This window comes from Yoonia sp., from assembly GCF_965660735.1.
In the GTDB taxonomy this organism is placed as follows: Bacteria; Pseudomonadota; Alphaproteobacteria; order Rhodobacterales; family Rhodobacteraceae; genus Yoonia.
Window position 1 is genome coordinate 1 of sequence record NZ_CBFIBD010000001.1, and the last position, 113,137, is coordinate 113,137.

Annotated in this window: 114 protein-coding genes (1 of these 114 cut by a window edge); 64 read left to right on the plus strand and 50 right to left on the minus strand. The window is 58.9% G+C overall.

What is annotated here, in order from left to right; genetic code table 11:
* Positions 1–136: 136 nt before the first annotated feature.
* The 3 genes from ACTG4B_RS00005 to ACTG4B_RS00015 form a co-directional block, all read right to left on the minus strand.
* A complete protein-coding gene (locus tag ACTG4B_RS00005; RefSeq protein WP_439153609.1) occupies positions 137–1,723 on the minus strand; it encodes a phosphate ABC transporter substrate-binding/OmpA family protein in 1,587 nt (528 codons plus the stop codon).
* Between the two features lie 275 nt (positions 1,724–1,998).
* Positions 1,999–2,718, minus strand: coding sequence for a winged helix-turn-helix domain-containing protein (locus tag ACTG4B_RS00010; protein ID WP_439153610.1), 720 nt, complete (start codon positions 2,716–2,718; stop codon positions 1,999–2,001).
* On the minus strand, positions 2,675–2,956 hold the full coding sequence (locus ACTG4B_RS00015; RefSeq protein WP_439153611.1) for a hypothetical protein: 282 nt from the start codon (positions 2,954–2,956) through the stop codon (positions 2,675–2,677). The genes ACTG4B_RS00010 and ACTG4B_RS00015 overlap by 44 nt, the downstream gene beginning before the upstream one ends.
* 161 nt (positions 2,957–3,117) lie before the next feature.
* Between ACTG4B_RS00015 and ACTG4B_RS00020 the strand changes: the two genes are divergently transcribed.
* The 3 genes from ACTG4B_RS00020 (at position 3,118) to ACTG4B_RS00030 (ending at position 5,547) form a co-directional block, all read left to right on the plus strand.
* A complete protein-coding gene (locus ACTG4B_RS00020; RefSeq protein ID WP_439153612.1) occupies positions 3,118–3,594 on the plus strand; it encodes a hypothetical protein in 477 nt (158 codons plus the stop codon).
* Positions 3,595–3,715: 121 nt separating this feature from the next.
* Positions 3,716–4,333, plus strand: a complete 618-nt coding sequence (locus ACTG4B_RS00025; RefSeq protein WP_439153613.1) for a ribonuclease HII — start codon at positions 3,716–3,718, stop codon at positions 4,331–4,333.
* 104 nt (positions 4,334–4,437) lie between these two features.
* Complete coding sequence (locus ACTG4B_RS00030; protein ID WP_439153614.1) at positions 4,438–5,547, plus strand: site-specific DNA-methyltransferase; 1,110 nt, start codon at positions 4,438–4,440, stop codon at positions 5,545–5,547.
* A 104-nt stretch (positions 5,548–5,651) separates the two neighbouring features.
* On the opposite strand, the gene ACTG4B_RS00035 is transcribed toward ACTG4B_RS00030, so the two are convergent.
* Both ACTG4B_RS00035 and mutY read right to left on the minus strand, forming a co-directional pair.
* The gene (locus ACTG4B_RS00035) at positions 5,652–6,794 is read right to left on the minus strand and encodes an alkane 1-monooxygenase (RefSeq protein WP_439153615.1); all 1,143 of its coding nucleotides are present in this window, start codon (positions 6,792–6,794) and stop codon (positions 5,652–5,654) included.
* A gap of 32 nt (positions 6,795–6,826) precedes the next feature.
* Entirely contained in the window at positions 6,827–7,870 is a 1,044-nt protein-coding gene (gene mutY / locus ACTG4B_RS00040; protein WP_439153616.1) for an A/G-specific adenine glycosylase, read from the minus strand.
* A gap of 67 nt (positions 7,871–7,937) precedes the next feature.
* Here mutY and ACTG4B_RS00045 point away from each other — a divergent pair, with 67 nt between their 5' ends.
* The 3 genes from ACTG4B_RS00045 to ACTG4B_RS00055 are packed head-to-tail and all read left to right on the plus strand — an operon-like array spanning position 7,938 to position 10,294.
* The gene (locus tag ACTG4B_RS00045) at positions 7,938–8,447 is read left to right on the plus strand and encodes a DUF721 domain-containing protein (RefSeq protein WP_439153617.1); all 510 of its coding nucleotides are present in this window, start codon (positions 7,938–7,940) and stop codon (positions 8,445–8,447) included.
* Between the two features lie 12 nt (positions 8,448–8,459).
* Positions 8,460–9,125 (plus strand): DsbA family protein, encoded by a 666-nt coding sequence (locus ACTG4B_RS00050; RefSeq protein WP_439153618.1) that lies wholly within the window; start codon positions 8,460–8,462, stop codon positions 9,123–9,125.
* The gene (locus ACTG4B_RS00055; RefSeq protein WP_439153619.1) at positions 9,125–10,294 is read left to right on the plus strand and encodes a CaiB/BaiF CoA transferase family protein; all 1,170 of its coding nucleotides are present in this window, start codon (positions 9,125–9,127) and stop codon (positions 10,292–10,294) included. Before ACTG4B_RS00050 ends, ACTG4B_RS00055 begins: the two co-directional genes overlap by 1 nt.
* On the opposite strand, the gene lpxK is transcribed toward ACTG4B_RS00055, so the two are convergent.
* From lpxK to ACTG4B_RS00085, 6 genes are all read right to left on the minus strand, one after another.
* Positions 10,228–11,226, minus strand: coding sequence for a tetraacyldisaccharide 4'-kinase (gene lpxK / locus ACTG4B_RS00060; protein WP_439153620.1), 999 nt, complete (start codon positions 11,224–11,226; stop codon positions 10,228–10,230). The genes ACTG4B_RS00055 and lpxK overlap by 67 nt on opposite strands.
* A complete protein-coding gene (locus ACTG4B_RS00065) occupies positions 11,227–12,423 on the minus strand; it encodes a 3-deoxy-D-manno-octulosonic acid transferase (RefSeq protein ID WP_439153621.1) in 1,197 nt (398 codons plus the stop codon).
* Positions 12,424–12,432: 9 nt separating this feature from the next.
* Positions 12,433–12,678 (minus strand): DUF4170 domain-containing protein, encoded by a 246-nt coding sequence (locus ACTG4B_RS00070; protein WP_439153622.1) that lies wholly within the window; start codon positions 12,676–12,678, stop codon positions 12,433–12,435.
* A 36-nt stretch (positions 12,679–12,714) separates the two neighbouring features.
* The gene (locus ACTG4B_RS00075) at positions 12,715–13,506 is read right to left on the minus strand and encodes a 3'(2'),5'-bisphosphate nucleotidase CysQ (protein ID WP_439153623.1); all 792 of its coding nucleotides are present in this window, start codon (positions 13,504–13,506) and stop codon (positions 12,715–12,717) included.
* Positions 13,493–14,839: a TldD/PmbA family protein gene (locus tag ACTG4B_RS00080; protein WP_439153624.1), complete on the minus strand. Its 1,347-nt coding sequence runs from the start codon at positions 14,837–14,839 to the stop codon at positions 13,493–13,495. The genes ACTG4B_RS00075 and ACTG4B_RS00080 overlap by 14 nt, the downstream gene beginning before the upstream one ends.
* A gap of 139 nt (positions 14,840–14,978) precedes the next feature.
* Positions 14,979–16,481, minus strand: a complete 1,503-nt coding sequence (locus ACTG4B_RS00085; RefSeq protein WP_439153625.1) for a DUF2125 domain-containing protein — start codon at positions 16,479–16,481, stop codon at positions 14,979–14,981.
* Between the two features lie 132 nt (positions 16,482–16,613).
* Between ACTG4B_RS00085 and ACTG4B_RS00090 the strand changes: the two genes are divergently transcribed.
* The 6 genes from ACTG4B_RS00090 (at position 16,614) to ACTG4B_RS00115 (ending at position 22,290) form a co-directional block, all read left to right on the plus strand.
* Positions 16,614–17,357 (plus strand): SDR family oxidoreductase, encoded by a 744-nt coding sequence (locus ACTG4B_RS00090; protein WP_439153852.1) that lies wholly within the window; start codon positions 16,614–16,616, stop codon positions 17,355–17,357.
* Positions 17,354–17,962 (plus strand): enoyl-CoA hydratase/isomerase family protein, encoded by a 609-nt coding sequence (locus ACTG4B_RS00095; RefSeq protein WP_439153626.1) that lies wholly within the window; start codon positions 17,354–17,356, stop codon positions 17,960–17,962. The genes ACTG4B_RS00090 and ACTG4B_RS00095 overlap by 4 nt, the downstream gene beginning before the upstream one ends.
* Entirely contained in the window at positions 17,959–19,122 is a 1,164-nt protein-coding gene (locus tag ACTG4B_RS00100; RefSeq protein WP_439153627.1) for a TIGR03862 family flavoprotein, read from the plus strand. Before ACTG4B_RS00095 ends, ACTG4B_RS00100 begins: the two co-directional genes overlap by 4 nt.
* Before the next feature lie 97 nt (positions 19,123–19,219).
* On the plus strand, positions 19,220–21,328 hold the full coding sequence (locus tag ACTG4B_RS00105; protein WP_439153628.1) for a YjbH domain-containing protein: 2,109 nt from the start codon (positions 19,220–19,222) through the stop codon (positions 21,326–21,328).
* Entirely contained in the window at positions 21,325–21,978 is a 654-nt protein-coding gene (locus ACTG4B_RS00110; protein WP_439153629.1) for a YjbF family lipoprotein, read from the plus strand. The genes ACTG4B_RS00105 and ACTG4B_RS00110 overlap by 4 nt, the downstream gene beginning before the upstream one ends.
* 105 nt (positions 21,979–22,083) lie before the next feature.
* Positions 22,084–22,290, plus strand: a complete 207-nt coding sequence (locus ACTG4B_RS00115; RefSeq protein ID WP_439153630.1) for a hypothetical protein — start codon at positions 22,084–22,086, stop codon at positions 22,288–22,290.
* A 207-nt stretch (positions 22,291–22,497) separates the two neighbouring features.
* Here the strand turns inward: ACTG4B_RS00115 and holA are convergent, their stop codons facing one another.
* The 5 genes from holA to ACTG4B_RS00140 form a co-directional block, all read right to left on the minus strand.
* Positions 22,498–23,520: a DNA polymerase III subunit delta gene (gene holA, locus ACTG4B_RS00120; protein ID WP_439153631.1), complete on the minus strand. Its 1,023-nt coding sequence runs from the start codon at positions 23,518–23,520 to the stop codon at positions 22,498–22,500.
* Entirely contained in the window at positions 23,517–24,002 is a 486-nt protein-coding gene (gene lptE, locus ACTG4B_RS00125) for an LPS assembly lipoprotein LptE (protein WP_439153632.1), read from the minus strand. Before lptE ends, holA begins: the two co-directional genes overlap by 4 nt.
* Positions 23,992–26,607, minus strand: a complete 2,616-nt coding sequence (leuS, locus tag ACTG4B_RS00130; RefSeq protein ID WP_439153633.1) for a leucine--tRNA ligase — start codon at positions 26,605–26,607, stop codon at positions 23,992–23,994. Before leuS ends, lptE begins: the two co-directional genes overlap by 11 nt.
* A gap of 72 nt (positions 26,608–26,679) precedes the next feature.
* Positions 26,680–27,072, minus strand: coding sequence for a DUF3576 domain-containing protein (locus ACTG4B_RS00135; RefSeq protein WP_439153634.1), 393 nt, complete (start codon positions 27,070–27,072; stop codon positions 26,680–26,682).
* A gap of 142 nt (positions 27,073–27,214) precedes the next feature.
* Positions 27,215–28,411 carry a porin gene (locus tag ACTG4B_RS00140; protein ID WP_439153635.1) on the minus strand — a complete coding sequence of 399 codons (1,197 nt, stop codon included), beginning with the start codon at positions 28,409–28,411 and terminating at the stop codon, positions 27,215–27,217.
* Between the two features lie 228 nt (positions 28,412–28,639).
* On the opposite strand from ACTG4B_RS00140, the gene ACTG4B_RS00145 reads away from it, so the two are divergent.
* Both ACTG4B_RS00145 and ACTG4B_RS00150 read left to right on the plus strand, forming a co-directional pair.
* Complete coding sequence (locus ACTG4B_RS00145; RefSeq protein WP_439153636.1) at positions 28,640–29,293, plus strand: YggS family pyridoxal phosphate-dependent enzyme; 654 nt, start codon at positions 28,640–28,642, stop codon at positions 29,291–29,293.
* Positions 29,290–29,931, plus strand: a complete 642-nt coding sequence (locus ACTG4B_RS00150) for a pseudouridine synthase (protein ID WP_439153637.1) — start codon at positions 29,290–29,292, stop codon at positions 29,929–29,931. Before ACTG4B_RS00145 ends, ACTG4B_RS00150 begins: the two co-directional genes overlap by 4 nt.
* Here ACTG4B_RS00150 and ACTG4B_RS00155 read toward each other — a convergent pair.
* The 3 genes from ACTG4B_RS00155 to ACTG4B_RS00165 form a co-directional block, all read right to left on the minus strand.
* Entirely contained in the window at positions 29,928–30,524 is a 597-nt protein-coding gene (locus ACTG4B_RS00155) for an alpha/beta hydrolase (protein ID WP_439153638.1), read from the minus strand. The two genes, ACTG4B_RS00150 and ACTG4B_RS00155, sit on opposite strands and share 4 nt — an antisense overlap.
* Before the next feature lies 1 nt (position 30,525).
* Positions 30,526–31,455 carry a VOC family protein gene (locus tag ACTG4B_RS00160; protein WP_439153639.1) on the minus strand — a complete coding sequence of 310 codons (930 nt, stop codon included), beginning with the start codon at positions 31,453–31,455 and terminating at the stop codon, positions 30,526–30,528.
* Positions 31,456–31,553: 98 nt separating this feature from the next.
* Complete coding sequence (locus ACTG4B_RS00165) at positions 31,554–32,993, minus strand: aldehyde dehydrogenase family protein (RefSeq protein ID WP_439153640.1); 1,440 nt, start codon at positions 32,991–32,993, stop codon at positions 31,554–31,556.
* 125 nt (positions 32,994–33,118) lie between these two features.
* Between ACTG4B_RS00165 and ACTG4B_RS00170 the strand changes: the two genes are divergently transcribed.
* Positions 33,119–33,772 (plus strand): peroxiredoxin, encoded by a 654-nt coding sequence (locus tag ACTG4B_RS00170; RefSeq protein ID WP_439153641.1) that lies wholly within the window; start codon positions 33,119–33,121, stop codon positions 33,770–33,772.
* Positions 33,773–33,836: 64 nt separating this feature from the next.
* On the opposite strand, the gene ACTG4B_RS00175 is transcribed toward ACTG4B_RS00170, so the two are convergent.
* From ACTG4B_RS00175 to ACTG4B_RS00195, 5 genes are all read right to left on the minus strand, one after another.
* On the minus strand, positions 33,837–34,418 hold the full coding sequence (locus ACTG4B_RS00175) for a hypothetical protein (RefSeq protein WP_439153642.1): 582 nt from the start codon (positions 34,416–34,418) through the stop codon (positions 33,837–33,839).
* 238 nt (positions 34,419–34,656) lie between these two features.
* Positions 34,657–36,789 (minus strand): polyribonucleotide nucleotidyltransferase, encoded by a 2,133-nt coding sequence (pnp, locus tag ACTG4B_RS00180; RefSeq protein ID WP_439153643.1) that lies wholly within the window; start codon positions 36,787–36,789, stop codon positions 34,657–34,659.
* 168 nt (positions 36,790–36,957) lie between these two features.
* Positions 36,958–38,421 (minus strand): heme biosynthesis protein HemY, encoded by a 1,464-nt coding sequence (locus ACTG4B_RS00185; protein ID WP_439153644.1) that lies wholly within the window; start codon positions 38,419–38,421, stop codon positions 36,958–36,960.
* 12 nt (positions 38,422–38,433) lie between these two features.
* Positions 38,434–39,654, minus strand: a complete 1,221-nt coding sequence (locus ACTG4B_RS00190) for a COG4223 family protein (RefSeq protein WP_439153645.1) — start codon at positions 39,652–39,654, stop codon at positions 38,434–38,436.
* A gap of 76 nt (positions 39,655–39,730) precedes the next feature.
* The gene (locus ACTG4B_RS00195; RefSeq protein WP_439153646.1) at positions 39,731–40,456 is read right to left on the minus strand and encodes a uroporphyrinogen-III synthase; all 726 of its coding nucleotides are present in this window, start codon (positions 40,454–40,456) and stop codon (positions 39,731–39,733) included.
* Positions 40,457–40,524: 68 nt separating this feature from the next.
* Here ACTG4B_RS00195 and tsaD point away from each other — a divergent pair, with 68 nt between their 5' ends.
* Genes tsaD through ACTG4B_RS00215 form a run of 4 tightly spaced genes read left to right on the plus strand, consistent with a single transcriptional unit; the run spans position 40,525 to position 43,265 of the window.
* The gene (gene tsaD, locus ACTG4B_RS00200) at positions 40,525–41,607 is read left to right on the plus strand and encodes a tRNA (adenosine(37)-N6)-threonylcarbamoyltransferase complex transferase subunit TsaD (RefSeq protein WP_439153647.1); all 1,083 of its coding nucleotides are present in this window, start codon (positions 40,525–40,527) and stop codon (positions 41,605–41,607) included.
* Complete coding sequence (locus tag ACTG4B_RS00205) at positions 41,604–42,566, plus strand: NAD(P)H-dependent glycerol-3-phosphate dehydrogenase (RefSeq protein WP_439153648.1); 963 nt, start codon at positions 41,604–41,606, stop codon at positions 42,564–42,566. The genes tsaD and ACTG4B_RS00205 overlap by 4 nt, the downstream gene beginning before the upstream one ends.
* A 1-nt stretch (position 42,567) precedes the next feature.
* Positions 42,568–42,840, plus strand: coding sequence for a YciI family protein (locus ACTG4B_RS00210; RefSeq protein ID WP_439153649.1), 273 nt, complete (start codon positions 42,568–42,570; stop codon positions 42,838–42,840).
* On the plus strand, positions 42,840–43,265 hold the full coding sequence (locus ACTG4B_RS00215; protein WP_439153650.1) for an EVE domain-containing protein: 426 nt from the start codon (positions 42,840–42,842) through the stop codon (positions 43,263–43,265). The genes ACTG4B_RS00210 and ACTG4B_RS00215 overlap by 1 nt, the downstream gene beginning before the upstream one ends.
* Positions 43,266–43,486: 221 nt before the next feature.
* On the opposite strand, the gene ACTG4B_RS00220 is transcribed toward ACTG4B_RS00215, so the two are convergent.
* A complete protein-coding gene (locus tag ACTG4B_RS00220) occupies positions 43,487–43,828 on the minus strand; it encodes a DUF2853 family protein (protein ID WP_439153651.1) in 342 nt (113 codons plus the stop codon).
* 176 nt (positions 43,829–44,004) lie between these two features.
* Positions 44,005–45,393: an adenosylhomocysteinase gene (gene ahcY / locus ACTG4B_RS00225; RefSeq protein WP_439153652.1), complete on the minus strand. Its 1,389-nt coding sequence runs from the start codon at positions 45,391–45,393 to the stop codon at positions 44,005–44,007.
* Between the two features lie 113 nt (positions 45,394–45,506).
* Between ahcY and ACTG4B_RS00230 the strand changes: the two genes are divergently transcribed.
* Positions 45,507–46,097, plus strand: a complete 591-nt coding sequence (locus ACTG4B_RS00230) for an HD domain-containing protein (protein ID WP_439153653.1) — start codon at positions 45,507–45,509, stop codon at positions 46,095–46,097.
* 71 nt (positions 46,098–46,168) lie between these two features.
* Here ACTG4B_RS00230 and ACTG4B_RS00235 read toward each other — a convergent pair whose 3' ends face one another.
* Entirely contained in the window at positions 46,169–46,333 is a 165-nt protein-coding gene (locus ACTG4B_RS00235; protein ID WP_439153654.1) for a hypothetical protein, read from the minus strand.
* Positions 46,334–46,428: 95 nt separating this feature from the next.
* Here ACTG4B_RS00235 and ACTG4B_RS00240 point away from each other — a divergent pair, with 95 nt between their 5' ends.
* Positions 46,429–47,304: a LysR family transcriptional regulator gene (locus tag ACTG4B_RS00240; protein ID WP_439153655.1), complete on the plus strand. Its 876-nt coding sequence runs from the start codon at positions 46,429–46,431 to the stop codon at positions 47,302–47,304.
* A gap of 28 nt (positions 47,305–47,332) precedes the next feature.
* On the opposite strand, the gene ACTG4B_RS00245 is transcribed toward ACTG4B_RS00240, so the two are convergent.
* Positions 47,333–47,884 (minus strand): ActR/PrrA/RegA family redox response regulator transcription factor, encoded by a 552-nt coding sequence (locus ACTG4B_RS00245; RefSeq protein WP_439153656.1) that lies wholly within the window; start codon positions 47,882–47,884, stop codon positions 47,333–47,335.
* A 371-nt stretch (positions 47,885–48,255) separates the two neighbouring features.
* Between ACTG4B_RS00245 and regB the strand changes: the two genes are divergently transcribed.
* The 8 genes from regB to trxA all read left to right on the plus strand — a co-directional run bounded on the left by regB (position 48,256) and on the right by trxA (position 60,099).
* On the plus strand, positions 48,256–49,665 hold the full coding sequence (gene regB / locus ACTG4B_RS00250) for a sensor histidine kinase RegB (protein ID WP_439153657.1): 1,410 nt from the start codon (positions 48,256–48,258) through the stop codon (positions 49,663–49,665).
* Positions 49,666–49,741: 76 nt separating this feature from the next.
* Positions 49,742–51,334, plus strand: coding sequence for a PAS-domain containing protein (locus tag ACTG4B_RS00255; protein ID WP_439153658.1), 1,593 nt, complete (start codon positions 49,742–49,744; stop codon positions 51,332–51,334).
* A 42-nt stretch (positions 51,335–51,376) separates the two neighbouring features.
* The gene (tsaE, locus tag ACTG4B_RS00260; RefSeq protein ID WP_439153659.1) at positions 51,377–51,841 is read left to right on the plus strand and encodes a tRNA (adenosine(37)-N6)-threonylcarbamoyltransferase complex ATPase subunit type 1 TsaE; all 465 of its coding nucleotides are present in this window, start codon (positions 51,377–51,379) and stop codon (positions 51,839–51,841) included.
* Positions 51,834–52,805: an aminoglycoside phosphotransferase family protein gene (locus tag ACTG4B_RS00265; RefSeq protein WP_439153660.1), complete on the plus strand. Its 972-nt coding sequence runs from the start codon at positions 51,834–51,836 to the stop codon at positions 52,803–52,805. The genes tsaE and ACTG4B_RS00265 overlap by 8 nt, the downstream gene beginning before the upstream one ends.
* A complete protein-coding gene (locus tag ACTG4B_RS00270) occupies positions 52,802–53,467 on the plus strand; it encodes a nucleotidyltransferase family protein (RefSeq protein ID WP_439153661.1) in 666 nt (221 codons plus the stop codon). Before ACTG4B_RS00265 ends, ACTG4B_RS00270 begins: the two co-directional genes overlap by 4 nt.
* A complete protein-coding gene (gene addB, locus ACTG4B_RS00275) occupies positions 53,460–56,384 on the plus strand; it encodes a double-strand break repair protein AddB (RefSeq protein ID WP_439153662.1) in 2,925 nt (974 codons plus the stop codon). The genes ACTG4B_RS00270 and addB overlap by 8 nt, the downstream gene beginning before the upstream one ends.
* A complete protein-coding gene (gene addA, locus ACTG4B_RS00280; protein ID WP_439153663.1) occupies positions 56,381–59,719 on the plus strand; it encodes a double-strand break repair helicase AddA in 3,339 nt (1,112 codons plus the stop codon). Before addB ends, addA begins: the two co-directional genes overlap by 4 nt.
* A gap of 59 nt (positions 59,720–59,778) precedes the next feature.
* Positions 59,779–60,099 (plus strand): thioredoxin, encoded by a 321-nt coding sequence (trxA, locus tag ACTG4B_RS00285; protein ID WP_439153664.1) that lies wholly within the window; start codon positions 59,779–59,781, stop codon positions 60,097–60,099.
* Between the two features lie 51 nt (positions 60,100–60,150).
* Here the strand turns inward: trxA and ACTG4B_RS00290 are convergent, their stop codons facing one another.
* Positions 60,151–61,068 carry a capsular polysaccharide export protein, LipB/KpsS family gene (locus tag ACTG4B_RS00290; RefSeq protein ID WP_439153665.1) on the minus strand — a complete coding sequence of 306 codons (918 nt, stop codon included), beginning with the start codon at positions 61,066–61,068 and terminating at the stop codon, positions 60,151–60,153.
* Positions 61,069–61,167: 99 nt separating this feature from the next.
* Between ACTG4B_RS00290 and hslV the strand changes: the two genes are divergently transcribed.
* The 4 genes from hslV to ACTG4B_RS00310 are packed head-to-tail and all read left to right on the plus strand — an operon-like array spanning position 61,168 to position 65,392.
* Positions 61,168–61,722, plus strand: a complete 555-nt coding sequence (hslV, locus tag ACTG4B_RS00295; protein WP_439153666.1) for an ATP-dependent protease subunit HslV — start codon at positions 61,168–61,170, stop codon at positions 61,720–61,722.
* Positions 61,719–62,786: a hypothetical protein gene (locus tag ACTG4B_RS00300; RefSeq protein WP_439153667.1), complete on the plus strand. Its 1,068-nt coding sequence runs from the start codon at positions 61,719–61,721 to the stop codon at positions 62,784–62,786. Before hslV ends, ACTG4B_RS00300 begins: the two co-directional genes overlap by 4 nt.
* Before the next feature lie 8 nt (positions 62,787–62,794).
* Positions 62,795–64,099, plus strand: coding sequence for an ATP-dependent protease ATPase subunit HslU (gene hslU, locus ACTG4B_RS00305; protein ID WP_439153668.1), 1,305 nt, complete (start codon positions 62,795–62,797; stop codon positions 64,097–64,099).
* Between the two features lie 57 nt (positions 64,100–64,156).
* Positions 64,157–65,392 (plus strand): MFS transporter, encoded by a 1,236-nt coding sequence (locus tag ACTG4B_RS00310; protein WP_439153669.1) that lies wholly within the window; start codon positions 64,157–64,159, stop codon positions 65,390–65,392.
* Here the strand turns inward: ACTG4B_RS00310 and ACTG4B_RS00315 are convergent.
* Genes ACTG4B_RS00315 through ACTG4B_RS00325 form a run of 3 tightly spaced genes read right to left on the minus strand, consistent with a single transcriptional unit; the run spans position 65,375 to position 67,570 of the window.
* Positions 65,375–65,962: a Smr/MutS family protein gene (locus tag ACTG4B_RS00315; RefSeq protein ID WP_439153670.1), complete on the minus strand. Its 588-nt coding sequence runs from the start codon at positions 65,960–65,962 to the stop codon at positions 65,375–65,377. The two genes, ACTG4B_RS00310 and ACTG4B_RS00315, sit on opposite strands and share 18 nt — an antisense overlap.
* Positions 65,962–66,888: a murein transglycosylase A gene (gene mltA / locus ACTG4B_RS00320; protein WP_439153671.1), complete on the minus strand. Its 927-nt coding sequence runs from the start codon at positions 66,886–66,888 to the stop codon at positions 65,962–65,964. The genes ACTG4B_RS00315 and mltA overlap by 1 nt, the downstream gene beginning before the upstream one ends.
* Before the next feature lie 19 nt (positions 66,889–66,907).
* Positions 66,908–67,570: a Tim44/TimA family putative adaptor protein gene (locus ACTG4B_RS00325; RefSeq protein ID WP_439153853.1), complete on the minus strand. Its 663-nt coding sequence runs from the start codon at positions 67,568–67,570 to the stop codon at positions 66,908–66,910.
* 111 nt (positions 67,571–67,681) lie between these two features.
* On the opposite strand from ACTG4B_RS00325, the gene ACTG4B_RS00330 reads away from it, so the two are divergent.
* Together ACTG4B_RS00330 and secB are read left to right on the plus strand one after the other, a co-directional pair.
* Positions 67,682–68,152 (plus strand): FxsA family protein, encoded by a 471-nt coding sequence (locus ACTG4B_RS00330; protein ID WP_439153672.1) that lies wholly within the window; start codon positions 67,682–67,684, stop codon positions 68,150–68,152.
* Between the two features lie 57 nt (positions 68,153–68,209).
* Complete coding sequence (gene secB, locus ACTG4B_RS00335) at positions 68,210–68,704, plus strand: protein-export chaperone SecB (RefSeq protein ID WP_439153673.1); 495 nt, start codon at positions 68,210–68,212, stop codon at positions 68,702–68,704.
* Position 68,705: 1 nt separating this feature from the next.
* Here the strand turns inward: secB and dnaQ are convergent, their stop codons facing one another.
* The 4 genes from dnaQ to ACTG4B_RS00355 are packed head-to-tail and all read right to left on the minus strand — an operon-like array spanning position 68,706 to position 71,440.
* Positions 68,706–69,437 carry a DNA polymerase III subunit epsilon gene (dnaQ, locus tag ACTG4B_RS00340; protein ID WP_439153674.1) on the minus strand — a complete coding sequence of 244 codons (732 nt, stop codon included), beginning with the start codon at positions 69,435–69,437 and terminating at the stop codon, positions 68,706–68,708.
* A gap of 4 nt (positions 69,438–69,441) precedes the next feature.
* Positions 69,442–70,020 carry a dephospho-CoA kinase gene (gene coaE, locus ACTG4B_RS00345; RefSeq protein ID WP_439153675.1) on the minus strand — a complete coding sequence of 193 codons (579 nt, stop codon included), beginning with the start codon at positions 70,018–70,020 and terminating at the stop codon, positions 69,442–69,444.
* The gene (locus ACTG4B_RS00350) at positions 70,017–70,844 is read right to left on the minus strand and encodes a shikimate dehydrogenase (RefSeq protein WP_439153676.1); all 828 of its coding nucleotides are present in this window, start codon (positions 70,842–70,844) and stop codon (positions 70,017–70,019) included. The genes coaE and ACTG4B_RS00350 overlap by 4 nt, the downstream gene beginning before the upstream one ends.
* On the minus strand, positions 70,841–71,440 hold the full coding sequence (locus ACTG4B_RS00355; protein ID WP_439153677.1) for a Maf family protein: 600 nt from the start codon (positions 71,438–71,440) through the stop codon (positions 70,841–70,843). Before ACTG4B_RS00355 ends, ACTG4B_RS00350 begins: the two co-directional genes overlap by 4 nt.
* Before the next feature lie 408 nt (positions 71,441–71,848).
* Here ACTG4B_RS00355 and hemJ point away from each other — a divergent pair, with 408 nt between their 5' ends.
* The 7 genes from hemJ (at position 71,849) to ACTG4B_RS00390 (ending at position 79,194) form a co-directional block, all read left to right on the plus strand.
* The gene (hemJ, locus tag ACTG4B_RS00360) at positions 71,849–72,295 is read left to right on the plus strand and encodes a protoporphyrinogen oxidase HemJ (RefSeq protein WP_439153678.1); all 447 of its coding nucleotides are present in this window, start codon (positions 71,849–71,851) and stop codon (positions 72,293–72,295) included.
* Positions 72,296–72,412: 117 nt separating this feature from the next.
* On the plus strand, positions 72,413–73,687 hold the full coding sequence (rho, locus tag ACTG4B_RS00365; RefSeq protein WP_439153679.1) for a transcription termination factor Rho: 1,275 nt from the start codon (positions 72,413–72,415) through the stop codon (positions 73,685–73,687).
* A 30-nt stretch (positions 73,688–73,717) separates the two neighbouring features.
* Complete coding sequence (gene mnmE, locus ACTG4B_RS00370; protein WP_439153680.1) at positions 73,718–74,998, plus strand: tRNA uridine-5-carboxymethylaminomethyl(34) synthesis GTPase MnmE; 1,281 nt, start codon at positions 73,718–73,720, stop codon at positions 74,996–74,998.
* 3 nt (positions 74,999–75,001) lie between these two features.
* Positions 75,002–76,882, plus strand: a complete 1,881-nt coding sequence (mnmG, locus tag ACTG4B_RS00375; protein WP_439153681.1) for a tRNA uridine-5-carboxymethylaminomethyl(34) synthesis enzyme MnmG — start codon at positions 75,002–75,004, stop codon at positions 76,880–76,882.
* A gap of 3 nt (positions 76,883–76,885) precedes the next feature.
* Positions 76,886–77,515, plus strand: a complete 630-nt coding sequence (gene rsmG, locus ACTG4B_RS00380) for a 16S rRNA (guanine(527)-N(7))-methyltransferase RsmG (protein ID WP_439153682.1) — start codon at positions 76,886–76,888, stop codon at positions 77,513–77,515.
* Entirely contained in the window at positions 77,493–78,317 is an 825-nt protein-coding gene (locus tag ACTG4B_RS00385) for a ParA family protein (protein WP_439153683.1), read from the plus strand. The genes rsmG and ACTG4B_RS00385 overlap by 23 nt, the downstream gene beginning before the upstream one ends.
* Complete coding sequence (locus ACTG4B_RS00390; RefSeq protein ID WP_439153684.1) at positions 78,307–79,194, plus strand: ParB/RepB/Spo0J family partition protein; 888 nt, start codon at positions 78,307–78,309, stop codon at positions 79,192–79,194. The genes ACTG4B_RS00385 and ACTG4B_RS00390 overlap by 11 nt, the downstream gene beginning before the upstream one ends.
* On the opposite strand, the gene hemW is transcribed toward ACTG4B_RS00390, so the two are convergent.
* Genes hemW through rph form a run of 3 tightly spaced genes read right to left on the minus strand, consistent with a single transcriptional unit; the run spans position 79,191 to position 81,656 of the window.
* The gene (gene hemW, locus ACTG4B_RS00395; RefSeq protein ID WP_439153685.1) at positions 79,191–80,348 is read right to left on the minus strand and encodes a radical SAM family heme chaperone HemW; all 1,158 of its coding nucleotides are present in this window, start codon (positions 80,346–80,348) and stop codon (positions 79,191–79,193) included. The two genes, ACTG4B_RS00390 and hemW, sit on opposite strands and share 4 nt — an antisense overlap.
* Entirely contained in the window at positions 80,341–80,949 is a 609-nt protein-coding gene (gene rdgB, locus ACTG4B_RS00400; protein WP_439153686.1) for an RdgB/HAM1 family non-canonical purine NTP pyrophosphatase, read from the minus strand. Before rdgB ends, hemW begins: the two co-directional genes overlap by 8 nt.
* Positions 80,949–81,656, minus strand: coding sequence for a ribonuclease PH (rph, locus tag ACTG4B_RS00405; RefSeq protein WP_439153687.1), 708 nt, complete (start codon positions 81,654–81,656; stop codon positions 80,949–80,951). The genes rdgB and rph overlap by 1 nt, the downstream gene beginning before the upstream one ends.
* A gap of 117 nt (positions 81,657–81,773) precedes the next feature.
* On the opposite strand from rph, the gene hrcA reads away from it, so the two are divergent.
* Both hrcA and ACTG4B_RS00415 read left to right on the plus strand, forming a co-directional pair.
* Positions 81,774–82,838, plus strand: a complete 1,065-nt coding sequence (gene hrcA, locus ACTG4B_RS00410) for a heat-inducible transcriptional repressor HrcA (protein WP_439153688.1) — start codon at positions 81,774–81,776, stop codon at positions 82,836–82,838.
* Between the two features lie 12 nt (positions 82,839–82,850).
* Positions 82,851–83,405, plus strand: a complete 555-nt coding sequence (locus tag ACTG4B_RS00415; protein WP_439153689.1) for a nucleotide exchange factor GrpE — start codon at positions 82,851–82,853, stop codon at positions 83,403–83,405.
* A gap of 83 nt (positions 83,406–83,488) precedes the next feature.
* Here ACTG4B_RS00415 and mutS read toward each other — a convergent pair whose 3' ends face one another.
* Positions 83,489–86,116 carry a DNA mismatch repair protein MutS gene (gene mutS, locus ACTG4B_RS00420; protein WP_439153690.1) on the minus strand — a complete coding sequence of 876 codons (2,628 nt, stop codon included), beginning with the start codon at positions 86,114–86,116 and terminating at the stop codon, positions 83,489–83,491.
* Between the two features lie 125 nt (positions 86,117–86,241).
* On the opposite strand from mutS, the gene ACTG4B_RS00425 reads away from it, so the two are divergent.
* From ACTG4B_RS00425 to ACTG4B_RS00445, 5 genes are all read left to right on the plus strand, one after another.
* Complete coding sequence (locus ACTG4B_RS00425; protein ID WP_439153691.1) at positions 86,242–88,497, plus strand: NADP-dependent malic enzyme; 2,256 nt, start codon at positions 86,242–86,244, stop codon at positions 88,495–88,497.
* Complete coding sequence (locus tag ACTG4B_RS00430; protein WP_439153692.1) at positions 88,497–89,363, plus strand: ribokinase; 867 nt, start codon at positions 88,497–88,499, stop codon at positions 89,361–89,363. The genes ACTG4B_RS00425 and ACTG4B_RS00430 overlap by 1 nt, the downstream gene beginning before the upstream one ends.
* A gap of 59 nt (positions 89,364–89,422) precedes the next feature.
* Positions 89,423–90,322, plus strand: coding sequence for a D-amino acid aminotransferase (locus ACTG4B_RS00435; RefSeq protein ID WP_439153693.1), 900 nt, complete (start codon positions 89,423–89,425; stop codon positions 90,320–90,322).
* Positions 90,319–91,017 carry an HAD family hydrolase gene (locus ACTG4B_RS00440; RefSeq protein ID WP_439153694.1) on the plus strand — a complete coding sequence of 233 codons (699 nt, stop codon included), beginning with the start codon at positions 90,319–90,321 and terminating at the stop codon, positions 91,015–91,017. The genes ACTG4B_RS00435 and ACTG4B_RS00440 overlap by 4 nt, the downstream gene beginning before the upstream one ends.
* Before the next feature lie 85 nt (positions 91,018–91,102).
* Complete coding sequence (locus ACTG4B_RS00445) at positions 91,103–91,513, plus strand: DUF7282 domain-containing protein (protein WP_439153695.1); 411 nt, start codon at positions 91,103–91,105, stop codon at positions 91,511–91,513.
* Positions 91,514–91,571: 58 nt separating this feature from the next.
* Here the strand turns inward: ACTG4B_RS00445 and ACTG4B_RS00450 are convergent, their stop codons facing one another.
* From ACTG4B_RS00450 to ACTG4B_RS00460, 3 genes are all read right to left on the minus strand, one after another.
* The gene (locus tag ACTG4B_RS00450; protein WP_439153696.1) at positions 91,572–92,000 is read right to left on the minus strand and encodes a DUF1810 domain-containing protein; all 429 of its coding nucleotides are present in this window, start codon (positions 91,998–92,000) and stop codon (positions 91,572–91,574) included.
* Complete coding sequence (locus tag ACTG4B_RS00455; protein WP_439153697.1) at positions 91,997–93,217, minus strand: argininosuccinate synthase; 1,221 nt, start codon at positions 93,215–93,217, stop codon at positions 91,997–91,999. The genes ACTG4B_RS00450 and ACTG4B_RS00455 overlap by 4 nt, the downstream gene beginning before the upstream one ends.
* A gap of 80 nt (positions 93,218–93,297) precedes the next feature.
* Positions 93,298–93,735 (minus strand): NUDIX hydrolase, encoded by a 438-nt coding sequence (locus ACTG4B_RS00460; protein ID WP_439153698.1) that lies wholly within the window; start codon positions 93,733–93,735, stop codon positions 93,298–93,300.
* A gap of 77 nt (positions 93,736–93,812) precedes the next feature.
* On the opposite strand from ACTG4B_RS00460, the gene ACTG4B_RS00465 reads away from it, so the two are divergent.
* The 7 genes from ACTG4B_RS00465 (at position 93,813) to ACTG4B_RS00495 (ending at position 100,769) form a co-directional block, all read left to right on the plus strand.
* Entirely contained in the window at positions 93,813–94,805 is a 993-nt protein-coding gene (locus ACTG4B_RS00465; protein WP_439153699.1) for an Hsp33 family molecular chaperone HslO, read from the plus strand.
* Positions 94,798–95,382 carry a CoA pyrophosphatase gene (locus tag ACTG4B_RS00470; RefSeq protein WP_439153700.1) on the plus strand — a complete coding sequence of 195 codons (585 nt, stop codon included), beginning with the start codon at positions 94,798–94,800 and terminating at the stop codon, positions 95,380–95,382. Before ACTG4B_RS00465 ends, ACTG4B_RS00470 begins: the two co-directional genes overlap by 8 nt.
* On the plus strand, positions 95,379–96,515 hold the full coding sequence (locus tag ACTG4B_RS00475; RefSeq protein ID WP_439153701.1) for a CCA tRNA nucleotidyltransferase: 1,137 nt from the start codon (positions 95,379–95,381) through the stop codon (positions 96,513–96,515). The genes ACTG4B_RS00470 and ACTG4B_RS00475 overlap by 4 nt, the downstream gene beginning before the upstream one ends.
* The gene (locus ACTG4B_RS00480) at positions 96,508–97,089 is read left to right on the plus strand and encodes a LysE family translocator (protein WP_439153702.1); all 582 of its coding nucleotides are present in this window, start codon (positions 96,508–96,510) and stop codon (positions 97,087–97,089) included. Before ACTG4B_RS00475 ends, ACTG4B_RS00480 begins: the two co-directional genes overlap by 8 nt.
* A gap of 68 nt (positions 97,090–97,157) precedes the next feature.
* Positions 97,158–98,990: an ABC transporter ATP-binding protein gene (locus ACTG4B_RS00485; protein ID WP_439153703.1), complete on the plus strand. Its 1,833-nt coding sequence runs from the start codon at positions 97,158–97,160 to the stop codon at positions 98,988–98,990.
* A complete protein-coding gene (locus ACTG4B_RS00490) occupies positions 98,991–100,193 on the plus strand; it encodes a class I SAM-dependent RNA methyltransferase (RefSeq protein ID WP_439153704.1) in 1,203 nt (400 codons plus the stop codon).
* 87 nt (positions 100,194–100,280) lie between these two features.
* Positions 100,281–100,769, plus strand: coding sequence for a L,D-transpeptidase family protein (locus ACTG4B_RS00495; protein ID WP_439153705.1), 489 nt, complete (start codon positions 100,281–100,283; stop codon positions 100,767–100,769).
* Here the strand turns inward: ACTG4B_RS00495 and ACTG4B_RS00500 are convergent.
* On the minus strand, positions 100,766–101,311 hold the full coding sequence (locus tag ACTG4B_RS00500; protein WP_439153706.1) for a CAP domain-containing protein: 546 nt from the start codon (positions 101,309–101,311) through the stop codon (positions 100,766–100,768). The genes ACTG4B_RS00495 and ACTG4B_RS00500 overlap by 4 nt on opposite strands.
* 164 nt (positions 101,312–101,475) lie before the next feature.
* On the opposite strand from ACTG4B_RS00500, the gene ACTG4B_RS00505 reads away from it, so the two are divergent.
* Positions 101,476–102,057 (plus strand): L,D-transpeptidase, encoded by a 582-nt coding sequence (locus ACTG4B_RS00505; protein WP_439153707.1) that lies wholly within the window; start codon positions 101,476–101,478, stop codon positions 102,055–102,057.
* Positions 102,058–102,064: 7 nt separating this feature from the next.
* On the opposite strand, the gene ACTG4B_RS00510 is transcribed toward ACTG4B_RS00505, so the two are convergent.
* From ACTG4B_RS00510 to ACTG4B_RS00520, 3 genes are all read right to left on the minus strand, one after another.
* Entirely contained in the window at positions 102,065–103,369 is a 1,305-nt protein-coding gene (locus tag ACTG4B_RS00510) for a serine/threonine protein kinase (protein ID WP_439153708.1), read from the minus strand.
* Between the two features lie 187 nt (positions 103,370–103,556).
* Positions 103,557–104,642 (minus strand): ferrochelatase, encoded by a 1,086-nt coding sequence (hemH, locus tag ACTG4B_RS00515; protein WP_439153709.1) that lies wholly within the window; start codon positions 104,640–104,642, stop codon positions 103,557–103,559.
* 52 nt (positions 104,643–104,694) lie between these two features.
* Positions 104,695–105,531 carry a methyltransferase domain-containing protein gene (locus ACTG4B_RS00520; RefSeq protein WP_439153710.1) on the minus strand — a complete coding sequence of 279 codons (837 nt, stop codon included), beginning with the start codon at positions 105,529–105,531 and terminating at the stop codon, positions 104,695–104,697.
* Between the two features lie 13 nt (positions 105,532–105,544).
* Here ACTG4B_RS00520 and ACTG4B_RS00525 point away from each other — a divergent pair, with 13 nt between their 5' ends.
* Genes ACTG4B_RS00525 through ACTG4B_RS00540 form a run of 4 tightly spaced genes read left to right on the plus strand, consistent with a single transcriptional unit; the run spans position 105,545 to position 107,826 of the window.
* Entirely contained in the window at positions 105,545–106,267 is a 723-nt protein-coding gene (locus ACTG4B_RS00525; RefSeq protein ID WP_439153711.1) for a double zinc ribbon domain-containing protein, read from the plus strand.
* A gap of 31 nt (positions 106,268–106,298) precedes the next feature.
* Entirely contained in the window at positions 106,299–106,556 is a 258-nt protein-coding gene (gene grxC / locus ACTG4B_RS00530) for a glutaredoxin 3 (protein WP_439153712.1), read from the plus strand.
* The gene (locus tag ACTG4B_RS00535) at positions 106,553–107,383 is read left to right on the plus strand and encodes a carbon-nitrogen hydrolase family protein (RefSeq protein WP_439153713.1); all 831 of its coding nucleotides are present in this window, start codon (positions 106,553–106,555) and stop codon (positions 107,381–107,383) included. Before grxC ends, ACTG4B_RS00535 begins: the two co-directional genes overlap by 4 nt.
* The gene (locus ACTG4B_RS00540; RefSeq protein ID WP_439153714.1) at positions 107,383–107,826 is read left to right on the plus strand and encodes a MarR family winged helix-turn-helix transcriptional regulator; all 444 of its coding nucleotides are present in this window, start codon (positions 107,383–107,385) and stop codon (positions 107,824–107,826) included. The genes ACTG4B_RS00535 and ACTG4B_RS00540 overlap by 1 nt, the downstream gene beginning before the upstream one ends.
* An 8-nt stretch (positions 107,827–107,834) precedes the next feature.
* On the opposite strand, the gene ACTG4B_RS00545 is transcribed toward ACTG4B_RS00540, so the two are convergent.
* From ACTG4B_RS00545 to ubiG, 3 genes are all read right to left on the minus strand, one after another.
* Entirely contained in the window at positions 107,835–108,797 is a 963-nt protein-coding gene (locus ACTG4B_RS00545; RefSeq protein ID WP_439153715.1) for an NAD-dependent epimerase/dehydratase family protein, read from the minus strand.
* The gene (locus ACTG4B_RS00550; protein ID WP_439153716.1) at positions 108,794–109,747 is read right to left on the minus strand and encodes a glycosyl transferase family 90; all 954 of its coding nucleotides are present in this window, start codon (positions 109,745–109,747) and stop codon (positions 108,794–108,796) included. The genes ACTG4B_RS00545 and ACTG4B_RS00550 overlap by 4 nt, the downstream gene beginning before the upstream one ends.
* Before the next feature lie 127 nt (positions 109,748–109,874).
* Positions 109,875–110,627: a bifunctional 2-polyprenyl-6-hydroxyphenol methylase/3-demethylubiquinol 3-O-methyltransferase UbiG gene (gene ubiG / locus ACTG4B_RS00555; protein ID WP_439153717.1), complete on the minus strand. Its 753-nt coding sequence runs from the start codon at positions 110,625–110,627 to the stop codon at positions 109,875–109,877.
* A 63-nt stretch (positions 110,628–110,690) separates the two neighbouring features.
* On the opposite strand from ubiG, the gene pip reads away from it, so the two are divergent.
* The 3 genes in view from pip to ACTG4B_RS00570 are tightly spaced (at most 59 nt apart) and all read left to right on the plus strand, a layout consistent with a single transcriptional unit that may run on beyond the window.
* Positions 110,691–111,686, plus strand: coding sequence for a prolyl aminopeptidase (gene pip / locus ACTG4B_RS00560; RefSeq protein WP_439153718.1), 996 nt, complete (start codon positions 110,691–110,693; stop codon positions 111,684–111,686).
* 59 nt (positions 111,687–111,745) lie between these two features.
* Positions 111,746–112,738, plus strand: coding sequence for an ABC transporter permease (locus ACTG4B_RS00565; RefSeq protein WP_439153719.1), 993 nt, complete (start codon positions 111,746–111,748; stop codon positions 112,736–112,738).
* Positions 112,735–113,137 carry the 5' portion of an ABC transporter permease gene (locus ACTG4B_RS00570; RefSeq protein ID WP_439153720.1) on the plus strand. The gene runs 794 nt beyond the window's last position, so only the first 403 of its 1,197 coding nucleotides appear in the window; the start codon lies at positions 112,735–112,737; its stop codon lies beyond the right edge, outside the window. Before ACTG4B_RS00565 ends, ACTG4B_RS00570 begins: the two co-directional genes overlap by 4 nt.

Sequence of the window (113,137 nt, forward strand, 5' to 3'; positions counted from 1 at the left end):
TTTCCTCTGTCGTGCGCTGTCCCGCTGTCATCGGTCTGTGCAGGTTGGGCTGCGGGTGTCTGCATTGGCAGCCCCGCAGTTGCACCATCTGGATGCTCGCGGTTAATCTTGCACGTTTTCCAAATTGCTGACCGGATCATACGGGCGACTTGATCCACACCTCGACACGGCGGTTGATGCGGCGACCTTCCTGATCAATATTGCAGCCAGAGGGTGCGATCTCTCCGTAGCCGACCGAACTCATGGTCATCCCATCAAGGCGGTTTCCTGCGGCAGCGCGGATTTCTTCGACCATCTGCGCAGCGCGCCCTTCGGACAGGCCGCGATTGCCGTCGAATTCACCCACGTCATCCGTGAAACCAACCAGCAGGATTTCCGATCCTTCGGGCTGATCCGCAAGGTATGCCACCAGACGTGCAAGGTCGATCTGGCCCCGCTCATCAAGCCGGGAAGACCCGGTGCGGAAACGGAACGTGGTCGACAGGCGGTCGTATTCGGCCATCCGGCCCAACATGTCGCGCATGAATTGTGCCTCATACGGGTCGGCGTTGGGGTCAAGCAGCGCCAGCGCGCGTCCTTCTTCCAGCGACTGTTCCCGACGGTCGACACCAAAGCCGATGAACCCGGCCTTGCCGATCAGCCCGTCGGCCCTGTCTGATGTCACGAAATCCAGAAAACCACGTGATTCAGCACTGGCCGTATCTTCACGGCTGTAAAGATAAAGACGCCGCTGTAGGGCGTATTCCTCTGTGCGGGCGGAAAAGGCATCGGGCCGCATCCGGATTCCACATTCATTCACGATCTCCAGCGGCTTCGCGCCACGTTGAAACGCATAGCCCACGACGCCGACAGCGCCTTTGTCGCTGTTGACTGCCTGTGCGACATCACTGTTCGAGGCGGCGAGCTGTGCGTCTGGCGTCAGTGTGGCTGGTTCGCCACCAAAGATGCGGTCTTCGAAAACGACACGGCTGCCTGTTTCGGCCTCGCGACCGACAAATGTGATCGGCAGATCGGGGCCGCCCACTTCGGACCAGTTGGTGATCTGACCGCTGTAGATTCCACGAAGCTGTTCGGTAGACAGGCTTTCGACCGGGTTGTCGGGGTGCGTGATGACCACAAGGCTATCAACGGCGATGATATGTTCCTGGCTTGGGCTGATCATGTTCCCTGCACCCGCATCGCGCAGGCTGCGTGCTTCATCCGGCAGGATACGGCGCGAGGACATGGCAATTTCGGACGTCGCGTTCAGCAGATCGGAAAATGCGGCATTTTCGCTGCTGGACATCACGAGGAAAGAGGCGATTTCATCGCCGAAACCTTCCTCGGCGGTCAGGCTGGCAAAGATAGCATTGGATCCCGTTGCATTGCCAAGTGTCGCGGCAGCGCCAAGCGATCCGGCATACCCTTCCAGCAGCAACGGCATCAGGCCGACCCCCACAACATCGGAACCCGAAGCGACGATATCGGCGTCGTTTGTATTCAGATTGGGGCAGGCATCGCCCTTGCAGCTGACCCGGTTGGCAGCGACCCGCAGCTCGCCCAGCGCAGTTGCGATAATATACGCGTTGTCCCGAAAGTCGACAAATTCGCCCGTCATGTTCACCGTGCCGTCGCTTGATTGCAGCGTCACTTCGGCGGCACTTGCGAAACTTGCAAAGGTCACACTGCCGACAAATGCGATGGCCGCCAGCTTCCCCGCATGATGAAAGGTAGTCCGATTCATTCTTTTTTTCTCCTGATGGATACGGCAAACCGGCTCATACTGGCCGGGCTGCCGCATCACTGCACCTACGTTGATTTGCTCACGCTTAGATGCGGTTTACCTCGCGGGGAAATGTGAATGAATTGTGGCGGATGTGTTCGCGAAAGGTGACAATTTGCAGAATTGCCGACAAGTGTTGCCAAATAGTTGACTTTGGGTCACGTCGCCCGACCCAATGATCGCGACGAAATGACAGGCTTGAAAGAACGACACCTCACTGGTGTCCGGCGCATCACCTACAGCATCCGGATCACGGTTTTGTCGATGGCCAGCATATAGCCCTTGCGCGCGATATTCTTGACCAGCAGTTCGCTGACCATCTGGTTGCCCAGCGTGTCGCGCAGGCGTTTGATGCGGGTGGCGCCTGCGGCTTCGTCACAATCGGACGCATCGCGGCCCGAAATCACGCCCTCGATCTCGGCGCCGGATAAAACCTCATCGTCCATCCGCGCCTCGGCCAGCACGGACAGGGTTTCAATCGCGGCTTCGGTCAGTTTGAATTCGAAATTGTTCAGGTAAACCGATTTCTGGTCGCGGCTGATCAGGAGGGAATTCACGGTGATCCCCTGCCGTTCGATCAGACCCATACGCCGGTTCAGCGCGATCAGCATCACCAGGAATGCAATCGCGGCAATCAGCATCGCGGTCGCAAAGACCAGCAAGACAAATATGACGAAACGGTAAGACGCCAGCGTATCCGAAAACGCGGTGCCCGATCCGGCCAGGATTTCAAGCAGCTTGATTTCGGCATTGCCAGTCAGCGTGTCATTTTCGACGAACAGCCGTTCAACCCGCATATTGAACGCATTGGCGTCAGGCAGGTTGACGATCAGCAAGATCGCGGCAATCGCCAGAATCGCAAAAATCGTAGCGATGCCCGCAATGACAATCCTGTTGCCGATTGCGCGCACTTCAGTAGCGGAGGAAGTATTCACCCGCGCTTTCCTTTCTTTCATCCAGCCCGGATTCGTCAAAGACACCAAGCACATTCAGCAGTTGCCACCCGTCAGCGGCCAGCCGGGGGCGCAGCTGTTCCGCAGCAGATCGCGTATCGCAGTCACCGCGCACAGCCGCCACACCATAATGCAGGCGCAAGGGATCATCACGTTTCGCCTTGTAATCGGCATAACAATCCGCAGAGGCCGCACCAGCTGTCAGGCAAAGGATCAGAAATGAGAAGGAAAGATGTTTCATGCTGCCAACCTGATCCCGCACTGACCTGATATTCAATAACGCCCGATGTTATCGCGGCTGCCATCGCATAGCCATCCCCCGTTATTGTCTGGCAGCGCGGGTTCACGCCAACTCGGTTCACCAACGTCACAACATGACGCATGAACCGAAAGGATGAACAAATGATCAAGCCCCTGATTGCAGGCCTTACCGCGCTTGCCCTGACATTCGCCACCGTTGCCCCCGCCCACGCCGAAGGGTTCAGCCGTGAAGAGGCCGGCAAACTGCTGATCGGTCTGGCCGCCATTGCCGCATTGAATGCCGTCCTTGAAAACCGCAAACCCGACGCACCGGCCACGCAGGTCCATGACCGGCACGATCGCGCCCCGGTGGTGCAGGGTAACCGTGGTCATGGCTGGGGTCAGTTGAACCGTGACAATGATCGTCGGGCGCTGCCCCGTGAATGTCTGCGCGGCGTCGAAACCCGCTTTGGCACGCAACGGATGTTCGTGCAGCGTTGTCTGGCGCGGAATTACCGCCATGTGAACAGCCTGCCCGCCCGCTGCGCCGTCCGCGTTTTCACCAGCAACGGCCCACGTCAGGGGTATGACCCGCTGTGCCTGCGCGAGGCGGGCTACAGATCGGATCAGCGCCACTAAGGCGTTGACCTGCGGCGCGGCTCCTTGCCCCGGTTGCCGCGCTACCTTGGGGCAAAGGGTTCAGTTACGCCCTTTGCCCCTTTTTGCTTGATCCTGCGGTGCTGTTCTGGTCACTGACCACATGACACACCCCGATTTCAGTTTCGAGATAGCAGCACAAACCCGTGGCCTGTCACGTGTCGCCGGTATCGACGAGGTCGGCCGCGGCCCGCTGGCCGGGCCGGTCGTGGCCGCCGCCGTTGTTCTGGACCCGGCCCGCGTTCCGCCTGGCATGAACGACAGCAAGAAACTGACCGCCACGCGGCGCGACGCGCTTTTCGATCAGATCATGCGTGACGCTGATGTCTGCATAGCGGCGGCAACAGTGGCAGAGATTGACACCCATAACATCTTGCGCGCGTCACACATCGCGATGGTCCGCGCCATCGCCGGGCTGTCCCATACCCCCGATCACCTGCTGATCGACGGCAACCTGATCCCCCGCGGCATCACCATCTCATGCGAGGCCGTGATCAAGGGCGATACGCGCAGCCTGTCTATTTCCGCCGCGTCCATCGTGGCCAAGGTGTGGCGCGACAGACACATGGTGGATTTGGCGCAACAGTTTCCGGGCTATGGCTGGGACAAAAACGCCGGATACCCCACAGCGACGCATAAGTCGGCGCTGATAAATCTTGGTCTCACCCCACACCATAGACGTTCGTTTAAGCCGGTGCACAATATCTTGTATCAAGATTAATTCGTAAGTCACTGATTCAAAAAAGCTTTTGACACCGAATCGCCTCTGACTCACATTAGGGACAACCAAAGAGCGGGCCACCCGCCGGGGATCAGAGGCAGAAAATGACGATTAAGACGAAAGCAAAAGGGGCTTCCACGCTCCCGCTCAATACGATTGTGGACGGTGACTGCATTGAAGTCATGAACAGCCTGCCTGCGGGTTCGGTTGACCTGATCTTTGCCGACCCACCCTATAACCTGCAATTAAAGGGCGATCTGCATCGCCCCGACAATTCCAAGGTGGATGCGGTCGATGACGCATGGGACCAGTTCGACAGCTTTGCCGTTTATGACCGGTTCACCCGCGACTGGCTGGCCGCTGCGCGCCGCCTGCTGAAACCCAATGGCGCGATCTGGGTGATCGGCAGCTATCACAACGTGTTCCGCATGGGTGCCGAGCTGCAAAATCAGGGTTTCTGGATTTTGAATGACGTGGTCTGGCGCAAGTCCAACCCGATGCCCAACTTTCGCGGCAAGCGCCTGACAAATGCGCATGAAACGCTGATCTGGGCGTCCAAGGAAGAAGCCAGCAAATATACGTTCAACTACGAAGCCCTGAAGGCGCTGAACGAAGGCGTGCAAATGCGATCCGACTGGGTTCTGCCGATCTGCACCGGGCATGAGCGTTTGAAGAACGATGAGGGCGAGAAAGCCCACCCCACACAGAAACCGCAGTCGCTTTTGCACCGCGTTCTGGTTGCCACCACCAACCCCGGTGATGTCGTGCTGGATCCGTTTTTCGGGACGGGCACAACCGGGGCTGTGGCCAAAATGCTCGGCCGCGATTTCATCGGCATCGAACGCGAGGCCGCGTATCGCGCGGTCGCCGAAAAGCGGATCAGGAATACCCGGAAATTCGACAAAGAGGCGCTTGAGGTGTCCACGTCGAAGCGATCTGAGCCGCGCGTCGCCTTTGGCGTGCTGGTCGAACGCGGCCTGTTGCGGCCGGGCGAAGAATTGTGGAGCATGAACGGCCGTCACAAGGCCAAGGTCCGCGCCGACGGCACGCTGATCGGGGATGACATCAAGGGGTCGATCCATCAGGTCGGTGCGCATCTGGAAGGCGCGCCAAGCTGCAACGGCTGGACCTATTGGCAGTTCAAGCGCGACGGGCAGAAAGTGCCCATTGATCTGCTGCGCCAACAGATCCGGTCGGAAATGGCCAAACACTAGTTTTCACAAAAGATACCGCCGGTGCCTGCGGCAAACCATTCCATGGTGGGATGGTCCGCGGGCACTAACTTTGTCCCCGCCATCCGATGTGATGGCGGGGTTTTTTATTTCGGGGCTGGGTTGCTGGCGGTCTTGTAGGCAGTCCAATCCGTGATTTCGGGGTAATAATGAACGCGCCATGCCTGCAGGCGCGGGTGCATGACCTTGCGCCAGATCCTTGGTAACAGTGCGGCCATTGTCATGATCGGGTAGCCAAAGGGCAGTTGCGGGGCTTCATCCGCGTCGTAGGTCTGTAATAGTGGAAAGCGCCGGTTTGGTTTGTAATGATGGTCGGAATGGCGTTGCAGGTTGATCAACAGCCAGTTCGATGCCTTTTGCGACGCGTTCCACGAATGACGTGGTTTGACATGTTCGTATTTGCCATCACCCAGATGTTTGCGCGTCAGCCCGTAGTGCTCAACATAATTCACCAGTTCAAGCTGGAAAACCGCCCAGAACGCCTGTGTCGCGAACAGGAATACGCCCCACCACCCCCCGATCAGCGCCGCAAGCAGGATAAACAACGCTTGCAGTGCCCAGTAACGCATGAACGGGTTGGATCGGTGCCACCACGGCAACCCCTTGCGGGCCAGCATCGCCTTTTCCGCGTTGAACGCAGACACAAGGCATTGCCACAGGACACGCGGAAAGAACCGCCAAAAACTTTCGCCATATCGCGCCGTCACAGGATCGCGCGGCGTGCCGACGTAGCGGTGATGCACCAAAAGGTGTTCGGACCGGAAATGCGAATAAAGCACGGACGCCAGCAGGATATCAGCCAGCCAGCGCTCGCTTTTGGGTTTCTGGTGCATCAGTTCATGGGCATAGGTAATGCCGATGGTGCCGGACAACACGCCAAGACCGGCAAACAGTGCCCATTGTTCAAACAGGCCCAGATGGTCCGCTGCCGTCACATAGACCAGGATCCCGAAAATCGTGATCAGTTGCACAGGCACCCAGACCAGCGTGATGAGCTTGTGCCAGAAAAGTCGGCTTTCAGGGGTGGCGGGATCAGGGTTTCTGGTGTCCAGCCCGACGACGAAATCCAGCCCGGTGAAAAGATACCACGTGGACACCGGCAAAAGCAGGATCGTCCAGCCGCCCTGCATCGCCGCCAGAACAGCGACAGGCACCAGCGCAAGCGAAAGCCAGAAAGGCAGCGCGGCTGACAGGCGCGAAACGGCGGGTGTGGCGGGCAGGGATGTCATGGTGCAAGTCTAGGTTTGTGGGCGGGTCACACTCAATCGTGGCGTAACGTCACGGCTACCATATCATAGACCTTGCGCATTACGGTGGGCAAGGCGGCAGGGCTAAGCGGCATGAACTGCCCACGGTCGGGGCTGGCGTCCGTTGCGACCTTTGCGGTCATGATTTTCAGCCGCAGGTGAAAGTGGGTGAACGTATGGCGCGCCTCTGCATCCAGCGCGGCCCAGTCGGCAGTCATCGGCGGCGCCGGGTCGGGATCGTCCGACCAATCCGAACCGGGCCAACCCAGCATCCCGCCCAAAAGCCCGCTTTGCGGGCGGGTTTCCAACAGCCATGCACCGTCATCGCGGCGGGCGACATAGGCGATACCAAAACGGGTCGGGGTCTTTTTCTTGGGTGTTTTCCGGGGCAATTCAGTGGCCGTTCCGGCAACCCGTGCCTTGCAAGGGTCGCGCCACGGGCAAATCCCGCATGCCGGACTGCGCGGGCTGCAGATCGTCGCGCCCAGATCCATGACGGCCTGTGCATAGTCGCCGGCCCGGGCCATCGGGGTCAGGGCGCGGGCGAGTGCTGTCAGTTCAGCCTTGGCGGCGGGCAGCGGCGCGTGTACATCATGCAGTCGCGCCATCACCCGTTCGACATTGCCATCCACCACGGTTTCCGGTCTGTCAAAGGCAATCGCCGCAATGGCCGCCGCCGTATAGGGGCCGATGCCGGGCAAGGTCAGCAGCACGTCGTATGTGTCGGGAAACGCGCCACCGTGGTCCGCGACAACGGCGCGGGCGCATTTCAGCAGGTTGCGGGCGCGGGCGTAATATCCAAGGCCGGCCCATGCAGCCATCACATCCGCATCGTCTGCCGCTGCCAGTGTGGCGACAGTGGGCCACAGCGCCATGAACTTGCGGTGGTAATCGCGCACGGCGGCCACGGTGGTTTGCTGCAACATGACCTCGGACAGCCATACCGCGTATGGGTCGGGCAATACACCTGCCTTGCGCGCGGCAGGCGGCACACGCCACGGCATATCGCGGGCATGAACATCATACCAATCCAGCAAAACGGCACTTTGGTCACGCAATGTTTATTTCCCCTGCAACACGGTTATGCTGGTGTGGCCAGCCAGATAGCTTAGATAGTGCACTGACATGAAACAGCCACGCCACACCAGCACAACCCGGGGATTTTCCCGCGCGGCGACATTGCTTCAGCCGCGCATCCGCGCAGCCAGCGAAGAGCGCGGCTTTGCCGTGACCCGCCTGCTGACACATTGGGCAGAGGTGGTGGGCGAGGCGACAGCCCAGATCGCAACGCCGGTGAACATCAGCTATGGCCGGGGCGGCATGGGGGCGACGCTGGTCTTGCTGACCACGGGCGCGCAGGCCCCGATGCTGGAAATGCAAAAAGACCAGATCCGCGAAAAGGTGAACGCCTGCTATGGCTATCGCGCAATTGCCCGCGTGCGGATTACGCAAACAGCACCCACAGGCTTTGCCGATGGGCGCGTGGCCTTTGCGCCTGCGCCGAAAACCGCCCGCACCCCCGATCCGGCCGTGCAATCAGCGGCAAGGGCGCTATCTGACGATGTAGAAAACGACGACCTGCGTACAGCGCTTGCGGCATTGGGCGCAAATGTCCTATCGAAACGAAAACCCTGATCAGAGGTGAACATGGAACGTAGAACTCTTTTGACTGTCGGTGGCGGTGCTTTGGTCGCCCTTGGCGCTGGCTGGGCTGTCACACGGCCCGACCCGGAAACCGGCCTGCTGCCCGGTGCGGCAAACGCACAAACGGCGGACGGCGCGCTGCCCGAGGTCATGGACATGGTGCAGGGCAACCCTGATGCTGCGGTCGAAGTGATCGAATACGCATCATTTACCTGCCCGCATTGTGCGTCGTTTCACGCGAACCAGTATCAATCGCTCAAGGCGAATTATATCGACACCGGCAAGATCCGGTTCGTCTACCGCGAGGTATATTTCGACCGCCCCGGCCTTTGGGCGTCGATGATCGCGCGCTGCCCCGAAGATACAGACTTCTTTTTCGGCATCAGCGAAGTGCTGTATGAAAAGCAACGTCAATGGCTGGCAAGCGGTGATCCAGGCACGATCATTCAGGATCTGCGCACATTGGCCAAGACCGCCGGTCTGGATGATGCCGCCCTTGATGCCTGCCTGAGCAACGGACCAAAGGCAGAGGCGCTGTTCACATGGTATCAGGAAAACGCGGATCGTGACGGGATCACCGGCACGCCAAGTTTCATGATCGACGGTGAAAAATATTCCAACATGGCCTATGACGAATTCGCCAGCGTGCTGGACGAAAAGATCGGCTGATGCAGCCGCTTGCCGACCTGAAGGTGATCGAGCTGGCCCGCGTGCTGGCCGGCCCGATGGCGGGCCAGACGCTTGCCGATCTTGGCGCCGAGGTTATCAAGGTCGAAAGCCCCGCTGGCGATGACACCCGCCAGTGGGGGCCGCCGTTCGTGGATCATGACAATGAGGTGACGGCCGCCTATTTCCATAGCTGCAACCGTGGCAAGAAATCTGTCGTCATCGACTTTCGCACACCCGAAGGGCAGGAACAGGTGCGCAGGCTGGTCGCTGATGCCGATATCCTGATCGAGAATTTCAAGGTTGGCGGTCTGGCTAAATACGGGCTGGACTATGCCAGCCTGTCGGCATTGAACCCCCGCCTGATCTATTGTTCGATCACCGGCTTTGGGCAGACCGGGCCTTATGCCGAACGCGCGGGATATGACTATATCATTCAGGGCATGTCGGGGCTGATGTCAGTCACCGGCGACCCGGACGGCCAACCACAAAAGGTAGGCGTTGCGGTCACGGATATTTTCACGGGTATCTATGCCAGCACCGGTATTCTGGCCGCTGTCCACCAGCGCCAGACCACCGGACGGGGCCAGCATATCGACATGGCACTGCTGGATGTGGCCACGGCAGTCATGACCAATCAGGCGATGAATTATCTGGTCACGGGCAAACCGCCGCAGCGGATGGGCAACGCACACCCCAATATCGTGCCTTATCAGGTGTTTGACTGTGCCGACGGCTATATCATCGTGGCCAGCGGCAATGACGGACAATACCGCAAATTCTGCAACTTGCTGGGCGTGCCCGCACTGGCCGATGATCCGGCCTATGCCACCAATCAGGCACGACTGGCAAACCGCGATGCGCTGGCGATCCTGCTCACTGATGAAACTGTGAAATTGACCAAGGCCGATCTGCTTGCCGCCTGTGCAGCGCACGGCGTTCCCGCAGGCCCGATCAATGACATGGCAGAGGTGTTTGCCGATCCACAGATCATCCACCGGCGGATGCAGGTCGATCTGGACGGGGTGCCCTCGGTGCGGTTGCCGATTTCTTTTTCAGACGCCGACGTGATGCCAACGCGACCATCGCCGACATTGGGCAGCGATCAGGACATGCTGGACAGCCCCAGCCTGTCCAATGCCGCATCAAGCGGCGACCAGTCCACCACCTGAAGCCGCACTGGAAGGGTCAGCACCTTGGTGCGAAAACTGTCGGGCAGACGCACCGCGTCCTTCTCGGTGGTTACCAATTGTGCGCCCCGCGCTTTCGCCTCGATCTCCAGTCGTTTCATCAGCGCCTCGGTGAGGGGCTGGTGATCCGAAAGTGCCTCGGCCCGGACGACATCGGCCCCCATATCGCGCAGCGTGACAAAGAATTTTTCGGGGTGCCCGATGCCGGCAAAGGCCAAAAGCCGCAAATCGCGCCACGGCATGCCCGTAGGCAAAGGGGCAAGGTGCCCTTGCATCACCGGCAAATCCAGCGGCCATTCAGCGGCAAATTTATCCTGTGCGGCAGGCGGGCCGATGGACAGCACCAGATCGGCACGTTTCAACCCGACGCAAACGCTTTCGCGCAGCGGACCGGCAGGTAGCACCCGCCCGTTTCCAAAGCCGCGCAGCGCATCGACCACGACAAGCGACAGATCCTTGACCACCGTTGGATTCTGAAACCCGTCATCCAGCAAGATGACCGTGGCACCCGCCGCCTCGGCCTGTTTCACGCCAGCGGCGCGATCCTTGGCCACCCAGGTTGGTGCAAAAGCGGCCAGCAATAGCGGCTCGTCCCCGGTTTGGCCGGCAGAGTGCGCACGTTCATCCACGCGCACCGGCCCTGTCAGCGATCCGCCATAGCCACGGCTGACCACATGCGGCACCTGCCCGCACGCGCCCAACCGTTCGATCAGCGCAATCGTTGTCGGTGTCTTGCCGGTGCCGCCAACATTGATGTTGCCAATGCAGATTACCGGCACGCCCGCGCGGTACCCGCCGGACTTGCCGACCCGCTGTGCCGTCGCGCGCGCATAAAGCCAGCCTAGCGGCGCAAGCAACCGTGCTATCGCGGCGGGCCTGTCCGGCGGGGTGAACCAAAAGGCGGGAGCAGGCATCTAATAACCCAGTGCTGACAGGCGGCGCTGAATCAGGCTGACGATCCGGTTTGTCACATCCGCCCCGCGCGAGGTTACATCCCACGCTGCAAGGGCCAGCGCCGCCGCCTTGTCGGTGGCCAGCAAATCTTCGACATTCGGGCCCAGATGCGCGCCGGACCGGATCAACTGCGATGCACCGGCGGCGTTCAGACGCGCCGCATGTTTTTCAAACGGCGCGACGCGCGGACCATACAAGAGCGCAGAACCAAGGGTAGCCGCCTCGAACGGGTCGCGACAGGGCGCACCGTGCAACGTGCCGCCCAGATAGGTAATCGGTGAAATCCGATACCAAAGTCCCAGTTCGCTTTCAGTATCCACCACATAGACCTGTGTCGGATCAGACGGTTCCGATTCATGCGAACGCAGCGCGACATGCAGGCCCGCTGCACGCATCTTTTCTGCGAATTCCCGGGCATCAGAGCCGACGCGGGGGACCACGATCAGCAACAGACGATGGGCCCGCCGACTGGCCGTGACATGCGCGGCACAAAGATCGACACATTCATCCAGGTCTGCGTTGGCGGCCAGCCACGTCGGGCGCGTCCCGATTGCTGCGGCCAGCTTCTGCCGTTCCTCCTGCTGACAAGGCAAGGGTGGCGCGCAGTCTTCCATTGCGCCACTGACACGCACACTGCTGGGTCTTGCCCCTGCGCGGATCAGCTTTTCCGCAGCTTCCTGATCAAGCGTCAGCACGGCGTCGAACTGCGGCAGAACAGATCGCATTACACCGGGCACCCAGTTGCCTGTGGTCAGTTCAAGCCCATCGGCGGATGCATTGACGAGCATTGACGGAATCCGGGCAACTCGCACCTGTTCCAGGATGATCAGGTCAAGGTTACCGCGGACCCATATCACCATGGCCGGACGCCAATGTGCGATAAAGGCGCGGATGTTATCCTTTCCTCGCGGCTCGGCAAGTGCCCGCCCTGAAAGGGATACATCCCACTGCGTCACAGTGGCAATCACACTGACCGGGTCGCCGTCTTCTGCCAGCTTGCGGTTCAGTGTCTCGATCGCCGTCAGCTGTCCAGGATCGCAGCAGCGCGCCCAGATCAGGACGCCCTGTGGTCGTGGCGGTTGAAGGGCAAGTTTGTCAGAGCTATCAGAGGTCCCCAACTCTGCCAGATAGGCCGCAATGGATAGCGCTCGCGCCATGTGTTTGTATCAGGATCCAAGCTCTTCGGTCGGCGAGGCTTCGACCTTTTCGTCCCGCAGGCGGTGAATATGGGCAATGAAATAGCGCATATGCGCATCGTCCACGGTGCGCTGGGCGGCTGATTTCCAGGCGTTATAGGCTGCTTCATAATTCGGAAACATGCCAACGATGTCGATCGCGTCAACATTCTTAAAGGCATTCCGGGTCGGGTCGATAAGTTCGCCGCCAAAAACAAGATGCAAGCGCTGTGTCATGGGAAAAACCCCTTTGTGTTGACTGTTGGGCGCACCCTAAGCGTTTACTTGCGGCGGCTCAAGCCGCTGGGCCAATCCAGCGTGAAGTTCGGGTCCGGCAGCAAGGACACCGGGCACCTGTGGATGCGGATTATTGAACATGAGCGGCAGACCCGATTGGTCGGTCACGGTTGCGCCTGCCTCGGATGCGATCAGGGCACCGGCGGCGATATCCCACTCCCAACTGGGGCGCAGGGTCATCATGCCATCAAACCGGCCTTGCGCCACAAGGCACAGTCGATAGGCCAATGATGACCGGAATGCCCGCTTGATCGGCGGCACCATACCGCGCTGCCAGAAACGGCCTTCGAAATTTGGCTTTGTTCCCAGAATGGTGGCACCGTCCAACACGGCTGGCGTGACCTTTGCGGGCAGGTCGTTCACCGTCGCACCGCCACCGCGCGTTGCGGCGAACATCAGGTCGCGCATCGGCAGGTAAACGGCCGCCGCCACAACCTGCCCGCCTTCAACCACAGCCAGCGAATGTGCCCAGTCGTCGCTGCCCGCGATAAAGGCACGGGTGCCGTCAATCGGGTCGATCACGAATTGCCGGTGGGTGGTCAGGCGGTGTGCGCTATCCTCTGATTCTTCGGAAAGCCAGCCATAGTCAGGCCGCGCGGTGGCCAGCGTTTCATGCAGCATCAGGTTTACAGCCAGATCAGCCTCGGTCACGGGTCCGGCACCGGCGGGTTTGTCAGTTACCGCAGGGTCGTTTCCAAAATACCCTTTTGCGATGGTGCCCGCCACGCGCGCTGCGTCCACCAGCAGGGCAAGATCAGTCACCGGCAAGTGTCAGCCCCTCGACCATTAACGACGGCACGACACGCGACAGATAGGTGCGCGCATCATTGGCCGGCGTGATCCGCATCAGCATGTCGCGCAGATTGCCCGCAACGGTGCATTCATTGACCGGATAGGCCAGTTCGCCGTTTTCCACCCAGAACCCGGCAGCCCCGCGCGAATAATCGCCTGTGTTGGGGTTGATCGTGGACCCGATCATCGAGGTGATCAGCAGGCCGGTGCCCATCTCGCGCAGCAGGTCATCGCGGCTTTGCGTGCCTTGGGTCAGGGCCACATTGCTGACGCTGGGCGATGGCGGCGCGCCGGTGCCGCGTGCGGCGTTCGCCGTGCTTTGCAGGCCGAGTTTGCGGCCTGTCGCCAGATCAAGCGTCCAGCCCGTCAGCACGCCATCATCCACAATGGCACGGCGCGCGGTTGGCAGACCTTCCGCATCGAACATGCGCGAACCGGATGCACGCGGTCGGCGCGGGTCTTCGATCAGAGACAATCCCTTTGGCAGCACCTGTTCGCCCAGCGCATCGCGCAGCCAGCTTGACCCGCGCGCGATCATCATCCCGTTGGTCGCTTGCAGCAGGCTGCCGATCAGCGAACTGGCGACGCGTTCATCGAAGATCACAGGATAGGCGCCTGTCTTGGGCCGTCTGGCACCGGCCCGTTCGACCGCACGCGCAGCAGCCTGTGTGCCGATGGCATCGGCGCTGCGCAGATCGGATTGGAAAATCCGGCTGTCATAGTCGTAATCCCGTTCCATCCCATTGCCAGCACCACTGATCGCGACGCAGGACAGCCCGCGTTCGGTGCGGGTATAGCCGCCCGAAAAGCCGTTGGATGCCGCCAGATGCACCCGCGTCCGCCCATAGCCCGCAGATGCGGACTGCACCTGGCTGACACCGGGATTGCGCAGGGCCGCTGCCTCGGCCTGCGTGGCATCATCCTGCAAGGCAGCGGGGTCGGGTTCTTCCGTCGGATCAAAAAGCTGAAGCGTCGTGCTGTCGGTATCGGTGGCAAGCTGCGCGGCATCCGCAAGGCCGGCAAACGGGTCTTCGGGCGCTTCGCGGGCCATGGTTACGGCACGGGCCGCCATCTGGGCTATGGTTTCGGGGTTTGTGTCGGATGACGACACACAGGCCTGCCGTTGTCCGACCAGCACGCGTAGGCCGACATCGACCCCTTCGGACCGATCGGCCTGTTCCAGCGCGCCGCCGCGCACCGAAATCGACAGGGAAGTGCCATCAACGGCAATCGCGTCAGCCCCATCCGCACCGGCGTTGCGGGCTGCATCCAATAGTTGCTGTGTCAGATCAGAAAGAGATTGGGTCATGACGTGTCCTTTGTTCGCACCTGAGGTAGTGCGCAGCAGCACAAGCCGCAAGTCCACCGCCCATGTATCGCCGTTTTGGCAAGCGCAAACAGGCGCGGCGCGACGGTTTCCCGCCGCGCCGCCAATCTGCTTGCAGGGTTCAGCGCAGGCGCTGGCCGTTCACGATCACTTGCCCTTCCGCGTTCACCTGAACCCGGCTTTCCAGTTGATCGTCGCCAGTGGCACGGGCAAACATGCCCAGCATCATCCGGCCGCCCATGATCTGATCCTGCGGGATCAGCCCCATCGTTGCCAGGTTGTCCATCAGCCCGTTCAGTCCGATGATTTCGATCAACGCTTCGCCCTCGGGGCGAGGCATACCATCGAATGTCTGCAAGTCACTGTTGTCAAATGTGAAATTACCAGACCCCGTGATCAGCGCCCCCGCAAGAGCGATGCGCAGATTCTTCAGCGTCATGCTGTTGAGTGCGACAGGCATCGCGGCATCGTCAATTGCGTCGGCCTGCGCCGGGTCCATGAGATCAAACATCGGGGTGGCTGTTCCAGTCACATCCAGCTGGATCGTGGCGGGATCACGGGGCAGCACACTGCCCGGATCAAACATATCCCAGATCATGCCATTGACGGTCAGGTCGATCAGATCAAGGTTCAGACTGAAATCGGCGGGGTCTTCCGACTGTGCCACGGGCATCGCAAAGCCAAGACCGTATTCTGCCAATCCAAATTCGACGGGGAAGGGTAAATCGGGCACCGACAGGTTCACTGCAATATCGGTAGTCTGTGCATCATAGGCGACGGTTTCAGCATTCAGCGTCGCATCCAGCCTGCCCGCGCCGGTGCTGATCGAACCTGCTACACGGTCGCCCTCGGCTTCGATGTCGAAAACATAGGCGGCATTGCCGATGGTATACCCGCCCGCGACGGCAAAACCATCAGAAATCAGGGTGTCCGGATCCTCAAGATCCGCGTCCAACGGAATCGAGATATCGGCAGCAACGCCCATATCATTGATCTGGCCACTAGCAGTCACATAGCCCCCATCGTCGCCCGGCACCTGCACATCAACCAGCAATTCAAGCGATGTCACATCCAGCGCATAGGTAATATTGCGCATTTCAGCGGTGCTGCTGGTGTAGGTGCCCGTGATATCATTCGCGATGGCGCTGACATCGCCGGTAAACGTGATGTCGCCATTCACGACGTCCAAAAGCGCAATTTCATAACGGTCGGCAGAAATATCATAGCGCAGGTCGTCGGGATTGCCGCCGACGATCATATCCAGCCCTGACTGGCTGACCTGCGCGGTAATGACGACCCCGTCTTCATCGACGATCGTGATTGGATAGCTGTCGGCCATCGCCACACTGACCGTGCCATCGCCCCGTTCTGAAAACACCAGATCACCCAGAACGACCGCAACGGTCGTCTGACCGTCATCCGTGCTCAGCGCCAGATCACGGACAGTGACCGTGCCGGCACTGGTTTCTTCGCTGCCGATAGACACGCTGTCCTCGCCATAAAGGGCAAGCTGCGCTTTCCAGTCTTCCCAAACCTGGGCTGCGGTCACGTCGGCCTGTGCAACACCGCCGGCGAAAAGTGCTGCGATACATGCGGCGCCGCGCATTCCGTTGATATAGGTCATTCGAATACCTTTCGTTTTATCCCTTTGAGACGAATCCATGCCTTGCACTATGCTTCAAGGTGCGGAAATGACGAACCACTAACTAATGACCCCACAGGTAGACCGAAAGGGACAAAAGTGAAAAAGTATAACATGGCCGGCAAAACCGTGCTGATCACCGGCGCCAGCCGGGGGATCGGTGCCGCAACTGCCCGCGCCTTTGCCGATGCCGGTGCCAATGTGGCGCTGGTCGCACGCAGCACCGACATCATCGCCGATCTGGCGGGTGAAATCGGGGAAAAGGCGTTGGCCATCCCCTGTGACGTGTCGCGATATGCCGAAGTAGAGGCCGCAGTGTCGGCCACCGCCCAGACATTTGGCGGGCTTGATGTGCTGATCGGCAATGCCGGTGTGATCGATCCGATCGGTCATCTGGTCGAAAACGACCCTGACGACTGGTCGCGCACCATCGATATCAACCTGAAAGGCGTGATGCACGGGATGCGCGCCACGATGCCCGGCATGATCGCACAGGGGCACGGCACGATCATCACGATTTCATCAGGTGCCGCACATGGCCCGGTCGAGGGCTGGTCGGCCTACTGCGCGTCCAAGGCCGGTGCCTATATGCTGACCCGCGCGGCCGACCTTGAGGCCCGCGAAAAAGGGTTGCGCATCATGGGCCTTTCGCCCGGCACCGTCGCCACCGACATGCAGCGTGAAATCAAGGCGTCGGGTATCAACCCTGTCAGCCAGTTGGACTGGTCCGATCACATCCCGCCCGAATGGCCCGCGCAGGCGCTGCTGTGGATGTGCACTGGCGCGGCTGACGGGTTTCTGGGCACCGATATCAGTTTGCGTGATGACGATATCCGGCAAAAGGTCGGCCTTGCATGATCCACCTTGACCGGAACGACGCCTTATGGACGGCCACCATCGACCGGCCCGACAAGGCGGGCGCGCTGACCCGCGACATGCTGGTTGAGCTGGCTGAAATTGCAGAGGATGCGCAGGACGCCAAGGCGCTGATCCTTACCGGCACAGGCAAGGTATTCAGCGCCGGCGCCGACCTTGATGCCGCGCGCGCCGGTCTGGCGACGGACCCTGTGTGGGAACGGCTGTCAGGTGCTATCGCCGCACTGCCATGTCTGACGATTGCGGCGCTGAATGGCACCGTTGCGGGTGGCGCGTTCGGCATGGTGCTGGCCTGTGATCTGCGGATCGCGGTGCCGGGGGCGAAATTCTTTTATCCGGTGATGAAGCTGGGCTTTCTGCCGCAACCGTCCGACCCTGCCCGCATGACCGCCCTGATCGGCCCGGCGCGGACCAAGATGATTCTGATGGCAGGTCAGAAAATCGTGGCACGGGACGCGCTGAATTGGGGCCTGATCGACGAAACTGCTGACCCGGATGTCTTGCAAAATCGCGCGACCGCACTGGCACAGGATGCCTTGCAGGCGGACCCCGCCCATATCGCCGGGATCAAGCGGCTGACCGGATGACGGATGCGCTGATCATCGGGGCTGGCCCGGCAGGTCTGATGGCCGCAGAGGAATTGGCGCAGGCAGGTCTGAGCGTCACCGTCGCGGACGCCATGCCGTCTGTCGGGCGCAAATTTCTGATGGCGGGTAAATCGGGTCTCAACCTGACCAAGCAAGAAAAAACCGCCGATTTTCTGGCCGCCTATGGCACCGCACCTGACGTGATGCGCCGCGCGGTGGCCGATTTCGGACCCGATGCGGTGATGCACTGGGCCACGGGGCTGGGCCAGCCGTTGTTCACCGGATCGACAGGCCGGGTGTTTCCAACCGTGATGAAGGCCTCGCCGTTGTTGCGGGCATGGCTGGCGCGGCTTGGCGACAGTGGGGTCACCTTGCGCACCCGCTGGCGCTGGTGCGGATGGGACGGGGCGCAGACGCTGTTCGATACGCCCCAGGGGCGCGTGACGGTGGCACCACGCGTCACCGTTCTGGCGTTGGGCGGGGCAAGTTGGGCGCGGTTGGGGTCTGACGGACAATGGACGCGGTTTCTGACAGATGCGGTGGCCCCCTTTGCCCCGGCCAATATGGGGTTCGTTGTGGATTGGTCCGATCACATGGCGCGGTTTCTGGGGCAGCCCGTCAAATCCGTCGCACTGCATGCGGGCGATTTGACCAGCCGCGGCGAATGCATCATTTCCGCGCGCGGGATCGAAGGGGGCGGGATTTACAGCGTTTCGCAGGCGATGCGGGAAGGGGCGCCGCTGTTCATCGACCTGCTGCCCGACTGGCCGCAGGACCGGGTCCGCGCCGCCCTGCAAAAACCGCGCGGCAAGGCCAGCCTGTCAAACCATCTGCGCAAGGCGCTGCGGCTGGATCCGCTGCGTATCGCGCTGCTCTCTGAATTCGGGCGGCCGTTCCCCGATGATCTGGCGCCGCTGATCAAGGCGCTGCCGATCCTCCATGCAGGCCCCCGCCCGATGGACGAAGCGATTTCGACTACCGGCGGCGTGCGTTTCGACGCGCTGACCGATGATCTGATGCTGCACGACAGGCCCGGCGTTTTCTGCGCCGGTGAGATGCTGGATTGGGAGGCCCCGACCGGTGGTTACCTGATCACCGGTTGCCTTGCGACCGGGCGCTGGGCGGGGCAGGCTGCCGCGCGCCATGCAAAGGCCCGCTGATGCAGCAGGCCCGCGTCGTTCGCCGACCCGGCTTTCGGGATTCCAAAACCGGGGCAGGCACGTTAGACCTGTTCGCGAACAGGCAGGAGTTTTAAGAATGCGCAGTGCCCTTTGCCCGACCGCGATGCTGGTCATGCTCACAAGCGGAGCCGCCGTTGCGCAGGACGCCGGCGTCACTTATTCGCTGAACGGCACCCCCGGCCTATTGGAAATGCCGACCGCCCAAAGCGCCGATCAGGGTGCGCTCGCCCTTACTCTTGGTTATGCCAAAGGGCTTGGCCGCACCACGCTGACCTTTCAGGCGACCGACAATCTGTCGCTTAGTCTGCGATATGCGTTTATCGACCTATACGACGATCCGACCACCGGCATCCTTGACGGTGAATTCGAGCGCAGCTTTGACCTGCGCTATCGGTTCAATGATGAAACCGCCTATCTGCCATCGGTCGCCATCGGCTTGCAGGATATCCTGACGCCGGGGCGGCTGGGGGCGGAATATCTGGTTGCGTCCAAATCGTTGGGCGACAATCTGACCGTGACCGCCGGGATCGGCTGGGGCGCACTGGGCACCCGCGACGGGTTCACCAACCCGATTGCCAGCTTCGATACCCGCCCAATTTTTGATGAGGCCGAACCGGAAGGACAGCTTGCCTCTGACCAGTGGTTTCGCGGTGACGCCGCCCTTTTTGGCGGTCTTGAATACCAGATCAACGATCAATGGGGCATCAAGGCAGAATATTCATCCAACGCCTATCCCGAAACGCCGTTCAAACCCGCAATTGACACCGACAGCCCGTATAATCTGGGGCTGACATATCAGCCCATGAACGGTGTCCAGCTGGGTCTGGGGTATCTTTATGGCAATCGCCTTGCGCTGTCCGGGTCGCTTTATCTGAATGCCAACAACCGGCCCGGCCTGTCGGGGCGCGAATCCGCACCCCCACCCGTCAACGCCCGCGCGGTGAATGGCCGGTCGTGGGATCGGGATGCCGCGCCGCCAGCCGCCCTGCGCAGCGCGCTGGCCACCTTGTTGGAAAACGAAGGGATCACGCTGACCGATCTGGAGATAAACGGCGATACCGCGCGCGCGCGGTATATCAACACGCGATACAGATCACAGGCGCAGGCAATGGGCCGCACCGCCCGGATGATGACACAGGTCTTGCCCCCCGCAGTCGACGTGTTCACCCTCGAGCCGGAGGCAAACGGCATCCCGCTTTCGGCCACGACGATCCGGCGCTCTGATCTGGAACAGCTGGAAAACCGGCCGGGGGCGGCGGCTGCGCTATATCAAAGGGCAGCGTTCACCGATGCAGATTTGGCCAGCGGTCTGTCCGACCTGCCAGCAAGCATACCCGCTTTTGAATGGGGGCTTGGGCCTTATTTCGCGGTCGTGCCCGCCGCCAGCGGCGGATCTGTCACGATCGATGCAGGGTTGAGCCTGGGCGGGATTTACAGACTGCAACCCAATCTGGTCTTGGCCGGTGCGATCGGGCAAAGCCTGATCACCGCAGACAAGAAAGACCCTGTTCCCGACAGCACACCGGACATCCAGAATGTGCGCACCGATGCCACCTACTACGGTGACGATGGCGTGCCGGTGCTGCAAAATCTGACGCTGGGTTACTATGGGCGGCCCGGCCGCGATCTGTATGGCCGCATCACCGGCGGCTATCTGGAGCAGATGTTCGGCGGGATATCGGCAGAACTGCTGTGGAAACCGGTCCAGAGTCAGCTGGGCTTGGGGGCCGAACTGAACTATTCCGCGCAACGCGACACGGACATGCTCTTTGGTTTCGATGAATATGACTATGACGTGGTGACCGGACATGTGTCGGCCTATTATGACCTTGGTAACGGGTATCACACCCAACTGGATGTGGGCCGCTATCTGGCCGGTGACTGGGGGGCAACACTGTCGCTTGACCGGGAATTTGACAACGGCGTGCGGATCGGCGGCTATATAGCGCAGACAGATATGTCCTATTCAGAGTTTGGCGATGGATCCTACAGCAAGGGCATCAGCGTGACGATCCCGCAGGATTTCCTTACGGGGGCTGCGACGCGTTCCACCCTGGGCACCGCAATGCGCACACAGATTGGCGATGGCGGGGCGCGGCTGGGCGTGAACGGGCGGCTTTACGGCCTTGTGCGCGAGGCACATTCCGCCGATCTATCGGATACATGGGGGCGGTTCTGGCGATGAATGCGAAAAAACTGATCTATGCCGCAGCAGCAATCGCGCTGACAGCCTGCGGACCACTGGCAGAAGGCGGGACCGCGTCGCAGATCGTCGCGCTTGCGACAACACAGATCAGCGGGGCACCGCCCCCCGCACCGTCGGGTCTGGACATTACGCAGGAACAGGTGCTGTCAAACCCCGGCCAATACCTGCGGGTCAACATCCGCAACATCGACCAGTGGGATACGATGGTGCAATCGGCGCACAACGGCACGCGGGTCACATGGGTGAACGGCAGCAACATAAGTCTGACACTCGAAGATGGGATCATGGTGGCGACACGCGGTTTGCCGCGTGATTTGATGGGCGCCGATGCCGTCGGAACACGCCAGGCGATCCGTGCAGGGGGCGGAAATGCGCAACGAACGCATGAATATCTTACAGATCTTGATGCAATTTCCGTGCAACTGTTGCAGTGCCGCATCGCTTCGCAAGGGCCCGAAGCCATAGAAAGGCTACAACAAACCCTCAATTCCGTCCGTTTTGAGGAAGAATGTGTAGGTGGAAACCTCAGATTCACCAATATTTATTGGGTAAATGCACGTGGAACGATCATTCGCAGCTTGCAAGCTGTCGCGCCTGATGCCGGATACCTGCAAATTGATGTATTCTGATCCTTCGTGATAATACTTGGATTTTCCGTAGCAGACTGATTTAATGCAACAATGTGGACCGCTTCTCGAAGCATTAACCACCCGTGCATTAATTGGAGTACCGACATGCGCCTTACAACTACTCTTGCCGCCGCAGCTTTTGCTGTTTCCGGTGTTGCTGCCAATGCTGGCGGCCTGTCCCCTGAAGTTATGGAAGCCCCCGTTGTTGTTGTTGAAGAAGAAATGGCACCTGCCGGTTCTTCCGTAAACAGCACCTATGTGATCCTGGGTGTGCTGGCCGCACTGCTGATCGCAGCTGCTGCAAACAACTAATCGTAACGCAAGTTACGGCCGGTTTCGATCGGCGACATAGAAAAGGCGGGCCTTTGGGTCCGTCTTTTTTCATGTGCATACCGTCTGAAGTAATCGTATTTCGGCAAACCGTTCATAGCGGTTCAACTTTGTCTTGAATCACATTGCGCTGCCATTGCCAGACGCTCGAACGCGATATGTAATGCCTTAGGCGAACGTCATGATACCCTAGCGCCGCGCCATCATCGCAAGGCGGATCAATGTGCGTTCCATCAACGCCCCCTGCGGGGCCGTGTTGGCCGACCGCAGCGTCAGATCCACATCCGTCAACGTCGTCAGCGCCTGTTCGAGCCTGTCCCGCCCCCATTGCCCTGCTTCGCGGGCGATCTTGTCGCGGCGTGGCCCGAACACCGGGGGACGCAACCGCCCGACACCTGCCGCAGGGCCGCCGGGGTCGGACGCAACCGTGTGCAGCCGCCGGAAATGCCGCATCGCACCGATACACAGGGCCACCGGCGTAACGCCTTGCGCATAAAGGTTACGCAGCACCGGGCCAAGCTGATCGGCCTGCCCGCGCGATACCACGGCCAATACATCATCTACATCCACCTCGGCGGATTGCGGGGCATTGGCCATCACATCGGCCACCGTCAGCGGCTTGGGATCTGCGTATTTATACAGGCTGACCTTTTCCACAGTCTGCCGAAAATCGCCCGGTTCCAGTGATTGCGCCAATCCCATCAGTGCGTCCATCACATCGCGGTCCGGCTGCGTGATACCGACCTGTGCCAACGCATGTTCAATATCGGCAACGGTCGGCGGGTCGTCATAGATTCCGATGGCAACCGCGTTGCGATGACCCTCGAACAGCTTGCGCAGGGCAGATTTCGCCGAAAGCTGTCCCGCCGTCACGACGATCTGCGCATCACCCGGTTTCCAGTCGGTCAGGGCCGCACCAATCGTCGCCGCCATGCCATCGGCCACGCCTTCGACAAAGGCAACCCTGTGACCGGGAAAGAACCCTTGTGCCTTGATCGCATCATCCAGCAAGGCAGCATCCTTGCGCAGATCGGCGGCGTTGATCCGGGTCAGGCGCATTTCTTCTTCACCCTGCGGACCGACCAGCGCGGCAATCACTTCTTGCCGTTTGGCCGCAACCCGCATCGGATCAGCACCAAAAATCAAAAGCCCGCTATGATCCGGATCAGGCTTGCGAAAATATGCCGTGGCCGCAGCCCCTGTCAGCTTCACTGTTCCAGCTCCGGCGACAGAATCATCAGCCGCCCCACGATCATGTCAGCCAGTGCAGCCGACAGGCGTGCCGATGCATCACCAGATGCCGCCTGTGTCGCCACTGTCGATCCCGTGGCAGAGTAACTGGTAAATGTTTCAACCGTGCCTGTCGCGGCTTCTGCGCCGCTGACGATCGTGATCAGAGTCCAGTTGGCGATGCCGATCACGTTGAACCGTGTGGTGTCACCAGATGCGTTGATCGTCGCGGGCGTGCGTCGTTCATTCAGGGTCACGGTCAGACGGTAAACTGCATCTTCGGTCACCCCCAGCCGCCGTTCCAATTGTTCACGCAGGCGGAACGCGGCCACACTGTCAGATGTCTCAAAGACGATCTGCCCACGCAGCCCGCCCCCATTGCGATAAACCGGCACAAACCCGCAACCGCCAAGGGCCAATAGCCCAAGGATGGCGGTGCGGCGGTTGATGCGCTTAGATGACAATGTTCACAATCCGTCCCGGAACGACGATCAGTTTCTTGGGTGCTGCCCCGTCAAGGGCCTTTTGGACAACATCAAGCGCCATGACCAGTTCTTCAACCGTTTCCTTGCTGGCGTCCGCCGCAACGGCGATTTCCGACCGGCGCTTGCCGTTGATCTGGATCGGCAGGGTCACGGTATCCTCGACCAGCATCGCGGGGTCGGCCACGGGCCAGGGCGCGTTGGCGACCAGCCCGTCACCGCCCAGCATGGTCCAGATTTCTTCGGACAAGTGCGGCGTCATGGGCGACATCAGTTGCGCCAGAACACGGACGGCCGCACGTTTGGCGCTGCCACCGGCCTTTGATTTGGCCAGAACGGTGGTAAAGGCGTAAAGTTTTGCAATCGCTGCGTTAAAGCCGAATGTTTCGACCCCCATGGTCACGTCATGGATGGCCTTGTGCATGGCGCGAATCAGGTCATCATCGCCAGTGCCGGGCGCGTCATCCATCGCGGCAATGTCCGTTGCCACGCGAAAGACGCGCGACAGATGCTTGTGCGTCGCCTCGGCGCCCGATGCCGTCCATTCCACATCGCGTTCGGGGGGGCTGTCGGACAGCACGAACCAGCGGGCGGTATCGGCGCCATATTTTTGCAGGATGTCATCAGGATCGACGACGTTTTTCTTGGATTTCGACATCTTGGCAGAGGGGATGATGTCCACCTCTTCACCTGTAGCCTTTAGGTGCGCTCTGCCATCTCGAAATTCGATGTCCTCAGGAAGATGATATACTGACCTAGTAACTGTGTATCCCTTCACGCTAAGCCCGCCACCTGTGTTGGCATTATTCTCTATGTGCTCTTGCTTCCTTGTCTGGTAGATCTCATGCGTCACCATGCCTTGCGTAAATAGCGCATCAAAGGGTTCGCGCGCCTTGTCGGGCAGGTGGCCGGTGATGTTCATCGCGCGGGCGAAAAAGCGGCTATACAGCAGGTGCAGGATCGCGTGTTCGATGCCGCCGATATACTGGTCCACATTCATCCAGTATGCCGCGTCTTCCATGTTGGTCGGCGTGTCGGCGTGGGGCGACGTGAAACGCGCGTAATACCATGACGAATCAACAAACGTATCCATCGTGTCGGTTTCGCGCTGCGCAGGCGCGCCGCAGGCGGGGCAGGTGCAGTCGCGCCATGTGGGGTGACGGTCCAGCGGGTTACCGGGCACGTCGAATGTCACCTCATAGGGCAGCTCGATCGGCAGGTTTTCCTTTGCCTCTGGCACCACGCCGCAGGCGTCGCAATGCACCACCGGGATCGGGCAACCCCAATAGCGTTGGCGGGACAGGCCCCAGTCGCGCAGGCGGTATTTGGTGACGCCCTGCCCGATGCCGTGGCCTTCGCAGAACGCGATTGCGGCATCTATCGCGGCCTCGCCTGTTTGTTCGGTGTCACCGGCGAAACCGCGGATATAGATCACGGGTTCGGTCTTGGGCGGGACATAGGCGTCGCCGCCGTCCTCTGGCATCGTCTGACCTGTATCGTTCACGGGGGCAAAGGTGCTGATCACGGGCAGCCCGTATTTGCGGGCAAAATCAAGGTCGCGCTGGTCGTGGGCGGGGCAGCCGAAAATCGCGCCGGTGCCGTAATCCATCAGGATGAAATTCGCGATATAAACCGGCAGATCGGGCTGACCCCCCAGCGGATGCCGGACGGTCAGGCCGGTGTCATAGCCCAGCTTTTCGGCCTTTTCGATGGCTTCTGCGGTGGTGCCGCCCTTGCGGCATTCAGCGCAGAACGCGGCGATGGCGGGGTCCTTCGCCTCCAGTTCCTTGGCGATGGGATGATCGGGGGAAATCCCCACAAAGGACGCGCCCAGCAACGTGTCGGGGCGGGTGGTGTAAACCTCGATCTGGCCACCGTCGGTGCGGTCAAAGGCAAACTGCAAGCCGCGCGATTTGCCGATCCAGATGGCCTGCATCAGCTTGACCTTGGCGGGCCAGTTATCCAGCGTATCAATCGCCTCTAGCAATTCCTCGGAATAATCGCTGATCTTGAAAAACCACTGCACCAGTTCGCGGCGTTCCACATCCGCGCCGGACCGCCAGCCCTTGCCGTCGATCACCTGTTCGTTGGCCAGCACGGTCATATCGACCGGGTCCCAGTTCACCACCGCTTTCTTGCGGTAAATCAGCCCCTTGGACAGAAAGTCGATGAACAGCGCCTGCTGCTGGCCATAATATTCAGGGTCGCAGGTGGCGAATTCGCGGGACCAGTCAATCGACAGGCCCAGCGGTTTCATCTGGGCGCGCATGTCGGCGATGTTGCCATAGGTCCAATCCTTGGGGTGGCCGCCCGATGCCATCGCCGCGTTTTCGGCGGGCATCCCAAAGGCGTCCCAGCCCATCGGGTGCAGCACGTTGTGACCCGTCGCCAGCTTATACCGCGCGATCACGTCACCCATCGTATAGTTGCGCACGTGGCCCATGTGGATGCGGCCCGACGGATAGGGGAACATTTCCAGCACGTAATATTTCGGTTTGTCGGCGCTGCGCACGGCCTTGAACGTGTCGGCATCGCCCCATGCCTGCTGCCATTTCTGTTCGATCTGCGACGGGGAATAGGTGGTCATGTCGGGTCTTTCCAAATGCAAACGCCGGGCGATGGGCCCGGCGCAATTCATAATCGGGCGGCGCGCAAATGGCTATAGCGCGCCGTCGGCCACACGTAACTGGCGCGCCCGCAGCAGAATGGCATCTGTCACGGCGTCCTGCGTTTCGGTGGCAACGGGGCCGCCACGGGTTTGCAGGGCCACGCGCAGGGATCGCGCGTCAAGCGCGGGGTCGGTGACCTGTATGTTGGCGCGATAGGCGGTGTTGCTGCCGGGCGGGGTGCCATAGCCGGTTGCAATGACGCCGGTAAACGGGTCGGCGGTTTCAACGGGCAGAAAGCCCAGAACATCCAGCGATGCCGCCCAAAGATAGCGGTTGACCGCCACGTTTTCCGCGCCACGCGGCGTCGGGGCCGGGGCATTGCCACAGGCGGCCAATGCGCCGATCAGAACGGCCAACAGGCCCGCACGTTTGAAACGTTTCATCGCAATCACACCATTTCCCCGCAACTCGGGCCATAATCATCGGCAAATGTGTAGCGTGGCATGGGGCCGGTCACAAGCCATTATGCAAAAGCAAAGGGCGGCCCCAAAGGACCGCCCCCGCTATCAGATACTTCTGCTTCGCTTAGAAGGAGAAGGACACTGCAACAGTTGTGCCGACCTGGTAGTCAGGGCCGCCAACTTCGTCGTCAACAATCGCGCCATTGGATTCTGCATCGGCATAGGACACCAGCAGTTCTGCACCGCCGCCCATGTCGTAAACAGCAGCCACATACGAGTCGGTGCCGTCATCGGTCGCAGTTGGCGAGTCGGACTGATCAAACACACCAGCAAGGATCGTCAGACCGTTGCCAACATCGTAAGAACCGTCCAGACCAACTTTCTGCACACCCTGGTCGTCTTGGTAGTCAAGCGACACAGCGATCGGGCCGTCGGAATACGCAACGTTGATACCATAGTTTGGATCTTCGTCAGGCAGGTCGGTGCCTTCTTCTGCAACGTAGTAAGCAGTCGCAGTCACGGGACCGAAGGGATATGCAACTTTCACACCGATCGAAGTTTCTTCTGGCGACAGACCCAGTGCGCTTTCCTGTGCGTAAGCGACGGTGATGTCAGCACCGGCAACAGCGGCAGAACCGGAAATACCGAAGATTTCTTTGTTGCTGAAGTCACCGTTATTGTTGGTGCCGTCATAGGCGCCAACTGGCTTTGCTTCTTCCTGATACGCAGCAGTCATGCTGAACATGCCGAAATCTGCTGCAACACCGATGGACAGTTGGTCAACATCTTCGCTGCCGTTGTCGCCAACGACTTCGCCGTCAGAATCGGCCAGAACGTAGGACAGCGAACCGGCAAAGTTGCCGTATTCAGCATCTGCGCGCAGTGCAGTTTCGCCATCAGCTTCGGAGAAGCCGTCAGCTTCCATATCGCCAGCGGATTTCCAGCGTGTTTCAGCAGCGAATGCCACGTCGCCCAGATACAGGCCAGCATTTTCAGATTCCAGCGACAGAACGAAACCGCCAGATGCCAGATCTTCGCCCAAAGTGGTTGTCGCAGGGCCTACATCATCTTGGATCACGAAGTCGGTGTCGAAAGATGCGCCAGCGGTCAGGCCGTTGTCCAGCTCTGCGGACATGGAAACGGCAAGGTTGCCTTCCCAGTAGAAGCCGGAGTAGTCGCCAATTGGCGTAGCAGCGTTGTCGCTGTCATCGTTGTAGCCCAGAACGGTCGAGCCAGAGAAGGACACACCAGTGTGGCCCTCGGCAGCTGCGGCGCCAGCAAAAGCGACGATCGCAGTTGTTGTAAGAAGGATGCTTTTCATGGATTTATTCCCTCGCAAAGTTTTGCATTCCCAAGAATGCCAGTTTGACTAGCATTGGCGCTTAATTGCGCTGAACGGCCCGCGCACTCAAGCCAAATGGACATGGGAAATGTCGGTCTGCAAAAAATGATGCATCTATGACACACACATGATTGCCCCATGACATCACCCACCAAACGCCCTATTTCAGGCCCAAATGGCGTTTTTTGCCCAAAACAGGATGATTTCATGCCCTTAGACGATATAAAGGCCCGCGTCGCCGCCGCCTGTGCCGCCGCCGACCGCCCCACCGATGATGTAACCCTGATTGCCGTGTCCAAGGTGCAACCGCTGGACCGTGTGCGCGCCGTTCTGGATCAGGGGCACCGCGTCTTTGGCGAAAACAAGGTGCAAGAGGCGGCAGGCAAATGGCCCGCCCTGCGGCAGGACTATGATGGAATCACCCTGCACCTGATCGGCCCGCTGCAGACCAACAAGGCACGGCAGGCGATGGAACTGGCGCAGGCGATTCATACCGTTGACCGGCCCAAGCTGGCCAATACGATTGCGCGACTGGCGCAAGAGATGGGGCATTGCCCCGATCTGTTCATTCAGGTGAACACCGGCGAAGAGCCGCAAAAGGCGGGCGTGCTGCCAGCGGATGCGGATGCGTTTATCGCGCAGGTGCGCGCGCTTGATCTGCCATTGGTCGGGCTGATGTGCATCCCCCCGGTAGACGAAGAACCCAGCTTGCATTTCGCGCTGCTGGCCAAAATCGCAGCCCGCAACGGATTGTCCGGCCTGTCGATGGGAATGAGCAGCGATTTCGAACGCGCCATCGCGCAGGGTGCCACGCATATCCGCGTGGGGTCGGCGATATTCGGCGAACGGGATTACGGTTGACCTATTGCCCGCCCACAGACCCGCTGGTTTTTCTGCACGACGATCATCAGGTGGTGCTGGTCGACAAGCCCAGCGGCCTGCTGTCTGTTCCCGGCAAGGGGCCGGATCTGGCCGATTGCCTGCTGACCCGTGTGCAGGCGGTATTTCCCACCGCGCTGCTGGTGCACCGGCTGGACCGCGATACATCCGGCGTCATGGTTTTCGCGCTGACGCCCCATGCCCAGCGCCATCTGGGGTTGCAGTTTGAGAAACGCCAGACGCGCAAAACCTATGTCGCGCGTGTGTGGGGGGATATGACGGACAAGACCGGCACCGTCGATCTGCCACTGATCGTTGACTGGCCCAACCGCCCCCGGCAGATGGTGGACCATGAAAACGGCAAACAGGCCGTGACCGACTGGCGCGTGATGCGGCGCGGAAACGGGGAAACCCGCGTGCGGCTGATGCCAAAAACGGGCCGGTCACATCAGTTGCGGGTGCATATGCTGGCGCTGGGCCACCCGATACTGGGTGATCCGTTCTATGCGACAGGGGCCGCGCGGGATTATCCGCGCCTGATGCTGCATTCCGAAACCCTGCAATTCCGCCACCCCGACGGCGGGCAGGGGATGCGGATCACCGCGAAATGTCCGTTCTAGCCGCGCAGGAATGCGGCGACGGCATCCACCTCGGACTGGGCAATTTCGTGCCCGCCGGGGTGCCAGTGGGTTGTGACATCCGCGCCTTGTGCTGACAGGTATTCGGCCAGCGCCTGTGTCCGGTGCGCCGGGCAGATCGGGTCGCGTTCACCGGCCGTGATCAGAACACGCCGCCCCGCCAACCCCGGCTGCGGCACCGGATCCCACGGGATCAGCGGGTGCATCAGCACCAACGTATCCACCAGCGCCGGTTTTTCAAATGCAACGGCGGCAAGGATGTTTGCCCCGTTGGAATAGCCCAGACCGATGGTTTGCGCGGGGGTCGTCGTCGCTTGTTCCGCCGCGATGAAACCAGCCATCGCCGCGCTGCGCTGCGCCAGGTCGGCCATATCATAGACACCTTCGGCGGCGCGCCGGAAATACCGCAGCGCGCCCTGTTCCGCCACATCGCCACGCGGTGACGTGACATGTGCGCCGGGCAAGAGTTGCTCGGCAAAGCCGTGAAACTGATCCTCGGATCCGCCGGTGCCGTGAAAAGTCAGGCACAGCGGCGCACCCGCCGTTCCTGCAGTGCGTTTTGCTACATAGGTCATATCAGCCCTCCAACGGTTGAAGGTATGATTCGAGCCGCGCGCGCAGGTGTTCGTGCTGGCTGGGCAGTTTCAGCGCCTGACCCAGATGGGCGGTATCTTCGTCCCGGTCGAAACCGGGTTCATTCGTTGCCACCTCGAACAACACGCCACCGGGGGTGCTAAAATAGATCGCATGGAAATAATCACGGTCGATCACCGGCGTCACCTGATACCCGGTGTCCAGCAACGCCTCGCGCACCTCAAGCTGGCGGGCGCGGTTTTCCACGGCAAAGGCGATGTGATGGACAGAACCGGCACCGGGCCGCGCCTCGTTTGCCAGGGGGTTCACCTCGATATCAATTACATTCGCCGGGTTGCCGCCGGGCACGATATAGCGGGTGACGTTGTCTTGGGTGTCTTCCTTTTCATAACCCATGAACTGCAACAATTCGGCGGTTCTATCCCCACTGCGCAAACGCATGTCAGCCGAATGAAAGCCGCGCACGCCGATATCTGCGCTGACGCCATTGCCTGTCCAGGGTGTGCGGTCATCGTCACTTTCTACAAGCGCAAACAGGTCACCGTCCGGCCCGTCAAACAGCACGCGTATGTCGCCAAATCGGGTGTCCTGCGACACGCCTTTCACGTCAAAGGTCGCCAACCTGTCCAGCCACGCCTGTGACGTGCCAGTGGGAATGCTGAAGGATGTGCGCCCGACCTCGCCCACGCCCTGACGGCCACGGGCGGCATGTGGGAAAGGGAAATAAGTCATGACGGTGCCCGGTGTGCCGGCCTCGTCGCCGTAATACAGGTGATAGACGTCGGGCGCGTCAAAGTTGACGGTTTTCTTGACCCGGCGCAGACCCAGGACATTGGTGAAAAACGCATTGTTTTCGCGGGCGTCACGGGCAAGCGATGTGATGTGGTGCAGACCGTTGATCTGGGTGATCATGGCAACTCTCCTGTTATTCCTTGGGCGAAATATATCGGATCTGCCAGCGCACGGTATATTCGCCAGCGCACTGAATTGGTGCGCTGGCGAACATGAGGTTATTCTGTGGACCAGCCAGAGATCGCCTTGACCTCCAGAAACTCTTCGATGCCCCAGACGCCGCCTTCGCGGGCGCGGCCTGACATCTTGACCCCGCCAAAGGGCGACCCGGCGGCGCGGGATTTGCCGTTCATTTCCACCATGCCCGACCGCAGTGCCAACGCCATGCGGTTGCGTTTGGCGCCGTCCTGCGACTGCACATAATTCGTCAGACCGTATTGCGTGTCATTGGCGATGCGGATCGCATCCGCTTCATCCGCAAACGGGATGATCGACAGGACAGGGCCAAAGATTTCTTCGCGGGCGATACGCATATCGTTATCCACATCGGCAAAGACGGTGGGCCGTACGAAATAGCCCCGGTTCACACCCTCCGGCAGGCCAAGGCCACCGGCGACCAGCCGCGCGCCTTCTTCGATCCCCACCTCGATCATCGCTTGAATCTTGTCCCACTGGGTCTTGTTCACCACAGGGCCGATGTGGCGGCCGGGCTCTGATGCGGGACCAACCTTGATGCTGTTAGCGACTTCGGCTGCCGTTTCCACGGCCCGATCATAGATCGACCGTTCCACCAGCATCCGGGTCGGCGCGTTGCACGACTGGCCGGAATTGTTCATGCAACTGATCACGCCGCGCTTGACCGCCTTTTCGTCGGCATCGGCAAAGATCACGTTCGCACCTTTGCCGCCCAGTTCCAGTGTCACACGCTTTAGCGTTTCCGCCGCTGCCAACGAAATCGCGCGGCCTGCGCGGGTAGACCCGGTAAAGCTGATCATGGCGATGTCTTCGTGGGCCGACAGCTGGCTACCCACGCCAGCGCCATCGCCATTCACCATGTTGAACACCCCCTCAGGGACGCCCGCATCGTGGACAAATTCTGTGAACAACAGCGACGACAGCGGCGCCTCCTCCGATGGTTTCAGCACGATGGTGCAACCGGCCAGCAGCGCAGGGATCACCTTTAGGGTGACCTGATTCATCGGCCAGTTCCAGGGCGTGATCAGCCCGACGACGCCGATGGGGTCCAGTGCGATACGGTCATTTGGCGCATGGGGGCCAAGCGGGCGCACCCATTCGATTTCCTCGAAGGCGGTCAGGAAATTCTTCAGGTGCCACGGCAGGCTAGGCGCCTGACTATCGCGGGCCATATCGATGGGAGCGCCCATTTCCATGCTGATGGCCTGCGCCATTTCTTCCTTGCGGGCCTCGTATTGGGCAAGGATGCCCTTGACATAGTCCGCCCGCTTTTCAGGAGAGGTTGCAGACCACGCAGGCAGGGCCGCGCTGGCGGCGGCAACCGCCGCATCTGTGTCAGCCTGATCGCCCAGTGAAATGACGGCGCAGGCCTCTTCGGTTGACGGGTCAACCACAAGATGGTCGCGCGGTTTCGCGGGGGCGACCCACGCCCCGTTGATATAAAAGTCTCGTTTCTGGATCATGTGCCTGCTCCCTTATTGTCCCGACAAGGTGTCGCACCGACCCTGATCTGGCGCAAGGCACGGTAGCATTCCTGTGATCTAATTCTTATATCCTGTTTTGAAACAGCAAAGAAGGAGCATCCAATATGGGCCTGCGCATCAACGACACGATCCCCGACCTGACCGTCGAAACGGATCACGGCACGATTTCCCTGCATGACTGGATCGGCGATAGCTGGGCGATCCTGTTTTCCCACCCCAAGGATTTCACCCCCGTCTGCACCACTGAATTCGGGGCTGTCGCGCAGCTGGCCGATGAATGGGAAAAGCGCGGGACCAAGGTGATGGGGATCAGCGTCGACGGCGTGGAAGACCATAAGAAATGGAAAGGTGACATCGAAACCTTTGCCCACGCCAAGGCCGGTTTCCCGATCATCGCAGATGAAGATCTGACCGTTGCCAAGGCGTTCGACATGCTGCCCGCCGATGCCTATCTGCCCGATGGTCGCACGCCTGCGGACAGTGCGACAGTGCGGGTTGTTTTCATTGTCGGGCCCGACAAGAAACTGAAATTGTCGATGACATACCCCATGAACGTGGGCCGCAACTTTGCCGAAGTGTTGCGCGCACTGGATGCGTTACAGACCGCCGCAGGGGAAAATGTCGCGACACCTGCGAACTGGAATGTCGGTGACGATGTGGTCATTCCGACATCGGTCAGTGATGCTGACGCCAAGGCGAAATATGGCGCGTTTACCACCCACTTTCCCTATCTGCGGACGACAAAGCTGTCCGGCTGAGATACCTGCCAGAACCCGAAAGGCCTCGCACTCTGCGGGGCCTTTTCGGTTTCTGTTCTTGCAATCAAAAGCCGAACGTGACCCCCACGCCGACAAAAGGCACCACAGGCAAATCCGACAAATCATTGTTCAGCGCGGCGATATCGGCCTGCACAGTCGGGTCCACACTGTCCGATGATGCCTCAAGCGATGAAATAACAACGCCGAAATCGCTATAGATAGAGATGTTATCGGTCAGATTGTTTTTGAATCCCGTTGTCACAATCGGTGCAACATCATTCTTCAATACCAGTTTTCCGGTGAAATCAGCGCTGGTTGCACTGGTGAAATTGCCCGCCAGTTCGGAATTGGAAAAGAAGACACCGCCGGACACCCGCCATGATCCGGCCAATGGATAATAGTCGGCCAGCGCCGCGAGTCCGCCCAATGCGAGCGTGCCGTCGATTGTGTAATTTTCCTGGGTAAAGGTTTTGGTGTCGTCATAGCCACCCATCAACACCGCGCGCGCATTCAGGTTTGGCTGCATGTATATTTCACCCTGCACGGCAGCGCCAAAGTTTGTCAGCCCAAGCCCCGCATCTTGCGCAGTCGCGCCCGTACCAGCACCTGTCGCCAGTGCCGCCAGCAGCCAATGAAGTTTCCCCATGTCAGTTTCCCCCTTTTTGCATTTTGAACAGATGGCGCGGCTACCTGATGCAGCAGTTAGTAGCCTGAATCAGCATGCCAATCATTCATTGAGGTTGGGTTAATGGGCGATCCGACAGACGTAAGAACAGTAAGGGTTTTCAGTTGACCGCGCAGAAACAAAAACACCCAGCCGATCCGGCTGGGTGTCTTGATGTCAGGACACATTTCTTGCCCTGAAAGATATCAGAAAACTACGCTTATTCGGCGGCGTCTTCTTTTGCGATTTCTTTGCCGGTTTCCTGATCGACCATCTTCATGGCCAGGCGGACCTTGCCGCGGTCATCAAAGCCCAACAGTTTGACCCAGACTTCCTGGCCTTCCTTCAGCACGTCGGAAGGATGGTTCAGGCGCTTGTTTTCGATCTGTGACACGTGGACCAGTCCGTCGCGCTTGCCAAAGAAGTTCACGAAAGCACCAAAGTCGACCAGTTTCACAACTGTCCCTTTGTAGATCACGCCCTCTTCGGGTTCGGCCACGATCGAATGGATCATGTCATAGGCACGCTTGATCGCATCGGCGTCGTTGGATGCCAGCTTGATCACGCCGTCGTCGTTGATATCGACCTTGGCACCCGATGTTTCCACGATCTCGCGGATGACCTTGCCGCCGGACCCGATCACTTCACGGATCTTGTCGACAGGGATCTGCATCGTTTCGATCTTGGGCGCGTGCACGCTGAATTCCTGTGCGCCGGTCAGGGCTTTGCCCATCTCGTTCAGGATATGCAGACGGCCAGCCTTGGCCTGATCCAATGCCTTGGACATGATTTCAGGCGTGATGCCCGCGATCTTGATGTCCATCTGCAGGGATGTGATCCCGTTTTCGGTGCCTGCAACCTTGAAGTCCATGTCGCCAAGGTGGTCTTCGTCACCAAGGATGTCGGACAGCACGGCATAAGACCCATCATCTTCCATCACCAGACCCATGGCCACACCGGCAACAGGTGCCTTCAGCGGCACACCGGCGTCCATCATCGACAGCGAACCACCGCAGACGGAAGCCATGGAAGAAGAGCCGTTTGATTCCGTGATCTCGGACACGACACGGATGGTGTAGGGAAAATCGGTTGCCGCTGGCAAAACAGCCTGCAACGCACGCCATGCCAGCTTGCCGTGACCGATTTCACGACGACCCGGAGGGCCCACGCGCCCAGCTTCGCCCACCGAATAGGGGGGGAAGTTATAGTGCAGCATGAAGTTCGATTTATACATGCCGGTCAGCGCGTCGATCATCTGTTCATCGTCGCCGGTACCCAGTGTTGTCACGACCAGACCTTGCGTTTCACCGCGGGTGAACAGGGCCGAGCCGTGGGTCCGTGGCAGAATACCGGTTTCCGACACGATAGGCCGGATCTGGTCCAGAGCACGTCCGTCGATGCGGCGGCCGTTCTTGACCACGTCACCGCGCAGAACGGACGATTCCAGCTTTTTCATGGCCGGGCCAAGGTTGGCGTCGGCCTGCTGATCTTCGGTCAGGGCGGCGATAATATCGGCCTTGGCAGCAGCAACGGCAGAGGTGCGTTCCTGCTTGTCGGTAATCGCATAAGCGGCACGCATCTTGTCTTCGCCAGCGGCTTTCACGGCCTGATAAAGGTCGGAATAATCGGGGGCTTCGAACTGGAACGGCTCTTTTGCGCTTGATTCGGCCAGGTCAATGATCAGGTCAATGACCGGCTGGATCTGTTCGTGCGCGAATGTCACGGCACCCAGCATTTCAGCCTCTGACAATTCATAGGCTTCGGATTCCACCATCATCACGGCGTCTTTGGTGCCGGCGACGACCAGATCCAGACGCTGCTCGGGGTTCATGCGCAGGTTGTGCATGTCGTCGATTTCGGGGTTCAGGATGTATTCGCCATCCACGAAACCCACGCGGCAACCGGCAATCGGGCCCATGAATGGGGCGCCCGAAATAGTCAGCGCAGCGGATGCGGCAATCATCGCAACCATGTCGGGGTCATTGACCATATCATGCGACAGCACGGTGCACATCACCAGTACTTCGTTCTTGAAGCCGGGGACGAACAGCGGGCGGATCGGACGGTCAATCAGACGTGCGGTCAGCGTTTCTTTTTCAGTGGGGCGCGCTTCGCGCTTGAAAAAACCACCGGGAACCTTGCCGGCGGCATAATATCTTTCCTGATAATGCACGGTCAGGGGAAAGAAATCCTGTCCGGGCTTTTGCACCTTGGCGAAGGTCACGTTGGCCATGACGCTGGTTTCGCCCAGCGTGGCAATGACGGACCCATCGGCCTGACGGGCAACCTTGCCCGTTTCCAGCGTAAGCGTATCCTGCCCCCACTGAATTGATTTTTTGACTTCGTTAAACATCATGTTTTCCTAGTTGGCCTGCACGGCCTTTTGCGTAGGGGGCGTATTCCCCCTCATTCCGGTATCTTCTTTGTCAGGCGCTGGAATGCGGGCGCCGGGCTCTCAAGATGGATGGGCCATAGCGGAAATTCAGGGGTTTGGAAAGGGGAGTGCGCCAGCGCGGAAACACTAACCCTCAGTCGGTTTCTGATTGCCGTCACCATTCATCACTTCTGCCTCGACGACCTCGGTCGTGGCGGGCAGGTTGGTTTCCTTGTCACGACCGACGATCAACGGCAGCATTTCGGTTCCGGCGGGCATTGCCACCTCGCTTTCGGGGGGTCTTTTCCATGACAGCGTGTCGAATGCATGGCAATTACTACAGGTCGGAGCCCAGGTGGCATGCACCGTATGGCAGTTGTCGCAAACCCATTGTGGGCCGCGCGGGGCAGTCAGCGCGCGCGTCAGCCAGCCGCGCACCACGCTGTCATCTGCGCCGCTGCCCCGTTCAATGGCCGCCATCAGGGTCAGCGCACGCGCGGTCGGATCTTTTTCCACCAGATCGCCCAGCGCGCGCTTGGCTTCGGGGAATTCCTCGGCGGCGATGTGCAATTCAGCTAGCAGCATCTTGGTTTCGGGATGATCGGGGATGGCTTTCACCAGCGCATGGAACCGTTTCAGCCGGGCTTGCGGTGTTTCATCTGCCACGATTTCCGCGAATGCAGCCGCAAGATCGGGGTGGGGGTGCGCGTTCCACGCCTTGGTCAACACGCGTGTCGCATAGCGGGCATTCCCATCAGCCATGTAGCTTCGCGCGGCCATGACCGCCGCAGGGATCAGGTCGGGTGACAAGCGGTTCGCCTCGATCGCGGCTTCGCGGGCTTCGATTGTCTTGCCGTCGTCGATGATGTCGCGCGCCTCTGACAGGGCCAGAACAGCGTCGCGGCGTTTGTAGACATCGCGCGGCAGCGTACCTGTTTTCAGCTTGGTATTCAGTGTCTTGCGCGCACCGACCCAGTCGGATTTCTCTGCTTGCAGGCGCAGCAACACATCCTGCGTCTCTTCATGCTTGGGTTTCAGCGCAAACGCCTTTTCCGCCAACTTCAATGCTGTGTCTGTGTCGCCACTGGCCAGTTTTTGTTTCATGATGCCGCGCACCCCGACAAATCGGGTCTGGCTGTCCTCAAGCAGTTTTTTATAGGTATCTTCAGCCTTTTGGCGGTCACCTGTCAGTTCTGCGGCCTGAGCGGTCAACAGGTTTGTCAGCCGTGGCTGTTGCAGATATTTTTCCGCGCGTGCGGCCTTGGTCATGGCCAGATGCCCCTCTCCCGAGGCAAGTGCCATCATCCCCTCGGCCAGCGCCTCGTATCCCTTGCGTTCGCGGTTGCGGTCAAAATAACGCGAAATCGCGGTTTCGTCGCCGTTCAGAAATTTGAACGCCGCAACCAGAAACGCCAGAATTTTCAGCCCCAGCCAGACCGCAACGACAAAGGCAACCAGCCCGAACACCACCTCGATCGGTTCCAGCGTGAATTCATCAATGCCGGTATTCACCGTCAATCCACCGTCAAGATCCATCAGGATCGTGCCGCCGTAGGTCAGCGCGATGATGGCCGCGACGAAAGCCAGGATTTTAATCAAGGACCAGAGCATGGGTTTCGCCTTTTAATTATCGTTGAGGGTAGTCGCGAGCATATCGACGGCAGTCACCGCACTGGCCCGCGCTTCAGCCTGCGAAAGCCATTCGGACATTTCTGCGCGGGCAACATCGGGTAGGGCGGCAAGCTCGGCCAGCGCATCGGACAGACGGCCTGATTTTACAGCCGCCTCGGCGCGCGACAGGATTGCATCAACCGTCGTGCCTTCACGCGGGCTGACCGAGCGGACATCAAGCTGATTGCGCAGAAACGCCCCAAACCCGCTGCTTTCTTCACCTGCCACGCCTTCGCTGCGGGCGGTGGCAAGGGCGGCGCGGGCCACGTCGGGAAATGTTTCTTGCAGGCTTGCCAAGGTCGGCACGCCACCACGGACGGCAGACAAGGCATCAGGCACAGGTTCGCCCAATGCCTCTTGCAGGTCATCCAGCGCGGCGCCCAGTGGTGCGCCGCTTTCCAATCCGGTCTGAATCCGGGCAAGTGCCGCACGTCCGGCGGCCCGCCGCGCAGCAGCCGCCGCGTTTTCCTCGATCATCGCGGCTTCGGCACGGGCAGTTTCAAGTTGGCTTTGTGCGGTTTCAGCCATGGTGGCCAGTTGTCCCTGCATCTGGTTGCGCAGGGCATCCAATTCCGCCTGATAAGCGGCAGTATCAGGGATGGCGGCATTGCCCGCAGAGACAGTCGGCAAATTCTCGATCTGTTCGCGCAGCCCAGCAATGGCCGTATCAAGCCTGTCGATTTCAGCACCTAGGGCAGTCTGGGTTTCTTCGATCCCTGAAAGGTCCACGGTCGGGGGTTCTGCTGCATCCAATGCGGCGATCTGCTGTTCCAGCGCCGCAATCGTGGCGCCTTGGCGGGCGACTTGATCGGCCAGCGGACCATCATTGGACGGGGTCGTCAGCGTGGCAACACCAAACCCGATTACACCTGCAATCAAGCCGCCAACCACCAAAGGAATGAACCCGCCCTGACGTGCCGGTTGTGTGGTCGTGTCGGCCTTGGACGTTTCTACCGGTTCTGGTGTTACAGGTTTCTCTGCCGGTTTTACCGGCGTTGTTGTCGCCGGTTCGACGGTTGAGGTCGACGTTGATGCCGCCTTGGTCATCAGGTGAACCTCGGGCGGGATGGGATCGACCAGCGGCGCAGACGATTCGTCAGCTGTTTGGCCCGCCGACGGTGCATTGGTTGCTTTTGATGGTGTCTTGTCAGCCTTGGCAGCTTGTTTTGCCACGTTTTTTACCCCTTTAGCGCACCAACCCGCTAAAAAAGGCGGGTTTCAATTACAGTATCGCGCAACGCGGCAACCCTCAAGCCAGAGGGATGCCATGGTCCCCTTCTTTGATCGCACGCAGACAATCCAGCGTCGCGCGGATCATCGCAGGCCCGTCCGGCGCTGACGCAACAGTCGTCGTGACAGCGTGCAGATCGGTTGGCAAAGCTGCCGGACTGATCGCGACCACGTGCAGCGGTGCCGAAACTGACCCACTGCGTTGAAATATGGTGCATGTCCGGGCGGAAAACAGGGGCACCACCACAGGATTCTGCCCTTGTAACGCATTGTGGGCGATATCCGTCAGTGGTTTGGCGTGTTGATCATAGGCGATCACATCGCGGCACGGCAGGCCCGCATCGGTCAATGCGTCGGCAATATTTCCACGTGCGTGAAGCCCCCGAATGTGGGCCAAAACGCCAGCAGGACGCTGGGCAAGGATCAAAGCGATCAATTGTGCGGCATCGCCGGGGCCGGTGACGGGCGCAAACCCCACGCTTGCCGCCGCATTTGCGGTTTGTTCTCCTACGCAATAGGCCACGATCCCAGGCGGCAGACCCAACGCCTTGGCCTGTGCAACACCATTGACAGATGTGAAAATGGCCGCACTGATCCCCGACAGATCATCCGCGACCGCGAGAGGGGCGATCTGCAACAGCGGCGACCGAATGATCCTGATCGGTCCGTCCCACGCTGCCTGAATGGCTGCCGCGAAATCGGCCCCCTGCGGGTCAGGTCGTGTCACGATCATGATCGGAGTCATTGTCACACCATTGTTTGCGTGTAGAGCCAGTGTTACCTGCATACGATCAACGCGCAACCGGAACACCCATGACACAGACCCTGACCATCCTTGGCATCGAAAGCAGCTGCGACGACACAGCCGCTGCCGTGGTGCGCGGCACTGATGTGCTGTCGTCGGTGGTTTACGGTCAGACGGCGTTGCACGCCGACTTTGGCGGTGTCGTGCCCGAAATCGCGGCCCGCGCCCATGCCGAAAAACTGGACCATGCGGTCGAACAGGCCATGGCCGAGGCCGGCATCGGGTTTGCCGACCTTGATGCCATCGCTGTCACCGCGGGGCCGGGGCTGATTGGTGGGGTGCTGTCCGGCGTGATGTGCGCCAAGGGTCTGGCGGCGGCGGCAGGTCTGCCATTGATCGGCGTGAACCACCTCGCCGGGCACGCGTTGACGCCGCGCCTGACGGACCAGATTCCCTTTCCCTATCTGATGCTGTTGGTATCAGGCGGGCACTGCCAATTCCTGATCGTCGAGGCGCATGACAGCTATCGGCGGATCGGCGGCACGATCGACGATGCCCCGGGCGAGGCGTTCGACAAGACCGCCCGCATCCTGGGCCTGCGCCAGCCGGGCGGCCCCGCAGTTGAAGCGGCGGCAGCCCAGGGCGACCCGAACCGATTCAAGCTCCCGCGGCCCCTGTTGAACCAACCGGGGTGCGATATGTCGTTTTCGGGGCTGAAAACCGCGATGCTGCGCGCACGGGACGGCGTGATTGCTGACCGTGGTGGGCTGACCAATCAGGATCAAGCCGACCTGAGTGCGGGGTTTCAGGCCGCAGTGGTTGACATCCTGACGGAAAAGACACGCCGCGCTCTGGCCGAATACCTGTTGCTGGCACCTGCAACGCGGTCTTTTGCGATTGCAGGCGGGGTGGCGGCGAACGGACCGGCGCGGTCTTCCCTTACCGCGCTTTGCGCCGGGTTAGAGACTGATTTTTTCGCACCACCCCTTCATCTTTGCACCGATAATGCGGCCATGATCGCCTATGCCGGGGCGGCCCGGATGCAGGCAGGAACGGTGGATGACCTGACCTTGTCTGCCCGACCGCGCTGGCCGCTGGATGATCGCGCGGCCCCGATGCTGGGATCAGGAAAAAAGGGGGCAAAGGCGTGAAAATCGGGATCATCGGCAGTGGTGCCTTTGGCACGGGGCTAGGTGTGGCGCTCGCGTTGGATGGCAACGATATCGCGCTTTGGGGCCGTGATGGCGATGCGCAGGCCGCCATCCAGACCACACGGCAAAACCCGAAACTGCCGGACATAGCCCTGCCAGAGAATATGACGTTTTCTGCCAAGTTAGAGACTGTTCTTGCCTGTGACATTATCCTGCTATCAATTCCGGCACAAACGCTGCGACCATTTCTTGCCGGACATGTCGCGGCACTTTCGGGCAAGTATCTGGTGGCGTGTTGCAAGGGGATCGATCTGGAACGCATGACCGGCCCTGCCAGCACGATCCGCGATATGATCCCCGGCGCGATCCCGGCGATCCTGACCGGGCCCAGCTTTGCCGCTGATATCGCGCGGGGCCTGCCCACGGCGCTTACACTTGCCTGCGCGGATGATGCAGCGGGGGAAATCCTGCAAAAAGCACTGTCCACCACGGCGCTGCGGCTTTACCGCACGACCGATACGGTGGGGGCCGAACTGGGCGGGGCACTGAAAAACGTGCTGGCGATTGCATCCGGTGTGGCGATTGGCGCGGGGCTGGGCGAAAGCGCGCGCGCCGCGCTGATGACCCGTGGATTTCCCGAAATGCAGCGCCTTGCCGCCGCACTCGGCGCCGATCCTGAAACGCTGGCTGGGCTGTCCGGCTTTGGTGATCTGGTGTTGACCTGCACATCCGAACAGTCACGCAATTACCGCTATGGGCTGGCGCTGGGTCAGGCCCAGACCTTTGATGTCGGCACCACCGTCGAAGGCGTGGCCACCGCCCGTGCCGTTCGACAGCTGGCGCAGGATCTGGACATTGACCTGCCGATTTGCACAGTGGTTGCTGATCTGACTAGCGGACAAACCGATGTGATAACGGCGCTGAACAGGCTGCTGTCTCGCCCACTCAAGGAAGAATGACATGCGTTTTGCATTGATGACAAAAGATAAACCCGGCGCACTGCAAACGCGGCTGGATAACCGCGAGGCGCATCTGGCGTATATCGCCGACACCGACGTGGTTGAAATGGCCGGGCCCGTTCTGGATGCCGACGGGCAGATGTGCGGGTCGCTGATCGTGCTAGAGGTCGACGATCTGGCAGCCGCACGGGCCTGGGCCGATAACGACCCTTATGCAAAGGCCGGATTGTTCAGTGATGTCACCTTGAAGGCTTGGAAAAAGGTGATCGGCTGATGGCGCACTGGTTGTTCAAATCCGAACCGGACGTCTGGGGTTGGGATGATCAGGTCGCCAAGGGTGACGCGGGCGAAGAATGGGACGGTGTGCGCAATTATCAGGCCCGCAATAACATGCGTGCGATGAAAATGGGTGAAAGGGGCTTTTTCTATCACTCGCGCACCGGGCTGAAAATTGTCGGTATCGTCGAAATCTGCGCCGAGGCGCACCCCGACAGCACCACAGACGACGCCCGCTGGGACTGCGTGGATATCAAGGCGGTGCACCCGTTCAACAAACCTGTGACACTGGAGCAGATCAAGGCGGACCCACGGCTGAAAGATATGGTGCTGGTGAATAATTCCCGCCTGTCGGTGCAGCCCGTTACAGATGACGAATGGCGCATCATTTGCGACATGGGCGAAACGAACCCCTGCACTTAAACGGAAAAGAGGGCCGGACATACGCCGAACCCTCTTCCACCCCGCGTGCTCCCAAGCCACCACACGCATTGAATATCCAGGTCCGGACCATCCTGATCCTGTGTATTGAATACAGCAGTTCACTGCTGTTCGGCAAATCCAAAGCACGTAAGATTTTAGTCAAACCAAACGCAAAACGCCCGCGGATGTCGCGGGCGTTGGCGTTCGGTTGGCGGGTGGACCTAGCCGTAGATGGATTCTTTGCCGAAATGCTTGGTCAGCATGTAGTAGATGACCGCGCGATATTTATTCCGTTCGGACTGGCCATAGGTTTCCAGCACAGATTTGATCGCCGCATCCAGTTCCGGCCCGTCTTTGAGACCCAGTTTCTTGATCAGAAAGTTGTTCTTGACGGTCTCAAGCTCGGCCGGTTGGCTGCCCGCGACTGTCGATGCATCCGCGTCATAAATCGCAGGGCCGCAGCCGATTGTGACCTTGGTCAGCAAGTCCATGTCAGCCGTCATGCCGCATTTATTGGCCAGATCGTCCGCGTATTTCGCAATCAAATCGTCTCTTTTACCCATGAGAATGTCCCCCGATGTTGTTTTTGTTCAATAAACCGCTGCAATGCGCAACATGGGGCGGAGGTTAACGGCACATTGGCCAATTGCTAAGAATTTTTTCGGGGAGACAGCAAAATTCTGCACCGGATCACGGATCATACAACCCCCACCACCGCGATGGTGGGGGTTGCAGGGGGTCAATAGCGGTAGTGGTCGGGCTTGAACGGCCCTTCGACGGTGACGCCGATATAATCCGCCTGATCCTTGCGCAGTTCGGTTAGTTTCACGCCGATGCGTTTCAGATGCAGGCGCGCGACCTTTTCATCCAGAGCTTTCGGCAGGATGAACACACCGGGGGCATATTCCTCGCCCTTGGTCCACAGTTCGATTTGCGCCAACACCTGATTGGTAAAGCTGGCCGACATCACAAACGACGGATGGCCGGTGGCGTTACCAAGGTTCAACAGACGCCCTTCGGAAAGCAGGATCAGACGGTGCCCGTTGGGCATCTCGATCATGTCCACCTGTTCCTTGATGTTGGTCCATTTGTGGTTCTTCAGTGCCGCAACCTGAATTTCATTGTCAAAATGGCCGATGTTGCCGACGATCGCCATATCCTTCATCTCGCGCATATGCTCGATCCGGATGACGTCGCGGTTGCCCGTGGTGGTGATGAAAATGTCAGCGCTGTCCAGAACATCCTCTAGCAATACGACCTCGAATCCGTCCATCGCGGCTTGCAGCGCACAGATCGGGTCAACTTCGGTGACTTTCACGCGGGCACCGGCACCCGCAAGCGAGGCCGCCGACCCCTTGCCGACATCGCCGTAACCGCAAACCACAGCAACCTTGCCGGCCATCATGGTGTCGGTGGCGCGGCGAATGCCATCGACCAGCGATTCCTTGCAGCCATATTTATTGTCGAATTTCGACTTGGTCACGCTGTCGTTCACGTTGATCGCGGGGAAAGGCAACAGGCCTTTCTTATGCAGGTCATACAGACGATGCACGCCGGTTGTCGTTTCCTCGGACACACCTTTGATCGCGTCGCGGGTTTTGGTGAACCAGCCGGGGGATTGTGCCATACGTTTCTTGATCTGTGCCTTGATGGCCTCTTCTTCCTCGGACTGGGGGACAGGGATGATTTCCTCGCCCGCCTCGGCCCGCGCGCCCAGCAGAACGTAAAGCGTCGCATCACCGCCGTCGTCCAGGATCATGTTCGCACCTTCGGGGAACTGGAACGACCGATCCAGATAGTCCCAATGTTCCTCAAGGCTTTGACCCTTGATCGCGAAAACAGGGGTGCCGCCTTCGGCAATTGCTGCTGCCGCGTGATCCTGCGTCGAAAAGATGTTGCAGGACGCCCAGCGCACATCTGCGCCAAGCGCGTTCAGTGTCTCGATCAGCACAGCGGTCTGGATCGTCATGTGCAGCGACCCGACGATCCGCGCACCGGCCAGCGGTTTCTTCTCGCCATATTCCTCGCGCAGGGCCATCAGGCCGGGCATTTCGGTCTCGGCGATATCCAGTTCCTTGCGGCCATAAGCGGCCAGCGCGATATCCTTGACAATATAGTCTTGCGACATGCTGTTCTTCTCCTGAGAAAGGTTGTGGGTCCCATAGCATCGCGGTCGGGTTGCCACAATCCAAAGCCACGTATTATGCAGTTGTCTGAAAAAGGAATTAAGGCGGACCCTGCATGAAACAACCACGCGCATGGCAAAGGATGCTTTCAGGGCGCAGATTGGACCTGCTGGACCCGACCCCTGTGGACATCGAAATCGCAGATATCGCGCACGGACTCGCCTTTGTTGCGCGGTGGAACGGGCAGACGCGGGGCGATTTTGCCTATTCGGTGGCTGAACACTCGCTGCTGGTGACCGAGATTTTCAGCCGCCAGAACCCCAACGCACCTGTGAAATGGCAGTTGGCCGCATTGCTGCATGACGCGCCGGAATATGTGATTGGCGACATGATCAGCCCTGTCAAGGCGGCTGTGGGTCCGGGGTATAGCGCGCTGGATGATCGGCTGACCGCTGCAATCCATCTTCGCTTTGGCTTGCCCGCGCAAATTCCCGCGACGGTCAAGCGCCAGATAAAAAAGGCCGACAAGCTGTCCGCATGGCTGGAGGCGGTGCAGATTGCGGGGTTTACGCGGCCAGAGGCGGACAGGTTTTTCGGCAAACAGGATACGGCGTTGGTGGACAGTCTGACCATCCGCTTGCGCCCGCCCGCCCAGGTGCGTGACGAATTTACAGCGCTGCACCAGCGCTTGATGAATGCATTGTAACGATCCGGCACGATTGAACATCATAGGCCGGATCGTAGCGGCCCCGATCGATTGAAACGCGCAGACCCACTTTAACGGATGCGAAGGTTACGATGGGACTGGTGCTGTTTTTCGGCCTCTTCCCGTTCATACTGGGCAGTGCTGCGGGCAGTGCGCTGGTGGTTGCGATAATCGGGATCGCTCCAGCCATCCTGACGGGTTGCAAGGGACATCGTGTTGGCAAGTAGCGAAAGCATGGCTTTTCCTTTCCTGAGTTGATAAGCGGCATCTAGGCTGTGTATGCGCGCAATGCGACTCTGAAAGAATTTTATAATGTTAGCTGAACTATCATATGAACTGGCGTGATGTTCCGTCCCTTGCCGCGTTGCGCGCGTTCGAGGCGGCAGCGCGCGCCGGGTCGTTCAGCGCCGCCGCACAGGAACTGAACGTCACCCATGCCGCCATCGCGCAGCATGTCCGCGCAATCGAGGCATCGCTAGGCGCGTCGCTGTTGGTGCGCGAAGGCCGCGGGGTTGCGCTGACCGATGCGGGGGCGCGGCTGGCTGCGACGCTGACAGACGGATTTGGGCAGATCATCGCCGGGGTGCGCGCCATCCGTGACGACGCCGAGGCGCGACCGCTGGCGATTTCAGTGACCCCCACATTTGCTGAAAACTGGCTGATGCCCCGGTTTTCGGATTTCTGGACGCAACATCCAGGCTTTGATTTGTCGATCACGCCCAGCATCGACGTGGTCGATCTGCGCCGCGACGGGTTTGACATGGCGGTTCGATACGGCGACGGCGACTGGCCCGGCGTCGAGGCAACCCATCTGATTTCGGCCGATTATACGGTTGTAGCGGCACCTGGCCTGCTGGCGGGGCGCAAGGTTACACAGTTCAGCGACCTGTATGATCTGCCGTGGCTATTCGAAACAATTCACCGCGAACCAAGGCTGTGGGCAGAGGCATCGGGGCTTGACCCGGCGCGCTGTCAGATCAGGGAACTGGCGACACTGACCATGTTACTATCAGTTGTCCGGGCCGGTGCCGGGATCACGGTCGTGGCAAGTGCGTTGGTCAGTGATGACCTGAAAGCGGGCAGGCTGGTTGCCCTGATGCAGGAAACCCGGGACCGCACAGGGTATTACATCGTTCATGCGCCCGGCGTTTTGCCAGACAGGGTCAAGACATTGAAAAGCTGGCTGTTGCAGGCCGCCAGATCATAGGGCGGATCGTGATCCAACCTGCGCGACGTCACCGCGGGCTGCGTTTGGCCAAAATCCTTTGCAACGTGCGCCGGTGCATCGACAGCCGCCGTGCCGTTTCCGACACGTTGCGGTCGCAAAGCTCGTAAACCCTCTGGATATGCTCCCACCGCACGCGGTCCGCGCTCATCGGGTTTTCGGGGGGTGGTGGCAGGCCGTCATTGCGCGCAAGCAGCGCATTTGTCACGTCAGTCGCGTCCGCCGGTTTCGCCAGATAATCGACCGCCCCGATCTTGACCGCCGCAACCGCCGTGGCAATCGCCCCGTAACCCGTCAGCACAACAACGCGGCTTTCTGGTCGCTGGGCACGCAGTTTTTCAACCACATCCAACCCGTTGCCATCCTCCAGCCGCAGGTCAACAACCGCATAGGCCGGGGGACGGGCCGTGGCAATCGCCGTGCCTGCCGCAACGGAATCCGCCATTTCAACAGCAAACCCGCGCTTTTCCATCGCCTTTGCAAGACGACGCAGAAACGCCTCGTCGTCATCGACAAGCAACAGGCTGTTATCATCGCCCAAGTTCAGTGCCTCGGTGTTCATCATCGGTCCTTTGTGGTCGTTGCGATACAGATAGACCCGCGATGAAGCCCGTCAACTGTCCACGATGCATCCACAAAGCCTGTGCCGGGCAGGGACAGGCATGTGAAGGTTGAATGCTGCATCAGGTAATATTCCAAGTCCTTATCCTGTTTGGAATGGAACGTCCCGTTTGCCAGAGAGGCCGCCGCCACCTGCGCATCCGTATTTTCGTCAACAGAAAAGTTACGCCCACAGGCCCAGGCAAGGCCACGCCCGTCGTTATGGTCACTTTTCCGGCCATGCCCATCTTCCTTCGCGGTTTGGTCGCATTGATCCTGCATGCCCCGATGCTTATCAATGTTCCAGCTTGCCTCATGGGATCCCGCAGTCAGATGTCGATTTCAGAATTCGAGATGTTTCAGGACCAACAGCGCAGCAACTGGGTGCGTCTGCGGACCCTTGTCATGCTGCGATGGTTTGCCTCGGCCGGACAGGCCGCGGCAATTCTTGTGGCTGTCAGGGTTTACGGGTTGCAGATTGAAGTCGGCTTTGCCGCCATGGTCATCGGCGCATCGCTGCTTGCGAATTTGTTTTCCAGCTTTGTCTATCCTGAAAACAAGCGTCTTTCCGAACGCGAGGCATCGCTTTGGCTGGTGTTCGATATTGTCCAGCTGAGCCTGCTTTTGTTCCTGACCGGGGGGCTGAACAACCCGTTTGCGATGCTGATGCTTGCACCGGTGACCATTGCCGCAACCGTGTTGCACCTGCGCAGCACGCTGTTTCTAGGGCTTACCGCGATCATCCTGATCACCCTGCTCAGCCAGTATAGCCTGCCCATCGTCAGTGCCATGGGGGTCACCCTGGTTTTGCCCGGGCTGTTCCAGTTCGGGTTCTGGGTCGCGCTGACCATCGGCGTGGTGTTTCTGGCGATCTATGCCCGCCAGGTCACAACTGAAATGCACACAATGGGCGAGGCGCTGCTGGCCACGCAGCTCGCTCTGGCGCGCGAACAGAAGCTGACGGATCTCGGCGGTGTCGTTGCCGCCGCCGCACATGAACTGGGTACACCGCTGGCGACGATCAAACTGGTCAGCAGCGAACTGATGGAAGAACTGGAAAACCATCCCGAGTTGCTGGAGGACGCAGCCCTGATTCGCCAACAGGCCGATCGCTGCCGGGATATCCTTCACTCTATGGGGCGGGCGGGCAAGGATGATCTGCATCTGCGCCACGCACCACTTGAAACCGTTGTGCGCGAAGCCGCCGAACCGCATATGAACCGCGGAAAGCATGTGATCTTTGGGATCGGTCCCAACGACGGGGCCGCGTTGACCCAACCGACAATTCCGCGTCGGCCTGAAATCATACATGGCCTGCGCAACCTGATTCAGAACGCCGTAGATTTCGCACAGGCCGAAGTTTACGTCGATATCAACTGGTCCAAGGATGACATTACCGTGCGTATTTCCGACGACGGGCAGGGGTTTCCACAGTCGGTTATCGGGCGCATCGGCGATCCCTATGTGCGGCGTCGCCGCTTTGCCGAGGATCGCGGACGCCGCCCCGGATACGAAGGTATGGGGTTGGGGCTGTTCATTGCAAAGACCCTGCTGGAAAGATCCGGCGCCAACCTGACCTTTGCCAACAGCCGCAGACATGGTCATGCGGGATGGGCCGGGCAGGCAACCGGTGGGGCCATCGTTCAGGTAACATGGGCGCGGAGTGCCCTGCCCGATCCCGGCCATGCGCCAGGTGGTGCGCTGGGCCAGAACATGCCGATTGACGCCTGGCCCACAGCCTGAGGCAATCTTAACGCGACTTTAACTTTACTCTTTCAAGGTGGCCTTGTGATTAACCGAGGACCAAGGGCGCGGAGCAATGACATGGATGGATCTGATCGCGGCGGCAGCCATCGCTACATCTGGCGCAGCGATTCTGCAGGTCGCGCGGCAATTCTTTAACCGCCAACCGGAACCGCGCGCGGCATTTGCCGGTCAACCCACATCCGGTCCGGTTTTCCTGTTCCATGACCGTATCCTGATTGACGCAACCGTTGATGCGCAGGCGATGATCGCGGAACACGCCGATCACATGGGCGAATTTGATGCGACCTTGCATGTTCTTGCGCCACATTTTCCCGCGCTGCGTGAAAAGCTGGAACAGGAAATACCAGATACCCTGCGGATCGACGGACCCTGCCAGGACCGGCTTTGGCTGGAAGCGCGGCAAACCGATGGCATGCTGCGTCTTGCCATAAAAGGGCAGAAACACCCCAACGACCTGAGCGCCAGCGATGTGATCGAACGCGATGTCAGCCTGTCGGAATTGGCGGTGCTGCGCGACATGACCCGTCACACCCCTCAGCTGATCTGGCATGAAGACAGCGATGGCAGGCTGATTTGGGCAAACCAAGCTTATCTGTCTTTCCACAATGATGTTCAGCCCTCGAACGAGGATTCCGACAGGCGCAGCTGGCCGGATAAGCCGCTGTTTCCCGATCTGCACGCCACCATGGCGTCGCGTGACAGCACGTTGCGGCGACTGTCCGTAACGCTGGCTGAAAAACAGGCCGAGCAGTGGTTTGATGTGACCAGTGTGAAACGGGGCGACGGATTTTTACATTTCGCAACCGACGCAAATGCTGTGGTGCGCGCCGACCATGAACGCCGCCATTTCGTCCAGACGCTTAGCAAGACTTTCGCAGACCTGTCGATTGGCCTGGCCATCTTCAACAAACGTCGCGAATTGACCATGTTCAATCCTGCGCTGCTGGACATGACCAACCTGCCCGTTGAGTTTCTCAGTTGCCGACCCACGCTGGATGCGGTTCTGGACCGGCTGCGCGAAACCCGGATGCTGCCCGAGCCGAAAAACTATACCACATGGCGTGACCATTTTACCGCCCTTGAGGTGGCGGCAAAGGACGGCCGCTATACCGAAATCTGGAATTTGCCCGAAGGACAGACCTATCGCGTCACCGGGCGGCCGCATCCTGACGGTGCTTTTGCATTTCTGTTTGAAGACATCAGCGCCGAAATGTCACTGACCCGCAGGTTTCGGACGGATATTGAAACCGGTCAGGCGGTGCTTGACGCGCTGCCCGACGCGATTGCCGTTTTCTCCAGTGCGGGCACGCTTGTGATGTCGAATGCTGCCTATGCGACACTTTGGGGTGCGGTGGATGACACCGGGATCACACCCTTTGATTTGCAGACGGCCATTCAAGGCTGGCAATCCCAATGTGCGCCATCCGCTGTCTGGGCTGAATTGCGCCGGTTCGTGCATATCCTTGGCCCGCGCAAACCATGGTGCGATCGTGTGACCCTTGATGACGGGCGGCACCTGCGCTGCCATGCCAACCCTATTTCCGGCGGGATGACGATGGTGCGGTTTTCGATTGCGCCGCCGCGCAAACCAGTGATCCAGAAACTATCTGCCCCGGATCATGCTTTGCTTGCGGGCAAACGCTGATTTCAGCTTGCAGGCCGACCATAAGCCCATAGTCTCGGCACTATGTTCTCTCATCCTATTCATCTGTCACTTCCACAGGAATCCGATACCGTTGAACTGGCCGGCCGGATTGCACCGCGCTTGCGGCGAGGGGATGTGATCCTGCTGGACGGACCGATCGGTGCCGGAAAATCGGCCTTTTGCCGCGCGCTGATCCGTGCGCGTCTTGGCCGAATGGAAGATGTGCCATCCCCGACCTTCACGCTCGTGCAAACCTACGAGGATCCGCACGGCGATATCTGGCATTGCGACCTGTATCGGCTGACCCACCCTGAAGAGGTTTTCGAGTTGGGGTTGGACGACGCTTTTGCCGATGCGATCTGCCTGATCGAATGGCCCGACCGGCTGGGCGATGCCGCACCGCCCGATGCGTTGCGCCTGCACTTTGCCGCCCGTGACGAAGGCCATAGTGTTGTTGTCGATGCGCCCCAAAGATGGCGTGCGCGCCTTGGCGATTTGAATGACTGAGCGCGCCCTGCTGATCGACAGATTTATTGCAACCTCTGTCTGGGCTGGCTGGCAGCGCATGCCGTTGGCGGGCGATGCATCCGCACGCCGATATCTGCGGCTGTCCCAGGATACGCACAGCGTCATCCTGATGGACGCCCCACCTGATAACGGCGAAGACACACGACCGTTTGCACGGATGGCCGACTGGCTGGCGTCGGTCGGGCTATGCCCGCCGCAGGTTTTGACGCATGACGCCGACAACGGGATCATGGTGCTGTCTGATCTGGGGACAGACGTATTTGCCCGCTGGTTGGCGCGGCATCCGGACGATTCTGGCACGCTTTATACAGCGGCGGTCGATGTGCTGGCGCAACTGCACGGACAAGTCGCCGATCAAAGCCTGCCCCGGATGACCCCGCAGGTCGCGGGCGACATGGTTGCCATCACCGGCGAATTTTATGCCCGGGCAACGGTCGCTGATCTGATCGCAGAACTCCGTACACATTTCGAGGCTCATGCGCCGCATGCCGATACGCTGGCGCTGCGCGATTTTCATGCAGAAAACCTGATCTGGCGGCCTGATCGGGGCGGGACTGCGCGCGTCGGCTTGTTGGATTTTCAGGATGCGTTCATAGCGCCGGCGGGTTACGATCTGGCATCGTTGCTGCGGGATGCGCGACGCGATGTTGATGCGGGGCTGGCCGAACGAATGACAGAGTATTTCATGCAGGCAACTGGCGCTGGCCCCGCGTTTCGCGCGCAACTTGCTTGCCTTGGCGCCCAGCGCAATCTGCGCATTTTGGGGGTGTTCGCCCGCTTGGCCAATACGCGCGGCAAGCCGCAATATATCGACCTTATCCCCCGCGTCTGGGAAAATCTGCTGCGAGATCTGGCCCATCCAGCCCTCGGCCGACTGCGTGCAGCGACACTGGATTGCCTGCCCGCACCAGATGCCCGCCACCTGCAAAGCCTGCGCGCATGACCACACCGGTCCTGTTATTCGCAGCCGGGCTGGGCACACGCATGGGCGAACTGACCCATGACCGGCCAAAGGCGTTGGTTCCCGTGGCCGGCCGTGCATTGATCGACCATGCGCTGGACCTGACGACTGGTATCGGCCCGCTTGTGGTGAATGCGCATTACAAGGCCGACATGCTGCGCACCCATCTGGCCGGGCGCGATATCACCATTTCCGACGAAACCGACCTGCTGCGCGAAACCGGTGGCGGATTACGCCATGCGATGCCTTTGCTGCCCGGAAATCCCGTGATCACGATGAATACCGATGCGATCTGGCGCGGCCCCAATCCCGTCACCCAGCTGCGCGGCGCGTGGCGCGAGGGGATGGAGGCGCTGTTGTTGCTGGTTCCCACCGCGCAGGTCACCGGGCACAAGGGCAAGGGTGATTTTACGGTAGACAGTGCTGGGCGCCTCACACGCGCACCCGCGCATATTTATACCGGCTTGCAGATGATCCGCACCGACACCATTGGCGGGATCGCAGCAGAGGTTTTTTCGATGAACGTTGTCTGGGATCAGATGGCGACACGCGGCGCGCTATATGGCGTTGTCTATGATGGCCAGTGGTGCGACGTCGGCCAACCCGAAAGCATCCCCCTGGCAGAGGCAATGTTGCATGTTTGACCCCAGCGCCAGCCCCCGCATCTTTGGCACGCCCCCCGGCGTGGACTTTGCCCTGGGGCTGGTGCGCGGGCTGGAGGCCCGCAGCACAGGCATGACCCCCGCCAATTGGGCACAAGTCGAGGTTTATGTGAACACCACAAGAATGCAGCGCCGCATTCGCGATGTATTCGATGCAGGCCCGCCGCGCCTGTTGCCGCGTATCCGGCTGATCACCGATCTGGCGATGGACCCACTGGCAGACATGCCGCCCCCGGTGTCGCCCCTGCGGCGGCGGCTGGAACTGGCGCAATTCGTGGCCAAGTTGCTGGAACAGGAACCCGACCTTGCGCCGCGCACGGCACTTTATGATCTGTCCGACAGTCTGGCAAAACTGATGGACGAATTGCAGGGCGAGGGGGTCAGCCCCGATACGATTGCCGGTCTTGATGTGACCGACCAGTCAGGCCATTGGGACAGGGCGTTGCGCTTCTTGAAGATCATCGCCCCGTTCTTTGGCGACACACCCGAAGCGCCCGACAAGGAAGCGCGCCAGCGCCTGATCATCACAGCGCTTGCCGAACGCTGGGCCGATGACCCGCCGCAACACCCCATCATTATTGCCGGGTCCACCGGATCGCGTGGTGCGACCGCGTTATTCATGCAAGCGGTGGCGCGTCTGCCGCAAGGGGCCATCGTGTTACCGGGGTTCGATAACGATCTTCCCGATGCTGTGTGGCAGAGCATGGATGATGCCCTGACCGCCGAGGATCACCCGCAATACCGCTTTCGCCATCTAATGGACCTGATCGGCTTTAGGCCAAGTGACGTCGCGCCGTGGTCGGACATTGCGCCTGTGCGCCCCGCGCGAAACCGCCTTGTATCGCTGTCACTGCGTCCCGCGCCAGTGACAAACCAGTGGCTGACAGAAGGGCCGGAACTTGGCTGCATGATCGCCGCGACAGAAGGGCTGACGCTGCTCGAGGCGGCATCGCCGCGGGCAGAGGCCGAAACGATTGCCCTGCGCCTCCGCCAGGCGGCGCAGGACGGCACAACCGCCGCGCTGATCTCTTCCGACCGGATGCTGACCCGGCAGGTGACGGCCGCGCTGGATCGCTGGGATATTACACCCGATGACAGCGCGGGCCTGCCACTGGCCCTGTCACCGCCGGGGCGGTTCTTGCGCCATGTTGCAGACCTGTTCGGCAAACCACTGACGGGGGCTGCGTTGCTGAGCTTGCTGAAACATCCGCTATGTCATTCCGGCGGGTCGAAACGCGGGCCTCATCTGCTGCACACACGAGAGCTGGAACTGCATCTACGGCGCTGGGGGCCACCCTTTCCCACCGCGCAAACGCTGGCGAAATGGGCGGGCGACCAGCCTTACCGGCAGGCCTGGGTTACGTGGCTGGCAAACTTGGTCGCTTTGGTTGATGCTGCGTCTGATCTGCCGTTGCCGGAACATGTAACCCGGCATCTGGCATTGGCAGAGGCCTTTGCCAAAGGGCCAAACGGGGACGATAGCGGCGCGCTTTGGCAAGAGGCCGCAGGACGCGAGGCGCGCCGCATATGCGATACGCTGATCCAGAACGCCGACGCCGGTGGCATCATGACCCCGCGCGACTATGCAGCGCTGTTCGGGGCCGTCATTGCCGAAGGGGTCGTGCGCGACCGCGACAAGGGCCACCCTGGCATCCTGATCTGGGGCACGCTGGAAGCGCGCGTGCATGGCGTGGACCTGACAATTCTGGGCGGGATGAACGACGGCACATGGCCCGAGGCACCACCCCCCGACCCATGGCTGAACCGGACCATGCGCAAGGCCGCAGGGCTGTTGTTGCCGGAACGCCGGATCGGCCTGTCAGCGCATGATTATCAACAGGCGATGGCAGGGCAGGAGGTTTGGATCTCCCGCGCAAAGCGGTCATCGGACGCTGAAACCGTGCCGTCGCGCTGGGTGAACCGGCTGACAAACCTGCTAAACGGTTTGCCTGATCAGAACGGGCCTGCCGCGCTGCGTGCGATGCAGGCGCGGGGTGATCACTGGGCTGCCATGGCGGCTGGGCTCTCGGGCCCGACGGGCCGGACCGACCCGGCCAGACGCCCCGCACCCTGCCCGCCTGTCGCAGCGCGCCCGACGGAAATATCGGTGACGCAGGTCAAAACCCTGATCCGCGACCCATTTGCCATCTATGCCCGCAAGGTGCTGCGCCTGAACAAACTGGACCCGCTGCTGCCCACTGCCGATGCGCCGCTGCGCGGGATCATCGTGCATAAGATATTGGAACGGTTCATTGCAGAAGGCCACGCACCGGCTGACCGTGCCGCCCTGATGCAGATTGCCGAACAGGAATTTGCCGCACAGTGCCCATGGCCGACAATCCGCGCGCAATGGCTGGCGCGCATGGTGCGGTCCGCCGATATCTTTCTGATCGAAGAGATCGCGCGGCAGGCCCTGGCCGATACCCGCAAAGTCGAGCTTTGGGGGAAAATCAACGTGCCACAGGTTGGCATTACCCTGACCTGCAAGGCCGACCGGATCGATGTGACGCCGGACGGTCCCGCACTGATCTATGACTATAAGACCGGCGTGGTCCCAACCGCACCACAACAGGAAAAATTCGACAAGCAACTGCTGCTTGAGGCCGCGATGGTGGAGCGCGGCGCGTTTGAGAAACTTGGCAAGGTTCCCGTGCAGGCAGCGTATTTCCTTGGGATCAATCCCGCAATGAAAACTGCCGCCGCACCGCTGAATAAACAACCCCCCGATCAGGTCTGGGCCGATTTCACCACGTTGCTGACAAACTGGCAAAGGATCGACCGGGGCTATACCGCCCGCATGGCGCTGTTCTCCAAGAGCGACCGCAGCGATTACGATCACCTGTCGCGCTTTGGCGAATGGGATATAAGCGATGCCCCGCATCCAGAGGTGCTGACATGATGCGCGATGCTGCCACCCAAAGGCAGGTCGATGCCGCCGACCCGGGCAATTCCACGTGGCTGTCGGCCAATGCCGGGTCGGGCAAGACTCGCGTGCTGACTGACCGGGTCGCGCGTCTGTTGCTGGACAGCGTGGACCCGCAGAACATCCTGTGTCTGACCTATACCAAGGCGGCCGCAGCCGAAATGCAGAACCGCCTGTTCAAGCGGTTGGGCGCATGGGCGATGATGGCCGATGACGCCTTGCGCGATGACCTGCGCACGCTGGGCGTTGACCGTGTGATCGATGCCGATCAATTGCGCGCGGCGCGCACGCTGTTTGCCCGCGCGATCGAAACGCCGGGTGGCCTGAAAATCCAGACGATCCATTCATTCTGTGCCGGGATCCTGCGCCGCTTTCCGCTCGAGGCCGGGGTCAGCCCACAATTTCGCGAAATGGAAGATCGCGATGCGGAACTGCTGCGCGCCGAAGTGATGGACGATCTGGTGACCGGCAGTGATGCGCAGACGGTGCATGACGTGCTGGCGTTTTTCACTGGCGATGATCTGGCGAAGCTGACAGCCGAGGTGGCGGGCAAACGGGATTATTTTGCGCAGGATGCAGATGAAGCAGACCTTAGGAAAGCACTTGACCTGTCGCCCGGATCGCGACGCGAAGATGCGCTTGCCATGGCCTTTGGCGGGGATGAAAGCGCCATCGCCGCCGAAGTCGCGGAATGCTTTGCTGGTCAGTCAAAGACCTATCAGAATTTCGCGGCACAGCTGAAAGGTTTGAATTACGAAAGACCTGATTGGGGCGGGTTAGAGACACTTTTTTCGCTTTTCCTGTATGCAGGCACCTGCAATTCCAAGTCGGTCAATTTCCCGCAAAGCAACCACGGCAAGGCGGTCGAGGCACTGGCCCCCGTCGCCGATGCCGTTCACGACTGGATGGACAGGGTTGCCACCGCCAAGGCGCATTTATGGGCGATGGATGCGTTGGAACGCACGGTTGCGATCTATCGCTTTGGCCGTGCGTTCGTGCCTGCCTACGAGGCGCGCAAGCTGGCAATGGGTGCGCTGGATTTCGATGATCTGATCCGCAAGGCACGCGCCCTTTTGACCGACCCAAGCGTCGCGCAATGGGTCTTGTTCCGGCTGGACGGCGGGATTGATCATGTGCTGGTGGACGAAGCCCAGGACACCAGCCCGACCCAATGGGCGGTGATCGAACGGCTGACGCAGGAATTTGCCGCCGGGGTCGGCGCGCGGCCAGATCGCGAACGCACGGTTTTCGTCGTGGGCGACAAGAAGCAGTCGATCTATTCGTTCCAGGGCGCCGACCCTGACGCCTTTGACCAGATGAGAACACTGTTCAAGGATGCGCACCATGCTGTGCAAAAGCCATTTGCGATCACATCATTGGACCATTCGTTCCGATCATCCCAGGCAATCCTGTCGGTAGTAGACGCAACCTTTAGCGAGGACCGCGCCACCGGAATGGATGATGACCTGAACCATATCGCGTTCAAGGAAAACATGCCCGGCCGCGTCGATCTGTGGCCGGTGATCGCAAAGGCCGACAAGGCTGACGACCGCAATTGGTGGGATCCTGTCGATCAGCCCGGCGAAATGGATCACACCGTGCTGATGGCCGCCCAAGTTGCCGACCAGATCAAGCGGATGATCGCACAGGACACAATCCCAGAGGAAATCGAGAACACCGGCGATTTCCGCCGCCGCCCGATCACAGAGGGCGATTTTCTGATCCTTGTGCAGCGCCGGTCAGATCTGTTCGCAGAGATCATCCGCGCCTGCAAAGCCGCCAAACTGAAAATCGCGGGGGCGGACCGTTTGCGCGTCGGGGCCGAACTGGCGGTCAAGGATCTGGCCGCGCTGCTGAGTTTTCTGGCCTTGCCAGAGGATGACCTGTCACTGGCCGCCACCCTGCGGTCGCCGCTGTTCGACTGGTCGGAACAGGATCTGTTCACGCTGGCGCATCATCGTCTGGAAAAGGGCCATCTGTGGCCCGCGCTACGCAATGGGGATTACCCCGAAACGCTGACGATACTGAACGATCTGAGACGCGAGGCGGACTTTCTGCGCCCCTATGACCTGATCGAACGCATTCTGACCCGCCATGACGGACGGCGCAAACTGCTGGCGCGTCTGGGGCCAGAGGCCGAGGATGGTATCGACGCCTTGCTGTCGCAGGCGCTATCTTATGAAAGCACCGGCGTGCCCAGCCTGACGGGGTTCCTTATCTGGATGGAAACCGACGATCTGCAAGTCAAGCGCCAGATGGACAGCCAGGGCGACCAAATCCGCGTGATGACCGTGCACGGCGCCAAGGGGCTGGAGGCGCCGATTGTCATTCTGCCCGACACGGCAAAACGGGATATACAGATAAAATCCGAACTGCTGCCAGCTGACGAACATCTGGTCTGGAAAACACCCGCAAGGGAAAGCCCACCCACCGTGGCGGCCCTGCGCGACGCGGTCATCGCCAAACAGGCGCGAGAGCGGCTGCGCCTGTTATATGTCGCGATGACGCGCGCTGAAAAATGGCTGATTGTGGGTGCCGCGGGCGATGTGGGCAAAGCCGATGACAGTTGGTACAATATCGTGGCCAGCGGTATGGCCCAGCGCGGCGATTATGATGCAACGGCGGGCGATCTGGCAATCAGACGCGTATCACATCTTGAATGGGACGCAGGCGCGTTCGCCACGTCTGAACCCGATCCGACGCCACAAGTCACCCTGCCTGTCTTTGGCATGCTGCCTGCCGTTACACGGATCACAACCCGCGCACCCTCTGATCTGCCGGGCGCCAAGACGCTGCCGGGTGATCCCGGTGCCGCTGACGAAGACGCGATGGAACGCGGGACGCTGATCCACCGGTTGTTGGAACATCTGCCGCTTGTCGCGCCAACCGAACGGATGGCGCTGGGCTTGCGCCTGATCGAACGGCAGGATCCCGCGCTGGTATCGCAAGTAATCGGCCTGCTGGACACACCCGCATTGGCCCATCTTTGGGACGGGAATGCGCTGACAGAGGTGGATGTGACAGCGGATATTCCCGGCATTGGCCGCATACACGGTGCCATCGACCGACTACTGGTCATGCCCGATCATGTGCTGGCGGTTGATTACAAATCGAATACGGTCGTGCCCGAAACAGCGGCACAGACGCCCGACGGGCTGCTGCGGCAAATGGCGGTCTATCACCATGCTTTGGGCCAGATTTTCCCGGACCACGACGTCAAAGTCGCGATCCTGTGGACACAAACTGCAGTGCTCATGCCGCTGGGCGCGGATTTGCTTCACGATACGTTGGTGCTTGTATCCCCGGCTTGACCATCCCCAGCCGGGTGCCTACCTAGAAAGAATGTTAATTTTCGCCAAGGAGTAGGCCGATGGCAACCGTAGCCGTAACAGATGCAACTTTTGACGCCGAAGTGCGCCAGTCTGACATTCCCGTGGTCGTGGATTTCTGGGCCGAATGGTGCGGACCCTGCCGGATGATCGGCCCCGCTTTGGAAGAAATCTCCAACGAGATGGCGGGCAAGGTCAAGATCGTCAAAGTGAACGTGGACGAAAACCCCAATTCCCCTGCCCAGCTTGGCGTGCGCGGCATCCCCGCGATGTTCCTTTTCAAGGACGGCCAGGTCGTATCGAACAAAACCGGTGCCGCCCCCAAGGCCGCATTGGAAGGCTGGATCAAAGAATCGATCTAAGCGTTCTGTCGTTTTCGAAAACAGGCGTCCCACCGGGGCGCCTTTTTTGTCTCAGACAGGCCAGCCGTGGCCGCGCAGCACTGTGCGGATCTTTTGCAAAACCTCGGGTCGTCCAGCATTGATCGACCGTTTCTGCAGAAACCAATACAGATAGGCCGCATAGTCGGGTTCGTGCCGGTCAACCCGCGCAAACGCCTCTGCCAACCCGATGTCACCGACATTCAGCGCAATATGATGAAAATCAGTCTTGCCGAACAGGACCAATGGTTTGCCAAAGAAATATCCCATGAACCCAGCGCCTGAATTCTGGGTAACGACATAATCGCAGTTTCTTAGATACCGTTCCATTCCACCGCTGCGCACATCAAGCCGACTATGGTCGTGCATCAGCGCATTCAGCGCATCTTGTTCCAGAGGGCTGTAATCCTCTGATGGATGCAGCGTGACGATCACCTTGCGACCTGGATCGTGATCCAGGACCGCCTGCACCATGTCGATCGGGCTACAAAACTGGAACGACCGGCAGGTTGTCAGGTGCCCTTGCAGGGGCACATAAACAAACCCGTCCCGTGTAGCCTGTGCAGGACCTTCATCAAAAAGGCGGTTTTGCCAGAACCGATAGAAATCTGCAGCCTTGGTCGGATTCTGTGCGCAGGGACTGAATTGCGCATGCGCAACGGGCCAATCCCAGCGTTTGCCTTGCCTTTCGATATGCCAAAACGGGTAAAGATATGTCCGCCGCAATGTCAGGCCCCGCGCGGTGGCGGGGTTTTCCATCAGATGCAGGCTGCGTCCGGGCCGTGCAATGGCACGTAGGCGCGCTGCGTCGGTGTCATCGTCAAAGGCCACGGTCATACCCGCGCTTGTCAGCACCTCGGAAAGTTTCAACATGAAATTGTGACGCCCCGCCATTGCTTGCTGACGCAGATTGTCATGCAAATAGAAGGTGACTGTGTTTTCTTCGCTCATGGTGCAGACGCTAGCGGCACAGCGTTCCGTGAACAAGCTGTCGGGGTTGTTTGCCCGCGCCTTGCCCGCCATATAAGACCGAACGAACAGGAGCGGACAATGGCAAGTGAACAATTCCCCGGCTGGCATGGCACCACGATCATTGGTGTGCGCAAGGGTGGCAAGGTGGTCATCGCCGGTGACGGGCAGGTCAGTCTGGGCCAGACCGTGATCAAGGGCACCGCCCGCAAGGTCCGCCGCCTTTCCCCCGGCGGGCAGGATGTGATCGCCGGTTTCGCCGGATCGACCGCCGATGCATTCACCCTGTTGGAACGCCTTGAAAAAAAGCTGGAGGCAACACCGGGGCAATTGGCCCGGGCGAGTGTCGAACTTGCCAAGGACTGGCGCACAGACAAGTATCTTCAAAAGCTGGAGGCATTCCTGATCGTCAGCGATGGCAAGGAATTGTTCGTGATCACCGGCGCGGGTGATGTTTTGGAACCCGAACATGACATCGCCGCCATTGGATCGGGTGGGAACTATGCCCTTGCCGCCGGGCGCGCGCTGATGAGCACCGACCTGTCAGCCGAGGAGATCGCCCGCCGTGCGATGGCGATTGCCGCGGATATCTGTGTCTATACAAACGGCAACTTGACGGTGGAAAGCATCGGATGATCGAACGCGACGATCTTCGGGCTGCGATCAGCAGCGGATTGCTGAACGAAAAACAGGCCGCCGGCCTTGTTTCCCTTGCCGATCGTCGGCGGGACGCGCGCGAAAACCTGACGGTCGGTGATGAACCTTTTGAACTGTTCAAAGGCTTTAACGAGATTTTCATCGTCATAGGCCTGATCATTCTCGCGTTTGGCTGGTCGGGTGTGACATCGCTGGCTTTCGGTGACCAGATTGTCGATGTAACCCGATACGCGGCGATGATCGCTGCGGCCGGCGGCGCCATGCTGTGGCTTTTATCGGAATATTTCATCCGCAGACGTCGGATGGTGGCCCCGGCGATTGCGCTATCTGTAATGTTCGCCGGTAATGCGGCGTTCGGGTTCATATCGGGCATGATGCAACCCTTCATGGTTGCGCAAAACGATTTCAGCAGCTTGCCTCTGCCCCTGTTTCTGGCGACCGTCACGCTGGCGGTTTATTGGTGGCGGTTCCGCGTGCCCTTTGCCATGGCGATGATTGCCGTGGGCCTGTTTGCCGTTGCCATTGTCTTTGCCGCCAGCCGGGTTGGGCGGATTGAAAGTTTCAGCGACCTGTTTCTGCTGTCAGCGGGCGGGCCTTTTGCCTTTATCACGCTGGCGCTGGGGTTGGCGGTGTTTGCCGTTGCGATGGTTTTCGACATGAGCGACCCGCACCGCGTGACCCGGCGCAGCGCCAATGGCTTTTGGTTGCACGTGGTCGCGGCCCCTGCGTTGGTCAATACCGTTGCACTGACCCTGCTCGATACCGATGCCTTTGTGGCTGATGTCGTTTTGCTGGGTTTTCTTGCCTTTTTCGCCCTTATTGCCATTGTCATTGACCGGCGTTCATTTCTGATCGCCGCAATCGGTTACATCGTGACCCTTGCCGCCACCGTAATGGATGGCGACGGTGCCGCGCTGACCGTGCTGATCCTTGGCATTGTCCTGCTTTTGCTGGGTGCGTTCTGGGAACGTATCCGGGCCCGCATTCTGCGCCTGATGCCGGGGATCATCCCCCTGCACCGGCTTCCTCCTACCCATAATTAAGGACTGACATGACAGACCTGACCCCCCGTGAAATCGTATCTGAACTGGACCGGTTCATCATCGGCCAGAAAGAGGCCAAGCGCGCCGTCGCCGTGGCCCTGCGCAACCGCTGGCGGCGCAAACAGCTGGGCGATGATCTGCGCGATGAGGTGTATCCAAAGAACATCCTGATGATAGGGCCCACCGGCGTCGGCAAAACCGAGATTTCCCGTCGTCTGGCGAAACTGGCCCGCGCGCCGTTCATCAAGGTTGAAGCAACCAAGTTCACCGAAGTCGGATATGTCGGGCGCGATGTGGAACAGATCATTCGCGATCTGGTCGATACCGCGATCCTGGACACCCGCGAACACATGCGCGAGGACGTCAAGGCTAACGCCCAGAAAGCCGCAGAAGAACGTGTGATCACTGCCGTCGCCGGCACCGACGCACGCGAGGCCACACGCGAGATGTTTCGCAAGAAACTGAAGGCGGGTGATCTGGATGATACCGTGATCGAACTGGAACTGGCCGATACGTCAAACCCGCTGGGTGGTTTTGAAGTCCCCGGTCAACCCGGTGGCATGGGCGGCATGATGAACCTTGGAGAGCTGTTTGGCAAAATGGGTGGCCGGACCGTCAAGAAACGGATGACCGTCGCTGATAGCTATGAGGCGCTGATCGCTGACGAGGCGGACAAGCTGCTGGACGATGAAACCGTGACCAAGGCCGCGATGGAAGCCGTGGAGCAGAACGGCATCGTCTTTCTGGATGAGATCGACAAGGTCTGCGCCCGCGCCGATGCGCGTGGTGCCGACGTGTCCCGCGAAGGCGTTCAGCGCGACCTGCTGCCCCTGATCGAAGGCACGACGGTTTCCACCAAACATGGCCCGATAAAGACCGACCATATCCTGTTCATCGCATCCGGTGCGTTTCATGTGGCCAAACCATCTGACCTGCTGCCCGAATTGCAGGGCCGCCTGCCGATCCGGGTGGAACTGCGCGCCCTGACGATGGAGGATTTCGTGCGCATCCTGACGGAAACCGATAACGCGCTGACACGGCAATATTCCGCCCTGATGAAAACCGAAGATGTCACCGTCACCTTTACCCAGGACGGTATTGCAGCACTAGCCAAAATCGCGGCGGAAGTGAATGAAGCGGTGGAAAACATCGGTGCGCGTAGGCTTTATACAGTGATGGAACGCGTGTTCGAGGATCTGTCGTTCAACGCGCCTGACCAGGGCGGCGACGAAATTGCGGTCGACGCAGACTTTGTCGAAAAGCATTTGGGCGCATTGTCCCGGTCGGTAGATATCAGCCGCTACGTGCTTTGATCCGTTGCCGGTGATTTAGACCTTTCACATCCTGCATGTCAGGATCAAAAAGGACGGGTGACCGGTTTCGCCTCATACCTGCGGTTTGTCCGCGAAAACGCCCCGTTTCTGTTGGTCGGTGTGTTGCTGACAATGCTGTCCAGCTTTGGCCAGACGTTCTTTATTGCCGTGTTCGGCGGGGATATTCGTGCGGCCTTTGGGTTGTCGAACGGCGATTGGGGGCTGATCTATATGCTGGGCACCGGCGCCTCGGCTGTCGCGATGCTGTTTGCAGGCGGTCTGGTCGACAGGTTTCGTGTGCGCACCCTTGGGATCGCGGTTGTCGGATTGCTGGCGGTGTCTTGTCTGGCGATGGCGTTTAACCCTTACGCCGCTGTTCTGCCGCTGGTAATTTTTGCGCTCCGGTTCTTCGGACAAGGCATGGCCAGCCATGTGGCGATTGTTGCCATGGCGCGCTGGTTCATCGCGACACGGGGGCGCGCACTTGCGATTGCGTCGCTAGGATTCATGCTGGCCGAGGCGGTGATGCCGCTGACGCTGGTGTGGCTGAAAGGGTTTGTTCCATGGCAGACGCTGTGGATTGGGGCAGCGGTTTTCGCGGTGCTGATGATGCCCGTGCTGCACAGGTTGCTGCGGTTGGAACGCACCCCGCAATCAGGCACCGATGAAAACGATGCCACAGGTATGGATGGCAAACATTGGACCCGCAGACAGGCGCTGCGCCATCCGCTGTTCTGGGCGCTGGTTCCGGCCATCATGTTCTTTCCCGCTTTCGGCACCGCGTTCTGGTTTCATCAGGTGCATTTTGCCGCGATCAAGGGCTGGGATCACCTGAGTCTTGTCGCGGTATTCCCGCTTGGCACAGCAACATTCATGGCCGCCACATTTCTTTATGGCTGGGCGATTGACCGGTTCGGGGCGGGGCGGTTGTTTCCGATCTATCTGTTGCCGCTCTGTGTCGGGTTCACCTTGCATTGGTATGCGCCAACAGTCGCATGGTCTGCCGCAGGGGTTATCCTGATGGGTCTGGCAGGCGGCGGACAGGCGACGCTGCCCGCTGCGGTCTGGGCGGAATATTACGGCACACGCAACATCGGGTCGATCAAGGCAGCCGTCGCGGCGGTGATGGTACTGGGGTCGGCCATCGGGCCGGGGTTGTCGGGCTGGCTGATCGACATCGGGATCGGTTTTGAACAGCAGATGCTGGGCTATGCGGCATCATTCCTGTTTGCATCGCTTGTCGCGATCATCCCGCTGCGCAAGGCCGGACACCGGCTAGCGGTGCCTGCGTAGATAGACGTAATAGGCACCATGCCCGCCATGTTTCAGATGCGCGGGCGTCACCTGCAAGATCGCGTGGTTCAATGGCGGCAAAGCCAGCCATTGCGGCACCTGATGGCGCAAGACCCCATAGCGCATGGGGATCGGGCCGCCATCGTCCCGGTCCTTGCCCTTGCCAGTGATGACCAGCACCAACCGCCGCCCCAGCGATTGCGACCCAAGGATAAAGGCGACAAGTTCGGGGTGCGCCTCGGCCATGGTCATACCGTGCAGGTCGATCCGGGCCTCTGGTTTCAGCTTGCCGCGGGTCATCTTGCCAAACGATTTGTGATCCATGTTGACCGGCGCACGCGACAGGCGGTCTGTCACGCTGGGCAAGATATCATGCGGTCGGGCGGCATTGGTGGATTGACCAATGCGAAAATCGGGCATCGGGTCTGACCGGCGGACCGGGGGTTTTGGTTTGGGTTTGGGCGATTCACTGGGCATTTCCGGGCGTTTCGGGTCCAGCGGTATGGCACGCTCTGCCACACGATCCCACAGCGCGCGTTCCTCGGGGGACAGGTGACGTGGCCGACGCATCAGACCTGCCCCTTGGGCAAAAGAACGATCATGCGGCCACCATCCTTGACAGAGCCGGCGGTGCGCCCTGCGACATCACCTGTCCCGAAAAAAATATCAGCGCGCTGCGCACCTTTGATGGCTGACCCAGTATCTTGTGCAATCATCAGACGGTGGATGGGATCATCCCCTTGTTTTTCAACCCAGACTGGCGCACCCAGCGGAGTAAACGCGGGATCGACCGCGATTGAGCGACCGGCAGTGATTGAGCGCTGCATCGCACCCAGCGGGCCAAGGTGGGCTGGGATCTCGCTCACTTCACGGAAAAAGACGTAACTTGCGTTTTCCCACAACAGGGCGCGTCCGGCATCAGGGTTTTGGCGGATCCAGTTGCGGATGGCGGTCGCAGACACCTGATCTGACGTGAATATCCCCCGTTTGATCAACGCCTTTCCGACGGATGAATAATCACGCCCGTTCTTGCCCGCGAAACCGACGCGCATCAGATCCCCATCAGGCAAGCAGATGCGGCCTGACCCCTGCACCTGAAGGAAAAACACATCGACAGGATCGGCCAGCCAAGCCAGTTCAAGCCCCTTGTCCGCCAGGGTCATGTCGTCTTCGATCTGGCGGCGCGTCAGATAGGCCGCACCTGGCTTCAGATCATCCGGAAGGGCATAGACAGGGTGTTGATACGGACCACCGCGCTGGCGCGCGCCTTGCAATTCAGGTTCGAAATATCCCGTGAACAACATCGGAGCGCCATCGGTCACCAATACGGGATCAAAATGCGTTTCAAAGAAATTGCGGGGGTCGGCGACTGCCCCCGCAGGATGCGTCAGATCCGGAGAAGTCACCCGGAAAACAGCGAAGGCGGCAGAATGGTCATCTGCCGCCCAACCATTCAGGTCATCAAATCGAAGGCGCTTATATGTCGGCCCTGCCATCACACTGCCTGTCCACGGATCATGCGTCCGTTGCGACAAGCCGCCAGTTCGGGTCGCCGGAATCCATTACACGCGCAAAGGTCCAAGTGTCTTTCTGGCGCTTGATCTCTTTCGGGCTGCCTTCGATGATCTCACCTTCACTGTTGCGCACGACCCATGTCAGCTCACTTTTAAAGCGCACTGTGACTTCGGCCTCTTTGGTGACCTCGTCAAAGCTGGCATCGGTCAGTGTCATGTCACTGATACCGATGAAATTCGCCTCGATCGTGAGGCCTTGACGCTGGCGGTCATCCACGACGGTTGCAAAGGCTTCGTAAATATCCTCGGATATGAAGGGCACGACACTGTCGAGTTCACCCTTTTCAAAGGCCATCAGGATCATTTCATAGGCGCCGCGTGCACCACCAAGGAATTCGGTCACATTGAAAGAAGGATCGACACGTTTCATCGCTGCAAGGGCGCGTGCCGCATCGGAATCTTCCGGGACGTTATCGGTGATGTCCAGATCCGGACCACCCTCGATGACATCGAACGCCGGCTTTTGGCCTGACCTTTCAGAACCTGTGCGGGTCACGGCTGGTTTTTCAAAACCTTCGCGTGTGCCAAGCACCCCACGCAGGCGCAAAATCAGGAACACAGCAATGCCCGCAAGCACCAAAAGCTGAATAATCGGAGAGTTCATTTCGGCCTCTTTCACGTCATGGCATGGAAACCTGTCCATGCGTTTCTTATGTAGGTCACGGTCGGGGCCAAGTCCACCTTACCCCCGCACAAGTTACGAAAGGTTCCGCACATGTGGCTGCTTCTTGCTTTTATTGCCGTTCCAATGATCGAAATCGCCCTGTTTATTCAGGTTGGCGGGGTGATCGGGGTATGGTGGACGCTGCTGATCGTGCTCGCAACTGCGATTGCCGGATCCTATCTGGTGCGCACACAAGGCTTGCGTGAACTATCCAATCTGCAACGGTCGTTTTCAGAGATGGAAGACCCGACAGAACCGCTGGCCAATGGCGCGATGATCCTGTTTGCCGGCGCGCTTTTGCTGACGCCGGGGTTCTTTACAGATATTGTGGGTCTGTCGCTGTTGGTGCCCGGTGTCAGGCGCAAGGCTTATCTGTGGCTTAGGTCACGCATGAAAATCACGACCGTATCGCCGGGTCCGCCACCGCGACAGCCGCGTGACCGTGTGATCGACGGCGAATTCGAGGACGTGACGCCTGATAAAAAGCCTACCCATCGCCCGTCAGGCTGGACGCAGCATTGAGGCCGGCATGATAGGCTGCTAGGAACACGCAAGTTTATTCAACCGGAGTAGTTTCCTATGTCAGAGACACCAGAAAACGGCGCGACACCCGCCGAACAAACCCAAGTCAAAAGCCGCGTGCTGGCCCAGTACATCCGCGATATGTCGTTTGAAAACATCCTTGCACAAAAGGGCGTGACGGGCGATGCGCAACCTGAAATTCAGGTGCAGGTAAACCTTGATGCGCGCAAGCGTTCGGCGGAAAACCAGTACGAGGTGATTACAAAGCTGAACATCACCAGCAAGACCAAGGAAAAGGGCGAACCACTGTTCGTTCTGGAAATCGAATATGCCGGTGTGTTTCAGGTCGAGGGCGTGCCGGACGAACAGATGCACCCCTATCTGCTGATCGAATGCCCGCGCATTACGTTCCCGTTCCTGCGCCGGATCGTCAGCGATGTGACCCGCGATGGCGGTTTCCCCGCGCTGAACCTTGAAACGATTGATTTTATTTCGCTTTATCGCACCGAGCTGGCCCGCAGGGCCGAGGCGGAAAAAGCCAAGGTCAATTAATTCAGCCCATTCTTTTCCACAACGCGCCGTCGCCCAGACTGTCGATAAAGACAGCATGGGCGGCTGCTTCTTCTTTGGTGATGCGAGAGTCGAGCTTTTGCGGTCTTGGCATCGGCCGCCAATCGTCTTTCTTGTTGTCCCCGGATCGCGACCCGGTATTGGTGGAAAGCGCAAAATCAGGCTGCCGCCCACCGATCAGTTCCAGATAAACCTCTGCCAGAATTTCACTATCCAGAAGCGCGCCGTGCAGTGTGCGCGATGAATTGTCGATTGCGAACCGCCGGCACAGCGCATCCAGCGATGCAGGCGAGCCCGGAAATTTCCGCCGTGCAATAGCCAGCGTATCCAGTGCCTGATCCATCGGCAAAAGCTGACGGTTCAGCCAACCAAGTTCGGCGTTCAAGAACTTCATATCGAACGCCGCATTGTGAATGATCAGGCGGGCATCGCCAATGAAATCAATGAAATTTTGTGCAATATCCTTGAATAGGGGCTTGTCACGCAGGGTTTCCTGACCGGGCTTTGGCTCCTGTGGCGGCTCTAACAGGTCGGGGCCGATCCCGTGCACGCCAAATGCTTCGGCAGGCATGGACCGTTGGGGATTGATATATTGGTGATAGGTCCGCCCTGTCGGAACATGACCAATCAGTTCAATCGCACCGATCTCGACGATGCGGTCGCCCTCTGACGGTTCAAACCCCGTGGTTTCGGTATCAAGTACAATTTCACGCATAAGGTTACCCGGCCAGTTCCGAAATAAGATGTCGCACAGCGGCGCGGGTATCGTCCAGTGTCAGCGTTTCAATCACGTGATCCGCGCGCGCACGTTTTTCTGCATCAGGCATCTGCCGGGCGAGGATTGCTGCAAATTGATCTTCAGTCATACCAGGCCGGGCCAGAACGCGGGTTTTTTGCACATCCGGCGGTGCGGTGACGACCAGTACAGATGTCAGCCAATCATCCGCCCCCGTTTCAAACAAAAGCGGGATGTCAAAAACGACCAGCGGACCGCCATGTTTTGCAATGAACGCCTGCCGGTCGGCAGCGACCAAAGGGTGCACGATCTGTTCGATCTTTTCCAGGGCGGATGGATCATCGGCAATGATCCCCTTGAGCTTTGGGCGGCTGACGGCACCATCAACAATAGCCTGCGGGAAAAGGCGCCCAACCGACGCAACCGCTGCACCCCCCCTGTTATAAAGCCGGTGAACGGCAGCGTCAGCATCCCAAACGGGGATCCCTTCGTGGGCGAACATTTGGGCCGTGGTTGATTTGCCCATGCCGATCGAACCGGTCAGCCCGAGCAGATGGGTCATGACAGGACAGCGCGACGCGTCAATTCGTCAACCTCCGGGCGCTTGCCGAACCAGCGTTCAAAGCCCGGCACACCCTGATGCAGCAACATTCCAAGACCGTCGACTGTGGTGCAGCCTGCCGCTTTTGCGGCCAACAGAAAAGGCGTGTGCAGCGGGTTGTAGACAATATCGGTGACAACCGCATCCGGACGCAGCAGATCAAGCGGAACCCGGAATTCCTGCGCACCTTTCATACCAAGCGATGTGGTATTGATGACTGTCCGCGCCTCTGACAGCATCAGGTTGGCCTGCACCCAGTCAATGACCTGAATACGTGCGCCAAATTCAGCCTTCAGTGCTTCGGCTTTGGGGCGGGTGCGGTTGGCCAGCAGAATTTCTGGCACGCCGGCATCAGCCAGGGCCACGATAATTGCGCGCGCAGCACCACCCGCACCAAAAATGGCAGCTGGCCCAGCCTTGGGATCCCATTCAGGTGCGCCTTGTCGCAGGTTTGCCATGAAACCATAGCCGTCTGTATTGTCTGCCAGGATCTTGCCATCGTTCTTGAAGATCAGTGTATTTGCCGCCCCGATCAGCGTCGCCCTGTCCGTGATCTGATCGGCAAGCCGCATCACGGCGACTTTATGCGGAATCGTTACATTTGCACCGACAAAGCCTTGCTCCGGCATATGGTGCAGGGTTTCAGCAAGTGCGTCTTCGGTGACCTGAAGTGCCGTATATTCGCCTTGGATCCCGTACCGGTCCAGCCAGTGGTTATGTAATTTGGGCGACAGGGAATGGCTGATCGGGTTTCCGAGGACAGCGGCACGGGGGATCTGAGTCATGAGGGCAGTGTTCCGCGAAGTGTGAGGTAAGACAAGAGTTCCAGGAGTGGCAATCCGAGGACATTGAAATAATCACCGTCAATGCGTGAAAAAAGACGCACACCTTCTTCTTCCAGCTTATAGGCCCCAACGGCGTGGCGGATGCTATCCCAGTTTCGGCTGACGTAGGCGTCGAGATAGTCATCAGACGCGTCGCGCATCCGGAGACGAACGACACCGACGTGACGCCAAAGCGGTTTTCCTTCGCCATATATCACGGCGGCTGACAAAAGTTGGTGAGTGTCCGCCCGCAGTGACTTCAGCTGGTCCAACGCATCCGCGGGGGTGGCAGGTTTTGCGAGGATCCGATCACCATGCGCGAGGATCTGATCACATCCAATCACAAGGGCATCAGGATTTTTGGCCGCCACGCGCTGTGCCTTCATCTCGGCCAATGTATCTGCAATATCACGCGGAGATGCATCCTCCATTTCCAGAGACTGACGGATTGCATCCTCATCGATGCGCGCAATCTGCACGCTGTGCACGACGCCAGCGTTGCGCAACAAACTGGCACGGATGTCGGACCCGGAGGCAAGGATGATGTTTTCAGTCATGGGGATAACTTTTGGGAGAAACCTTGTGCCAGTCTGAGGGTTTTTTGTGTGAAGTAACTAGCCCGACCGAGCCTGTTGGGAAATGACAGATGTATGCAACACGTCAAGACAAGTTTTCCACCGTGGGGAAGTATAAGTCGGGCCTGTGGAAGAATCGACCCGGATCAGACTGTCAACACATGTTCAGACAAGGATATTCAGCTTTATTTCACACTTAAATTATTGATTATATTGTTTTTATTATTTATTTTACCTGCGACAAAAAATATTTTCCAATGAACAGCAGCTTGGGATAACTCTGCGGATGAAAAAGAAAGCCACAGAAAAAGCCGACACTAATAACAACAACATCTTTTCTCTTCTTTAATATTAATTAAGAGGAGAGAACGAAAGAAAGTGAAAACCGCGATGGAACTGCTGAACAATTTTTACGATTGGATCAAGGCGGTTCATATCATGGCGGTGATCGCATGGATGGCAGGGCTGTTTTATCTGCCCCGCCTGTATGTCTATCACGTGGAAAGGGCTGCCGTCGGGTCTGAACTTGACCATACATTTCAAGTCATGGAGCTGAAACTCTTGCGGGTGATCATGAACCCGGCAATGATTGTCGCATGGTCCGCCGGTCTGGTGATGATCGGGTTAGGCGCCTTTGACTGGGGGTCTGTGTGGGCCTGGGTCAAGATTTTTTCGGTGATCGCGATGACAGGGGCACATGGTTGGATGGCAGCGCGTCGCAAAGAGTTTGCGGCGGGCAAGAATACCCGGAGCGGACGGGCGTATAGGCTGTTCAATGAGGTGCCGACCGTACTGATGGTGCTGATCGTTGTTGCTGTAGTGGTGCGACCCTTCTAGGGAACGATTGACTATCGTATCGGGGTTGCCTATTTCAGGGTCAGCTTCCCGTCCGGGAAAGTGTTTTCCATTTCCGTTCTAGAAAATGTCGGCGCATGCGCCGACTGTGGATTTTTCATGCAACAACATCACCGTTTGAACCTTGCCGATCTGAAGGCGCAAAGCCCGAAGGATCTGTTGTCTTTGGCTGAAGAGCTAGAGATCGAGAATGCCTCGACCATGCGGAAGGGCGACATGATGTTCGCCATTCTCAAGGAGCGGGCAGATGAAGAGTGGGTGATCGGTGGTGATGGTGTGCTGGAGGTATTGCAGGACGGGTTCGGTTTTCTGCGGTCACCAGAGGCGAACTATCTGCCTGGGCCGGATGATATCTATGTTTCCCCTGATATGATCCGTCAGCATTCGCTCCGCACGGGCGATACGGTTGAAGGGGTCATGAAAGAACCAAATGACAGTGAGCGGTATTTTGCACTGACCTCTGTTGAGCAGATCAATTTCGAGGATCCCGAAAAGGCCAAGCATAAAGTTGCCTTTGATAACCTGACGCCGCTTTATCCAGACGAACGATTGAAGATGGAGGTCGAGGATCCGACCATAAAGGATAAATCTGCGCGTATCATTGATCTTGTGGCGCCGATCGGGAAGGGCCAGCGATCACTGATCGTGGCACCGCCGCGGACAGGTAAGACGGTTCTGTTGCAAAATATTGCCAACTCGATCGGGAAGAATCACCCGGAGTGTTATTTGATTGTCTTGCTGATCGATGAACGGCCTGAGGAAGTGACCGACATGCAACGTTCGGTAAAGGGCGAGGTTGTTTCATCGACTTTTGATGAGCCTGCGACCCGCCACGTTGCAGTATCGGAGATGGTGATTGAAAAGGCCAAGCGGCTGGTAGAGCATAAGCGTGATGTTGTTATTTTGTTGGATTCGATCACGCGGTTGGGTCGGGCCTTTAACACGACTGTACCATCCTCCGGCAAGGTGTTGACCGGCGGCGTGGACGCAAATGCCCTGCAGCGGCCGAAGCGGTTCTTTGGTGCCGCACGCAATATCGAGGAAGGTGGGTCACTAACGATTATTGCCACAGCTTTGATCGACACGGGAAGCCGGATGGACGAGGTGATCTTTGAAGAATTCAAGGGTACTGGTAACAGCGAAATCGTTCTTGACCGCAAGGTGGCCGACAAGCGTGTCTTCCCCGCTATGGACATTCTGAAGTCTGGGACGCGGAAAGAAGAATTACTGGTCGAAAAGTCGGATCTGGCCAAGACATATGTGCTGCGCCGGATTTTGAACCCGATGGGCACGACGGATGCAATCGAATTCCTGATCGGAAAACTGAAGCAGACAAAGAACAATGCGGATTTCTTCGATTCGATGAATACGTAACTTATTGTTCTTAAACAATGGGTTAGATAAATGGACACGATTTTTGCTCTGGCAACGGGACAGGGTCGCGCTGGCGTTGCTGTATTACGGGTTTCTGGTCCGAAGGCGGTAACGGCTGTTGGGCGACTGGTCAAAGACGTGCCGGTGGCCCGTGGTTTGCGGATTGTGCGGGATCAGGCTGGCCAGTTACTGGATCATGCTTTGGTTTTACGTTTTCCAGAAGGAAAGAGTTTTACCGGAGAAGAGGTGGTCGAACTTCATGTGCATGGAAGCCCTGCCGTCGTGGCTGCATTGTTGCGGGTTCTGGGGAACATGCCGGATTTGCGTCAGGCAGAAGCTGGTGAATTTACACGCCGTGCGCTGGAAAACGGGACGCTTGATCTGGCCCAAGTCGAGGGGCTGGCAGATCTGATCGACGCGGAGACAGAGGGGCAGCGCCGACAAGCTGTGCGGGTATTTTCCGGGGCGCTGGGTGCCTTGGCAGAAGGTTGGCGTGCTGATCTGATCCGGGCTGCGGCCCTGTTAGAGGCGACCATCGATTTTGCAGACGAAGAGGTTCCTGAGAATGTAACACCCGAGGTGCTGAACCTGATTGGTGGTGTGAAGGCAGAAATGCAGCGTGAATCTGCAGGCGTGCGGATAGCAGAGCGGCTGCGTGATGGTTTTGAAGTTGCGATTATTGGCGCACCGAATGTGGGCAAGTCAACGCTGTTGAATAGGCTGGCCGGGCGTGACGTTGCGATTACGTCTTCGGTTGCAGGGACAACCCGTGACGTCATAGAAGTGAGGTTGGATCTGGAGGGTTTGCCTGTCACGTTCCTTGACACCGCCGGGTTGCGTGAAACGGACGACGAGGTAGAGAGTATCGGTGTTGCGCGGGCGCGAGAACGCGCCGCCCAATCTGATCTGCGGGTCTATATGATGTTACCAGGTGATGACGTACCACAAGGACTGCTGTCCGAGGATATCATTGTGCAAGCAAAGGCAGATATAAATCAGGTGGTTGGGTTTGCGGTCTCTGGAAAAACCGGGATCGGTATTGACGCACTTGTGGCAAGAATTTCCGAGATTTTGAATGAGCAGGTTGCAGAAATTGGAACCGCTATGCGGGAACGGCACCGTGTTGCGATGGTCCGATCGATTGATTTCCTGGAGGCGACGGAACTTGCACTGTCCGATCAGAATGGGATGATGGACCTGATCGCGGAAGATCTTCGTTCTGCAATTCGGGCGGTGGATAGTCTTGTTGGACGGGTTGATGTAGAACATGTACTGGATGAGATTTTCTCAAGCTTTTGCATCGGAAAATGAGGAGTGTTTCACGTGAAACATCAGGAATTTGATGTCGCCGTTATTGGCGGCGGACATGCAGGGGCCGAAGCGGCACATGCAGCGGCCCGCATGGGTGCACGAACTGTTCTGATTACATTGAGCCGTGAATCGATTGGCGTCATGTCCTGTAACCCTGCAATTGGCGGATTGGGTAAGGGGCACCTTGTCAGGGAAATTGATGCAATGGATGGTGTAATGGGTCGCGTTGCTGATGCGGCCGGAATTCAGTTTCGCCTCTTGAATCGCAAAAAGGGGCCCGCAGTTCAGGGGCCTAGGGCACAAACAGATCGCGCCTTGTATAAGGCTGCAATGCAGGCGGAAATTCGCAAACAGGCGTTTCTGGAGGTGCTTGAAGCAGAGGCGACCGATCTGATCATGGTTGGCGGCCGCGTTGCAGGCGTCGTACTTGACGATGGGGCCGAGCTGTTTGCTAGGTCTGTGATCCTGACAACGGGAACATTTTTGCGCGGTATCATTCATATCGGTGATGTATCGCGGCCAGGTGGGCGCATGGGCGACAAGCCATCTGTCAGAATGGCGGAACGGCTAGATTCCTTTGGATTGCCGTTGGGGCGTTTAAAAACTGGAACACCGCCACGTCTGGATGGTCGCACGATCGCCTGGGATAAGTTGGAGGTTCAGCCTGGCGATGAAGATCCTGCCTTATTTTCCTTCATGTCAAAAGGCGTTGTGGCGCCTCAGGTTGTTTGCGGCATTACGCATACAAACACGCAAACTCATGATATCATAAGAGAAAACCTCGAACGATCTGCGATGTACGGTGGTCACATTGATGGTGTGGGCCCGCGTTACTGTCCATCAATCGAAGACAAGATTGTTCGTTTTGCAGATAAAACGTCACATCAGATATTTTTGGAACCTGAAGGTGTTCAAGATCATACGGTCTATCCCAATGGTATCTCGACATCTTTGCCGGTCGATGTGCAAAACGCTTATGTAAATTCCATAGTCGGTCTTGAAAACGCAGAGATTTTGCAACCCGGCTATGCGATTGAATATGACTATGTTGATCCGCGCGCCTTGCGCGCAACGCTTGAACTGCGGAATGTGCCTGGTCTGTATCTTGCCGGGCAGATCAGCGGGACCACCGGATATGAGGAGGCCGCAGCCCAAGGTTTGGTGGCCGGGCTGAACGCGGCTGTCGCCGTGTTGGGTAGAGAGGAAGTCGTCTTTAGCAGGCGGGACTCTTATATTGGTGTGATGATTGACGATTTGATCACGCGTGGCGTTTCGGAACCCTATCGCATGTTTACGTCGCGCGCCGAGTTCCGTTTATCCTTGCGTGCTGACAATGCGGATCAGCGGCTAACTGCACGCGGATATCAATTGGGCTGCGTTGGCGACGCCCGTTTTCAACAATTTTCCGAGAAGATGGATTTGATAACAAAGGCGCGGAGTCAACTGGAGGGTATCAGCCTTACGGCAAGGGATATTTCGAGCCTTGGGGTCAAGTTGAATGCAGACGGGCCAAGGCGAACGGCGCTAGATGCATTGTCCCTCACGGATCTCGATTTTTCGCACTTAGAGAAACTGGGCGTTATTGTTTCTGATACGCCCGCTGATGTGCGGGATCAGATCAAGAAAGATGCGCTTTATGCTCATTATATTGCCCGGCAGGAACGCGATGTTGCCGCGCTGGAGCGTGATGAGACGCAAGTCATTCCTGAAAAAATGGATTTTAATCAAATTAAAAGCATATCCAGTGAGATTATTGCAAAATTGGAGGCCGCACGTCCGCGCACAGTGGCCCACGCAAGCCGGATCGAAGGGATGACACCTGCGGCCTTGATGCTGATAATCGCCGCGATCAAGCGTGAACAGCAGGCCAAGGTTGGAACCTGAGGTATGACGGTTGCGATTGGGGGGCAGAATGTTTCACGTGAAACATATGCAGAACTGCAGAGCTTTGCAGCGCTTGTTCAGAAGTGGACTCCGCGGATCAATCTGATTTCAAAGGCCAGTATACCCGCTCTATGGGACCGGCACATTGTTGATTCGGTGCAATTATATGGTCTTGCGCCAGCTACGTATGAAAAATGGGTTGATATCGGCAGCGGCGGAGGCTTTCCGGGAATCGTCATGGCCATCTTGGGGAAGGTGGAACAGCCTGCGGCATCCTTCACCCTGATTGAAAGCGACCAGCGCAAAGCGTCGTTTCTGCGAACAGCCGCAAGAGAGCTTTCGTTGCCGGTCACCGTTATTGCAGAGCGGATCGAAGATGCACCACAGCAAGGTGCAGATATTGTATCAGCCCGCGCGCTTACCGCATTATCTGGTCTACTTCCCCTCATTCAGCGCCATTTGAAACCAACGGGGGTCGCGCTCCTGCACAAGGGGCAGCGATATCAAGCTGAAGTAGCAGAGGCCCGGCAATCATGGGGCTTTGATCTCGCTGACTACCCAAGTATCACTGATCCGGACGCCCGACTTCTTACCTTGAAAAGGATACATCGTGACCAAATTACATCTTCATGATGGACCAAGGATCATCGCGATCGCAAATCAAAAAGGTGGCGTTGGCAAGACCACGACGACAATCAATCTTGGCGCGGCCTTGGCAGAGCAAAAAAAGCATGTCCTGCTGATCGATCTTGATCCCCAGGGTAACGCATCGACGGGTCTGGGGATCGACCAGGATCAACGCGAACTGACAACTTATGATTTATTGACAGGTGATGCGGAACTTGCAGAAACCGTCCAAAAAACAGAGTTTCCCGGGCTTTTTGTCGTTCCGGCCACAACAGACCTCAGCTCGGCCGATATCGAGCTGATTGATGATCAAAACCGTAGCTTTCTTTTACGAAACGCGCTCCGAAACGGGCGCATCGATGAACTAGGCTTTGACTATATATTGATCGATTGTCCGCCGTCTCTCAATATATTGACTGTGAACGCGATGGTCGCGGCACATGCGATCATTGTCCCGCTGCAAAGTGAATTTTTCGCACTTGAAGGTCTTTCACAGCTCATCCTCACGGTCAGGAACGTTCGCCAAAGCGCCAACCCAGAGCTGAAAATCGACGGTATCGCGCTGACCATGTATGATCAACGCAACAACCTGTCCTTGCAAGTCGAGGATGACGCCCGCCAGAATATGGGTGACATGGTGTTCAAGACGGTTATCCCGCGGAATGTCCGCCTCAGCGAGGCACCGTCATTTGCCATGCCCGTCCTCACATATGATTCGACATCCAAGGGAAGCATGGCCTATCGGGCGCTCGCGTTAGAGGTCATCGCTAAATCACAGGTAAAGAAGGTTCAACATCATGACGCGTAGCCCGAAAAAATCGCGTGGCCTTGGTCGCGGCCTCTCAGCACTTATGTCTGATGTCGCGGTCGAAGATTCGTCAAACACCAAGCCTCGTCGCCCAGATATGATGGTTCCAGTCGAACAGGTTCGTCCCAACCCTGACCAGCCACGTCGTACATTTGCAGAGGACACCTTGCAGGAACTTGCTGCTTCTGTGTCCGAGAAGGGAATCATCCAGCCACTGATCGTGCGGCAGGCACCGGGCAATCCGGACATGTTTGAAATTGTTGCCGGCGAACGCCGTTGGCGCGCTGCACAGATCGCGCAGCTTCACGAAATACCTGTCCTCCTGCGAGAGTATAACGACACAGAAGTTCTCGAGGTCGCGATTATCGAGAATATTCAACGCGCTGACCTTAACCCCATCGACGAAGCAGCCGGGTATCGGCTGTTGATGGATCGTTTTGGTCACACCCAGGAACAGCTGGCCATGGCCCTGGGCAAGAGCCGCAGTCACATTGCAAACCTGATGCGCCTGTTGGGGTTACCGGAAGAGGTCCAGCAATATCTTGTTTCTGGCGCACTTTCCGCGGGCCATGCCCGCGCCTTGATCGGCAATGATCGGGCCGCAACCCTCGCAAGAGAGGCGATTCAACGCAAATTGTCGGTGCGTGATGTCGAAAAGCTGGTGAAAAAGGGACCCGCCCTGAAACGTCGGCCAATACCGGGAACCCCGGTGCCCAAAAATGCCGATACCATTCAAATCGAAAACGAACTTTCGGCAACTTTGGGCATGAAAGTCACCATCGACCATAAAGATGGGGAAGACGGCGGTAAAATGACAATTGGCTACAGGTCGCTTGACCAGCTTGACGATCTTCTGCGGGCGCTGTCAGGAAATTAGCTGCGGAGCAGTTCTCTCAACACTGCATTCAACAACGGTTTACCTTTCTGGGTCAGCCGCAGCAGTCCAGTGTCTGAAGTAACCAGGCCTAATTCGACTAGTCGTTTGATATTATTTGATAAATAATCGCAATTATACTGCGACATGCGCTCTAATAGCACGCCTTCGTCCAATCTCATTCCCATTAACAGCAATTCTGCAATCTGGTCTTCAAGGGACAAAACCTCCCGCAAAGACTCCCCATGTCCGGCCGATGTAACCTGTTGAAGCCAAGTTGTCGGAGCAAGCGGAGATTCGGTTGCATAGCGCACACCGCCAATCGTCAATCGCCCATGTGCTCCTGGACCTATCCCTGCATAGTCCCCATAGCGCCAGTAAATCTGGTTGTGGATACTCTCGAAACCTGGGCGCGCATGATTTGACACTTCGTAACCGTCAAACCCTGCAGTCGCACAAATCTCTTGTGTTGCCGCAAACATGTCCGCTGAAAGGTCTTCGTCCGGCAAGTCTCGCAACTTCCCGGCGGCATAGCGATCGCCAAAGGCCGTGCCAGCCTCGATCGTCAACTGATAAAGAGAAAGATGATCTATCGCCAACGCCAGCGCCCGCTTCAGCTCGGTTTCCCACGCTTTCAGCGTCTGGCCTTGCCGCGCATAGATCAGGTCGAAACTGACCCGATCAAACACACTACGAGCGGTTTCAAATGCGGCAATCGCTTCGCGCTCGGAATGTAGCCGCCCAAGAGCCTTCAGATCCGCATCATTCAGCGCCTGTATCCCCATCGACACCCGATTCACGCCCGCATTGCGGTAGCCAGCAAACCGTCCGGCCTCGACAGATGTCGGATTTGCTTCCAGCGTGATTTCGATATCATTTGCCAAGGGCCAAGTAGCGCGTATTTTCGCTAAAATAGCGTCAACAAGCCTTGGCTCCATCATGCTGGGTGTGCCACCGCCAAAAAACACTGATCGTAATACGCGACCCGCAGTTTGTGTTCCTATCCGGTCTATTTCACTCAGATAGGCTTGCTCCCAAGCAATCTGGTCAATCCGTGCCACGACATGGCTGTTGAAGTCGCAATAGGGGCACTTGGCCTGACAAAAGGGCCAATGGATATACAGACCAAACCCGCCGTGTTCCCAATCCTCAGGCAAAGCAACCTGCGATCAGTTTGCGAAAGGCATCGGCGCGGTGACTGATCTTGTTTTTCTCCCAACGATCCATTTCACCAAAGGTGATTTCATATCCGTCTGGTTGAAAAATCGGATCATACCCATGCCCCTGATCGCCGCGCATTGGCCAGACAATCTGTCCAGGCATAATCCCTTCAAATACTGCGTCATGCCCGTCAGGCCATGCCAAAACCAGTGTGCAGCAAAATTGCGCTCTGCGAGGAAAAGGGGCAGAAACAGTCTCTAACTCGGCCCAAGCACGCTCCATCGCCATCTTGAAGTTGCGCCCGTCCGGCGTTTCAGCCCAATCTGCAGTATAGACCCCCGGGGCGCCATTCAGCGCATCAATCGCGATCCCGCTATCGTCGGCCAGTGCAGGCAGGCTCGTCGCAGTGGCCGCTGCATGCGCCTTGATCCGCGCATTGCCAACAAAGGTATTTTCGGTTTCTTCCGGCTCTGGCAGCCCATGATCCGCGTTCGAAGTCAGAGACACCCCATAGGGCTGCAAAAGATCGGCAATTTCTTCCAGTTTGCCCCGATTATGGGTGGCAATGACCAATTCCTTGCCAACAAAGCGTCGCATCAGCCTACCGCCGCCATCTGCGCCGCAGTCAGTTCGGCCACGCCCTTTTCCGCCAGATCCAGCAGCGCATCCATCTGCACGCGACTATAGGTCGATCCTTCGGCTGACATTTGCACCTCGATCAAACGACCGGCAGTCATCACGAAATTCCCGTCTACGCCGGCTTCGCTGTCCTCGGGGTAATCCAGATCCAGTACTTCTTGCCCCGCATAAACCCCACAGGAAATCGCCGCAACAGGATCAATCAGCGGGTCGGAAATCACATCGCCCGCCTTCATCAGCTTTTGGACAGCCAGTTTCAGCGCGACCCAGCCACCTGTGATCGATGCACAGCGCGTCCCGCCGTCGGCTTGGATTACATCGCAATCCACCACGATCTGCCGCTCGCCCAGCGCCACGCGATCGACGCCCGCCCGCAACGACCGCCCGATCAAGCGTTGAATTTCCTGCGTCCGACCGGACTGACCGTTCTTTGCCTCGCGACGCATCCGCGTGTTTGTCGCCCGCGGCAACATCCCGTACTCCGCCGTGACCCAGCCCAGCCCGGAATTTTTCAAAAACGGCGGCACACGATCATCGATTGTAGCGGTGCACAACACATGGGTGTTCCCGCATTTGATCAGGCAGGAGCCCTCCGCATGCATCGTTACGCCTGTTTCAATCGACACGGGGCGCATTTCGTTGGTTTGACGGCCAGATGGGCGCATAAGGACACTCCTGTTATATTCAAACCCGCAGATACGCGCCCCGACTATGAAATCCAACCCCGATTGACGCAGCAAGGGGTTTGGTTTTAATTGCGGCGCCCTTATCTGTAGATAGAAATGACAAAACAGCCGCCAAATATCGCTGACATGAACGACCGCTCGCGCGAGGTGTTTCGCCGCGTGGTCGAAGGTTATCTCGAAAGCGGCGCACCCGTCGGATCGCGCACGTTGACGCGCGACTTTTCCGAGCAAGTCAGCGCGGCGACAATCCGCAATGTCATGCAGGATCTCGAATTCCTTGGCCTGCTTGACAGTCCGCACATCAGCGCGGGACGCATTCCGACGCAGTTGGGCCTGCGCATGTTCGTTGATGGTCTGCTGGAGGTCGGCGATCTGGATGGTGAAGACCGCCAGAAAATTGACCGGACTATGGGTGCCAACGATCAGGATGTGGCGACTGTCCTTGATAAAGTAGGCGAGGCGCTGTCAGGGGTCACCCATGGTGCCAGCCTTGTTCTGACCCCCAAACACGAAGCCCCGATCAAGCATATTGAATTTGTATCACTGTCGCGCGAACGCGCGCTTGTGGTGCTGGTTTTTGCTGACGGGCATGTGGAAAACCGGATTTTCACGCCGCCACCTGGCCAAACGCCTTCGTCGATGCGCGAGGCGGCGAATTTTCTCAATGCCATCGCCGAAGGTCATACGCTGTCGGATCTGGGAAAAGTCATCGCCCGCGAGATTGCGGCCCGCAGGCAGGAAATTGACAGTCTTGCCGCAGACCTGGTCGAAAACGGATTTGCGCTGTGGGAAAACGAAGGCGAACGCACTGAAAGGTTGATCGTGCGCGGGCGTGGAAACCTGCTTTCAGATCACGAGAATGAAACCGATTTGCAGCGTATCCGCAGCCTGTTCGATGATCTGGAGCGTAAACGCGACATCGCCCAATTCCTTGATTTGACCGAGGAAGGCGACGGTGTGCGCATTTTTATCGGGTCCGAGAACAAATTGTTCTCACTTTCGGGTTCCTCTCTGGTCGTTTCCCCTTATATGAACGCCGACCGCAAGATCATTGGCGCCGTGGGCGTCATTGGGCCGACCCGACTGAACTATGGGCGGATCGTGCCGATCGTAAATTACACCGCACAGCTGGTGGGCAAAATGATTGCTGACCGCTCCTGAAGGGAAAAATGAATGTCTGACAAAGACGCCGAATTTCAAAGCCTCGATGAACTCGCTGCCGAAGGCGATGAAATGGATGCCAACACAGAGGCTAATTTCGAAGAAATCGCCGCCCTGCGGGCCGAGCGTGATGAACTGCGTGACAAATTCATGCGCGCGCTGGCCGATGCGGAAAACATGCGCAAGCGGGCCGACCGTGACCGCCGCGAGGCTGAAAACTATGGCGGGTCCAAACTGGCCCGCGACATGCTGCCGGTTTATGACAACATGCGCCGCGCGCTTGATTCCGCTGACGAGGCTGAACAGCAGGTCAACAAGGCCCTTTTGGAAGGTGTCGAACTGACGATGCGCGAACTGATCAGCGTGTTCAAAAGGCACGGGATCGAACCTATCACGCCAGAGGTGGGCGATAAATTCAACCCGCAGCTTCATCAGGCCATGTTCGAGGCCCCCGTGCCCGGCACCAAAGCAGGTGAGATCATTCAGGTCGCCGCTGCTGGTTTCATGCTGCACGACCGGTTACTGCGTCCGGCACAGGTGGGTGTATCTTCGACGCCAGCGTCTTGAGGCATTGAAAGCTTGCGGGGGGCGCTGCCCCCGGCCTGCGGCCTCCCCCGAGGTATTTTTGAACAAAAGAAGGTGTTGACGGCTTAGTCATCGAGCAGGGCACGCAGATCGTAGATCAGCGCGAGCGCTTCTTTCGGGGTCAGATCGTCGGGAAGCACTTCTTTCAAACGCGTCTCAACCTCTGATTCATTCGTTTTCATGGGTTGAGGCGTCGGCGTTGCCGCAAACAGCGGAAGATCGTCAATGATTGCTTTGCGTGTTCCGCCACCTTCGCGCTCACCTTTTTCCAGCGCCTCCAGCACGACCTTGGCCCGCTCCACCACGACTTGCGGTAACCCTGCAAGTCGCGCCACCTGTACGCCATAGCTACGGTCGGCGGTGCCGCGTTTCACCTCGTGCAGGAAAATCACATCCCCGTCCCATTCCTTGACGGTGACCGTCGCGTTTTCCACGCCTGCCAGTTTGGCCGACAGCGCCGACATTTCGTGGTAATGTGTGGCAAACAGCGCGCGACAACGGTTCACATCGTGCAGATGTTCCAATGTGGCCCACGCGATCGACAAGCCGTCATAGGTTGCCGTGCCGCGCCCGATTTCGTCCAATATCACCAGCGCCCGGTCATCCGCCTGGTTCAGGATCGCGGCGGTTTCGACCATCTCGACCATGAACGTGGACCGCCCCCGCGCCAGATCGTCCGACGCGCCGACGCGGCTGAAAATCTGGCTGACAATCCCGATATGCGCATCCTGTGCAGGCACAAAGCTGCCCATTTGCGCAAGGATCGCCAGTAGTGCGTTCTGCCGCAGAAACGTCGATTTGCCCGCCATGTTCGGCCCGGTCAGAAGCCAGATCGGCGCATCGGTCAATCCGCAGTTATTAGCGACAAAGGGCGCGCCGGATTTCTGCAAGGCGGCCTCGACTACCGGATGCCGCCCGGCGGTAATGTCAAACGCGCGGCTGTCGTCAATACGGGGGCGGGTCCAGTTTTCTGCCGTCGCCAGATGCGCCAGTGATGCGGCCAGATCAACCTCTGACAAGGCACGCGCCAGCGCGCCCAAAGGCCCCGCCTGCGCCACAATTGTCTCTTTCAGGCTGGAATAAAGCCGCTTTTCTATCTCAAGCGCCCGTCCTCCAGCGTTAAGGATTTGCGTTTCGATCTCGGACAGTTCGACGGTGGTGAATCGCACCTGATTGGCGGTCGTCTGCCGATGAATAAAGGTTTCATTCAACGGCGGCGCCATCATTTTTTCTGCGTGGGTCGCGGTGGTTTCGATGAAATAGCCCAGCACATTGTTGTGCTTGATCTTCAGTGATTGCACACCCGACAGCGTTACAAAATCTGCCTGCATCGCCGCAATGACGGACCGGCCTTCATCACGCAGTTTGCGCGCCTCGTCCAGCTCGGCATCGTATCCCGGGGCGATAAATCCACCATCGCGTGCCAAAAGCGGCGGTTCGGCCACCAGCCCGTCATCAAGCAGGGCCAGCACATCATCATGCCCCACCAGATCGCGCGCTGCATCTGCCAGCAGCGGGGGCAGATCATCAGCCGCCGGTATGGCTGCGGCCTGCGCGATCGTGTTGCGAATGGCAGCCATGTCACGCGGCCCGCCGCGATCCAGCGCAAGACGCGACAAGGCGCGGTCAAGGTCATGCACCCCGCGCAGCCGGTCGCGGATATCTTCGGTCAGGCGTGTGTTAACGGCCAGATACGCTACGCAATCCTGACGGGCTGCTATCGTGGCCAGATGACATGATGGCGACGCCAACCGCCGCTCCAACAACCGCGCTCCGCCCGCCGTTACTGTCCGGTCGATGCAATGCAACAGTGACCCTTGCCGCCCGCCTGCCATGGCATGGGTCAATTCCAGTGACCGGCGGGTCGCCGTGTCGATCTGCATGGCGGCAGATTGCCCCTCCTGCACCGGGGGGCGCAGAAGGGGAAGATTGCCCTTTTGCGTAATTTCCAGATATTCTGCCACGGCGGACATTGCCGCAATCTCTGCCCGTGAAAAGCTGCCAAAGGCATCCAGCGCGCCAACCTTATACAGTGCGCAAAGCCGTTTTTCGCCTGATGTGCTATCGAAGGCAGCCGCCCCCAATGTTGTCAGTGCGGCACCGGAATCAGACACTATTTCAGCCCAACCGCGCTCTGATCCATCTACCACGATCACCTCGCGCGGGGTCAGGCGGGCCAGTTCGGGGGCCAGTTGCACGGTCGGGCAGGGCATGACGTGAAACGCGCCGGTCGATATATCGACCCATGCCAGCGCGCCTGCATCCCGCACCGTGGCAAACGCTGCCAAGAAGTTGTGACGCCGCGCATCAAGCAGGGAATCCTCGGTCAATGTGCCGGGCGTGACCAGCCGGACGACATCGCGCTTGACCACGGACTTGTGCCCGCGCTTTTTCGCCTCGGCGGGGTTTTCCATCTGTTCGCAGACGGCAACGCGAAACCCCTTGCGGATCAGGGTCAGAAGATACCCTTCGGCGGCATGAACGGGCACACCGCACATCGGAATATCCTGATCTTCGTGCTTGCCGCGCTTTGTCAGCGCAATGTCCAGTGCCGCCGCCGCTGCGACGGCATCGTCAAAAAACATCTCGTAGAAATCGCCCATCCGATAGAACAGCAGCGCATCGGGATAGCCTGCCTTCAGGTCCAGATATTGCGCCATCATGGGCGTGACATTGGATTTCGCGGTGCTCATGCATCCCCCCGGATCATCATGGCGACACTACCGACCCCATGAAAGCGACGAAAGCCCGAAATCAAGCCGTTGCAGCCATTGCCCAGAACCCGCTATGTCTGTCGGACCAACAAGGGGGGAGTGGCATGGCCAAGATGAAGATTACCCGCGAGGATGCGCTGACATTTCATTTGCAGCCAAGCCCCGGGAAATGGGAAATTCAGGCCACCGTGCCGATGACGACGCAGCGCGATCTGTCGCTGGCCTATTCCCCTGGTGTCGCGATCCCTTGTGAAGAAATCGCCGCAAACCCGGCCACGGCCTATGATTACACCAACAAGGGCAACCTTGTGGCGGTCATTTCCAACGGCACGGCGGTGCTGGGGCTGGGCAATCTTGGCGCACTGGGCAGCAAACCCGTGATGGAAGGCAAGGCGGTGTTGTTCAAACGTTTTGCTGACGTCAATTCCATCGATATCGAACTTGATACCGAAGACCCCGACGAATTCATCAAGGCCGTGCGCCTGATGGGCCCCACGTTCGGCGGCATCAACCTTGAGGACATCAAGGCACCCGAGTGTTTCATCATTGAACAGACGCTTAAGGAACAGATGGATATTCCGGTGTTCCACGATGACCAGCATGGCACAGCAGTGATCTGTGCCGCCGGTCTGCTGAATGCGCTGCATATTTCGGGCAAAAAGATCGAAGATGTGAAAATCGTGCTGAACGGCGCGGGCGCTGCGGGCATTGCCTGCCTTGAACTGCTGAAATCCATGGGTGCGCAGCATAACAACTGCATTATGGCAGATACCAAGGGCGTGATTTATCAAGGCCGAACTGAAGGCATGAACCAATGGAAATCGGCCCATGCCGCGACCACCAGCGCGCGCACGCTGGCCGATGCGATGCAAGGGGCCGATGTGTTTCTGGGCGTCAGCGCCAAGGGTGCCGTCACGCAGGACATGGTCATCAGCATGGCGCCGAACCCTGTCATCTTTGCCATGGCCAACCCCGATCCAGAAATCACCCCCGAAGAAGCCCACGCCGTCCGTGAGGATGCCATCGTCGCCACCGGGCGCAGCGATTACCCCAATCAGGTGAACAACGTGTTGGGCTTTCCCTATCTGTTTCGTGGTGCGCTGGATATCCACGCCCGCGCCATCAACGACGAAATGAAGATCGCCTGTGCCGAAGCGCTTGCCGCGCTCGCGCGCGAGGATGTGCCGGACGAGGTCGCACTGGCCTATGGCAAAAAGCTGAGCTTTGGGCGTGATTACATTATCCCAACGCCGTTTGATCCCCGCCTGATCCACCGCATCCCGGTTGCCGTCGCTCAGGCGGGGATGAAAACGGGCGTTGCCCGGCGGCCCATCGTCGATATGGACGCCTATGAGGCATCCTTGAAATCGCGGATGGACCCGACCGCATCCATCCTGCGGGGGCTGAATGCGCGGGCGCGTGCGAACCAGTCCACTCTGGTCTTTGCAGAGGGTGATGACCCGCGTGTGCTGCGTGCTGCTGTGCTGTATCAGCGGTCGGGCATGGGCAAGGCGCTGGTGGTTGGACGCGACAGCGATGTGCGTGAAAAACTGACCGCTGAAGGTCTGGCCGATGCGGTGGATGAGCTGACGATCGTGAACGCGGCCAACACGGAATATTTGGAAACCTATAAGGATTTCCTGTATCAGCGGCTTCAGCGTAAAGGTTTCGACGCGCATGATGTGCACCGGCTGGCCGCGCGTGACCGGCATGTGTTCGCTGCGTTGATGCTGGCCCATGGCCACGCCGATGGCATGGTGACGGGTGCGACGCGCAAATCGGCGCATGTGCTGGAACTTATCAACCATGTCTTTGACGCAGGTCCGCATGATGGCGCGGTCGGTGTAACGGCGGTGCTGAACAAGGGGCGGATCGTGTTGATCACCGATACGCTGGTGCATGAATGGCCCGATCAGAACGATCTGGCCGACATTGCCGAACGCGGTGCATCGGTGGCCCGCGAACTGGGTCTTGATCCGCGTGTGGCGTTTCTGTCGTTTTCGACCTTTGGTTACCCGGTATCTGAACGCGCCGAAAAGATGCATCAGGCCCCAAGGGTGCTGGATGAACGCGGTGCCAATTTCGAATACGAAGGGGAAATGACCGTCGATGTGGCGCTGAACCGGCAAGCGCAGGAACATTACCCGTTTTCGCGGCTGACGGGCCCAGCGAACGTGCTGGTGGTGCCTGCACGGCACTCGGCGTCAATCTCGGTCAAGCTGATGCAGGAAATGGGTGGCGCGACTGTTATTGGTCCGATCCTGTCGGGGATCGGTAAACCAATCCAGATCTGTTCCACAGTCAGCACTGTCAACGACATCCTGAACATGGCGGTCATCGCCGCCTGCAAGGTCGGCTGATGGCCATCTGGAACCTTGGGTCGATCAACGCGGACTTTGTCTATGCCGTGTCGCATATTCCCGCCCCCGGTGAAACGCTGTCATCCACTTCGCGCAAGGTTTTCCTGGGCGGCAAGGGGGCGAATATGTCCGTGGCTGCCGCCCGCGCTGCGGCGCATGTGAACCATATCGGCGGGGTCGGGTCGGATGGTGAATGGGCCGTGCAGCGCCTGCTGGAATATGGCGTCGATACCCGCAACATTGCCGTTCTGGCCACCGAAACGGCCCAGGCGATTATCATGGTGGACCCTGCGGGTGAAAACGCCATCGTGCTGCATCCCGGTGCGAATGTGCAGATTCCCCAGTCGATTTTGCAAAACGCGATGGCCGAGGCGCAGACCGGTGACTGGCTGGTGATCCAGAATGAAACCAACCTGCAACGCACAGCCGCTAGTCTGGGCAAGAGAATGGGGCTGCATGTTGCCTATGCCGCCGCCCCCTTTGATGCGGATCGGGTGATGGCTGTCTTGCCGCATCTGGATTTTCTGATCCTCAACGCGGTCGAGGCGGACCAGCTGCAACAGGCCACCGGTCAATCCCCCGCCGATCTGCCAGTGCGCGATGTGATCGTGACGTTGGGCGCTGACGGGGCCGATTGGTATGGGCCAGACGGCAAACAGCATTTCGATGCGATCAAGGTTGATCCGGTCGATACCACCGGTGCAGGTGACACGTTCACCGGCTATGTTCTCGCGGGGCTTGACCGGGGTATGCCCATGGCGCAGGCAATCGTGCAGGCGATGCGCGCATCGGCCCTGATGGTGATGCGCCACGGCACGGCAGACGTTATCCCCGACCTGTCAGAGGTGCAGGCGTTCAAACCCTGACAAGGCCCCTTGGCACGTCGCGTGACCTGGCCTAGCGTCCCGCCAAAGGGAGAAACGCCATGACCGATGTCACCACCCACCAGGCGCAGGACGATGCGCGCAACGAGGATATACTGATCTATCTCGATGGCCGGATCGTGCCCAAGGCGCAGGCCGTGGTCAGCGTCTATGACAGCGGTTTCATGCTGGGTGACGGCGTATGGGAAGGGTTGCGGCTGTATGATGGCAAGTGGGCGTTTCTGGACGACCATATCGACCGCCTGTTCGAGGCTGCGAAAGCCATTGACCTGGATATTGGTCTGGACCGAAAGGGCGTGATTTCCGCCTTGTTAGAGACACAAAAAGCCAACGCCATGACCACAGATGCCCACGCGCGCCTGATGGTGACACGCGGTGTCAAGATTCGTCCGTTCCAGCATCCCGGCCTGTCGCAGCAGGGACCGACATTCGTGATTATCATGGAACATTCGCGCCCGAAAATCCCGCGGCCGATCACGCTGGCAACCGTGCCGCATCAGCGCGGGTTGCCCATGACGCAAGACCCCAAGCTGAACAGCCATTCCAAGCTGAATTGCATACTTGCCTGCATCGCCGCCCAAAAGGCCGGCGCGGACGAGGCATTGATGCTGGATGTCCATGGTTTCGTGAACACGACGAATGCCTGCAACTTTTTCATTGTGAAAAAGGGCGCCGTTTGGACCAGTACAGGCGATTACTGCATGAACGGGATCACCCGCCAAAAGGTGATCGACTTATGCCATGCCAATGATATTCCGATCCAAGAGCGTAATTACAGTCTTGTCGATACCTATAGTGCGGACGAGGCGTTTCTGACCGGAACATTTGGTGCGCAGACCCCCGTAGGCAGTATTGATGGCCGCACCATCGGCGCAGGCGAGCTGGGGCCGGTCACTGCGCGGTTGCGTGAACTTTACAAAGATCTGGTGGCAAGGTCATGAGGATCGCGATGTGGTCCGGCCCGCGGAATTTGTCCACTGCGATGATGTATGCCTTTGGCAACAGAGCGGATTTCGCCGTTTGGGACGAACCGTTCTATGCGCCCTATCTGGCGGCGACCGGACTTGACCATCCGATGCGTGCCGAGATTCTGGCGGCGCATGAGACCGACCCGGCCAAGGTTGCAATGCGGTGTTTAGACTCTATTCCAGCCCAAAAGCCCCATTTCTACATGAAACACATGCCGCATCACATGCTGCCGGATTTCCCGCTGGATTGGGCCGGGGACTGTGTGAACATCCATTTGATCCGGCATCCAGCCCGCGTAATTGCTAGCTATGGGGCCAAGCATGACCAGATGGGCGTGGATGATATCGGCTTTGCCGCGCAGACGGCGCTGCACGATCGGATCGGCGGGCTGGTCATCGACAGCGCGGATATTCGGGCCGATCCGCGTGGCATGATGGAAAAACTTTGTGCTGCGATCGGACTGCCGTTCGATCCTGCGATGTTATCATGGCCGGCAGGCCCGCGCACCGATGACGGCGTGTGGGCGCAGCATTGGTATAACGCCGTGCATCAATCCACCGGTTTTGCAGGGGCCGAGGGGCCATTGCCCGTCTTGAAAGAGCAGCAGAGAAAATTGCTGGATCAGGCGCTTGAACATTACGAAGCACTTTACCGCAAAAAAATCTGACAGGGCGTGAAACTCTTTCTCCGGCGTTCGCGTGGCTTGGGCATCTCGCAAGCATCCGCTTGCGTTGCAATTACGGAGAACGACAATGAAATTTACACTCGCATCCGCCTTTATTCTGTCCTCGTCCATGGCCTTTGCTGCCGGTCATGCCGCAGCACCGATGGTGTCCGCAGCCGATCAGGACGTGTCAAACGGGATCGTCAGTGCCGAGACTGTCATGGCCGGTGAAAACGGTTGGATGGTCGTGCATCGCACAGACGCCGGGATGAAACCTGGCGCCGTCGTTGGCTATGCGCCGCTGCGCATGGGCGAAAACACCGATGTTGCCGCGATCTTGATGGAAGAGGTTCAGCCGGGCGAGATGCTGATGCTGATGGTCCATGCGGAAACCGGCGGCATGAAAACCGGCGGCTTTGAATACACGCTGGGCGCAACCGAAGACGGCCCCATCCGTGTTGATGGAAATCTGGTTATGGCGACAATCACCGCACAGTAACCGACAGATGTTGTTAACGAGTATTCTGATCCCCTCAAAGGGGTTGTCCTTTGGGGGATCAGACGTTGATTTCAGCGGTGGTTGTCCCGCAGCGCGCACCATCGAAAAACCGGTCAAGCAATTGTTCAAACGCAGGCGGGGCACCGGGCACGGCAGCAAACAGCGTTGCACAGGATTTCAGCTTTTTCGCATCGGTGCTGCCAAAAATCTGCACTGCCGAGCTTTCCGGACCCTGTAGCAGCAGCCCGACAACCGTGTCCAACCGCGGCCCCAGAACCGGATGATGGTAGTATTCCGTCGCTTCGGCCAGATCGTTGATGCCATAGAGCTTGGCCATATCCGACTGACCCAGCGACGCAAGCTGTGGAAAGACGAACCACATCCAGTGCGTGCGTTTTTTGCCCGCGCGCAGTTCGGCCAGAACACTATCCCAGACAGTGTCCTGTGCTTCTACGAACAGGTCGAGTTCGTCATCGTCTTCCATCATTTTTCCAAACGGCGGTTGCGGGCCGCCAACAGTTTCAGGCGCAGGGCGTTCAACTGGATAAAGCCTTGGGCATCGGCCTGATCATAGGCACCTGCATCATCCTCGAACGTGACATGCGCTTCGGAATAAAGCGAATGATCGGACCAGCGGGCGACGGTGTTGCAGCTTCCTTTGTAAAGCTTCACGCGTACGGTGCCGCTGACATGTTCCTGCGATTTGTCGATCAGTGCTTGCAGCATTTCACGTTCAGGGCTGAACCAGAACCCGTTGTAGATCAGTTCCGCATAGCGCGGCATGATGCTGTCTTTCAGGTGGCCAGCGCCGGAATCCAGCGTGATCTGTTCGATCCCGCGATGCGCCTCTAGCAGCACGGTGCCGCCGGGCGTTTCGTAAATGCCGCGCGATTTCATCCCGACAAAGCGGTTCTCGACCAGATCAAGCCGACCCACGCCATGTTTGCCGCCAAGCTCGTTCAGCTTGGTCAGGATGGTGGCTGGCGACATCGCCTCGCCATTGATCGCTACCGCATCGCCGCGTTCGAATGTGATTTCCACCATTTCCGGCGTATCCGGTGCGTCTTCGGGCGCGACCGTGCGCTGATAGACGTAATCGGGCGCTTCCTGTCCCGGGTCTTCCAGCACTTTGCCTTCGGACGATGTGTGCAGCAGGTTGGCATCAACGCTGAACGGCGCTTCGCCGCGCTTGTCCTTGGCGACGGGAATCTGATGCGCCTCTGCGAATTCCAGAAGGCGGGTCCGGCTGGACAGGTCCCATTCGCGCCAGGGTGCAATGACCTTGATGTCTGGGTTCAGGGCATAGGCGGCCAGTTCAAACCGCACCTGATCGTTGCCCTTGCCGGTCGCGCCGTGGGATACCGCATCGGCACCTTCGGCGGCCGCAATTTCCACCAACCGCTTGGAAATCAGGGGGCGGGCGATGGATGTGCCCAGCAGATACAGCCCCTCGTACAGTGCATTGGCGCGGAACATCGGGAACACGAAATCGCGCACGAATTCTTCGCGCAGGTCTTCGACATAGATGGCGGATGCGCCCATCATCTCGGCCTTTTTACGGGCCGGTTCCAGTTCTTCGCCCTGACCAAGGTCGGCGGTAAAGGTCACGACTTCACAGCCGTATTCGGTTTGCAGCCATTTCAGGATGATCGAGGTATCAAGGCCACCAGAGTAGGCCAGAACGACTTTTTTCGGGGCGGTCATGCGCGTGCCTTTACGTCAATAGATCTTCGCAAAGCGCGATATCGGTTTTTAGGAGCAGGGGCAAGCCAACCGGTTTTCGTCTATCTGATCAACCCCGCCACAAATGCTGCATCCCCGTCATTGGCCAGCGCATCAACCGCATCCGATGGTGTCATCCAATGTGCGAAATGCCCGGGTTCGCTGGGCGCACCGTGGGGCCGGACGGGCCGTGCCAGGTAGATATGGCACAGCTTTTCCGCGAACATGTCGTATTCGGGCATGAACACAAACCGGCGGAAAGCGCCCAACCGCACCGGCTTGCCGATCCGCCATCCTGTTTCTTCGAACACTTCGCGGTGCAGGGCATGCAGGGGGCTTTCGCCGGGGTCGATACCGCCGCCGGGCAGTTGCACCTCGTCATGGGGGGCTGTCTGATAGGTCAGCAAAAGCTGCCCGTCGCGCGGCAAAATCGCATAAGCGCCGGGCCGCAGCGTATAGCGTTGCCCGTTTCGTGGCGTCTTGCCATACCGTCTGATCATAGCTTGCCCCCTTGGACCATAGCTTGCCCCGCCTATATAGGCGCGGTATGCCATCCCGTGACTTGTAAGGAAAGACCATGAGCCTCAGCGCACAGATCGCCTGGGACGACACCGTCCTGCCGTTTCAACTTGACGCATCCGACATTCGCGGTCGGGTGGCCCGTCTGGATGGCGTGCTGGAACAGGTCTTGTCGCAGCACGACTATCCCCCCATGATCGAAGGGCTGGTGGCGGAAATGGCGCTGCTGACCGCGCTGATCGGCCAGACAATGAAACTGCGCTGGAAGCTGTCGTTGCAAGTGCGCGGGTCCGGGCCTGCGCGGCTGATCGCGACCGATTATTATGGACCCACAGATGACGGCGAACCGGCCCGCATACGCGCCTATGCGTCCTACGATGCGGAAACGCTTGATCAACAGGCAGAACCGTTCAGCCAGATCGGCAACGGATATTTCGCGATCCTGATCGATCAGGGCGAAGGGATGACCCCCTATCAGGGGATCACACCCATTGCCGGTGGGTCGCTGTCATCTTGTGCCGAAACCTATTTTGCGCAGTCGGAACAGTTGCCGACACGGTTTGCCCTGACCTATGGGCGGTCACAATTGCCCGGGCAAGGCGCCAAATGGCGTGCCGGTGGTGTGATGTTGCAGCACATGCCCAAGGCGTCGCCTTTTGCCAAGGGTGAAGGTGGTTCTGGCGAAGGCGGACTGTTGGATGCGGTCGATATTCTGGATGATGACGAGGGCGAAAACTGGACCCGCGCCAATGCGCTGTTGGATACGGTCGAACAGATCGAACTGATCGGCCCCACGATAGCACCCACCGACCTGCTGGTGCGCCTGTTCCACGAAGAAGGGCCGCGCGTGTTCGACCCGCAGCCTGTCAGTTTCGGGTGCAGCTGTTCAGCGGATAAGGTCAGGCAGAGCCTGTCGATCTATTCCGCCAAGGACATCGCAACGATGACCACGGACGCAGGGATCGTCACCGCCGATTGCCAGTTCTGCGGGGCACATTACACGTTCCAGCCGGAAACCCTTGGGTTCGAGGCAAAGGATACCGGTGCCTAGCCTGCATCAAAGATTGGTTGACGCGCTGTCCAGAGGGGGCCGCGCGTCGTCTGATTTTGACCTGAACAAAGATGTTCAAGCCCCCGACATTCGCCTGACGCCTGCGGGTGTTCTTGTCGCGATAAGCGCCGATCGTGAATCTGTCATTCTTACGAAACGGTCGCCCCGTCTGAAACATCACCCTGGCCAGATCGCCTTTGCCGGAGGCAAGCAGGATGCGACCGATGCAACAATCGTTGACGCCGCCCTGCGCGAGGCACACGAGGAAATCGGCCTGCCGCGCAGCATGGTCAATGTGCTGGGCACGCTGCCGACGCACCAGACAGTAACGGGGTTTCAGGTGACGCCGGTGCTGGCGATCGTCAACGGCCCGTTCGACCCGATCCCAGAGGCAGGTGAAGTCACCGAGGTGTTTCAGGTGCCGCTGCACCACGTCACCAACCCCGCCATGTTCCGCGTCGAAGGCCGCCACTGGCAGGGCCGCAGGCGCCTGTATTATGCCGTGCCCTACGGCCCCTACTATATTTGGGGTGCTACCGCGCGCATTTTGCGCGCGCTTGCCGACCGTATGTCATGACCCGGATTGACGCCCCTTGGCTGAAAGATGACGCCGCACAGCAGGTTTGCGCCGTGCTGACCGATGCAGGCCTTCAGGCGTGGTTTGTCGGTGGCTGCGTGCGCAACACGCTGTTGGGTGAACCCGTCGCAGATCTGGACCTGACGACAGATGCGCACCCCGATGACGTGATCCGGCTGGCCAAGGCGGCGGGACTGCGCGTGATACCGACCGGGTATGACCACGGAACAGTCACTATTCTTGCCCAAAACCAACCTTTTGAGGTGACGACCTTTCGCCGCGATGTCGCGACAGACGGGCGGCGCGCCACCGTCTCCTTTGCCGATAATATAGAGGAGGATGCCCGCAGGCGCGATTTCACGATGAATGCGCTATACGTGGCACCGGATGGCACAGTGGCCGATCCCTTGGGTGGTTTGTCTGATCTGCGCGCGCGGCGGGTGCGGTTCATCGAAGACGCCGACCGCCGGATCAGGGAGGATTACCTGCGCATCCTGCGGTTTTTCAGGTTTTACGCATGGTATGGCGATCCTGATGAAGGCCCCGATATTGATGGGCTGGCCGCCTGTGCTGGCAATATTGAGGGGCTTCAAACGCTATCAACCGAACGTATAACGGCGGAGGTGTTGAAACTGCTGGCCGCCCCTGATCCTGCCCCTGCTGTGGCGTCGATGGCGGCAACCGGGGCGCTGGCGCAGGTGTTGCCGGGGGCAGCGGTGGCCGCCTTGCCTGTGCTGGTCCATGTCGAAGACCAAGCAGGGCTTGCCCCCGACCCGATCCGCCGTCTTGCCGTTTTGGGGGGTGATCCGCAATCTGCACTGCGGCTTAGCCGGCAGCAGGCGACCGCGTTGGAGCAGATCAAAAGCGACCTGCCGGCGGGGGGGCTGGGCTATCGGTTTGGTGTGCACCGCGCGATGGATGCCTTGGCTGTGCGGGCAGCGTCGGTGGGACAGGAAATAGACCCTAACATGGCTGAAAAAGCCCGATTTGGTGCCAAACAGACATTTCCGCTAAGCGCGGCTGATCTGATGCCAAAGCTGACAGGCCCCGCCTTGGGCCGCGCCCTGAAACAGGCCGAGGCCCGCTGGATCGCGTCGGATTTTACCCTTGGCAAGGACGACCTTATTGACTGAACTTTGGCCGTTTTTCGGGTTCGTGTTCTTTGGGTTGTTTTCGCCGGGACCGAATGTGATCCTGCTGACCGCATCAGGTGCGCGGTTCGGGTTCCGGCGGACGGTGCCACATATCCTAGGCGTTGCGCTGGGCGTTGGGATTACCTCGGGGGTGACAGGTCTTGGGGTCGGTGCGCTGTTGCTTGCGCAACCTGTGCTGACCTCGGTGCTGAAAACCGGGGCCAGCATCTGGATCTTGTGGATGGCTTATCGGCTGTGGCACGCCGATCCGGCAAGGGCAGACAGGCGCGAGCGCCCTTTTACCTTTGTCGAGGCCGTGTTGTTCCAATGGATTAACCCAAAGGTTTGGGCCGTTGCCATCAGCGCGATGGCCTATATTGCGGCACTGGCACCAGCCGATCAGGCCATGACACTGGCCGCGACTTTTTCCGGTCTTAACCTGAGCGTCTGCCTGTTCTGGACAACGGCGGGGGCACTGTTGTCATTTCTGTTGGCCAATCCGTTGGCGTGGCGCGTCTTCATGCGCATAATGGCGCTGGCGCTAGCAGGGTTTTCGGCGCTCATCTTTTTGTAAGCGATGGCTACTGTTGGACGCGGCAGCCAAAGCGCTAGATAAAGCGGCAGAGCAAATGAAAGCAGCCCATGACACCCGAGCGTTGGATTGACCCGTTCGCCCCCGCCGAGGGGCCGCCGCCCCAGACCCTGATGGCGTTCATGATGTGGGCATTGCGGGGCAGCCTGAAGATGGTCACGCTGGGTGGCGCGATATCGGCGTTGGCCGGCACGCTGGAGGTGCTGACCGCGCTGATGCTGGGTTGGGTGATTGACGCGGCGTTGTCGTCAGCGGCGGATGCGTATTTTTCCCAGAACGCAGTTTTGCTGATCGCTGTCACCGCCTTTTTCATCATTGCACGCCCCTTGGTCCTGGGTGTGTCAGGCGTAATGCAGTCGGTCGTGGTTGGTCCATCGCTCAGCAATCTGATCTTGTCGCGGTTGCACCGGCATTCGCTTGGACAGGCGGTGACGTTCTTTGACGATGATTTTGCCGGGCGGATCGCGCAAAAACAGATGCAGGCGGCCCGCGCGACGACCGATCTGGCGGTGGATATGATCCACACTGTGGCCTTTGCGCTTGCGTCGCTAGTGGGGTCGGTCATCCTGCTGCTGACGATTGATTTGCGCACCGCCGCGCTGCTGGCGCTGTGGGTTGCGGGCTATATCTGGATGATCCGGTTTTTCATGCCGCGTATCCGCGAAAGGTCCAAGGCACGGGCGGCGACACGGGCAATGGTGACAGGACAGGTTGTCGATACGATCACCAACATCAAGACCGTGAAATTGTTCGCCCACGACAAACACGAGGACCGCGCCGCAATCGACGCGATGGAAAACTACTGGGGCAGCGCGGTCGATTATGGCTGGCTGTCGGCGTCGTTCCGGTTCTGGCTGATGGCGCTGGGTGGGTTGCTGCCGATCCTTTTGGTCGGCACGACGCTATATTTCTGGTCGCTAGGCGTGGCATCGGCCGGCGATATTGCCGCGGCGGGGGCTATCGCATTGCGTCTATCGCAGATGACCGGCTGGGTCAGTTTCACGCTGATGGGCATGTATGCAAACGTGGGCGAGATCGAGGATGCGATGCGCACACTCAGCCCGCCACATCAGTTGACCGATGCACAAGGCGCGGCCGACCTGACCGCCGACAAAGGCGAGATTGTGTTTTCCGATGTCAGCTTTACGTATGGTGGCGGCCCCGGTGGGCTGGACGATGTAACACTGACTGTGCATTCGGGGGAAAAGCTGGGGATCGTCGGGGCCTCTGGCGCTGGCAAGTCCACCTTGGTGGCTCTGCTGCTGCGGCTATACGACACCGAGGCCGGCGATGTGCTGATCGACGGGCAGAACCTGCGCGAGGTCACGCAGGAAAGCCTGCGCCGCAAGATTGCAATGGTCACGCAGGAAACGGCGATGTTCAACCGGTCCGCCCGCGATAATATCCGCTATGGCAAGCCAGACGCCACACAAGCCGAGATTGAAGAAGCCGCCAGACAGGCCGAGGCGCATGCATTCATTCTGGATCTGGTCGATCACAAGGGGCGCAAAGGGTATGACGCGCATCTGGGTGAACGCGGTGTGAAACTGTCGGGTGGACAGCGGCAGCGTATCGCCATCGCCCGCGCCATCCTGAAAGACGCGCCGATCCTGGTGCTGGACGAGGCGACAAGCGCGCTTGATTCAGAGGTAGAAGCAGCGATTCAAGGCGCGTTAGAGACGATTATGGACGGCAAGACGGTGATTGCCATCGCGCACCGGCTGTCCACGCTGGCGCGGATGGACCGGATCATCGTGCTTGACGCGGGGCGCGTTGTGGAACAGGGAACGCACGATGATTTGCTGGCCAGGGGCGGGCTTTATGCCCGTTACTGGAACCGGCAATCGGGTGGTTTCATCAATGTCAAAGACGCGGCGGAATAAATGCTGACAATCGAAAGCCTGACCCATCTTGGACTTGGCCGGGCCTCTGACGGGCGGTCGCTGTTGGCACGTGTCCTGCCGGGTGAAGAAGTCGCCGTGGCGCAGGATGGCGCGGTGCGGATCATCATGCCGTCACCCCATCGGGTGGCACCGCGTTGCAGGCATTTCAAAACCTGCGGTGGCTGTGCAATGCAGCACGCCAGCGACGATTTTGTCGCGGCGTGGAAAGCCGGCATCGTGCAAAAGGCGGTGCAGGCGCAGGGCCTGGCCCCGGAATTGATGCCCATCATCACCTCGCCCCCGCAATCGCGCCGCCGGGCCAAGTTTTCGGGCCGCCGCACCAAAAAGGGGGCGATGGTTGGCTTTCACGCCAAGGCGTCGGATATGCTGGTGCCGGTGCCTGATTGCCAGTTGGTCACGCCGGCGCTGACAGCGATATTTCCTGCGCTCGAGGCGCTGACCGTCATCGCCTGTTCACGCAAGGGCGAAATAGACCTGACGGTAACCGATACCCCGTTTGGGCCGGATGTACTGGTCGCAACGGACAAGGATCTGACCGCGCAATTGCGTGTTGATCTGGCAGGGTTTGCGCAGCAGCACAGGTTCGCCCGTCTGGTTTGGAACGACGAACCGGTGGTCACGATAAATCCGCCAGTGCAGGATTTCGGTGGCGTGTCCGTGGTGCCGCCGCCGGGCGCGTTTCTTCAGGCGACCAAGGATGGGGAAATGGCGCTTTTGGGCGCGGTTGAACAGATCACCCAAGGGGCGTCACGCATCGTAGATCTGTTTGCGGGATGTGGGACATTTACACTGCCGCTTGCGCGGCGAGCCGAAATTCACGCGGTCGAAGGCGAAGCCGCGATGCTCGACGCGCTTGATCGGGGGTGGCGTGGCGGGCACCAGTTGCGCCGCGTGACGACCGAAACGCGTGATTTGTTCCGCAGGCCGCTGGAGCTTGATGAATTGCGCAGTTTTGATGCGGCCGTGATAGACCCGCCCCGCGCCGGTGCCGAGGCGCAGATCGCCACGCTGGCGCAATCCGGTGTCAGCACCATTGCGATGGTGTCCTGCAATCCGGTGACATTCGCGCGCGACAGCCGCGCGTTGACCGACGCAGGTTTTGTCATGGGTGCTGTTCAGGTCGTGGACCAGTTTCGATGGTCCCCTCACGTCGAAGTTGTCACAGGTTTCCGCCGTAAATAGTCAACCGTTTACATCTTTTTCTACCTTTTCTCGCTGTTTTCTTGTATTCAGTAAAAAACGGCGCAGACCGGGACAATGGGCAGAAGAATGATTTCAAGACGATCAGTGATGGTTGGCGCAGCCGCAGGGCTGGCCGGGTGCAGTGCGGAACCGCCGCAGTATAACGGCCCGAGTGTGACGCGCGTTCAGGTGTTCAAGGAACAGCGTCTGATGCAGCTGATCGGGGGTCGTAGCCTTTTGCGGGCATACCAGTTCGAACTGGGCTTTGCCCCGACAGGGCACAAGCTACAGGAAGGTGACGGGCGCACGCCTGAAGGCGCTTATCGGATCGATCGACGCAACCCCAACAGTCAGTATTACCTGTCACTTGGCATTTCTTATCCGAATGCGAACGATATCGCCGCCGCGCGTGCGCGTGGGGTCAGCCCGGGTGGCGATATCTTTATTCACGGCACACCACAGATCGTATTTGGCAAGCGGGATTGGACCTGGGGCTGTATCGCCGTGCAAAATCAGGAAATGGATGAAATCTATGCGATGGTGCAGACCGGTACACCGATCTACATCTATGCCTAGCTGCCGGGAATAGGCTGGCGGATCGCCGGGTCGCTGCCCATATTCAATGTCCACCACAACTTGCCGGCGGTTTCCTGATACCAGGCAAACCCCATCAACCGTGCGTCCGGGTCCATGATGACGGCACGCGTGTCCGGCTGCTCCATCCATGCGGCAAGTGTTTGCAATTCGGTTTCATACGATTCCGAAATGTTTTCACCCAAAAGCCGCCCGGGAAAGCCGACCCGACGTGCGCGGTCAAGTGGGCTGGACCCGTCAGAGCCGAACAGCCACGGGCGGTTCTGAATTGACATATCCCGTGCATGTGTCGCGGCAGCTGCGTTCAGACGACCGTCAAGTGCGACGGGAACAAGGCCTTGCGTCTGTCGCAGGACATTTACACTGTCCAGCATGCGAAACTGGATTTCCGCCTCTTGCCCTTCTGTGATTCGGTAGAGCGTGGGCAAAGGCAGCCCGTCCGGACCCAGCCGCGAAACTGGGACCTGTTCGCACGCCACCAGCCCAAAGGCTGCCAGTCCTGAAATCATCTCGCGTCGATACATTTGTCGTCTGCCCTACTGCCTGAGCGGTTCTTAGCGGGATTGCTGTGACACTTCAAACCCACATCGGCGGGGATGCGCCGTTATGACGTTTGTTTGAATTGCGGTTGCCAGCAAGACACAATAAATTCCGTGTTCAAAGCGCGTTGTGCAGATGGAGCATTGAAATGTCACATACCCTATCCCGTCGGGGATTTCTGGCCGCGACGGCCGCTGTTGTCGGCACGGGCGCCGCAGCGCAGACTGCCGGTACGACCGAGATTGAGGGTGATATCACTCAAGCGGTCCAGCGTAACATTTCCAGTTTTCGTTCGTTGGATTGGCAGCCATATTTCAGCAATCTCAAAAATGGTGCGATTCTGGTCGATATCCAGTCGCGTGCGCTGCACTATTGGTCCGAAGACGAGGCGATCTACAAGCTGTTCCCGACCAGTGTTCCCCTGACCGAGGATCTGACACGCAAGGGTCGCACCGAAGTTATTCGCAAGGTCGAAGGCCCAAGCTGGGCACCGACGCCCGCAATGAAGATCAGAAACCCCGAATGGCCGGATTTCATTGGTCCCGGCCCGGAAAATCCGCTTGGCACCCATGCACTTTATCTGTCCTGGCAATATTATCGGATCCATGGCACGCACGACACACGCAAAATTGGTCGCCGGTCGTCAAATGGCTGTGTCGGGCTCTACAACGAGCAAATCGCAGAGTTGTTCGGTTACGCTACCGTGGGCACGCAGGTCTTGTTGATTTGAGATGGGTTCAACCGGCGAAAACGGTTGTATAACTAAAGAGAGCAACCAAAGCTGCCACTGTCAGATAACCGGTCAGCCGCATGATGGATTTGACTGTCACGCGTCCTGTGTGGCTGTCATATTTGCGTTTAAGGGCGTCCTCTCGTCGAACATAACTTGAAACGCTGTGGCTGATGCTTTTGCGTTGAACGGTTTCTTCGTTGAAATCGCGCACCCACTGTGGCACCACCAACCGTGACCGCCCATCCGATGATCCCTCCGCGTTATTGGTCTGGGCCTCTGTTCTTTGCAGTTGTTCATTGGTTTCCGACACAAGGCGGATCAGCGTTTTTTCAAGGGTCTGATCAATCGGCGGCAGGCCAAAGGGCTGTTGTTTCTCACCGTTCGTGTCGATGATCTCGCGCCATTCCCTGGCCGATTGCAACCTGTCCTTGGGCAGGACGCTCATCGCCTTGTCGATCGCCTTCAGGAATGTGTCGTCATAGGTCTTGAACCGTCCGACAAGGGGTTCGCAGGGGTCGGGATTTCCTGCGGCAACATCGGCCATGCGGATCTGGCTATTTGGCGGTGCCTTGCCGGTAATCACGTGGTAAAAAGTGGCCGCAAGCGCATAGAGATCGCTGCTGGGCGTCTGTTTGCCACCCGCAAAATAAAACTCGTGCGGTGAATAGCCATCTTTGACGACCAGAACCATCGACAGGGCGCGGGTTTCCCGGCTGGCTTCCTCGCGGGCAGCGCCAAAGTCGATCAAAACGGGGTTGCCGGCCTTGTCCAGCAGGATGTTGTCGGGCGAAATATCGCGATGCAGCAAATCCTGTTCATGCACGACCTGCACGGCATCCAACAGCCGGATCAGGATGTCCTGCACCTGTTCTGCCGGCAATCCGTCGTTCTTGCTCTCTATGATCTCCAGCAGGTTGTGCCCATCAACCAGTTCAAGCGCGATATAGGCTGTTTCGTTATCCTCGAATACGCGATGCACGCCGATGATATTGGGGTGCCGCAGCTTTGCGATACTGCGGGCTTCGCGGGCGAACATCGAAACGATTGACCGGAATTTCTCCAGGTTGCTTGTCGAACGCACATGAACGCTGGTCCCTGTGCGGCAGCAAAATACCTCGGGAAAGCATTCCTTTATCACGACTTTCCTGTCGAGATAGTTATCCTTGGCCAGATAGGTGATGCCGAAACCGCCGCTTCCCAACCGGCCGAGAATCGTAAACTGATCACCGAGAAGCAGGTCCCCCTCGGTTAGCGACTCGGACATTTCCGAGGTTGGTTCACTGGTATGAACGTCCTGCGCCACAGCCATCTGCAAAAACCTTTTTTGCGCAAAACAAGCGCGCCTGATCACAATACAATAGGTATTCTTAGCCACCGAATATGGTTGATTTGAGGCCATCATGCGGCGAGAACGCACCAAACCCGTGGCAACATACCAATGATGCCACGGGGTCAGATCCGTGTGGGAATGTATAAAAGTCTAGCCGACGCAGGGTTTAACCCAGCCACCCCTTCAGGTTTTTTTCGATCACGCCGGTCAACGCATCAATGTGCGCCGGATCGTCGTTCAGGCAGGGGATATAGGTGAAATGTTCACCACCCGCATGTTCGAAACTTTCCTTGATCTCTTCGTTGATCTCTTCCAGCGTTTCGATGCAATCTGCGGAAAAGGCAGGCGCGCAGACGGCGATGTTTTTCACGCCATCCTCTTTTGCTAGGCGCGCAACCTCTTCCACTGTGTAGGGTTTCAGCCATTCTTCGGGGCCGAAACGTGACTGGAAGGTCGTCACGATTTGCGTATCGTCCCAACCCAGCCGTTCCTTGAGCAGGCGCGTCGTCTTCTGGCACTGACAATGATAGGGGTCACCCTCGCGCAGATAGCGTTCCGGCACGCCATGGTAGGAGCATACCAGCTTTTCGGGCTTCGTTTCCGCATTGGCATAGGCGGTTTCAATGGATTGGGCCAACGCCTCGATATAGGCGGCTTCTTCGAAATAGGGTTCGATCACACGGGCGACGGGTTGCCACTTTTCATCCATCAAGGCGCGAAAGAACTGGTCATTCGCGGTTGCGGATGTCGCGCCGGCATAATGGGGGTAAAGCGGGAAAAACACGATTTTGGTGCATCCGGCATCCACCATTTCACGAACCTTGGATTTGGTCGAGGGGTTGCCATAACGCATGCAGAAATCGACGCGCACATCGTCGCCGTAACGTTCCACCAGTTGCGCCTTGATCGCGGCCGTCTGTTTCTTGGTAATCGTCAACAGCGGGCTTTCGTTGTCTTCTTCGTTCCAGATGGATTTATAGGCGGCCCCCGATGAAAACGGGCGTTTTGTCAGGATGACCAGCTGCAACAGCGGCTGCCAGATCCACGCGGAATAATCGACGACCCGCTTGTCGGACAGAAATTCGTTCAGATACCGCCGCATTGACCAATAATCGGTCGCGTCGGGCGTGCCCAAATTGGCCAGCAGAATACCGACGCGCGCCGGTTTCACCTTGGGGTGATCTGCGGGCGCATGCATGGGACATGTGGCTGGCCGTTCAGCGGACTGGCTGTGTGCATCGAACATTTTCATGACCCTTTAGGTAGCGTGATTTTGAACCGAGTTAAACGTAATACGCCCGATATCAAGATTTGGACTTGTCTAAAGGCGTTTCAACCGTGCCCAACGCATCGGCAAGCCTGATTTTTGCGCTGCCGGGGCGCAGGGGTTGCGGCTGCGTGTCCGCAGGGCCCCAGCCGGTAAGGGTGATGATTTCAAAGGTCGCATCCACGCGGCCTGCGTCATTGGCGAAGTTCGCCGCATAAATTGAAGATGCTTCGGTCAGGATATTGCGCCGGGTGATGGTCCGCGGCCGCCCTGCCAGCGCATTGTTTTCGCCCATCTTGCGCAAATCGTGCATCAAGTGGAACGCATTGGCATAGCTGGCCGTCAGCGGCGTGCCGTCAGCGACCGGCAACGCAAGGCCCGCCCGTTGCAAAAGCGCGCCAAGGTCGCGGATTTCCCCCATGGGCGCGATCCGTGGCGACAGCCCGCCGGTTATCATCGCCTCTGCCTCGGCCAGCGCTGTGCGTAATTCATGCAAGGTCTGCCCGCCAAGGAACGCCGCGATAAAAAGCCCGTCGGGTTGCAACGCATGGCGGCACTGCACCAGCTGCCCGACAGGATCATTGGCCCAATGCAGCGCCATGGTGTGCAGCACAAGATCATGCGCGTCCTGCTGCAGTGCCAGCGTGTCATCATCCGCCACGATTTTTGCGTCGGGGAAGTGACGACGCCAGAAATCAGGAAAACCTGTCACGATCGCGACCGATTTAAAGGTTCTGTTAACCTCGGTCAGTCTTTCATGGATCTCGTCTGCCACGGTGTCGTGCAGAAACAGCGCCTCTGGTTCGGCGCGGGCGCGGTTGCGTAGCAGGGCGGGGCGATCGACAAGTTGGGGCGTATTCGTCATGGCCCCCATTTAGGGTGGAACGATGCAGATGCAAAGCGTGATCAGAGCGATTTACCCAGCGCAATGCGTCGCATGTGATGCGCAGACAGAGGCAGAGTATGGGCTTTGTGGCCCCTGCTGGCGTGAAACGCAGTTTATCGGCGGCCTAGTCTGTGACACCTGCGGCACATCCTTACCCGGTGAAGACTGCGGTGATATTGTCCAATGCGATGACTGCATGACCATCGCCCGACCGTGGAACAGGGGCCGTGCCGCGCTGGTCTATGCGGGCATCGGGCGGCGATTGGTTCTGGCCCTGAAACATGGCGACCGTACCGATCTGGCACGACCGACATCTGCGTGGATGGCACGGATCGCCCGGCCCTTGTTGCGGGATGACACGGTGCTGGTGCCCGTTCCGCTGCATTGGATGCGACTGGCGCGGCGGCGCTATAATCAGGCCGCGTTGCTGGTGCATGGCTTGGGTCACGCGCTGGACCGTCCTGTTTGCCCCGATGCGCTGTTGCGTCCCAAAAAGACCAAACCGCTGGAGGGACACAGCCGTGATGCCCGTTTTGCCGCACTTGCCGGGGCCATCGTGGCAAACCCGGGGCGGGCGGAAATGATCAAGGGAAGATCGGTGCTGCTGGTCGATGATGTGATGACCTCTGGCGCGACCCTGGCCGCCAGCACAGAGGCGCTGTGCGCCGTCGGTGCCAAGGATGTGTCTATTGTAACACTGGCAAGAGTCGTCAAGAATCCCTAAATAAATGGAAATAGATCTAGGGACGCTGCCGATGACCACGATTGAAATCTACACGAAACCGACCTGCGGCTTTTGTCATATGGCCAAGCGGCTGCTGAAATCAAAAGGCGTCAGCTTTGCCGAGGTGAACATAAGCGCCCAGCCGGAACGCCGTGCCGAAATGATCCAGCGCGCCAACGGTGGCAGCACGGTGCCACAGATATTCATTGGCGATACGCATGTTGGGGGTTGCACAGAACTGATGGCGCTGGAGCGTCAAGGTAAACTGGACGCAATGCTGGCCGCATGAAGACTGCGCTGCTTCAGTTGAACGCAAGCGACGATCCGGCGGTGAACCTGCCGGTGACGCTTGATTTAGTTGCGCAGGCCGCTGCGCAGGGTGCGCGGTTTGTCCTGACACCCGAGGTGACAAATTGTGTTTCTCAGAACCGGGCGCATCAACAGGCAGTCTTGCAGCACGAAGCTGACGATATAACCCTTGCGGGCTTGCGCGCGGCGGCAATTCTTCATGATGTGTGGCTGTCGATCGGGTCGCTCGCGCTCAAGACGGACGACCCCGACGGGCGGTTCGCGAACCGGTCGTTCCTGATTGATCCCGCAGGGCAGATCGTGGCGCGTTATGACAAGATCCATATGTTTGACGTCACCGTGTCTGACACGGAAACCTATCGCGAATCTGCGGGTTACCGTCCCGGCGCGCAGGCGGTTGTCGCCGACACGCCTTTTGCGCGGATCGGTCTGAGCGTGTGTTATGACGTTCGTTTTGCCTATCTTTACCGTGCACTGGCACAGTCGGGGGCAGAGGTTCTGTTGATCCCGTCCGCCTTTTCGCCTGTCACCGGTGCCGCCCATTGGGAACCTTTGCTGCGCGCGCGCGCGATTGAAACGGGGGCGTATGTTCTGGCGGCTGCCCAAACTGGCGAACATGCCGCAAGTGCAGGCAAACCGCGGCGCACATACGGGCATTCCATGGCGGTTTCGCCCTGGGGCGAGGTTTTGGTCGATATGGGGACCGATCCGGGCGTCGCGTTGGTTGATCTTGATCCGGCACAGGTGGCAGAAAGTCGCAAACGTATTGCGGCCCTGTCCCATGACCGCCCATTTGAAGGCCCCTGATGCCGGATTCGTCAAACCATCTTGTCGTGACCCTGTTCAGCGAGATTCTGGCCGTGGATCAACTTGCCCGGGCCAGCGTCGCCCGCGTGTTGCCCAAGGGAATGGAACTGTCGCATTTTTCCGTGCTGAACCATCTTGCCCATGCGGGGGACGAACGGTCGCCCGCGCAACTGGCCAAGACATTCCACGTGACGCGTGGGGCCATGACGAACACGCTGCATAAACTGGAATGGGCCGGCTGGGTGCATATCCGTCCCGATTGGGACGATGCCCGCCGCAAGATGGTGGCGATCAGCCCATCTGGCCAATCCGCCCGTGACGCAGCCCTTGCCGCCATTGCGCCGGTCATCGCCGATGTCGTGGCCAAAGTGGGTGAAGACAAGGTGCGTGTGGCGCTGCCGGTCCTTCGTGAATTGCGGCTGAAGCTCAGCCAGATCGATTAGTCCGGGTGTCAGACGGTAATCGGCACGGCGCGGGCACCGGCCATAAGGTGCAGACCCGCGTCGAATGTCACTTGCGGGAGCCAGCCCAAAAGGCGGTGCGCCTTTGTGATATCGGGACAGCGGCGTGACGGGTCATCAACCGGACGGGGCCGCAAGACGACATGGTCTGGCCGCCCAAAGGCGTTGTTGATAGCTGTCGCCGCCTGCCTGATCGTGATTTCGTGGGGGTTGCCAATGTTGACGACCTCGCCTCGGGCGGGGCGCATGGTGGCGAGGCGCAGCAGCCCGTCAACGGTATCACTGACATAACAGAAACTGCGCGTCTGGCTGCCGTTCCCGTGGATCGTCAGTGGCTGGCCTGCTTGCGCCTGCGCGATGAAATTCGGAATTGCCCGCCCGTCGTCAAGCTGCATGCCCGGCCCGTATGTATTGAATATGCGTGCGATGCGGATATCGGCGTCTGCACTGCGCACAGCATCCATCAACAGTGTTTCGGCGGCGCGTTTGCTTTCGTCATAACAGGCGCGCGGGCCGATCGGGTTAACGTTGCCCCAATCCGTCTCTTTTTGTGGATGTGACAGAGGGTCGCCATAAACCTCGCTGGTAGAGGCCTGAACCAATGTTGCCCCGCAGGCCGTTGCATGTTCCAGCAGATGCAGCGTGCCGATGACGTTGGTTTTCCACGTCTGCAACGGGTCGTTTTGATAGTGAACAGGAGATGCCGGACTGGCGAGGTTGAAAATGACGTCGGTTGTGGGAAATGTCCGCCGCTGCGTGATGTCGTGCCGGTCAAATGTCAGGTGCCCGGTTTCAGTGGCCAGAGCATGAAGACGAGCGGGATCACCTGTCGAAAAGTTGTCAATCACATGTACAGATGCCCCTGCGCGCAAAAGCGTCGACACAATCTGGTGCCCGATGAACCCCGCCCCACCGGCGACGATAATGTTCTTGCCATGCCAGCTTTGCGTCATGCCCGTTCCCTTTCCACGATAGCGTTCACAGCGACCTGACGTTCGCTTTCAAACGTCAGGGATTTTGCCAGGGTTTGGCCGGCCTTCGCGATATCGCGGGATTTGGACTGGTGGGTTCTGGCCCAGTCGATTTTTTCATTCAGATCAGACAGATCAGCACTGATCGGGATGAAATGTTCCCATGGGACAAGTCTATCATAGTACCATTGATAATACCCAAAGGGGCTGGTCACTTTCAATACGCAGCAGCCCAGCTTTAACCGTTGCATCAGATTGCACCAGGCATTGGTATAACCATCAATGTCTATGGCGTATTTCATCCCCGCCCAATCGTGGGTCGGGATATAGCCCCCGATCAAACCTGCCGTGTCGAGTATGCGGTCATGTGGCCGGTCAGGTTGTGCGACAAAACGGAAATCGACATCGTTGTCCCTGCATTTCAGCGCCATCCGCAGCCGTTGCATCACGCCTGCATGTTCGTTCAGCGCAGGGTCGAGCGAGAAAAGCCCAACATTGTTCAGTGCGCCCCGCCAGAGAATCTGATCGCTTCGATCATCCCAGTTGGCGGCGTTATCTGCTGCAAAACGATCAGTCGCGCGGTAGCCGTGGTCGCGAAAGAAATGCGGGTCAGGTAGCGGCGTGTTTTCTGCCGACCTTGCGCAATAGGTATAGCGGGCCGTGTTCGGCGCATCCCCGTCCGAGGCATCGACAACGATTTCGCGAATGTGACCGGGTGTCTGTCCGAACCAGTGCATATAAGCGGCAAGTTTGTTGTGGGAGTGTCCCAGATATAACTGCGACACGGTCCCGTTGAACAAGCAGACAATCGCACCACGTTCCCTGCGCATGATGATGTCGGTTCCGCCGACGGGCTCATCCGATCTGGTGATCCGAAAGTCAGGCACGGCTATTCCGGCGCTTTGAAACTGTTCCTTTGTGATCCTTGCCATGCGCGATGCTGTCGCCCACTGCCGCCTTTTTTGCAGCCGTAGTTTGTTCCACCGTTTGATCGCCGCTTTCAATGCACCTGCCCCGCACTATGTGTCCGTCCGCGTCGTTTTGAGGATAAACGCGGGTTTATTCAACCGGCTTGGTTGCCGCCGTGACATAGTTCACCGACAGGTCGCGGTCAGATATCGACCATGTGAACCGCGCGAAGTTAAAGACATAGCCCTTGCGATCAACCGGTGTCAGCCCGGCCCTGGTCAGCAGATCGAACAATTCATCGGGGGTGATGAACTTGTTCCATTCATGTGTGCCCTTGGGCAGCCAGCGCATGACCCATTCCGCGCCGACGATTGCCATGGCAAAGGATTTTGGATTGCGGTTGATCGTCGAACACAGGTGCAGCCCGCCGGGTTTCAGCAATTGCTGGCATGCCGTCAGATAGCCCAGCGGGTCGGCGACATGTTCGACCACTTCCATGTTCAGCACCACGTCGAATTGTTCACCTGCGGCGGCCAGTGCCTCGGCTGTGGTGTGGCGATAGTCTATATTCAGGCCCGATTGTTCGGCGTGCACCTGTGCGACGGGAATATTGCGTTCTGCCGCATCGGCACCGACAACGGTGGCCCCCAATCGCGCCATCGGCTCGCACAGCAACCCGCCACCGCAGCCGATATCAAGAATGCGCAACCCCTTGAACGGTTCCGGCTGCGACAGATCACGCCCGAATTCGGCGGCGATCTGGCTGGTGATATAATCCAGCCGCACAGGGTTCATCATGTGGAGCGGTTTGAACTTGCCTGCCGGGTCCCACCATTCAGCGGCCATCGCTTCGAATTTGGCGATTTCGGCGGGATCGACGGTATTCGTGGCAGTCGCGGACATTTGTTGGCTCCGATTTGTGCGGCGGTCATGGTCAGTTGTTTCAAGACGCGATATAGGATGATTATGGACAAAGTCGTAGGACAAAAGCGCCCAGGCGCGCATCTTTACCTCCCCGTCGATCCCTTTGATCAACGGATGCTGGATGTCGGCGACGGGCACCGCATCTATGTTGAACAATGCGGCAACCCCGATGGTATCCCGGTCGTTGTTCTGCATGGCGGCCCCGGCGGCGGTTGCAGCCCGGCGATGCGCCGCTATTTCAACCCGAATGTCTACAGGGTCATCCTGTTCGATCAGCGCGGCTGCGGCCGGTCGCGGCCGCATGCCAGCGTGCAGGCGAATACGACCTGGCATCTGGTCGCCGATATCGAATTGATCCGCGAAACGCTGGGGATTGATCGCTGGATCGTCTTTGGTGGCAGCTGGGGGGCGACGCTGGCGCTGATCTATGCGCAAGCGCATCCTGATCGGACGGCTGCGCTCACACTGCGCGGCGTGTTTCTGATGACCCAGCCGGAACTGGACTGGTTCTATGGTGGGGGTGCGGGGAAATTCTGGCCTGATCTATGGCAGAAATTCGCGGGCCTGATACCCGAGGATGAACAGGGTGATTTTATCGCTGCCTATCACCGGCGTTTGTTTTCGGGGGATATCCCACTTGAAACCCGCTATGCCCGTGCCTGGGCATCGTGGGAAAATGCACTGGCATCCATGGACAGTGACGGCATGACAGGCGAAAGCCCGGCAGATTATGCCCGCGCCTTTGCCCGGCTGGAAAACCACTATTTCCACAATGGCGGATTTCTGGCCGAGGAACAGCAGATCCTGCACCCGGCGCAGATGGCAAAGATTGCGGATATCCCCGGCGTGATCGTGCAAGGGCGTTATGACATGATCTGCCCGCCTGTGTCGGCGCATACACTTGCGCAGATGTGGCCGAAGGCCCGGCTGACGCTGATTGGCCGTGCGGGGCATGCATTATCCGAGCCGGGCATCAGCGCCGAGCTGGTGCATACGATGGACGCGATCGGCGCCCAAAGGGACATGTTGGGGCTTTAGGCTTTACAGTCGGGGTTCTGCGGCTAAGCTATTGGGCAACCAATAGGGAAAATATCGTTTTGGGCAGCGTCCTGAAAATCATATTGCAGCGCCTTGCGCTGGGCGTTCTGACATTGCTGATCGTATCGGTAGTGATCTTTACGGCTGTGAACATGCTACCGGGCGATTTTGCTGAATCGATCCTGGGCCAGGGGGCCACGCCAGAGGCTGTGGCGTCCATCCGGCGGGATCTGGGGTTGGATCAACCCTTGATCGCCCGGTATTTCGACTGGCTTGGCGGTGTTGTGCAGGGCGATCTGGGCACCAGTTTCGCGCAGGCCAATTTCGCCAGCTTTACGGGAACCACATCAGGGGCCACCACCGTTGCTGCGCAGATCGCGCCACGTTTTGCCAACACCATGTTCCTTGCTGCGGTGACGGCAACAATTGCTGTGCCCTTTGCCATCATCCTTGGGATCTTGGCGGCGCTTTACCGCAATTCAGTGTTCGATCGGGCAGCGAATATCTTTACCCTGACGTCGATTTCCAGCCCCGAATTCTTTCTGGCCTATATCCTGATCCTGTTTCTGGCCGTGCTGAACCCGATCTTTCCGTCGCTGTCGAATATCTACGAAGGCATGGCCTTTAACGAGCGGCTGGAAAAATCCATGCTGCCCGCGCTGGTGCTGACCCTTGTCGTCACGGCCCATATGATGCGGATGACCCGTGCTGCAATCATCAATCTGCTGGCAAGTCCCTATATCGAAATGGCCCGGCTGAAAGGCCTGTCGCCGATGCGGGTGATCGTCGTCCATGCCCTGCCCAACGCGCTGGCTCCGATCATCAATGTCATCGCGATCAACCTGGCCTATCTGATTACCGGTGTCGTCGTGGTCGAGGTGGTGTTTGTCTATCCCGGTATCGGGCAGTTGTTCGTAGATAGCGTCAAGATCCGCGATATCCCCGTGGTGCAGGCCTGCTGCCTGATCTTTGCGGCCGCGTATATCTTGTTGAACCTGACTGCTGATATCATGTCGATCCTGTCTAATCCCCGCATGAGGCATCCGAAATGATCTGGTTTGCCCTTGCTCTGGTCGTGATTGCCGCTGTCGCGTGGGTGTTCCGGTTTGGCGGGCAGGCCGTGACACGGCAGGCCCCCTATTTCCGCGACATGCCTTATGGCGTGGCGTACGGATATGTGCTGGGCGCGGTGGCGCTGGCGTGGCTGGTGTGGGCCTACATGCAAGGCCACAGTGCCGACCCGTTGATTGCGAACAAGTTCTTTTTCCTGCGCATCGCCGTCGAAGGTTTCATCATCTGCGCCATCGCCGCCTGGCTGTTTCGTTTGGCGGGCCGCAGCATCGGCACCGCGTGGAGCCGGAAAATGTTCCGCGCCATGCCGCTGACCGCCGCGTTCGGCATCCTGATGATCCTGATCTATGCCTTTGTTGCAATCACTGCGCCATGGCTGG

Bases quoted from the DNA above. Each gene is read 5' to 3' on its own strand.
- ACTG4B_RS00015 (WP_439153611.1), bottom strand. From the start codon at position 2,956: ATGAAACATCTTTCCTTCTCATTTCTGATCCTTTGCCTGACAGCTGGT.
- mnmE (WP_439153680.1), top strand. From the start codon at position 73,718: ATGGACACGATTTTTGCTCTGGCAACGGGACAGGGTCGCGCTGGCGTT.
- lpxK (WP_439153620.1), bottom strand. From the start codon at position 11,226: ATGCCTGCTCCCGCCTTTTGGTTCACCCCGCCGGACAGGCCCGCCGCG.
- addA (WP_439153663.1), top strand. From the start codon at position 56,381: ATGATGCGCGATGCTGCCACCCAAAGGCAGGTCGATGCCGCCGACCCG.
- ACTG4B_RS00055 (WP_439153619.1), top strand. From the start codon at position 9,125: ATGCAGCCGCTTGCCGACCTGAAGGTGATCGAGCTGGCCCGCGTGCTG.
- hemJ (WP_439153678.1), top strand. From the start codon at position 71,849: ATGGAACTGCTGAACAATTTTTACGATTGGATCAAGGCGGTTCATATC.
- ACTG4B_RS00390 (WP_439153684.1), top strand. From the start codon at position 78,307: ATGACGCGTAGCCCGAAAAAATCGCGTGGCCTTGGTCGCGGCCTCTCA.
- ACTG4B_RS00100 (WP_439153627.1), top strand. From the start codon at position 17,959: ATGACGGATGCGCTGATCATCGGGGCTGGCCCGGCAGGTCTGATGGCC.
- rho (WP_439153679.1), top strand. From the start codon at position 72,413: ATGCAACAACATCACCGTTTGAACCTTGCCGATCTGAAGGCGCAAAGC.
- ACTG4B_RS00145 (WP_439153636.1), top strand. From the start codon at position 28,640: ATGCCCTTAGACGATATAAAGGCCCGCGTCGCCGCCGCCTGTGCCGCC.
- ACTG4B_RS00495 (WP_439153705.1), top strand. From the start codon at position 100,281: ATGATTTCAAGACGATCAGTGATGGTTGGCGCAGCCGCAGGGCTGGCC.
- ACTG4B_RS00355 (WP_439153677.1), bottom strand. From the start codon at position 71,440: ATGACTGAAAACATCATCCTTGCCTCCGGGTCCGACATCCGTGCCAGT.
- ACTG4B_RS00535 (WP_439153713.1), top strand. From the start codon at position 106,553: ATGAAGACTGCGCTGCTTCAGTTGAACGCAAGCGACGATCCGGCGGTG.
- ACTG4B_RS00070 (WP_439153622.1), bottom strand. From the start codon at position 12,678: ATGACACAGCGCTTGCATCTTGTTTTTGGCGGCGAACTTATCGACCCG.
- pip (WP_439153718.1), top strand. From the start codon at position 110,691: ATGGACAAAGTCGTAGGACAAAAGCGCCCAGGCGCGCATCTTTACCTC.
- ACTG4B_RS00505 (WP_439153707.1), top strand. From the start codon at position 101,476: ATGTCACATACCCTATCCCGTCGGGGATTTCTGGCCGCGACGGCCGCT.
- ACTG4B_RS00065 (WP_439153621.1), bottom strand. From the start codon at position 12,423: ATGGCGCGAGCGCTATCCATTGCGGCCTATCTGGCAGAGTTGGGGACC.
- ahcY (WP_439153652.1), bottom strand. From the start codon at position 45,393: ATGTCGCAAGACTATATTGTCAAGGATATCGCGCTGGCCGCTTATGGC.
- regB (WP_439153657.1), top strand. From the start codon at position 48,256: ATGTCGATTTCAGAATTCGAGATGTTTCAGGACCAACAGCGCAGCAAC.
- ACTG4B_RS00455 (WP_439153697.1), bottom strand. From the start codon at position 93,217: ATGACCGCCCCGAAAAAAGTCGTTCTGGCCTACTCTGGTGGCCTTGAT.
- ACTG4B_RS00485 (WP_439153703.1), top strand. From the start codon at position 97,158: ATGACACCCGAGCGTTGGATTGACCCGTTCGCCCCCGCCGAGGGGCCG.
- pnp (WP_439153643.1), bottom strand. From the start codon at position 36,789: ATGTTTAACGAAGTCAAAAAATCAATTCAGTGGGGGCAGGATACGCTT.
- rsmG (WP_439153682.1), top strand. From the start codon at position 76,886: ATGACGGTTGCGATTGGGGGGCAGAATGTTTCACGTGAAACATATGCA.
- ACTG4B_RS00165 (WP_439153640.1), bottom strand. From the start codon at position 32,993: ATGATCCAGAAACGAGACTTTTATATCAACGGGGCGTGGGTCGCCCCC.
- ACTG4B_RS00325 (WP_439153853.1), bottom strand. From the start codon at position 67,570: ATGAACTCTCCGATTATTCAGCTTTTGGTGCTTGCGGGCATTGCTGTG.
- ACTG4B_RS00540 (WP_439153714.1), top strand. From the start codon at position 107,383: ATGCCGGATTCGTCAAACCATCTTGTCGTGACCCTGTTCAGCGAGATT.
- ACTG4B_RS00010 (WP_439153610.1), bottom strand. From the start codon at position 2,718: ATGAAAGAAAGGAAAGCGCGGGTGAATACTTCCTCCGCTACTGAAGTG.
- ACTG4B_RS00475 (WP_439153701.1), top strand. From the start codon at position 95,379: ATGACCCGGATTGACGCCCCTTGGCTGAAAGATGACGCCGCACAGCAG.
- ACTG4B_RS00415 (WP_439153689.1), top strand. From the start codon at position 82,851: ATGTCTGACAAAGACGCCGAATTTCAAAGCCTCGATGAACTCGCTGCC.
- hslV (WP_439153666.1), top strand. From the start codon at position 61,168: ATGGCAAGTGAACAATTCCCCGGCTGGCATGGCACCACGATCATTGGT.
- secB (WP_439153673.1), top strand. From the start codon at position 68,210: ATGTCAGAGACACCAGAAAACGGCGCGACACCCGCCGAACAAACCCAA.
- ACTG4B_RS00450 (WP_439153696.1), bottom strand. From the start codon at position 92,000: ATGATGGAAGACGATGACGAACTCGACCTGTTCGTAGAAGCACAGGAC.
- ACTG4B_RS00105 (WP_439153628.1), top strand. From the start codon at position 19,220: ATGCGCAGTGCCCTTTGCCCGACCGCGATGCTGGTCATGCTCACAAGC.
- ACTG4B_RS00550 (WP_439153716.1), bottom strand. From the start codon at position 109,747: ATGGCAAGGATCACAAAGGAACAGTTTCAAAGCGCCGGAATAGCCGTG.
- ACTG4B_RS00430 (WP_439153692.1), top strand. From the start codon at position 88,497: ATGGCCATCTGGAACCTTGGGTCGATCAACGCGGACTTTGTCTATGCC.
- ACTG4B_RS00315 (WP_439153670.1), bottom strand. From the start codon at position 65,962: ATGCGTCGGCCACGTCACCTGTCCCCCGAGGAACGCGCGCTGTGGGAT.
- ACTG4B_RS00525 (WP_439153711.1), top strand. From the start codon at position 105,545: ATGCAGATGCAAAGCGTGATCAGAGCGATTTACCCAGCGCAATGCGTC.
- ACTG4B_RS00255 (WP_439153658.1), top strand. From the start codon at position 49,742: ATGACATGGATGGATCTGATCGCGGCGGCAGCCATCGCTACATCTGGC.
- ACTG4B_RS00210 (WP_439153649.1), top strand. From the start codon at position 42,568: ATGCGTTTTGCATTGATGACAAAAGATAAACCCGGCGCACTGCAAACG.
- ACTG4B_RS00140 (WP_439153635.1), bottom strand. From the start codon at position 28,411: ATGAAAAGCATCCTTCTTACAACAACTGCGATCGTCGCTTTTGCTGGC.
- ACTG4B_RS00170 (WP_439153641.1), top strand. From the start codon at position 33,119: ATGGGCCTGCGCATCAACGACACGATCCCCGACCTGACCGTCGAAACG.
- rph (WP_439153687.1), bottom strand. From the start codon at position 81,656: ATGCGCCCATCTGGCCGTCAAACCAACGAAATGCGCCCCGTGTCGATT.
- addB (WP_439153662.1), top strand. From the start codon at position 53,460: ATGTTTGACCCCAGCGCCAGCCCCCGCATCTTTGGCACGCCCCCCGGC.
- ACTG4B_RS00005 (WP_439153609.1), bottom strand. From the start codon at position 1,723: ATGAATCGGACTACCTTTCATCATGCGGGGAAGCTGGCGGCCATCGCA.
- ACTG4B_RS00035 (WP_439153615.1), bottom strand. From the start codon at position 6,794: ATGACATCCCTGCCCGCCACACCCGCCGTTTCGCGCCTGTCAGCCGCG.
- ACTG4B_RS00215 (WP_439153650.1), top strand. From the start codon at position 42,840: ATGGCGCACTGGTTGTTCAAATCCGAACCGGACGTCTGGGGTTGGGAT.
- ACTG4B_RS00175 (WP_439153642.1), bottom strand. From the start codon at position 34,418: ATGGGGAAACTTCATTGGCTGCTGGCGGCACTGGCGACAGGTGCTGGT.
- ACTG4B_RS00445 (WP_439153695.1), top strand. From the start codon at position 91,103: ATGAAATTTACACTCGCATCCGCCTTTATTCTGTCCTCGTCCATGGCC.
- hslU (WP_439153668.1), top strand. From the start codon at position 62,795: ATGACAGACCTGACCCCCCGTGAAATCGTATCTGAACTGGACCGGTTC.
- ACTG4B_RS00085 (WP_439153625.1), bottom strand. From the start codon at position 16,481: ATGACCTATATCAACGGAATGCGCGGCGCCGCATGTATCGCAGCACTT.
- ACTG4B_RS00095 (WP_439153626.1), top strand. From the start codon at position 17,354: ATGATCCACCTTGACCGGAACGACGCCTTATGGACGGCCACCATCGAC.
- hrcA (WP_439153688.1), top strand. From the start codon at position 81,774: ATGACAAAACAGCCGCCAAATATCGCTGACATGAACGACCGCTCGCGC.
- hemH (WP_439153709.1), bottom strand. From the start codon at position 104,642: ATGAAAATGTTCGATGCACACAGCCAGTCCGCTGAACGGCCAGCCACA.
- rdgB (WP_439153686.1), bottom strand. From the start codon at position 80,949: ATGCGACGCTTTGTTGGCAAGGAATTGGTCATTGCCACCCATAATCGG.
- ACTG4B_RS00300 (WP_439153667.1), top strand. From the start codon at position 61,719: ATGATCGAACGCGACGATCTTCGGGCTGCGATCAGCAGCGGATTGCTG.
- ACTG4B_RS00290 (WP_439153665.1), bottom strand. From the start codon at position 61,068: ATGAGCGAAGAAAACACAGTCACCTTCTATTTGCATGACAATCTGCGT.
- ACTG4B_RS00025 (WP_439153613.1), top strand. From the start codon at position 3,716: ATGACACACCCCGATTTCAGTTTCGAGATAGCAGCACAAACCCGTGGC.
- ACTG4B_RS00045 (WP_439153617.1), top strand. From the start codon at position 7,938: ATGAAACAGCCACGCCACACCAGCACAACCCGGGGATTTTCCCGCGCG.
- ACTG4B_RS00160 (WP_439153639.1), bottom strand. From the start codon at position 31,455: ATGATCACCCAGATCAACGGTCTGCACCACATCACATCGCTTGCCCGT.
- ubiG (WP_439153717.1), bottom strand. From the start codon at position 110,627: ATGTCCGCGACTGCCACGAATACCGTCGATCCCGCCGAAATCGCCAAA.
- grxC (WP_439153712.1), top strand. From the start codon at position 106,299: ATGACCACGATTGAAATCTACACGAAACCGACCTGCGGCTTTTGTCAT.
- ACTG4B_RS00155 (WP_439153638.1), bottom strand. From the start codon at position 30,524: ATGACCTATGTAGCAAAACGCACTGCAGGAACGGCGGGTGCGCCGCTG.
- ACTG4B_RS00030 (WP_439153614.1), top strand. From the start codon at position 4,438: ATGACGATTAAGACGAAAGCAAAAGGGGCTTCCACGCTCCCGCTCAAT.
- ACTG4B_RS00245 (WP_439153656.1), bottom strand. From the start codon at position 47,884: ATGAACACCGAGGCACTGAACTTGGGCGATGATAACAGCCTGTTGCTT.
- ACTG4B_RS00265 (WP_439153660.1), top strand. From the start codon at position 51,834: ATGACTGAGCGCGCCCTGCTGATCGACAGATTTATTGCAACCTCTGTC.
- ACTG4B_RS00080 (WP_439153624.1), bottom strand. From the start codon at position 14,839: ATGACCCAATCTCTTTCTGATCTGACACAGCAACTATTGGATGCAGCC.
- ACTG4B_RS00500 (WP_439153706.1), bottom strand. From the start codon at position 101,311: ATGTATCGACGCGAGATGATTTCAGGACTGGCAGCCTTTGGGCTGGTG.
- dnaQ (WP_439153674.1), bottom strand. From the start codon at position 69,437: ATGCGTGAAATTGTACTTGATACCGAAACCACGGGGTTTGAACCGTCA.
- ACTG4B_RS00115 (WP_439153630.1), top strand. From the start codon at position 22,084: ATGCGCCTTACAACTACTCTTGCCGCCGCAGCTTTTGCTGTTTCCGGT.
- ACTG4B_RS00020 (WP_439153612.1), top strand. From the start codon at position 3,118: ATGATCAAGCCCCTGATTGCAGGCCTTACCGCGCTTGCCCTGACATTC.
- ACTG4B_RS00465 (WP_439153699.1), top strand. From the start codon at position 93,813: ATGAGCCTCAGCGCACAGATCGCCTGGGACGACACCGTCCTGCCGTTT.
- ACTG4B_RS00135 (WP_439153634.1), bottom strand. From the start codon at position 27,072: ATGAAACGTTTCAAACGTGCGGGCCTGTTGGCCGTTCTGATCGGCGCA.
- ACTG4B_RS00330 (WP_439153672.1), top strand. From the start codon at position 67,682: ATGTGGCTGCTTCTTGCTTTTATTGCCGTTCCAATGATCGAAATCGCC.
- tsaE (WP_439153659.1), top strand. From the start codon at position 51,377: ATGTTCTCTCATCCTATTCATCTGTCACTTCCACAGGAATCCGATACC.
- trxA (WP_439153664.1), top strand. From the start codon at position 59,779: ATGGCAACCGTAGCCGTAACAGATGCAACTTTTGACGCCGAAGTGCGC.
- ACTG4B_RS00460 (WP_439153698.1), bottom strand. From the start codon at position 93,735: ATGATCAGACGGTATGGCAAGACGCCACGAAACGGGCAACGCTATACG.
- ACTG4B_RS00220 (WP_439153651.1), bottom strand. From the start codon at position 43,828: ATGGGTAAAAGAGACGATTTGATTGCGAAATACGCGGACGATCTGGCC.
- mutS (WP_439153690.1), bottom strand. From the start codon at position 86,116: ATGAGCACCGCGAAATCCAATGTCACGCCCATGATGGCGCAATATCTG.
- tsaD (WP_439153647.1), top strand. From the start codon at position 40,525: ATGACACAGACCCTGACCATCCTTGGCATCGAAAGCAGCTGCGACGAC.
- ACTG4B_RS00425 (WP_439153691.1), top strand. From the start codon at position 86,242: ATGGCCAAGATGAAGATTACCCGCGAGGATGCGCTGACATTTCATTTG.
- ACTG4B_RS00050 (WP_439153618.1), top strand. From the start codon at position 8,460: ATGGAACGTAGAACTCTTTTGACTGTCGGTGGCGGTGCTTTGGTCGCC.
- ACTG4B_RS00240 (WP_439153655.1), top strand. From the start codon at position 46,429: ATGAACTGGCGTGATGTTCCGTCCCTTGCCGCGTTGCGCGCGTTCGAG.
- ACTG4B_RS00195 (WP_439153646.1), bottom strand. From the start codon at position 40,456: ATGACTCCGATCATGATCGTGACACGACCTGACCCGCAGGGGGCCGAT.
- coaE (WP_439153675.1), bottom strand. From the start codon at position 70,020: ATGACCCATCTGCTCGGGCTGACCGGTTCGATCGGCATGGGCAAATCA.
- ACTG4B_RS00090 (WP_439153852.1), top strand. From the start codon at position 16,614: ATGGCCGGCAAAACCGTGCTGATCACCGGCGCCAGCCGGGGGATCGGT.
- ACTG4B_RS00110 (WP_439153629.1), top strand. From the start codon at position 21,325: ATGAATGCGAAAAAACTGATCTATGCCGCAGCAGCAATCGCGCTGACA.
- ACTG4B_RS00545 (WP_439153715.1), bottom strand. From the start codon at position 108,797: ATGACGCAAAGCTGGCATGGCAAGAACATTATCGTCGCCGGTGGGGCG.
- ACTG4B_RS00350 (WP_439153676.1), bottom strand. From the start codon at position 70,844: ATGACTCAGATCCCCCGTGCCGCTGTCCTCGGAAACCCGATCAGCCAT.
- mltA (WP_439153671.1), bottom strand. From the start codon at position 66,888: ATGGCAGGGCCGACATATAAGCGCCTTCGATTTGATGACCTGAATGGT.
- ACTG4B_RS00235 (WP_439153654.1), bottom strand. From the start codon at position 46,333: ATGCTTTCGCTACTTGCCAACACGATGTCCCTTGCAACCCGTCAGGAT.
- ACTG4B_RS00520 (WP_439153710.1), bottom strand. From the start codon at position 105,531: ATGGGGGCCATGACGAATACGCCCCAACTTGTCGATCGCCCCGCCCTG.
- ACTG4B_RS00270 (WP_439153661.1), top strand. From the start codon at position 52,802: ATGACCACACCGGTCCTGTTATTCGCAGCCGGGCTGGGCACACGCATG.
- ACTG4B_RS00185 (WP_439153644.1), bottom strand. From the start codon at position 38,421: ATGCTCTGGTCCTTGATTAAAATCCTGGCTTTCGTCGCGGCCATCATC.
- ACTG4B_RS00510 (WP_439153708.1), bottom strand. From the start codon at position 103,369: ATGGCTGTGGCGCAGGACGTTCATACCAGTGAACCAACCTCGGAAATG.
- ACTG4B_RS00435 (WP_439153693.1), top strand. From the start codon at position 89,423: ATGACCGATGTCACCACCCACCAGGCGCAGGACGATGCGCGCAACGAG.
- leuS (WP_439153633.1), bottom strand. From the start codon at position 26,607: ATGACCACCTATTCCCCGTCGCAGATCGAACAGAAATGGCAGCAGGCA.
- ACTG4B_RS00230 (WP_439153653.1), top strand. From the start codon at position 45,507: ATGAAACAACCACGCGCATGGCAAAGGATGCTTTCAGGGCGCAGATTG.
- ACTG4B_RS00440 (WP_439153694.1), top strand. From the start codon at position 90,319: ATGAGGATCGCGATGTGGTCCGGCCCGCGGAATTTGTCCACTGCGATG.
- ACTG4B_RS00490 (WP_439153704.1), top strand. From the start codon at position 98,991: ATGCTGACAATCGAAAGCCTGACCCATCTTGGACTTGGCCGGGCCTCT.